This window comes from Burkholderia cepacia (genome assembly GCF_001718835.1).
GTDB lineage: Bacteria > Pseudomonadota > Gammaproteobacteria > Burkholderiales > Burkholderiaceae > Burkholderia > Burkholderia cepacia_F.
This window is the reverse complement of the sequence record NZ_CP013444.1, coordinates 2,929,991-3,045,333: the sequence shown is the minus strand read 5'-3', so window position 1 is coordinate 3,045,333 and position 115,343 is coordinate 2,929,991. Positions and strand designations below refer to the sequence as shown.

General features: G+C 66.6%; 85 protein-coding genes, 2 tRNA genes, 3 rRNA genes and 2 pseudogenes (2 of these 92 running past the window's edge). 60 read left to right on the top strand and 32 right to left on the bottom strand.

Annotated elements, in window-relative coordinates:
• The 5 genes and pseudogenes from garD to WT26_RS33315 form a co-directional block, all read left to right on the top strand.
• On the top strand, positions 1–1,461 hold the 3' portion of the coding sequence (gene garD / locus WT26_RS33330; RefSeq protein ID WP_027790501.1) for a galactarate dehydratase. Its footprint begins 93 nt before the window's first position; only the last 1,461 of its 1,554 coding nucleotides appear in the window; its start codon lies off the left edge, out of view; its stop codon occupies positions 1,459–1,461.
• Between the two features lie 212 nt (positions 1,462–1,673).
• Positions 1,674–2,129 (top strand): RbsD/FucU family protein, encoded by a 456-nt coding sequence (locus tag WT26_RS33325; RefSeq protein ID WP_021159305.1) that lies wholly within the window; start codon positions 1,674–1,676, stop codon positions 2,127–2,129.
• Positions 2,130–2,161: 32 nt separating this feature from the next.
• Positions 2,162–2,242, top strand: a pseudogene (locus WT26_RS39220) (STM2901 family protein); the annotation flags it as partial.
• Positions 2,242–2,613 carry a DUF1493 family protein gene (locus WT26_RS33320; RefSeq protein WP_069271697.1) on the top strand — a complete coding sequence of 124 codons (372 nt, stop codon included), beginning with the start codon at positions 2,242–2,244 and terminating at the stop codon, positions 2,611–2,613. The pseudogene WT26_RS39220 and the gene WT26_RS33320, both read left to right, overlap by 1 nt.
• A 178-nt stretch (positions 2,614–2,791) precedes the next feature.
• Positions 2,792–3,232, top strand: coding sequence for a DoxX family protein (locus tag WT26_RS33315; protein WP_069274929.1), 441 nt, complete (start codon positions 2,792–2,794; stop codon positions 3,230–3,232).
• Positions 3,233–3,248: 16 nt separating this feature from the next.
• Here WT26_RS33315 and WT26_RS33310 read toward each other — a convergent pair whose 3' ends face one another.
• Positions 3,249–4,097, bottom strand: a complete 849-nt coding sequence (locus WT26_RS33310) for an alpha/beta fold hydrolase (RefSeq protein WP_060106743.1) — start codon at positions 4,095–4,097, stop codon at positions 3,249–3,251.
• 104 nt (positions 4,098–4,201) lie between these two features.
• Between WT26_RS33310 and WT26_RS33305 the strand changes: the two genes are divergently transcribed.
• The 10 genes from WT26_RS33305 (at position 4,202) to WT26_RS33260 (ending at position 16,668) form a co-directional block, all read left to right on the top strand.
• Complete coding sequence (locus tag WT26_RS33305) at positions 4,202–4,744, top strand: MarR family winged helix-turn-helix transcriptional regulator (RefSeq protein WP_059824643.1); 543 nt, start codon at positions 4,202–4,204, stop codon at positions 4,742–4,744.
• Between the two features lie 102 nt (positions 4,745–4,846).
• The gene (locus tag WT26_RS33300) at positions 4,847–5,803 is read left to right on the top strand and encodes a LysR family transcriptional regulator (RefSeq protein ID WP_059592617.1); all 957 of its coding nucleotides are present in this window, start codon (positions 4,847–4,849) and stop codon (positions 5,801–5,803) included.
• A 222-nt stretch (positions 5,804–6,025) separates the two neighbouring features.
• Entirely contained in the window at positions 6,026–6,949 is a 924-nt protein-coding gene (locus tag WT26_RS33295) for a TauD/TfdA family dioxygenase (protein ID WP_230461678.1), read from the top strand.
• Positions 6,946–8,421, top strand: coding sequence for an AMP-binding protein (locus WT26_RS33290; protein WP_059716529.1), 1,476 nt, complete (start codon positions 6,946–6,948; stop codon positions 8,419–8,421). The genes WT26_RS33295 and WT26_RS33290 overlap by 4 nt, the downstream gene beginning before the upstream one ends.
• Positions 8,422–8,434: 13 nt before the next feature.
• Complete coding sequence (locus WT26_RS33285) at positions 8,435–9,061, top strand: thermostable hemolysin (protein ID WP_045564012.1); 627 nt, start codon at positions 8,435–8,437, stop codon at positions 9,059–9,061.
• 57 nt (positions 9,062–9,118) lie between these two features.
• Entirely contained in the window at positions 9,119–10,309 is a 1,191-nt protein-coding gene (locus WT26_RS33280; protein WP_042584950.1) for a multidrug effflux MFS transporter, read from the top strand.
• Positions 10,306–10,740, top strand: coding sequence for a hypothetical protein (locus tag WT26_RS33275; protein WP_059954543.1), 435 nt, complete (start codon positions 10,306–10,308; stop codon positions 10,738–10,740). Before WT26_RS33280 ends, WT26_RS33275 begins: the two co-directional genes overlap by 4 nt.
• Positions 10,741–10,910: 170 nt before the next feature.
• A complete protein-coding gene (locus tag WT26_RS33270; protein WP_069271696.1) occupies positions 10,911–12,008 on the top strand; it encodes an efflux RND transporter periplasmic adaptor subunit in 1,098 nt (365 codons plus the stop codon).
• On the top strand, positions 12,005–15,103 hold the full coding sequence (locus tag WT26_RS33265; protein ID WP_059895603.1) for an efflux RND transporter permease subunit: 3,099 nt from the start codon (positions 12,005–12,007) through the stop codon (positions 15,101–15,103). The genes WT26_RS33270 and WT26_RS33265 overlap by 4 nt, the downstream gene beginning before the upstream one ends.
• 47 nt (positions 15,104–15,150) lie before the next feature.
• Positions 15,151–16,668, top strand: coding sequence for an efflux transporter outer membrane subunit (locus WT26_RS33260; RefSeq protein ID WP_069274928.1), 1,518 nt, complete (start codon positions 15,151–15,153; stop codon positions 16,666–16,668).
• Positions 16,669–16,769: 101 nt separating this feature from the next.
• Here the strand turns inward: WT26_RS33260 and WT26_RS33255 are convergent, their stop codons facing one another.
• Entirely contained in the window at positions 16,770–18,062 is a 1,293-nt protein-coding gene (locus tag WT26_RS33255; protein ID WP_069274927.1) for an MFS transporter, read from the bottom strand.
• A 283-nt stretch (positions 18,063–18,345) separates the two neighbouring features.
• On the bottom strand, positions 18,346–19,482 hold the full coding sequence (locus tag WT26_RS33250; RefSeq protein WP_081333807.1) for a branched-chain amino acid ABC transporter substrate-binding protein: 1,137 nt from the start codon (positions 19,480–19,482) through the stop codon (positions 18,346–18,348).
• Positions 19,483–19,912: 430 nt separating this feature from the next.
• On the opposite strand from WT26_RS33250, the gene WT26_RS33245 reads away from it, so the two are divergent.
• Together WT26_RS33245 and WT26_RS33240 are read left to right on the top strand one after the other, a co-directional pair.
• Complete coding sequence (locus WT26_RS33245) at positions 19,913–20,707, top strand: AraC family transcriptional regulator (RefSeq protein ID WP_069274926.1); 795 nt, start codon at positions 19,913–19,915, stop codon at positions 20,705–20,707.
• Between the two features lie 116 nt (positions 20,708–20,823).
• The gene (locus WT26_RS33240) at positions 20,824–21,612 is read left to right on the top strand and encodes a DUF899 domain-containing protein (RefSeq protein WP_059879385.1); all 789 of its coding nucleotides are present in this window, start codon (positions 20,824–20,826) and stop codon (positions 21,610–21,612) included.
• A gap of 54 nt (positions 21,613–21,666) precedes the next feature.
• On the opposite strand, the gene WT26_RS33235 is transcribed toward WT26_RS33240, so the two are convergent.
• Positions 21,667–21,930: a hypothetical protein gene (locus tag WT26_RS33235; RefSeq protein ID WP_021159311.1), complete on the bottom strand. Its 264-nt coding sequence runs from the start codon at positions 21,928–21,930 to the stop codon at positions 21,667–21,669.
• A gap of 274 nt (positions 21,931–22,204) precedes the next feature.
• Positions 22,205–24,097 (bottom strand): bifunctional sugar phosphate isomerase/epimerase/4-hydroxyphenylpyruvate dioxygenase family protein, encoded by a 1,893-nt coding sequence (locus WT26_RS33230; protein WP_069274925.1) that lies wholly within the window; start codon positions 24,095–24,097, stop codon positions 22,205–22,207.
• A 257-nt stretch (positions 24,098–24,354) separates the two neighbouring features.
• Between WT26_RS33230 and aroQ the strand changes: the two genes are divergently transcribed.
• The 3 genes from aroQ to WT26_RS33215 are packed head-to-tail and all read left to right on the top strand — an operon-like array spanning position 24,355 to position 27,043.
• On the top strand, positions 24,355–24,810 hold the full coding sequence (gene aroQ / locus WT26_RS33225) for a type II 3-dehydroquinate dehydratase (RefSeq protein ID WP_021159313.1): 456 nt from the start codon (positions 24,355–24,357) through the stop codon (positions 24,808–24,810).
• Positions 24,807–25,661, top strand: a complete 855-nt coding sequence (locus tag WT26_RS33220) for a shikimate dehydrogenase (protein WP_059667647.1) — start codon at positions 24,807–24,809, stop codon at positions 25,659–25,661. Before aroQ ends, WT26_RS33220 begins: the two co-directional genes overlap by 4 nt.
• Before the next feature lie 41 nt (positions 25,662–25,702).
• Positions 25,703–27,043, top strand: a complete 1,341-nt coding sequence (locus tag WT26_RS33215; protein WP_069274924.1) for an MFS transporter — start codon at positions 25,703–25,705, stop codon at positions 27,041–27,043.
• 61 nt (positions 27,044–27,104) lie between these two features.
• Here the strand turns inward: WT26_RS33215 and WT26_RS33210 are convergent, their stop codons facing one another.
• Positions 27,105–28,223, bottom strand: a complete 1,119-nt coding sequence (locus tag WT26_RS33210; RefSeq protein ID WP_069274923.1) for a 2-aminoethylphosphonate--pyruvate transaminase — start codon at positions 28,221–28,223, stop codon at positions 27,105–27,107.
• A 318-nt stretch (positions 28,224–28,541) separates the two neighbouring features.
• Here WT26_RS33210 and phnS point away from each other — a divergent pair, with 318 nt between their 5' ends.
• From phnS to WT26_RS33145, 13 genes are all read left to right on the top strand, one after another.
• A complete protein-coding gene (gene phnS, locus WT26_RS33205) occupies positions 28,542–29,630 on the top strand; it encodes a 2-aminoethylphosphonate ABC transporter substrate-binding protein (RefSeq protein ID WP_021159315.1) in 1,089 nt (362 codons plus the stop codon).
• Positions 29,631–29,664: 34 nt separating this feature from the next.
• Positions 29,665–30,768, top strand: a complete 1,104-nt coding sequence (phnT, locus tag WT26_RS33200) for a 2-aminoethylphosphonate ABC transport system ATP-binding subunit PhnT (protein WP_059526638.1) — start codon at positions 29,665–29,667, stop codon at positions 30,766–30,768.
• Positions 30,746–31,666: a 2-aminoethylphosphonate ABC transporter permease subunit gene (locus WT26_RS33195; protein WP_069274922.1), complete on the top strand. Its 921-nt coding sequence runs from the start codon at positions 30,746–30,748 to the stop codon at positions 31,664–31,666. The genes phnT and WT26_RS33195 overlap by 23 nt, the downstream gene beginning before the upstream one ends.
• A complete protein-coding gene (gene phnV, locus WT26_RS33190; RefSeq protein ID WP_059526633.1) occupies positions 31,656–32,516 on the top strand; it encodes a 2-aminoethylphosphonate ABC transport system, membrane component PhnV in 861 nt (286 codons plus the stop codon). Before WT26_RS33195 ends, phnV begins: the two co-directional genes overlap by 11 nt.
• Positions 32,513–33,820, top strand: coding sequence for a phosphonoacetate hydrolase (phnA, locus tag WT26_RS33185; protein ID WP_069274921.1), 1,308 nt, complete (start codon positions 32,513–32,515; stop codon positions 33,818–33,820). Before phnV ends, phnA begins: the two co-directional genes overlap by 4 nt.
• Positions 33,817–35,271 (top strand): phosphonoacetaldehyde dehydrogenase, encoded by a 1,455-nt coding sequence (gene phnY, locus WT26_RS33180; RefSeq protein ID WP_069274920.1) that lies wholly within the window; start codon positions 33,817–33,819, stop codon positions 35,269–35,271. Before phnA ends, phnY begins: the two co-directional genes overlap by 4 nt.
• A 4-nt stretch (positions 35,272–35,275) precedes the next feature.
• Positions 35,276–35,827, top strand: coding sequence for a phosphonate degradation HD-domain oxygenase (locus WT26_RS33175; RefSeq protein ID WP_069274919.1), 552 nt, complete (start codon positions 35,276–35,278; stop codon positions 35,825–35,827).
• A gap of 419 nt (positions 35,828–36,246) precedes the next feature.
• Positions 36,247–37,777 (top strand): 16S ribosomal RNA (locus tag WT26_RS33170).
• Between the two features lie 63 nt (positions 37,778–37,840).
• Positions 37,841–37,917: transfer RNA gene (locus tag WT26_RS33165), tRNA-Ile, on the top strand.
• 36 nt (positions 37,918–37,953) lie between these two features.
• Positions 37,954–38,029: transfer RNA gene (locus WT26_RS33160), tRNA-Ala, on the top strand.
• A gap of 283 nt (positions 38,030–38,312) precedes the next feature.
• Positions 38,313–41,194 (top strand): 23S ribosomal RNA (locus WT26_RS33155).
• Positions 41,195–41,310: 116 nt separating this feature from the next.
• A 5S ribosomal RNA gene (gene rrf, locus WT26_RS33150) occupies positions 41,311–41,423 on the top strand.
• Together the 16S, 23S and 5S rRNA genes with 2 tRNA genes alongside form the textbook arrangement of a ribosomal RNA operon.
• Before the next feature lie 294 nt (positions 41,424–41,717).
• Positions 41,718–43,142 carry an MFS transporter gene (locus WT26_RS33145; RefSeq protein ID WP_069274918.1) on the top strand — a complete coding sequence of 475 codons (1,425 nt, stop codon included), beginning with the start codon at positions 41,718–41,720 and terminating at the stop codon, positions 43,140–43,142.
• 150 nt (positions 43,143–43,292) lie between these two features.
• On the opposite strand, the gene WT26_RS33140 is transcribed toward WT26_RS33145, so the two are convergent.
• The 4 genes from WT26_RS33140 to speB form a co-directional block, all read right to left on the bottom strand.
• Complete coding sequence (locus WT26_RS33140; RefSeq protein WP_231130498.1) at positions 43,293–44,081, bottom strand: 2OG-Fe(II) oxygenase; 789 nt, start codon at positions 44,079–44,081, stop codon at positions 43,293–43,295.
• 114 nt (positions 44,082–44,195) lie between these two features.
• Positions 44,196–45,788, bottom strand: coding sequence for an inorganic phosphate transporter (locus tag WT26_RS33135; protein WP_069274917.1), 1,593 nt, complete (start codon positions 45,786–45,788; stop codon positions 44,196–44,198).
• Between the two features lie 259 nt (positions 45,789–46,047).
• Positions 46,048–47,364, bottom strand: coding sequence for an MFS transporter (locus tag WT26_RS33130; protein WP_069274916.1), 1,317 nt, complete (start codon positions 47,362–47,364; stop codon positions 46,048–46,050).
• 56 nt (positions 47,365–47,420) lie between these two features.
• Complete coding sequence (gene speB, locus WT26_RS33125; RefSeq protein ID WP_069274915.1) at positions 47,421–48,377, bottom strand: agmatinase; 957 nt, start codon at positions 48,375–48,377, stop codon at positions 47,421–47,423.
• A gap of 133 nt (positions 48,378–48,510) precedes the next feature.
• Between speB and WT26_RS33120 the strand changes: the two genes are divergently transcribed.
• A complete protein-coding gene (locus WT26_RS33120) occupies positions 48,511–49,425 on the top strand; it encodes a LysR family transcriptional regulator (protein ID WP_420480947.1) in 915 nt (304 codons plus the stop codon).
• A gap of 12 nt (positions 49,426–49,437) precedes the next feature.
• On the opposite strand, the gene WT26_RS33115 is transcribed toward WT26_RS33120, so the two are convergent.
• Positions 49,438–49,902 carry an Lrp/AsnC family transcriptional regulator gene (locus tag WT26_RS33115; protein WP_069274914.1) on the bottom strand — a complete coding sequence of 155 codons (465 nt, stop codon included), beginning with the start codon at positions 49,900–49,902 and terminating at the stop codon, positions 49,438–49,440.
• Positions 49,903–50,036: 134 nt separating this feature from the next.
• Between WT26_RS33115 and WT26_RS33110 the strand changes: the two genes are divergently transcribed.
• From WT26_RS33110 to WT26_RS33100, 3 genes are all read left to right on the top strand, one after another.
• Positions 50,037–50,663, top strand: coding sequence for a LysE family translocator (locus WT26_RS33110; RefSeq protein ID WP_027790530.1), 627 nt, complete (start codon positions 50,037–50,039; stop codon positions 50,661–50,663).
• Between the two features lie 227 nt (positions 50,664–50,890).
• Entirely contained in the window at positions 50,891–52,483 is a 1,593-nt protein-coding gene (locus WT26_RS33105) for a S53 family peptidase (RefSeq protein WP_069274913.1), read from the top strand.
• Between the two features lie 70 nt (positions 52,484–52,553).
• Positions 52,554–54,242, top strand: a complete 1,689-nt coding sequence (locus tag WT26_RS33100) for a S10 family peptidase (RefSeq protein WP_069274912.1) — start codon at positions 52,554–52,556, stop codon at positions 54,240–54,242.
• A 27-nt stretch (positions 54,243–54,269) separates the two neighbouring features.
• On the opposite strand, the gene nadE is transcribed toward WT26_RS33100, so the two are convergent.
• From nadE to WT26_RS33085, 3 genes are all read right to left on the bottom strand, one after another.
• Complete coding sequence (gene nadE / locus WT26_RS33095) at positions 54,270–55,124, bottom strand: ammonia-dependent NAD(+) synthetase (RefSeq protein WP_069274911.1); 855 nt, start codon at positions 55,122–55,124, stop codon at positions 54,270–54,272.
• Between the two features lie 87 nt (positions 55,125–55,211).
• Complete coding sequence (locus WT26_RS33090) at positions 55,212–56,081, bottom strand: DMT family transporter (RefSeq protein ID WP_069274910.1); 870 nt, start codon at positions 56,079–56,081, stop codon at positions 55,212–55,214.
• A 115-nt stretch (positions 56,082–56,196) separates the two neighbouring features.
• Positions 56,197–56,382: a hypothetical protein gene (locus WT26_RS33085; protein ID WP_006480515.1), complete on the bottom strand. Its 186-nt coding sequence runs from the start codon at positions 56,380–56,382 to the stop codon at positions 56,197–56,199.
• Between the two features lie 195 nt (positions 56,383–56,577).
• Here WT26_RS33085 and WT26_RS33080 point away from each other — a divergent pair, with 195 nt between their 5' ends.
• On the top strand, positions 56,578–57,336 hold the full coding sequence (locus tag WT26_RS33080) for a DeoR/GlpR family DNA-binding transcription regulator (RefSeq protein ID WP_059524907.1): 759 nt from the start codon (positions 56,578–56,580) through the stop codon (positions 57,334–57,336).
• A 107-nt stretch (positions 57,337–57,443) separates the two neighbouring features.
• On the top strand, positions 57,444–59,225 hold the full coding sequence (locus WT26_RS33075) for a phospholipase D-like domain-containing protein (protein WP_069274909.1): 1,782 nt from the start codon (positions 57,444–57,446) through the stop codon (positions 59,223–59,225).
• 18 nt (positions 59,226–59,243) lie between these two features.
• Here the strand turns inward: WT26_RS33075 and WT26_RS33070 are convergent, their stop codons facing one another.
• The 3 genes from WT26_RS33070 to WT26_RS33060 form a co-directional block, all read right to left on the bottom strand.
• Complete coding sequence (locus WT26_RS33070; RefSeq protein ID WP_069274908.1) at positions 59,244–59,921, bottom strand: TetR family transcriptional regulator; 678 nt, start codon at positions 59,919–59,921, stop codon at positions 59,244–59,246.
• Between the two features lie 149 nt (positions 59,922–60,070).
• A complete protein-coding gene (locus WT26_RS33065; RefSeq protein WP_069274907.1) occupies positions 60,071–61,339 on the bottom strand; it encodes an NAD(P)/FAD-dependent oxidoreductase in 1,269 nt (422 codons plus the stop codon).
• 138 nt (positions 61,340–61,477) lie between these two features.
• Entirely contained in the window at positions 61,478–63,058 is a 1,581-nt protein-coding gene (locus tag WT26_RS33060) for an amino acid permease (RefSeq protein WP_069274906.1), read from the bottom strand.
• Positions 63,059–63,673: 615 nt separating this feature from the next.
• Between WT26_RS33060 and WT26_RS33055 the strand changes: the two genes are divergently transcribed.
• Positions 63,674–65,185: an aldehyde dehydrogenase family protein gene (locus WT26_RS33055; RefSeq protein WP_069274905.1), complete on the top strand. Its 1,512-nt coding sequence runs from the start codon at positions 63,674–63,676 to the stop codon at positions 65,183–65,185.
• 81 nt (positions 65,186–65,266) lie between these two features.
• On the opposite strand, the gene WT26_RS33050 is transcribed toward WT26_RS33055, so the two are convergent.
• Positions 65,267–67,723 (bottom strand): DUF3772 domain-containing protein, encoded by a 2,457-nt coding sequence (locus tag WT26_RS33050; RefSeq protein WP_069274904.1) that lies wholly within the window; start codon positions 67,721–67,723, stop codon positions 65,267–65,269.
• Between the two features lie 386 nt (positions 67,724–68,109).
• Between WT26_RS33050 and WT26_RS33045 the strand changes: the two genes are divergently transcribed.
• The 4 genes and pseudogenes from WT26_RS33045 to WT26_RS33035 all read left to right on the top strand — a co-directional run bounded on the left by WT26_RS33045 (position 68,110) and on the right by WT26_RS33035 (position 72,964).
• Positions 68,110–69,531, top strand: coding sequence for an MFS transporter (locus WT26_RS33045; RefSeq protein ID WP_069274903.1), 1,422 nt, complete (start codon positions 68,110–68,112; stop codon positions 69,529–69,531).
• A 205-nt stretch (positions 69,532–69,736) separates the two neighbouring features.
• Positions 69,737–70,768, top strand: a complete 1,032-nt coding sequence (locus WT26_RS33040) for a hypothetical protein (RefSeq protein ID WP_420480946.1) — start codon at positions 69,737–69,739, stop codon at positions 70,766–70,768.
• 10 nt (positions 70,769–70,778) lie between these two features.
• A pseudogene (locus WT26_RS38970) lies at positions 70,779–71,000 on the top strand (porin); the annotation flags it as partial.
• A 71-nt stretch (positions 71,001–71,071) separates the two neighbouring features.
• Entirely contained in the window at positions 71,072–72,964 is a 1,893-nt protein-coding gene (locus WT26_RS33035; RefSeq protein WP_069274901.1) for a WG repeat-containing protein, read from the top strand.
• A gap of 7 nt (positions 72,965–72,971) precedes the next feature.
• Here WT26_RS33035 and WT26_RS33030 read toward each other — a convergent pair whose 3' ends face one another.
• Both WT26_RS33030 and WT26_RS33025 read right to left on the bottom strand, forming a co-directional pair.
• Complete coding sequence (locus WT26_RS33030) at positions 72,972–75,191, bottom strand: penicillin-binding protein 1A (RefSeq protein ID WP_069274900.1); 2,220 nt, start codon at positions 75,189–75,191, stop codon at positions 72,972–72,974.
• 207 nt (positions 75,192–75,398) lie between these two features.
• On the bottom strand, positions 75,399–76,928 hold the full coding sequence (locus WT26_RS33025) for a PLP-dependent aminotransferase family protein (RefSeq protein WP_069274899.1): 1,530 nt from the start codon (positions 76,926–76,928) through the stop codon (positions 75,399–75,401).
• A 123-nt stretch (positions 76,929–77,051) separates the two neighbouring features.
• Between WT26_RS33025 and WT26_RS33020 the strand changes: the two genes are divergently transcribed.
• The 3 genes from WT26_RS33020 (at position 77,052) to WT26_RS33010 (ending at position 79,081) form a co-directional block, all read left to right on the top strand.
• Entirely contained in the window at positions 77,052–77,690 is a 639-nt protein-coding gene (locus WT26_RS33020; RefSeq protein WP_069274898.1) for an FMN-binding negative transcriptional regulator, read from the top strand.
• Between the two features lie 138 nt (positions 77,691–77,828).
• Entirely contained in the window at positions 77,829–78,464 is a 636-nt protein-coding gene (locus tag WT26_RS33015) for a hypothetical protein (protein WP_059957962.1), read from the top strand.
• 161 nt (positions 78,465–78,625) lie between these two features.
• The gene (locus tag WT26_RS33010) at positions 78,626–79,081 is read left to right on the top strand and encodes a hypothetical protein (protein ID WP_069271678.1); all 456 of its coding nucleotides are present in this window, start codon (positions 78,626–78,628) and stop codon (positions 79,079–79,081) included.
• A gap of 151 nt (positions 79,082–79,232) precedes the next feature.
• On the opposite strand, the gene WT26_RS33005 is transcribed toward WT26_RS33010, so the two are convergent.
• Complete coding sequence (locus tag WT26_RS33005) at positions 79,233–79,832, bottom strand: thioredoxin family protein (protein ID WP_069274897.1); 600 nt, start codon at positions 79,830–79,832, stop codon at positions 79,233–79,235.
• Positions 79,833–80,072: 240 nt separating this feature from the next.
• Here WT26_RS33005 and WT26_RS33000 point away from each other — a divergent pair, with 240 nt between their 5' ends.
• Both WT26_RS33000 and WT26_RS32995 read left to right on the top strand, forming a co-directional pair.
• Positions 80,073–80,813: a response regulator gene (locus tag WT26_RS33000; RefSeq protein WP_021161177.1), complete on the top strand. Its 741-nt coding sequence runs from the start codon at positions 80,073–80,075 to the stop codon at positions 80,811–80,813.
• Positions 80,810–82,135 carry an ATP-binding protein gene (locus tag WT26_RS32995; protein ID WP_069274896.1) on the top strand — a complete coding sequence of 442 codons (1,326 nt, stop codon included), beginning with the start codon at positions 80,810–80,812 and terminating at the stop codon, positions 82,133–82,135. The genes WT26_RS33000 and WT26_RS32995 overlap by 4 nt, the downstream gene beginning before the upstream one ends.
• 18 nt (positions 82,136–82,153) lie before the next feature.
• Here the strand turns inward: WT26_RS32995 and WT26_RS32990 are convergent, their stop codons facing one another.
• Positions 82,154–82,765, bottom strand: a complete 612-nt coding sequence (locus tag WT26_RS32990) for an alpha/beta fold hydrolase (RefSeq protein WP_069274895.1) — start codon at positions 82,763–82,765, stop codon at positions 82,154–82,156.
• 40 nt (positions 82,766–82,805) lie between these two features.
• Positions 82,806–83,345, bottom strand: a complete 540-nt coding sequence (locus WT26_RS32985; RefSeq protein WP_069274894.1) for a GNAT family N-acetyltransferase — start codon at positions 83,343–83,345, stop codon at positions 82,806–82,808.
• Between the two features lie 157 nt (positions 83,346–83,502).
• On the opposite strand from WT26_RS32985, the gene WT26_RS32980 reads away from it, so the two are divergent.
• The gene (locus WT26_RS32980) at positions 83,503–84,636 is read left to right on the top strand and encodes a porin (RefSeq protein WP_069275226.1); all 1,134 of its coding nucleotides are present in this window, start codon (positions 83,503–83,505) and stop codon (positions 84,634–84,636) included.
• Positions 84,637–84,675: 39 nt separating this feature from the next.
• Positions 84,676–85,107 (top strand): GFA family protein, encoded by a 432-nt coding sequence (locus WT26_RS32975; RefSeq protein ID WP_069274893.1) that lies wholly within the window; start codon positions 84,676–84,678, stop codon positions 85,105–85,107.
• A gap of 157 nt (positions 85,108–85,264) precedes the next feature.
• Here WT26_RS32975 and WT26_RS37860 read toward each other — a convergent pair whose 3' ends face one another.
• Positions 85,265–85,465, bottom strand: coding sequence for a hypothetical protein (locus WT26_RS37860; RefSeq protein WP_155123280.1), 201 nt, complete (start codon positions 85,463–85,465; stop codon positions 85,265–85,267).
• Positions 85,466–85,522: 57 nt separating this feature from the next.
• Here WT26_RS37860 and WT26_RS32970 point away from each other — a divergent pair, with 57 nt between their 5' ends.
• Complete coding sequence (locus WT26_RS32970) at positions 85,523–87,439, top strand: SMP-30/gluconolactonase/LRE family protein (protein ID WP_069274892.1); 1,917 nt, start codon at positions 85,523–85,525, stop codon at positions 87,437–87,439.
• A 137-nt stretch (positions 87,440–87,576) separates the two neighbouring features.
• Here the strand turns inward: WT26_RS32970 and WT26_RS32965 are convergent, their stop codons facing one another.
• Complete coding sequence (locus tag WT26_RS32965; RefSeq protein WP_069274891.1) at positions 87,577–89,739, bottom strand: TonB-dependent siderophore receptor; 2,163 nt, start codon at positions 89,737–89,739, stop codon at positions 87,577–87,579.
• Between the two features lie 188 nt (positions 89,740–89,927).
• On the opposite strand from WT26_RS32965, the gene WT26_RS38215 reads away from it, so the two are divergent.
• Complete coding sequence (locus WT26_RS38215) at positions 89,928–90,083, top strand: hypothetical protein (protein ID WP_196222221.1); 156 nt, start codon at positions 89,928–89,930, stop codon at positions 90,081–90,083.
• Positions 90,084–90,605: 522 nt separating this feature from the next.
• Here the strand turns inward: WT26_RS38215 and WT26_RS32960 are convergent.
• Positions 90,606–91,352 (bottom strand): TetR/AcrR family transcriptional regulator, encoded by a 747-nt coding sequence (locus WT26_RS32960; protein ID WP_069274890.1) that lies wholly within the window; start codon positions 91,350–91,352, stop codon positions 90,606–90,608.
• A 170-nt stretch (positions 91,353–91,522) separates the two neighbouring features.
• Between WT26_RS32960 and WT26_RS32955 the strand changes: the two genes are divergently transcribed.
• From WT26_RS32955 to WT26_RS32925, 7 genes are all read left to right on the top strand, one after another.
• Positions 91,523–92,704, top strand: a complete 1,182-nt coding sequence (locus WT26_RS32955) for an isovaleryl-CoA dehydrogenase (RefSeq protein ID WP_059525012.1) — start codon at positions 91,523–91,525, stop codon at positions 92,702–92,704.
• Positions 92,705–92,735: 31 nt separating this feature from the next.
• A complete protein-coding gene (locus tag WT26_RS32950) occupies positions 92,736–94,343 on the top strand; it encodes a carboxyl transferase domain-containing protein (RefSeq protein ID WP_059525014.1) in 1,608 nt (535 codons plus the stop codon).
• Positions 94,344–94,362: 19 nt separating this feature from the next.
• Positions 94,363–95,148 (top strand): enoyl-CoA hydratase/isomerase family protein, encoded by a 786-nt coding sequence (locus tag WT26_RS32945; protein ID WP_059525016.1) that lies wholly within the window; start codon positions 94,363–94,365, stop codon positions 95,146–95,148.
• A gap of 36 nt (positions 95,149–95,184) precedes the next feature.
• The gene (locus WT26_RS32940) at positions 95,185–97,182 is read left to right on the top strand and encodes an acetyl-CoA carboxylase biotin carboxylase subunit (RefSeq protein WP_069274889.1); all 1,998 of its coding nucleotides are present in this window, start codon (positions 95,185–95,187) and stop codon (positions 97,180–97,182) included.
• A 159-nt stretch (positions 97,183–97,341) separates the two neighbouring features.
• A complete protein-coding gene (locus tag WT26_RS32935; protein ID WP_069274888.1) occupies positions 97,342–98,484 on the top strand; it encodes a DUF2827 domain-containing protein in 1,143 nt (380 codons plus the stop codon).
• 576 nt (positions 98,485–99,060) lie between these two features.
• Positions 99,061–99,837: an EAL domain-containing protein gene (locus WT26_RS32930; RefSeq protein ID WP_420480945.1), complete on the top strand. Its 777-nt coding sequence runs from the start codon at positions 99,061–99,063 to the stop codon at positions 99,835–99,837.
• Positions 99,838–99,917: 80 nt separating this feature from the next.
• Entirely contained in the window at positions 99,918–100,289 is a 372-nt protein-coding gene (locus WT26_RS32925) for a hypothetical protein (protein ID WP_060317054.1), read from the top strand.
• A 19-nt stretch (positions 100,290–100,308) separates the two neighbouring features.
• Here the strand turns inward: WT26_RS32925 and WT26_RS32920 are convergent, their stop codons facing one another.
• The 6 genes from WT26_RS32920 to WT26_RS32865 form a co-directional block, all read right to left on the bottom strand.
• A complete protein-coding gene (locus WT26_RS32920) occupies positions 100,309–101,445 on the bottom strand; it encodes a DUF2827 family protein (RefSeq protein WP_069274887.1) in 1,137 nt (378 codons plus the stop codon).
• Positions 101,446–101,468: 23 nt separating this feature from the next.
• Entirely contained in the window at positions 101,469–102,623 is a 1,155-nt protein-coding gene (locus WT26_RS32915; RefSeq protein WP_059525036.1) for a DUF2827 domain-containing protein, read from the bottom strand.
• A 14-nt stretch (positions 102,624–102,637) separates the two neighbouring features.
• The gene (locus tag WT26_RS32910; protein ID WP_069275224.1) at positions 102,638–103,783 is read right to left on the bottom strand and encodes a DUF2827 domain-containing protein; all 1,146 of its coding nucleotides are present in this window, start codon (positions 103,781–103,783) and stop codon (positions 102,638–102,640) included.
• 402 nt (positions 103,784–104,185) lie between these two features.
• Positions 104,186–104,860: an OmpA family protein gene (locus tag WT26_RS32905; RefSeq protein ID WP_069274886.1), complete on the bottom strand. Its 675-nt coding sequence runs from the start codon at positions 104,858–104,860 to the stop codon at positions 104,186–104,188.
• 101 nt (positions 104,861–104,961) lie between these two features.
• A complete protein-coding gene (locus tag WT26_RS38905; protein WP_081333806.1) occupies positions 104,962–114,096 on the bottom strand; it encodes an ESPR-type extended signal peptide-containing protein in 9,135 nt (3,044 codons plus the stop codon).
• A gap of 1,010 nt (positions 114,097–115,106) precedes the next feature.
• On the bottom strand, positions 115,107–115,343 hold the 3' end of the coding sequence (locus WT26_RS32865; protein ID WP_069274883.1) for an aminomethyltransferase. Its footprint extends 666 nt past the window's final position; the window shows 237 of its 903 coding nt (coding positions 667–903); its start codon lies off the right edge, out of view; it ends in the stop codon at positions 115,107–115,109.

Here is a 115,343-nt window from a genome sequence, read left to right as displayed (position 1 = left end):
GCCGACGGGCTGACGCTGCGCGAAGGCGTGCCGCAGGGGCACAAGGTCGCGCTGGTCGATCTCGCGGCCGGCGACCCGATCGTCCGCTACAACGTGGTGATCGGTTATGCGCTGGCCGAGCTGCGACGCGGCAGCTGGGTCAACGAGCGCACGATGCGCATGCCCGAGCCGCCGGGGCTGGACGACCTGCCGCTCGCGACGCGTGCCGCGCCGCCGCTGCCGCCGCTCGAAGGTTATACGTTCGAGGGCTTCCGCAACGCCGACGGCTCGGTCGGCACGCGCAACATCCTCGCGATCACGACGACCGTGCAGTGCGTGTCGGGCGTCGTCGAGCATGCGGTGCGGCGGATCAAGGCCGAGCTGCTGCCGCGCTACCCGAACGTCGACGACGTGGTCGGGCTCGAGCACACGTACGGCTGCGGCGTCGCGATCGACGCGCCCGACGCCGACATCCCGATCCGCACGCTGCGCAACATCAGCCTGAATCCGAACTTCGGCGGCGAGGTGATGACCGTGAGCCTCGGTTGCGAGAAGCTGCAGCCCGAGCGCCTGCTGCCACCGGGCGCGATTCCGGTGGCGGCCGACGGCGCTGGCGACAACGGCGGCGTCGTGTGCCTGCAGGACGCCGCGCACGTTGGCTTCAACTCGATGATCGACTCGATCATGAAGATGGCCGAATCGCATCTCGAGCGGCTGAACCGCCGCCGCCGCGAGACGTGTCCCGCGTCGGATCTCGTCGTCGGCGTGCAGTGCGGCGGCAGCGACGCGTTCTCGGGGCTCACCGCGAATCCGGCCGTCGGCTTCGCGGCCGACCTGCTGGTGCGCGCGGGCGCGACGATCATGTTCTCCGAGGTGACGGAAGTGCGCGATGGCGTCGCGCAGCTCACGTCGCGTGCGGCGAACGAGGACGTTGCGCGCGAGATCATCCGCGAGATGGACTGGTACGACCGTTACCTGCAGCGCGGCCGCGTCGACCGCAGTGCGAACACGACGCCCGGCAACAAGAAGGGCGGCCTGTCGAACATCGTCGAGAAGGCGATGGGCTCGATCGTGAAGTCGGGCAGCGCGCCGATCGCCGGCGTCGTGCGTCCCGGCGATCGTGCGAAGCAGAAGGGGTTGCTGTACGCGGCGACGCCCGCGAGCGACTTCATCTGCGGCACGCTGCAACTCGCGGCCGGGATGAACCTGCACGTTTTCACGACCGGCCGCGGCACGCCGTACGGCCTCGCGCAGGTGCCGGTGATCAAGGTCGCGACGCGCAGCGATCTCGCGCGCCGCTGGCATGACCTGATGGATCTCGACGCGGGGCGGATCGCGACCGGCGCGGCGACGATCGAGGACACCGGCTGGGAACTGTTCCGGCTGATGCTCGACGTCGCGAGCGGCAAGCGCCGCACGTGGGCCGAGCAATGGAAGCTCGCGAATGCGCTGACGCTGTTCAATCCGGCGCCGGTGACCTGACGCGCGGGCGATCGGACGGTCGATCGGCATGCGGGCGCCTTCGCGGCGCCCGCATTCGTTTGGGGCGCGCGCGATGCGCGAAGCCTGCTTGCCTTGAACGTTGCCGACCGCCGGCGCGCCGTGAGCCTCGTGAACGTCGTGAGCCGAGCGCAACGGCTGCCGGGATCGGGTAACGTTATGCGATTCGTTCCTGATCCCGGAGACTAGCCGACATGCTGAAGAATCTCGACCCGCTGCTGCACGCCGACATCCTGCACACGCTGCGCGCGATGGGGCACGGTGACGAAATCGCGATCTGCGACGCGAATTTCCCGGCGGAATCCGTCGCGGAGCACACGGTGGTCGGCCGCGCGTTGCGGATCGACGGCGCCGATTCGGCGCGCGTCGTGCGCGCGGTGCTGTCCGTGCTGCCGCTCGACACGTTCGTCGACACGCCCGCATGGCGGATGGAAGTCGTCGGCGACGCAGCCGCGGTGCCGCCCGTGCAGCGCGAGGTGCAGGCCGAGATCGACCGCGCGGAAGGGCGCGCGGTGCCGCTCGCGGGCATCGACCGTTTCGCGTTCTACGAGCGCGCGCAGCAGGCGTACGCGGTGATCGTCACCGGCGAACTGCGCGGCTATGGATGCTTCATCTTCAAGAAAGGCGTGTTGTTGAGCGACGCGGGCTAAACATTTGTGAGGTTGGCGGTCTCCGCATCGCATTGGTAGATGTTGTCCTCATCATGCGAAACACGGTGGCATCGTACAACCGGATCGTGAAACCTGAAGATCGGGTGCTGTAATGGCGGATGCGATTTGGGATCAACTTGAAGCCTTTGCCCGGGAAGAACTGGGCAAGCCGATCTTCGGTGGTCCGTTGAAGTTGACGCCGGACAGCAGACTCGAAGAGGACTTGCACTTGACGGGCCTTGATGCCGTCGAGTTCGTCGACAAATGGGCCGAGACATTCTGCGTCGAGGCCCAAGGCTTTCCGTACAGTCGGTACTTCGGTCCCGACAGTCTCGACGTAATCAAGCTGGTTCTCGGGCTGTTCTCGAAGAAGCATCGAGACGCGGACCTCGTCCCGCTGACGCTTGGGATGTTGGCCGAGGCGATGCGTCGAGGACGTTGGGATACCACTGATATTGAAGCGCTGACGGTCAACAGCCGGTAGCGGGCATGGTAAGACCATGAATCTGCTGATGAATTTTCGGCAGGTTCGTCGGGATTGAAAGAGGTTGCAACGTTTTGCTACAACCTTTTTCTTGGACGCGGCGAAAAGACCCTCTATGCTGGCCCATTTGCCGGGCCGCGACCCGCTCGGCAGGCCGAACTGTAACGAGGAGAGAGGCATGACGCGTACCGTCGATTCCGGCGTCATTTTTTTCGCACGCCTGGCGCTGGCGGCGTTGTTCTTGTGGGGCGGCATCATGAAGCTGCTCGGCTACGGCGACCTGGTCAGCTACCTGCGCGGCCTGAACGTGCCGTTTCCGACCTATGTCGCGCCGGTCGTCGTCGCGATCGAGGGGCTGGGCGGCCTGCTGCTGATCGTCGGCTACAAGGTACGGCCGCTCGCGTTGCTGATGGCGGTCTACACGATCGCGACCGCGATGGTCGGGCACAATTTCTGGGACGCGACGAGCGCCGCCGTCCAGCACGACATGGTGATTCACTTCTGGAAGAACGTCGCGATCGCCGGCGGTTTCCTGCTGCTGTTCGTCACCGGCGCCGGCGGCGCGAGCATCGACGGCGTGCGCCGGCCCGCTTCGTCGTACGGTTCGGGCCTGCGCTGAACGCGCGCCCGGCCGCCTACTGAAACGGCAGGCCCGGCGGCTCGGCGCGCGCGGCGAACGCGGGATCGTGACCGGACAGGAAGTGCAATAGCGTCCAGTTGAACGTGTCGGCGCGATCGAGATTCGGATGGTGGCCGCTGCCCGGCAGCGAACCGAACTGCGCGCCCGGGATCATCGCCGCGAGACGCCGGCCTTCGACCGGCGGATACACGCCGTCGTCCTCGCTGTGCAGCACCAGCGTTTCGCTGCGCACGAGATTCAGGCGGCGCCGCACGTCGTAGCTCGCAATGCTGTCGCATATGCGTGCGAGATGCGCCGCGTCGGTCGCGGCAGCGCGCGCATGACCGATCTGATACGCAATTTCCCCTCGCTCCGACTGCGCGAATTCCGCGCTGACCAGCGACGGCCACATCTCCTCGAACCAGCGCACCGGGCCGTCGCCACGCTGGAATCCCGCTTTCCATTGCGCGACGCGGCGCATGTGGTCGTCGGCGACCAGGTTCGAACAGCCGTTGCACACCACCAGCTTGCCGACGCGCGACGGCGCGTCGATCGCGACCGTCAGCGCAATCGCGCCGCCGAGCGACAGGCCGACGAGCGCCGCGCTGTCGAGACCGAGATGATCGAGCAGGCCCTCCAGGTCGGCGGCGAGCTCGCCCATCGCGAGCGTGCGCGACGGGTACGACGACGCGCCGTGACCGGGCAGGTCCGGCACGATCACGCGATATCCCGCGTGACGCAGGAACGGCACCTGGCGTGCCCAGGCGAGTCCGCAGCTGCCCAGATCGTGAATCAGCATGATCGGCAGGCCGCTGCCGATGTCCGCGTAATAGAGATCGTGGTCTTTGAATGATAGTTTTGCCATGTGTGCTCCGTTGCGCGCCCACGTGCGCTCTCGTGGTTATCTTAATATTGAGATATATTCATGACAAGCGGGGTTTGATGACCTCTTCAGATGCGAGGATATTCATGAGCGCTCAGGCATCCAGCGATCGCGTCGATCACGTCGACCGGGTCGTCGCGCAATGGCGCGACGAGCGGCCCGGGCTCGACGTGACGTCGATGGAGATCTTCGGCCGGCTGGCGCGGCTGGCGAAGCACTGTGAAAAGGCGCGCGCCGAGGCGTTGTCGCCGTTCGGTTTCAAGGAAGGGGAGTTCGACGTGCTCGCGACGCTGCGGCGCGCGGGAAAGCCGTATGAATTGTCGCCGACGCAACTGTACCGCTCATTGATGATCACGTCGGGCGCAATCACCAACCGGCTGATGCGGCTCGAACAGGCGGGCTTCGTCGAGCGCGTGCCGAACCCGCACGACGGCCGGGGGCTCGCGGTGCGGCTCACGCCGGACGGGCTCGCGCTGATCGACCGGGCGGTCGCGGTGCACGTCGAGACGCAGGACCTGCTGCTCGGCGGACTGGCCCGCGACGAGCGCGCGGCGCTCGCCGCGCTGCTGAAGACCGCCTTGCTCGCGCTGCCGGGCGAGGCGCTGGCGCCGGACGACGGCGCCGGCTAGGCGCGCAACGCGGCCGGCGCGCATGGACCGCGCGCCGAGCCGTCCGGGCTTGAGAGGGCCCGCACGCATCACAAACACAACGAAAAACGACCAGGACATATCGTGCTCAACAACAACGTATTGCGCCAACTCGACTTGCAGGACGTGATGGTGTTTCTGTGCCTGTACGAACACAAGAGCGCGCGCCGCACCGCCGAGGTGCTGAGCATCAGCCAGCCGACCGTCAGCTATTGCCTGAAGCGGCTGCGCAACTGCTTTCACGACGTGCTGTTCGACGTCGATCACGGCAGCCTCGTGGCGACGCCGAAAGCCGAGGTGATCGAGCCGTATCTGCGCAACGTGATCGATGCGGTCAACCATTGCGCGGACATGGACGACGACCAGGTCGCCGCGGCCGCGCACCGCGTGATCCGCGTGTGCGCGCCCGAGTATTTCGAGCTGCTGCTGCTGCCGGGCGTGCTCGAATCGTTCATGAAGCGCGGCCGCGAGACGTCGCTGATCGTCGAGCGGCTCGGCCGCGAATTGCCGGTCGAGCGGCTGCTCGCCGGCGAGATCGATTTCGCGACCGGCTTCGGCCCCGGCTATCACCGGCTGCATCCGGACCTGCAATGGGAATCGGTGCTGTCCGACACGTTCGTGTGCCTGACCGCATCGCGCAAGCTCGCGCCGACGACGCGCGTGACGCTCGACGAGTTCTGCGACATGCATCACGTGTTCCCGACGCCGTGGATCTCCGAGCGCAACATGATCGACGGCTGGCTCGAGAAGCTCGGGCGCTCGCGCAACATCGTCGCGCGGGCGAACACGTATCAGGCCTGCCTGAACATCGTCTCGCGGCTGCCGGTCGTGCTGACGCTGCCGCAACGGCTGATTCCGTACCTGTCGATCCCGCCTTCGGTGCAGATCTGCGACGTGCCGCTCGGCTTTCCGACCTTCACGCTCGACGTGATCTGGGCGACCCAGATGGAAAAGAACCACGACATCCGCAGCATGCGGATGCTGTTCAAGGATCTCGCGAGCGCGAACGCGCTCGAACCCGGCGCGGCGCACGCGCTCTGAACGGGCCGCGGCGGCGCGTGCCGTCGGGCGCGCCGCCCGGCCGATTCTTTCGCGTGAGGAAGCACCCGGCAGGCTTTTTCACGAATCTCTCAACAAAATTACATCCAGCTTTTAATTTTTAAAACGGCGTGCCGCTTCGTGTCGGTAAATTGAGTGGTGTTCGACGAGGCCAGGACTCGAACACACCAAGACTAACCACACTGAGAGTGAGAGGCACACATGATGGATGTTGACGTAGTCACCGCGCAGGTCCACCACAAACCGTTGCCGCGTTTCGGCTTCGAACTGATCGAGAGCCTGGAGCCGGGCCAGAAGGCGATCGATATCGTCGATACCGATCAGTTGTACGAAAATCTTGCCCACTCGGGCGTCGTGATCTACCGCAACTTCGCGGACACGCTCGAGGATTTCAACCGCTTCGTCAGCCAGCACTCGGCGCGCGTCACGTTCGATCCGGCGCGCAAGGCGTCGACCGAGAACACCGCGGAAATCGACGCGGGCCACCTCGAGATGGGCCTGCACCAGGAAAACGGCAACCTGCCGTTCACGCCGGACCTGCAGTGGTTCTTCTGCCTCGAGCCGGCGCGCGTCGGCTCCGAGACGACGATGTGCGACGGCCTGCGCGTGCTGCACGAGCTGTCGCCGGCCACCCGCCGCCTGTTCGAGCAGCGCAAGATCAAGTACGCGCGCCGCATTCCCTGGCCGAACGTGCAGCGGTTCCTGAGCATCGAGCTGCAGGTGAGCGCGCATGAGGTGAACGACTCGCATCTCGAAGTCGTCAACCAGCGCGTGCCGGGCCAGCACTACCGCCGGCTCGATCAGTTCCTCGTGTCGTCCGAACGCGTGACGGATGCGATCACCACGAGCTGCTTCTCCGGCCGCCGCGCGTTCTGCAATTCGCTGCTCGGCCCGAGCGTGAACTACGAACCGCCGCTCATCACGTGGGAAGACGGCACCGACATCGATTTCGAGGTGTGGGACGAAATCAAGGACGTGACCGCGCGCTACACGTACGACCTGTTCTGGAACAAGGGCGACATCGTCGTGATCGACAACACCCGCGTGATGCACGGCCGCCGCCGCCTCGCGGATACGGGCCGCCGGATCTTCGGCGCACAAAGCTATCGCAAAGGAGCCATTGCATGATCAGCGCACTTCTCGAACGTCATTTCGCCGAAGCGCAGGACCGGATCGTCGTGCGCGAGATGGAAGGCCGCGACTATTCGCTCGCGGAACTGCGCGCCGACGTGGAGCGCATCGCCGCGACGCTGCAGGACGTGTACGGCGATTGCAGCGGGCTCGTGTTCGGGATCGCCGCCCGCTCGAGCTATACGTGGGTCGCGACGATGCTGGCGATCTTCCGCGTGAAGGCTGTGCTGCTGCCGGTGCCGATCGAATTCTCCGACGAGCAGATCGGCAGCCTGCTGCACAAGGCCACCGCGATCTTCGCGCAGGACGCGCACACCGCGGCGCGCATCAGCGCGATCCTGCCCGGCATCGCGTGCCTCGACGCCGCGAGCGAGCGCAGCGCGTGGCCCGCGCAGGGCGCGCCGGCCGGCGAGCGGATCGAGCCCGGCATCTGCGGGATCATCCATACGTCCGGCACGACGTCGAAGCCGAAGGGCGTAAAGATCCGCGACGAGGCGGTCGGCCTGCTCGTGACGAACGTGCTGAAGCGCGTGCCGCAGGCGCCGCTCGACTACCTGTCGATCGTGCCGATGAGCCTGCTGATCGAACAGGTGCTCGGCGTGTTCCTGCCGATCCTGTCCGGCGGCTCGCTGACGCTGATGCCGGCGCGCTACGCCGAGTACGGCGCGCGCAGCGGCAATGCGCGCGACTACCTGGACCTGATCGCGCAGGTCGATCCGAACTTCCTGTACCTGCCGCCGAAGCTGCTCGAGGAAGCCGACGCGCTGCTCGAATCGACGAGCGTCACGAGCCTGTTCGGCCGCCGCAATCCGCACATCATCACCGGCGGCGCGAAGATTCCGGCCACCGTGCTCGAATCGCTCGACAAGCGCGGCGTGCAGGTCTACGAAGCGTACGGCCTGAGCGAGAACAGCTCGATCATCTCGCTGAACCATCCGGGGCATCGCCGCATCGGATCCGCCGGCCCGCTGCTCGACGGCATCGTGCCGTCGATCGTCGACGGCGAGCTGCGCGTGCTCACCCCGACGCTGTGCGCCGGCTACTACAACTCGGACGACACGTCGTGCGAGCTGACCGACGGCTACCTGCACACGGGCGACATCGCGGAGATCGTCGACGGCTACCTGTACATCACCGGCCGCAAGAAGCACGTGATCATCCTTTCGACGGCCCGCAACATCTCGCCGGAGTGGGTGGAGACGGTTTACAAGGAAAGCGCGCTGATCGACGACATCGTCGTGTTCGGCGAAGGCCGGGAAGAGCCGGCGGCGATCGTGCTGTCGCAGCACGACGAGGCGGCGATTCTCGGCGAGATGGCGCGCCTCGAGCCGCGGCTCGCGGATTTCGCGCGGGTGCGGCGCGTGCGGGTGGTGGCCGACATCGAGCGCTTCCGCAAGGACTATTACACGGTCACGGGCCGGCCGCGCCGCCAGCTGATCGAGCGCGATCTCGCGGCGTCGCTGTACTGACCGGGAGCCGAACGTGCACATCGTACGAACTTTCCATCCGGGGCAGGCCGCTTATCGCGCGATGCAGCTGGCGGTCGCCCAGAACTATTACCAGGCGCACGGCGCGCGCCCGGAGCCGCGCCCCGACCAGTTCTGGTGCCTGACCGACCGCGCGATGACGCTGCCCGGCTACGCGTGCGTCGGGTTGAGCTGGGGCGACAGCGCCCCGCTCTTCTCGGAGTACTACCTGGACGAGTCGCTGACGCACCTGTACGGGCTGTCGCGCGCGGAGCTCGTCGAACTCGGGCAGTTCTCGTCGTTCGGCTCGAAGGGCGCGGGGCGCTACCTGATCGCGAACGTGTTCCGCACGCTTGCCCAGCATCACTACCGGTACGTGCTGATGACGGCGACCGAGCGGGTGCGGCACATCGTGCAGTCGCTGCAGATCGGCTATGACGATCTCGGTCACGCAAGCGTGAGCCGCGTGCGCGACCAGCACGTCGACTGGGGCACGTACTACGACAACGCGCCGCGCGTGATCATGGTGAAGATCGGCGGCATGGCTGCGCGCGACGAGCTGCCCGCCTGGAGCCCGCTCGACGACAAGCCTCCGCCGCGCTGCGCTTCCCGGCACGTCGCGCTCGCCGCGACTGGTCATTGATCCCGGTGGGCCGTGCGCTTCGGCGCCGGCCCGCCTCGTTACATCTGGAACGTCCCCATGTCCGATTCCAAACAATACGAAAACTTTCTCGTGTTCCTGGCGCCGCTGATCAACAGCGTCGGCGGGATCGCGATCGACCTGTACGCGCCGAGCATTCCGGCGATCGGCCGCGAGCTCGGCGTCGCGCCGAGCATGATGCAGAACACGATCACCATCACGCTCGTGTTCTATGCGCTCGGCCAGCTCGCGTTCGGCATGCTGGCCGACTGGTGGGGGCGCCGGCCGTCCGTGCTGGCCGGCCTCGCGCTGTTCATCGCGGGCAGCGCACTCGCGGTGGCCGCGCCGTCGTTCGAGGCGCTGATGGTCGGTCGCGCGATCCAGGGCTTCGCGATCGGGTCGTGCCAGGTGGTCGCGCGCGCCGTGCTCGTCGATACCGTGAAGGGCGACCGTTTCCGCGTCGCGATCGTCTACCTGAGTCTCGCGTTCGGGCTCGGCCCGGTGATCGCGCCGTACGTCGGCGGGCTCGTGCAGGAGATGGCGGGCTGGCGCTGGAACTTCGTCGTCTACTGCGGCTACGGGCTCGTCGTGCTGTCGTTCGCTTTCGCGGGGCTGCGCGAGTCGCTGCGGCCCGAGATGCGGCGCACGCCGGCGCAAACGATAGCGGGCTACCGCGAGATCCTGTCCGATCCGCATTTCCTGTCCGCCGTCGGGATGCTCGGGATGAGCTTCTCGGCGTTCCTGATGTGGAACGTGATCGGGCCGTACATCGTGCAGCATCGCCTCGGGCACAGCGCGTCGTACTTCGGATCGACGGCGCTCGCCGTCGGCCTGTGCTACCTCGGCGGCACGACGCTGAACCGCAGCCTGATCAAGCGCTACAGCGGCGAGCAGCTGATGCGCGGCGGGATCGTGCTGTTCGCGCTCGGCGTCGCGTGCGTCGCGTCGAGCGGCACCGCGCTCGTGCTCGTCACCGCGCTCGGCGGGATCATGCTGATCGCGTTCGCGCAGGGCTTCATCTTCTCGAACGCGATGGCCCGCTCGATGGCGCTGTTTCCGGGGCGCGCGGGCGCCGCGGCGAGCCTGCAGGGCTGCCTGATGCTGGTGCTCGGTTCGCTCGCGTCGGGCATCGTGAGCGCGCTGCCGATCGCGACCAACGCGGCGATCGCGGTGATGTTCATGTGCCTGCTCGGCGTGAGCTCGTTCGCGTTCCGGCAACTGCATCGCCTGCACGTTCAGGTGGCGCGATGAAGGCGGCCGCCGCGCTCGCGCTGCGCGTCGTGCTCGGCGTGTTCTGGGCGTGGGCCGGGCTGTCGAAGTTCGCCGGGAGCTTCGACGCCGCGCCGTTCCTCGCGGCCGCGGCCACCCGCTCCGCCGCGGCGCCCGACGCGGTGCGGCTCGCGCTCGTCGACGCGATCGGCCGGTTCGCGCTGCCGCACGTCGCCGCGATCAACGTCGCGGTGCCGTGGCTCGAGCTCGGCGCGGGCCTGTCGATCCTGCTCGGCGTCGCGGCCGGCTGGGGGATCGCCGCGGCCGCCGCGATGTCCGCGCTGTTCCTGATGTGCGGGGCCGTGAGCACGAACCCGCTGCTGCTGCTCGGCGCCGTGCTGCTCGCGATGTGGCATCCGTATGCGCGCGCGTGGTCCCTCGACGCGCTGCGCCCGCTCACTCCCCGATCCTGACCCGGCGGTGAGCGATTTCAGGCCGCACGTCCGGTTGCCGCCGGACGTGCGGCTCTTTTTTCGTACGGACGCCGCACGAAATATTTAAACGGGCCTTCAAAAATTTGACATCTGGCGTGTGTGGGCCCGACCACACTGACACCATGACTCACTTGATCGGGAAGATTCCCATGAGACGCTCAACGTTCTATACCGTCGGCGCGCTGGCCGTCCTGTTCGGCGCGCTGTTCCTGTGGCGCATGGAGCGCGTGTCGGCCGCCGATCGGCCGGCCGCGCCCGCAGCGCCGCTGCCCGTCGAAACCGTCGTCGTCGCGCCGCACGCCGAGCAGCCGTCGCTCGATGCGGTCGGTTCGCTCGAAGCGGTGCGGCAGGTGACGATCGCGCCGGAAGTCGCCGGGCGCGTCGTGGATATTCGCTTCGTCGCGGGCTCGCGCGTGAGCGCCGGGCAGCCGCTCGTGCAGCTCTACGATGCGCCCGAGCAGGCGAAGCTCGCCGGGCTGCAGGCGAAGGCCGACTACACGCGCCGGCAGTTCGCGCGCGCCGAGCAGCTCGTGCCGAACGGCGCCGAACCGAAGGCGACCTTCGACGCGCGCCGCTACGAGCTCGACGCCGCGCGCGCCGACATCCGCGAGACGCAGGCCGTGATCACGCAGAAGCTGATCCGCGCGCCGTTCTCCGGCGTGATCGGCCTGCGGCGCGTGAACCTCGGCCAGTACCTGAATCCGGGCGACGCGATCGTGACGCTCACCGATCTCGATGCGCTGCACGCGAACTTCACGGTGCCGCAGAAGGCGCTGAGCCGCGTCGCGCTCGGGCAAGCCGTGCGCGTGACGACGGATGCCTACCCGGGCCGCACCTTCGAAGGGCGCGTGACCGCGATCGAGCCGCAGGTCGGCGACGAGACGCGCAACATCACCGTGCAGGCGACCGTGGCCAACGCCGACCAGCTGCTGCGCCCGGGCATGTACATCGATGCGCACCTGGCGCTGCCGGGCCGCGACGCGGTGATCAGCGTGCCGGATACCGCGGTGCAGACGTCGCAGGCCGGCGACAGCGTCGTCGTGGTCGAGCAGCGCGACGCGCGCGGTGTCGGCGTGGCGCGCGTGCGCCAGGTGCGCATCGGCGCGCGCGACCGGGGCCGCATCATCGTCGAGGACGGGCTGTGCGCCGGCGACGTGGTCGTGACGACCGGGCAGCTGCGCGTCGCGCCGGGCGCGAAGGTGCAGGCGCTCGCCGATGCGACCGCGCAACGGGAGAGCGTGCGATGAGCCAGCCCACGCAAGGCCCCACACAAGGCGCGCGCTTCACCGACATCTTCGTCCGGCGGCCGGTGCTGTCGCTCGTCTGCAGTCTGCTGGTCCTGCTGATCGGCCTGCGCTCGCTCGGCGCGCTGCCGGTGCGCCAGTACCCGATGCTCGAGAGCGCGACGATCAGCGTCGAAACCGCGTATCCCGGCGCGTCGCAGGCGCTGATGCAGGGCTTCGTGACGACGCCGATCGCGCAGTCGATCGCGACCGCGGACGGCATCGAATACCTGAGTTCCACGTCGACGCAGGGCAAGAGCGTCGTGAAGGCGCGGCTGCGCCTGAACGCGAACGCCGACCGCGCGATGACGGAAATCATGGCGAAGGTGCAGGAGGTCAAGTACAAGCTGCCCGAAGGCGCGTACGACTCGGTGATCACGAAGCTCACCGACGCGCCGACGGCCGTCATGTATCTCGGCTTCTCGAGCGACACGCTGTCGATTCCGGAGATCACCGACTACGTGGTGCGGGTCGCGCAGCCGCTCGTCACGACCGTGCCGGGCGTCGCGTCGGCCGAGATCGTCGGCGGGCAGAACCTCGCGATGCGGGTCTGGCTCGACGCGTCGCGGCTCGCCGCGCACGGGCTGTCGGCCGCGGACGTGGCGAGCGCGCTGAAGGCGAACAACGTGCAGGCCGCGCCGGGCCAGGTGAAGGGCGCGCTTACGGTCGCCGACATCTCCGCGAATACCGACCTGACCGACGTCGGCGCGTTCGGCAACCTCGTCGTGAAGTCCGACGCGAACGGCAGCTTCGTGCGGCTGCGCGACGTCGCGACCATCGAGCTCGGCGGGCAGCAGTACAACGCGAGCGCGCTGATGAACGGCCACCGCGCGGTGAACATCGCGATCAACGCGACGCCGTCGGGCAACCCGCTCGACATCGTGCGCGGCGTGCAGGCGCTGCTGCCGACGATGGAGCGCAACAAGCCGGCCAGCATCCGGATCGGCGACGTGTTCGACGTCGCGCGCTTCGTCAACGCGTCGATCGACGAGGTGCGCGAGACGATCGTCGAGGCGATCGCGATCGTCGTCATCGTGATCTTCCTGTTCCTCGGCTCGTTCCGCGCGGTCGTGATCCCGGTCGTGACGATTCCGCTCGCGCTCGTCGGCTCCGCCACGCTGATGCTCGCGGCCGGCTTCTCGCTGAACCTGCTCACGCTGCTCGCGATGGTGCTCGCGATCGGGCTCGTCGTCGACGACGCGATCGTCGTCGTCGAGAACATCCACCGGCACATCGAATCCGGCGAGCCGCCCGCGCGCGCGGCGCTGCTCGGCGCACGCGAGATCGCGTCGCCCGTGATCGTGATGACGATCACGCTCGTCGCCGTGTACGCGCCGATCGGCCTGATGGGCGGGCTGACCGGATCGCTGTTCCGCGAATTCGCGTTCACGCTCGCGGGCGCGGTGTGCGTGTCGGCCGTGATCGCGCTGACGCTGTCGCCGATGCTGAGCTCGCTGCTGCTCGACAGCCGGATGTCGGAAGGGCGCATCGCGCGCGCGATCGAGCACACGCTGTCGCGCGTCACGCACGGCTACCGGCGGCTGCTGCACGCGAGCCTCGCCGCGCGGCCGGCGGTGCTGGTGTTCGGCGCGGGCGTGCTGCTCGGCATCGGGCTGCTGTTCAGCGGCGTGAAGCGCGAGCTCGCGCCGCAGGAGGACCAGGGCTCGATCATGCTGCAGGTGAAGGCGCCGCAGTACGCGAACCTCGACTACCTCGAACGCTACGCGCCGCAAGTCGAGAAGGTGTTCCGCTCGCTGCCGGAAGCCGACACGAGCTTCGTGCTGAACGGCGTCGGCGGCGCCAATCTCGGCTTCGCCGGCGTGAACCTCGTCGACTGGTCGAAGCGCACGCGCGGCGCCGCCGATCTGCAGGCGCTCGTGCAGGCGCGCGCGAACGCGATCGCCGGCGACCAGGTGTTCACGTTCCTGCTGCCGTCGCTGCCCGCGTCGAGCGGCGGCCTGCCGATCCAGATGGTGCTGCGCGCGCCGGCCGACTTCAAGGACATCTTCGCGACGATGGGCAAGCTGAAGGCCGCCGCGTCGAAGAGCGGGCTGTTCGCGGTCGTCGACAGCGACCTGACGTTCGACAGCCGCGCGGTCGGCGTGACGATCGATCGCAACCAGGCGAACGCGCTCGGCGTGACGATGAAGGACATCGCCGATACGCTCGCGGTGCTCGTCGGCGAGAACTACGTGAACCGCTTCGACCACAACGGGCGCTCGTACGACGTGATTCCGCAGGTCGCGCGCGCGGAGCGCCTGTCGTCCGACATGCTGAACCGCTATTACGTGAAGACGCGCAGCGGCAAGATGGTGCCGCTCGCGACGGTCGTGCACGTGTCGAACGGCAGCCAGGCGAACGCGCTCACGCAGTTCAACCAGATGAACTCGGCGACGCTGTCGGCCGTGGCCGCGCCGGGCGTGACGATGGGGCAGGCGGTCGAGTTCCTGCAGAAGCAGGCGCTGCCGCCCGGCTACGACATCGACTGGCTCGGCGAATCGCGCCAGTACGTGCAGGAGGGCAACCGGCTGACCGTCACGTTCGTGTTCGCGCTCGTCGTGATCTTCCTCGTGCTCGCCGCGCAGTTCGAGAGCCTGCGCGATCCGCTCGTGATCCTCGTGTCGGTGCCGCTGTCGGTGTGCGGCGCGCTCGTGCCGCTGTATCTCGGCTTTGCGACGCTGAACATCTATACGCAGATCGGGCTCGTCACGCTGATCGGGCTGATCTCGAAGCACGGGATCCTGATGGTGAGCTTCGCGAACGAGCTGCAGCGCACGCAGAACCTCGACCGGCGCGCGGCGATCGAGCACGCGGCCGCCGTGCGGCTGCGGCCGATCCTGATGACGACCGCGGCGATGGTCGCCGGGCTCGTGCCGCTGATCTTCGCGCGCGGCGCGGGCGCGGCCAGCCGCTTCGCGATCGGGATCACGGTCTCGACCGGCATGCTGGTCGGCACGCTGTTCACGCTGTTCGTGCTGCCGACCGTGTACACGCTGATCGCGAAGCGGCATCGCGAGGCGGCGACGAGCGAACGCGCGCGCGTGCTGGAGACGGTATGAGCGCGCCATCGTCAACGCGCGCCGCGACGGCGCGCAACGGGAGAAACATGAATCGGATCCGTGTTGCGGCCGCCGCGGCGGTCGCGCTCTTCGCCGCAGGCTGTACGATGGCGCCGCATTACAAGCGGCCCGACGCGCCCGTCGCGCAGGCGTACCCGGCCGGCGGCGTCTACGCGACGCAGCCGGGTGCGGCCGGCGCGCGCAGCGCGAACGGCCAGGCGGCGGCCGACATCGGCTGGCGCGAGTTCTTCGTCGATCCGCGCCTGCAGCGGCTGATCGAGATCGCGCTGAACAACAACCGCGACCTGCGGGTCGCGGTGCTGAACATCGCGGCCGCGCGTGCGCAGTACCAGATCACGCGTGCGGACCTGTTCCCGAAGCTCGACGCGGTGGGCACCGGCAATCGCCAGCGGCTGCCGAACGCGCTGACGGCGATCCCGGGGCGCAACATCACGACGACGTACAACGTCGGGCTGTCCGCGTCGTGGGAGCTCGATCTGTTCGGCCGCGTGCAGAGCCTGAAGGACCAGGCGCTCGCGAAATACCTCGCGACCGCGCAGGCCCGCAAGGCGTCGGAGATCGCGCTGGTCGCGCAGGTCGCGGACCAGTACCTGACGCTGTTGTCGACCGACGACCTGCTGAAGGTCACGGAGAACACGCTGAAGTCCGCTCAGGCGCAATACGACCTGACGAAGCTGAAGTTCGATAACGGCACCGGCTCGGAGCTCGACCTGCGCCAGGCGCAGACGATCGTCGAGACGGCGCTCGCGAATCAGCAGGCGCAGGCGCGCGCCCGCGCGCAGGCGGTGAACGCGCTGGTGCAACTGATCGGCGAGCCGCTGCCGGACGACCTGCCGGCAGGCATGCCGCTCGACGCGCAGAACCTGCTGACGGACGTGCCGGCCGGGTTGCCGTCGGATCTGCTGACGCGTCGTCCGGACATCATGGAAGCGGAGCAGAGCCTGCTCGCGGCGAATGCGAACATCGGCGCGGCACGCGCGGCGTTCTTCCCGCGCATCTCGCTGACGGGCGCGTTCGGCACCGGCAGCCCGACGCTGGGCGGCCTGTTCAAGGCCGGCACGGCGGCGTGGTCGTTCGCGCCGCAGATCACGATGCCGATCTTCGAGGGCGGGCAGAACATCGCGAACCTGAACCTCGCGAACGTGCAGAAACGCATCGAGATCGCGAACTACGAGAAGGCGATCCAGTCGGCATTCCGCGAAGTGGCGGACGGTCTGGCCGCACGCGGCACGTACGATCAGCAGATCGCGGCGCTCGAGCGCAACGAGCACGCGCAGCAGCGTCGCTACGACCTGTCGGACCTGCGCTACAAGAACGGCGTCGACAGCTACCTGTCGGTGCTGACCGCGCAGACCGATCTGTACTCGGCACAGCAGACGCTGATCAACGCCCGTCTGGCGCGCTGGACGAACCTCGTCACGCTGTACCGCGCATTGGGCGGCGGCTGGATCCAGCGGGCCGGCGAGACGCCGCGTCCGGCCGACCAGCCGGTCGACTACGGCAAGGCGGCCGCGCCAACGCCGGCCGCCGCGGCGAACGGTTGAGCGCCGCCGGTCAGACGCATGCGATGCCCCGCAAACGACAACGCCACGGACTCTCGACCGTGGCGTTGTCTTTCACGCGTGAGGCGTCGTGCCGTCTTCGCTCAGTCCGCATCCTTCGAGAACTGCACGGCGATCGCGCCGAGCACGCAGATCGCCGCGACGTACACGACCGGCGCGAGCGGATTCGATTTCATCATCAGCGACACGATCACCGGCGTGAGGCCGCCGAAGATCGCATACGCGACGTTGTACGAGAACGAGATGCCCGAGAAGCGCACGACGGCCGGGAAGCTCTTGACCATCACGAACGGCACCGCGCCGATCGTGCCGACCATGAAGCCCGCGATCCCGTAGTAGAGCGGCAGCGTCGACGCATCGGCCGCGACCTGCACGAACAGCAGGTAGTAGCACGCGGCCAGCCCGATGCCGCCGATGCCGAGCACGCGCTTCGCGCCGATCCAGCCCGCGAGCGAACCCGCGGTGATGCAGCCGGCCGTCAGGCACAGCGTCGCGACGCTGTTCGCGAACAGCGTCGTCGCGGGCGTCAGGTGGAACTGCTTCTGCAGCAGCGCGGGCGTCATCAGGATCACGACGACGATCGCGGCCGACAGCATCCACGTGAGCAGCATCGACACGATCACCGCGCGGCCGTGGTCGCGCAGCACGGCCTTCAGCGGAATTTCGCCGGCGAGCGCCTTCTTCGCCTTCATCTCGGCGAACACCGGCGTTTCATGCAGCCAGCGGCGCAGGTACACGGAGAACAGGCCGAACACGCCGCCGAGCAGGAACGGGATGCGCCATGCGAACGCGCCGACTTCGGCGGCCGAGTAGCGGCTGTTGATGCCGGCGGCGACGAGCGAGCCGAGCAGGATGCCGGCCGTCAGGCCCGCGGTCAGCGTGCCGCAGGCATAGCCGATATGACGCGACGGCACGTGCTCGGACACGAACACCCACGCGCCCGGCACTTCGCCGCCGACCGCCGCGCCCTGCAGCACGCGGAACAGCAGCAGCAACACCGGCGCGAGGATGCCGATCGTGTCGTAGGTCGGCAGCAGGCCCATCAGCAGCGTCGGCACGGACATCATCAGCACGCTCAGCGTGAACATCCGCTTGCGGCCGAACAGGTCGCCGAAGTGCGCCATGATCACGCCGCCGAGCGGGCGCGCGAGATAGCCGGCCGCGAAGATGCCGAACGTCTGCAACTGGCGCAGCCAGTCGGGAATGTCGTGCGGGAAGAACAGTTGCCCAATCGCCGGCGCGAAGAACACGAAGATGATGAAGTCGTAGAACTCGAGGGCGCCGCCGAGTGCGGCAAGGCCAAGGGTCTTGTAGTCGCTGCGCGTGAGCGCGCGTTCGGCGGCGCGAGGCACGCCGCTCAATTCGGAAGCTTGCATGGTCAGGACGATCGGTTTTCGAATTAATTGTTTGAATCGGCGCCGCGTCTCCAAGGCGCGGCCTGCCTCGTCGACGAGGTGCGCCGCGCGCGGATGGCGCACGGAACACGCATCGCGTCGCCCGGGTCGGGCAAGCGGGGACGAGTGTCAAGCGAGTGGGAGGATTCTACAGGAGCACGAACGTGCGCAAGGCGGGCATGCAACTTTCCGGCGGCAGCGAGCGGCGGCGCGCGGCGCGGGCGGGCGAACCGGGCGCCGCCGCGCCGCGCGCGCTGGGGCTGCGTCAGTTGCCGGCGATCGTATCGACCGGCTTGAACGCGCCGTGCTCGACCTTGTAGATCGTCACCGGCGCATCCTTCAGGTCGCCCTTCGCGTCGTACGCGATGCTCGGGGCCGACACGCCCTTGACCGACACCTTGCCGAGATACGGCGTGTACACCTTCGGGTCGGTCGAGTTCGCGTCCTTCATCGCCGTGAGCAGCGCGATCGTGCCGTCGTACGAGTACGGCGAATAGGTGATCACGTCTTCGTTGAAGCGCGCCTTGTAGCGTGCCGCGTAGCCGGCGAAGCCCGGCATCTTCTCCTTCGGCAGCCCGCCCATGTAGACGATCGCGCCTTCGGCCGCGTCGCCGCCGACCTTCAGGAACGTCGGCGAGCGCGACATCTCGCCCGTCACGAACGCCGACTTCATCCCGAGCTGGCGCATCTTGCGGATCATCGGCGACGATTGCGCGTCGCCGCCGCCGTAGAAGATCGCGTCCGGGTTCATCCCCTTGAGGTTGGTCAGGATCGCGGAGAAATCGAGCGCCTTGTCGTTCGTGAAGTCGCGCTTGATGATCGTGCCGCCCGCCGCCTCGACGGCCTTCGCGAATTCGTCGGCGATGCCCTGGCCGTAGGCCGTGCGGTCGTCGATGATCGCGATGCGCTTGAAGCGCAGCGTCTTCACCGCGTACGTGCCGACGATGCGGCCTGCTTGCGCGTCGCTCGTCAGCAGCCGGTAGGTCGTCTTGTAGCCGCGCGCGGTGTATTGCGGCGACGTGGCCATCGAGATCTGCGGCAGCCCCGCGCGATCGTACAGGTCGGACGCGGGAATGCTCGTGCCCGAGTTGAAGTGCCCGATGATCCCGCGGACGTTGTCGTCGATCAGCCGCTGCGCGACGGTCGTGCCCGTGCGCGGGTCGGCCTGGTCGTCCTGCGAATCGAGCTGGAACGTGACGGGCTTGCCGCCGATCGTCGGACGCGTCGCATTGAAATCGGCGATCGCGAGCTGCACGCCCTTCTGCATGTCCGTGCCGTAGTTCGACTGCGGGCCGGTCAGCGGTGCGGCGAAACCGATCTTGACGACGTCGGCGGCAATGGCGTTCGCGCCCGACAGTGCGCAGGCAGCGGCCAGCGCGACGTGCGATACCTTCAGCTTCACTTTCACTTCCCCTTGATGGCGTGGTTGGGCCGCCGCCGGCTGGCGGGCCGGCGCCGGTAAACCGGGCGAGACGCTGTGCTGAAATCGGCGCGTCGAGCGGCGATCGCGGCATTTCGTGCGGGTCGCACGCCGGCAGGGCCGTGTCGCGTCTCGTGACCGTGAAGCGAAGTCTAGATAGCGAAAATGCGTGCGTCTTGCGCGTTCGGTGCGTGGCCGGCGACGATATCGGCATATCGTCGATAACCCTGATATATGCCGAAATCGTCATTTCTCGTGCGCAATCGCGCCAAGACGCGGCGCGGCCGCGTTTTTTAGGATGGCGGCTTCGGGCGTGCACGACCGCGCGCGCGGGATCGTGCGCCCTGCGCGCCGTCAATGGGGCGCGCTTCTATAATCGACGCCATCTGCCACTCGCCTTGCGGTTGCCGGGATGACGACCTTGCTTGCCGTACCGCCCATGAGCCTGTCCAATACGTTGCGCCACCAGCCCGACAACGCCGATCTCGGCGCGATGCTCGCGCACTTCCGCCTGCTCGAACCGGTGTTCGATGCGCTGCCGGACGTCGCATTCTTCGTGAAGGACGCGAACGGCCGCTACGCGCTCGTCAACCGCACGCTGGCGATGCGCTGCGGCTACAAGGACAAGCGCGACCTGCTCGGCAAGACGGCCGACGAAGTGTTTCCGCGCCGCTTCGGCCGCAGCTATTTCGAGCAGGACATGGCGACGATCAACGCCGGCCAGCAACTGACGGACCAGCTCGAGCTGCACCTGTATCCGGGCCGCCAGCCGGGCTGGTGCCTGACCTGCAAGGAGCCGCTGCGCGATGCCGCAGGCAGGGTGGTCGGCCTCGCGGGCATCTCGCGCGACCTGAAGGCGCACGAGGGATCGCACCCGGCGTACAGCCGGCTCGCCGACGTGGTCCAGCACATCCAGGATCATTACGTGCAGCCGCTGAACCTGAAGCAGCTCGCGCAGATGGCCGGGATGTCGGTCGCGCAGCTCGAACGCTACTTCCACAAGGTGTTTCACCTGACGCCGCGCCAGGTGCTGCTGAAGACGCGGCTCGATGCGGCCACCGCGCTGCTCGTCACGCACGACAAGGTGACCGATGTCGCGGCGCTATGCGGCTATACGGATCACAGCGCGTTCACGCGCCAGTTCAAGGCGACGGTCGGCGTGACGCCGACGGAATACCGGTTGATGCTGCAGGAGCGGGCAGGGTGACCCGGCGCGCCCGGAAAACGAATCTCGCCACAATTGTCACTCCCACCATTCGCTGGCCGGCGACTAAAACTGTCTCATGACCCACAGCGAGCGATCGCTCTGACCCGGAGGCAGCAATGACCACGAACACATCACCGGACGACGGACGGAAGGAGGGGCAGCCCGCGATGAAGACGCCGCCGATCGTGTCGCCGCAAGAGTGGGCGGCCGCGCGCGAGCGGCTGCTCGTCAAGGAAAAGGAACTGACCCGCGCCCGTGACGCACTGGCCGCCGAGCGGCGGCGGATGCCGTGGGTTGCCGTGGAAAAGAAGTATGCGTTCGACGGGCCTGACGGCAAGGCGAGCCTGCTCGACCTGTTCCACGGGCGCCGCCAGCTGATCGTGTACCGCGCGTTCTTCGAGCCCGGCGTGCACGGCTGGCCGGAGCATGCGTGCATCGGCTGTTCGATGGTGGCCGACCACGTCGGCCACCTCGCCCACCTGAACGCCCGCGACACCACGCTCGTGTTCGCGTCACGCGCGCCGCAGGCCGACATCGCGCGCCTGAAGGCGCGGATGGGATGGAATATTCCGTGGTACACGATCACCGACAGTTTCGATGCCGACTTCGGCGTGGACGAATGGCACGGCCACAACGCATTCATCCGCGACGGCGAGCGCGTGTTCCGCACGTATTTCATCAACAGTCGCGGCGACGAGGCGATGGGCACCACGTGGAGCTATCTCGACATGACGGCGCTCGGGCGCCAGGAGACATGGGAGGATTCGCCGGAGGGGTACCCGCAGGGCCGGCCGTACAAATGGTGGAACTGGCACGACAGCTACGTGCCCGGCGCCGCGCCGGACCCGAAGTGGGTCGAGGTATCCGATGCGGGAGAGGCGGCCTTTCGGAAGCGCGACAGCTAGCTCGGCGCGGTGGCGCGCGTCGACAGGAGCGGCGGCGGTCTGCCGCCTGCCGGTTCAGCGGTAGCCGAGCCCTTTCAGGACGGCGGTGCCGTTTTCGGTCAGCCGGAAGCTGGGGGCCGTATCGGCGTCGAGCTTGACCATCTCGACGAGGCCGGCTTCCTGCAGCGCAGGCAGTTCGGGTTTGGCGTTCGCGCCGATCGGTGCGTGCAGCAGCACGAGCAGCGTCGCGATTTCATGATGACTGAGCAGGCGGCGCAGCATCGTCTTCTTTGCAGGGGGCGCGGCCGGGCGGCCCGCGGGTGCTTCTACGGCGCTCATCGCTTTCCTCCTGGTTCGACGGGTTCTTCGGATATGGTTGCGGATGGTGCCGTCGAAGACTTAAGCGATTCTTAAAACGCCCCGGTCGTGGACCGGCCGCGGCGAACCGGTGGTTACGGCATGTAACGGCACGGCGGCGGCTTCGCGAACCGGATCGGCGCAAGCCGCTTCAGGCGGGCGTCCGACAGCACAAGCGCCAGCGTAGTGCATGCGTGGACGATTCGCCAGACAAATAGGCGATGACCTTTCGTCGCACCCGGTTTTTCCCTGCCCCTTATTTTCTTCGCTGCGCCTGCGCGGCCAGGCGCACGGCTGCGTTTGCCGCCCCGTAGCCGTCGTATCCGCCGCGCCGCTCGACGATCTCGAGCGAGAAGCGGTTGTCGACCAGTTCCGTATACGCGTGCAGGAATTCGCCGCCGTGCTCGTCGCGGTCGTACAGCAGGTGATGCGTGCTCAGCGTGTCGATCAACTCGTCCGGCAGCGCGTAGCGTGCGGCGAGATCGTCGTAGTAGTTCGGCGGAATGCGCAGGAACGGAATGCCGTCGGCCGCGAACGCGGCGATCGTCTTCACGATGTCGTCCGTGCGGAACGCGACGTGGTTCAGCCCCGTGCCGTGGTAGCGGTCGAGCGATTCGGCGACCGCCGTGTGCCGGTCGACCGACGCGTTCAGCGCGATCCGCACCGAACCGTCGGCGCTGCGCACTGCGCGGCTGCGCATCAGCCCGTACGGGTCGGGCACGAGCCAGCTGCGCTCGGCCTCGAAGCCGAACGCCGTCTTGAAGAACAGGATCCACGTATCGAGCGCGTCGGCGGGCAGCGCCAGGCACACGTGATCGATACCCGTCAGCGGGCCGACCTCGCTCGGGCCGTCGATGTCGGTCAGCACGAAGTCCGATTCATACAGCGTCGGCGCGTTCGGCGCTTCGTCGACGAAATACTCGAGGCTGCCGTCCGGTGCCTGTACGCTCGGCAGCACGCGCTCGTTCGGACCGACGCGGCCGGAGAACGGCGCGTAGCCGAAGCCGGCCGCACGCTCGAACGCCACTTTCGCGTCGTCGACGCGGAATGCCGATGCACAGAGCGACAGCCCGTGCTGCTGGAAGAACGCATCGGCGAACGAGTCGCGCTCCGCGTTCAGCACGATCGACGCGGCGCCGTGCTGGAACAGCGTCACGTCCTTCGACCGATGCCGGCCCGCGAGCCGGAAGCGCATCCGGCCGAGCCATTCGCCGACGGTTGCCGCGGCCGGTGCGTCGACCGCGAATTCGATGAACTGGAACCCGACGTGTGCGGGCGGCGCCGGCGGCGCGAACAGCGGCTGGCTGGCGGCCGGCGCGCGGCCGTCCTGCGCGAGCCGCTCGCGTGTCAGTTCTTCCAGGTAGAGCAGCGAGCGATGGCCGTCGGCGGCCGTGATCGCGGTCGGCGCCGCGCGGAAGCCGTCGTTGAAGATCTCGAGCGACAGCGGCCCCGTGTAGCCCGATTCGATCACGCGCGCGGTGAAGCGCGCGAGGTCGAAGTCGCCCTGGCCCGGGAACGAGCGGAAGTGGCGGCTCCATTCGAGTACGTCCATCGCGAGCTTCGGCGCATCGGCGATCTGCACGAACGCGATCCGGTCGCCGGGGATGTCGGCGATCGCGTCCGGAGAATCGTCGAGCGACAGCGTATGGAAGCTGTCGAGCGCAAGGCCGAGGTGCGGGCTGTTCACGGCATTCACGAGTTTCCACGCATGGCCGTACCGCTTCACGACCCGGCCCCACGCGAGCGCTTCGTACGCAGCGACCACGCCGGCCTGCCGCGCGGCTTCCGCGAGCGCGCCGAGCTGGTCGACGAGCAGCCCGTCGTCGGCGATCGTGTCGGCCGACACGTTGCTGCACACCAGGATGCGGTCGGTGCCGAGCGCATGCATCACGTCGAACTTGCGCTTGATCCGGTCGAGGTTGCGGGCGAGCTGGGCTGCGCTCACGCCCTCGAAGTCACGAAACGGCTGGAACAGCACGATGTCGAGGCCGAGATCGGCGGCCATGCGCCGGACGTCGGCCGGCGATCCGTCGAAGTAGACGAGGTCGTTCTCGAAGATTTCGACGCCGTCGAAACCTGCGGCCTGGACGGCGGCGAGCTTCCCGGCGAGCGTGCCGGACAGTGACACGGTGGCGATCGAGCGCTGCATGGGCGAATCCTGCGGATGAGCGGGGCACGGCGTTGGTCGAATCGACCCTGAATGAACCAGTCGTTGAATTCACGACGAACGCCATATCCCGAATTTACTGGGCTGGTGAGTCGTATTGTACAAACTAACTAGGTGGTACAAATTAGCGAAAACCCGAAAAGACATTGCGCTTTCGCAAGCGCACACTAGCGCCAAATCTTGACGTCAGGGGGCGAAGTCGGCTAGCGATGCGCCCCCGTTTTAGGAGCAGAAACACCATGAGCAAGCCCAAGGTGCTGGTGCTGAACGGCCCGAATCTGAATCTGCTGGGGACGCGCGAGCCCCATATCTACGGCGCGGAAACGCTCGCCGACGTCGAGCAGCGCTGCCGAACGGCCGCTGAGGCGCTCGGGCTGGAAATCGACTTCCGCCAGTCGAACGCCGAGCATCAGTTGATCGACTGGCTGCACGCCGCGCGTCACGACACGCACGGCATCGTGATCAACCCGGCTGCCTATACGCATACGTCGGTGGCGCTGGCCGACGCGCTTTCCGCGATCGCGAAGCCGGTGATCGAAGTCCATATCTCGAACGTGCATCGTCGCGAGGCGTTCCGCCACCATTCCTACGTGTCGGCGGTTGCCGAAGCCGTGATCTGCGGCTGCGGCACCGAAGGCTACGTGTTCGCGCTGCAGCGTCTGGCGACGCTGTTCGCGCAGGGGGCCGCGCGATGAGCCGCCCGTCGTTTCTGATCGGCCTGATCGGCCAGGGCATCGGCGGCTCGCTGTCGCCTGCGATGCACGAGGAAGAAGGATTCCGCCAGGGGTTCGGCTATGTCTACCGGCGGATCGACCTCGACGTGCTCGGCGTGACCGTCGAGGCACTGCCGCAACTGCTCGATGCCGCGCAGCGGATGGGCTACAACGGCCTGAACATCACGCACCCGTGCAAGCAGCGCGTGATCGAGCACCTCGACGCGTTGTCGGACGATGCGCGTGCGCTCGGCGCGGTGAACACCGTGTTGTTCAAGGACGGCAAGCGGATCGGCCACAACACCGACTGGTCGGGCTTCGCGAAATCGTTCCGCCGCGGGTTGCCCGACGCGTCGCTCGAACACGTCGTCCAGCTCGGCGCGGGCGGCGCGGGCGCGGCCGTGGCGCACGCCGCGCTGCAGATGGGCGCGGCCGAACTGACGATTTTCGATGTCGACGGCACGCGCGCCGCCGCCCTCGCGGCGGAACTGCAGCAACGCTTCCCCGCGGCGCGGGTTGTACAGGGCGGCGATCTCGCGGACGCGATGCGCGCCGCGACGGGCCTGATCCACGCGACGCCGACGGGCATGGCCAAGCATCCGGGCCTGCCGCTGCCGGCCGAGCTGCTTCATGCCGGGATGTGGGTGGCCGACATCGTGTATTTCCCGCTCGAAACCGAACTGGTCCGCGCCGCGCGCGCGGCCGGCTGCGCAACGCTGCCGGGAGGCGGGATGGCCGTGTACCAGGCCGTCGATGCGTTCGAGATCTTCACCGGACGAACGCCGGACGACGAACGGATGTTCGAGCACTTTCAGTCGCTGGTCGCACGCTGACCCTCGATAGATTCAGATAAAGACGAGACCAGGAGACAATCATGCAGCACACCACCCACACCAACCATGCGCCGGCGCGTCCGGCGCAGGCGGCCGGCTCGGTCCGGCGCACCTCGGCGCGCTACAAGATTCTCGCGCTGCTCGCGATCGGCACGATGATCAACTATCTCGACCGTACCGTGCTGGGGGTGGCTGCACCGCAGCTCACCAAGGAACTCGGTATCAATGCGGCCGTGATGGGCATCATGTTCTCCGCGTTTTCGTGGACGTACGTCGCGATGCAGGTGCCCGGCGGCCTGTTCCTCGACCGCTTCGGCAGCAAGATCACCTATTACTGGTCGATGACGCTGTGGTCGCTGTGCACGTTCCTGCAGGGCTTCGTGCCGGGCATCGCGACGCTGTTCGCATGCCGGCTCGGGCTCGGCGTGACGGAGGCGCCGTGCTTCCCGACCAACAGCCGGGTCGTCGCGACGTGGTTCCCGCAGAACGAGCGCGCGATGGCGACCGGTACGTATACGGTCGGCGAGTACATCGGCCTCGCGTTCTTCAGCCCGGTGCTGTTCGCGCTGATGGGCGCGTTCGGCTGGCGTTCGCTGTTCTGGGTCGTCGGCGCGATCGGCATCGCGTTCGGCCTGGTCTGGTGGAAGTTCTATCATGAGCCGCGCAACCATCCGGGCGCGAACAAGGAGGAGATCGAGTTCATCGAAGCGGGCGGCGGCCTCGCGCACGGCGCGAAGAAGAACGACCGGCCCGAGCAGACGAAATTCAGCTGGGCGATGGCCGGCAAGCTGCTGAAGAAGCGCCAGCTCGCGGGCATCTGCCTCGGCCAGTTCGCCGGCAACTCGACGCTCGTGTTCTTCCTGACCTGGTTCCCGACCTACCTCGCCACCGAGCGCCACATGGGCTGGCTGAAGATCGGCTTCTTCGCGATCATGCCGTTCATCGCCGCGTCGGTCGGCGTGATGTTCGGCGGGATCTTCTCCGACTGGCTGCTGCGCCGCGGCAAGTCCGCGAACCTCGCGCGCAAGCTGCCGATCATTGCCGGCCTGCTGCTCGCGTCGACGATCATTCTCGCGAACTACGTGCAAAGCAACGAAGCCGTGATCGCGATCATGTCGGTCGCGTTCTTCGCGCAAGGGATGGCCGCGCTCGGCTGGACGCTCGTGTCGGACATCGCGCCGGACGGTCTGCTCGGCGTGACGGGCGGCATTTTCAACTTCGCGGCGAACCTCGCGGGCATCATCACGCCGCTGGTCGTCGGCTTCATCGTCGCGACGACCGGCTCGTTCGTCGGCGCGCTCGTATTCATCGGCGTGATCGCGCTGATCGGTGCGCTGTCTTACATCTTCGTCGTCGGCGACATCAAGCGGATCGAGCTGTAACGCAGGCACGCGGCGGCAGGACCTCGGGCCCGGCGGGAGCAACCCGCCGGGCCTTTTTCGTTCATGACGCGCGGCGCAGCGTGATGCCGAGCGTCTCGATCGCGTGCCCGATCGCCGCGACCGCGCGCCGGATATCGTCGGCGTCGATCGCACCGATGCAGCCGACGCGGAACGTCTCGAGCTGCGTGAGCTTGCCCGGATACAGGATGAAACCGGCATCGCGCACGGCGTCGTAGAAGCGGCGGAAATCGTAGGCCGGATCGTCCGGCGCATGGAACGTGACGATCACCGGCGCCTGCACGCCCGCATCGAGGAACGGCGCGAAGCCGAGCGCGCGCATCGATTCGACCAGCGTCCGGCAGTTGTCCGCGTAGCGCGCACCGCGCGCCGGCTGCCCGCCTTCGGCGAGATACTGGTCGAGCGCGGCGCGCAGCGCGGCGATCACGTGCGTCGGCGGCGTGAAGCGCCACTGGCCCGTCTTGCGCAGGTACGCGTACTGATCGTGGAGATCGAGCGCGAGCGACGGCGAATTGCCTTCGCTGGCCTCGAGCGCATCGCGCCGCACGATCGCGAACCCCATCCCCGGCACGCCTTCGAGACATTTGCCGCTTGCCGAGATCAGCGCATCGATGCCGCTGCCCGCCAGCGCGATCGGCAGCGCGCCGAACGAGCTCATCGCGTCGACGATCAGCCGCTTGCCGTGGCGCCGGCACACGGCGGCGATGTCGTCGAGCGGGTTCAGGATGCCGGCGCTCGTCTCCAGATGCACCTGCGCGACGTGCGTGATGCGCGGCTCGCGCGCGAACGCGGCCTCGATCGCGGCCGGATCGACGGCCGCATCCTCGCCGAACGGCAAAGCGATCGCTTCGATGCCGAGCCGGCCGAGAATCTTCAGGATGCGCGCGCAATACGCGCCGTTGTCGGGCACCAGCACGACGCCGTCGCGCGGCACCAGCGTGCCGAGCGCGGCTTCGACCGAGAACGTGCCGCTGCCCTGCATCGGTACGCACACGTACTCGCCGCCGCCGTGCGCAATGGCGACGAGGTCGGCACACACGCTTTCGGTCAGGCGATTGAATTCGGCATCCCACGAGCCCCAGTCGCGCTGCATTGCGTCGCGCGTTGTGGCGGACGTGGTGAGCGGGCCGGGGGTGAGCAGGATCGGGGCGGTGGCGGACATCGGTTTTTCTCCAGCACAGGTCGGATGAAACGCCGGATGGCGTTTCCGGGTGACGGCCATCTTAGTGGCAAATTATGTCATTTTGTGGAATTTTGAGCGGTCGTCACGGGTTTGTCATCGAACGCTGTGATCCTTCGCTTGCCGCACGAAACCGCATCGGTCCAGCACCGGTCGGGCGGCGACGAGGCGGGCCCGCTGGCGGTTCGCCCCCCAATTACTGCTCTGCGTGGGGCCAGAGTAAGCGCTGAAGCGCCAACTCTGGCCGACAGAGCCGGATCGTGCCCCGGCCATTTGGTGTTCCGCCTACGGAGAAGTGAGATGACACTGCAGAATTCCTCGCGCGCCGCTGCCGGCGCGTTCCGCAAGCTTGCGCTGGCTGCCACCGTCGCCGGTCTGATGGGCGCCGCGTTGCCCGTGCATGCGGCGAGCGCGGTCGTGCTGTACACGGCAGACGGTCTCGAGAACCTCTATCGCGATGTGCTGCCGGCCTTCGAGAAGAAGGAGGGCGTCAAGGTCAACATCGTGACGGCGGGCAGCGGCGAAGTCGTCAACCGCGCGAACATCGAGAAGAATTCCCCGAAGGCCGACGTGATCGTCACGCTGCCGCCTTTCATTCAGCAAGCCGGCCAGATGGGCCTGCTGCAGGCGTACCAGAGCGTGAACTACAAGAACGTGCCGGCGATCGCGAAGGCGGAAGACGGCACGTGGGCGACGTTCGTGAACAACTACTTCTCGTTCGCGATCAACCCGGACGTCGTGAAGAACCAGCCGAAGACGTTCGCCGACCTGCTGTCGCCGGCCTACGCGGGCAAGGTCGCGTACTCGAACCCGGCGACCGCCGGCGACGGGATGGCCGTGCTGATCCTGACGACCTCGCTGATGGGCGAGGACAAGGCGTTCGACTACCTCGCGAAGCTGTCGCAGAGCGTGAAGTTCCACACGAAGGGCACGGGCTACCTGAACGTGCTGCTGTCGCGCAACGAGATCAGCGTCGCGAACGGCGACCTGCAGATGGACCTCGACGATGCCGAACACGGCGCGTTGTCCGTCAAGCCGATCTTCCTGGCCGCGAAGGACGGCGACCAGCCGACCACGTTCCAGCTCCCGTACGGCATCGGCCTGATCAAGAGCGGCCCGAACCAGGACGCCGGCAAGAAGCTGATCGACTACCTGATGTCGACGGAAGTGCAGTCGAAGGTGCCGGACATGTACGGCATCCCGGGCCGCACGGACGTGCCGCTGGCCGGCAAGAACGGCGAAGCGGTCAAGAAGGCGATCGCGGGCGTGAAGCTGATCCCGGTCGACTGGACGCAGGTGATGGCGAAGAAGCCGGTGTGGATCGAGCGCTGGAAGAAGGACGTGATCGGCAGCTCGGGCAAGCAGCTCGACGTCGTCAAGCCGAAGTGATCGGCGCACGCCGCCTGTATTAGTGAGCAAGAGGATGAACCCGGTGGAAACCACCCTGACCCATCCCGGCGCATTCGGCGCCGCCGAACCGCGAGCCACGCTGCGGTCCGGCGCGCCGGGCGGCGTGCAGATCGAACACCTGAGCGTGCGCTACGGCGCACGCACGGTGCTGGACGATCTGTCGCTGTCGATCGGTGCCGGTGAATTTCTGACCGTGCTCGGCAAGAGCGGCTGCGGCAAGACCACGCTGCTGCGCTTCATCGCCGGGTTCGTGAAGGCCGACGGCCTGACCGGCACGCTGACCGTTGCCGGACGCGACCTGACCTACGCGCCGCCGCACAAGCGCAATCTCGGTCTGCTGTTCCAGAATTACGCGCTGTTCCCGCACCTGTCGGTGTTCGAGAACGTCGCATTCGGGCTGCGCGCGCGCGGCATGGCGTCGTCGGAAGTGACGCGTCGCGTCGCCGATGCGCTGAAGCTCGTGCAGCTCGGCGATGCGGGCCATCACCTGCCCGCACAGTTGTCGGGCGGGATGCAGCAGCGCGTCGCGCTGGCGCGCGCGCTCGTGATCGAGCCGGACGTGCTGCTGCTCGACGAGCCGCTGTCGGCGCTCGACGCCAACCTGCGCGCATCGGTGCGCAGCGAGCTGAAGGCGCTGCACGAACGCCTGCCGAACCTGACCGTCGTCTGCGTGACCCACGACCGCGACGACGCGCTCGTGCTGTCCGACCGCGCGCTGCTGATGCGCGACGGCCACATCGCGCAGCTCGGCACGCCGCAGCAGCTGTACGACGCGCCGCAGGACGGCTACGTCGCGCGTTATCTCGGCCCGGCGAACCTGCTGCCGCCGCACGTGATCTTCCCGCTCGGCGATCCGCGCCACGAAGTGCGCGGCAAGGTCGCGTGCGTGCGCCCCGAGCGCCTGACCGTGATGCCGCCCGCCGCGGGCGGGCTGCACGGCACGGTGTCGTCCGTCGAATGGCAGGGCGCGGACCTGTCGATCGCGGTCACGATCGATGCGGCGCCCGACGAGCCCGTGCGCGTCACGATGCAACGCGGCCGCAGTGCGGCTCCCGAGCGCGGTGCGCGTGTTTCCCTGCATTGCGAGGCAGACGATGTCGTCCTTATCGAGCCCTGAAGCCGGCCTGCCGCCGCACGTGCTCGCGTCGGCCGCCGCGCACGCGGCCGACGCGCGGCGCCGCAAGCGCGTGGGCGACCTGCATCTGGCCGCGCTCGCGATCGTCGTGCTGGGCCCGCTCGTCGTCTACCCGCTGGTGCGGCTCGTGCTGCTGAGCGTGTCGGGCGACCACGGGCTGAGTTTCGCCGCGTACCGGACGTTCTTCGGCAATCCCGATACCCGCAACGTGCTGCTGACCACGCTCGGCGTGCTGTTCGCGAGCGCCGGCACCGCGTCGGTGTTCGGTGTGCTGCTGGCCGCGCTGCTGTTCTTCAAGCCGTTTCCGGGCGCCTCGCTCGTCACGCGCTTCCTGGAGCTGTACGTCGCGTTTCCGTCGTTCCTCGTCGCGTTCACGCTGATCTTCCTGTACGGCTCGCAAGGCTCGATCAGCATCGCGCTGCAGCACCTGTTCCATCTCGAAAATGCGCCGCTCGATTTCCTGTTCGGCATCGGCGGCGTGATCCTCGCGCAGACCGTGTTCTATACGCCGTTCGTCGTGCGGCCGACGCTCGCATCGTTCGCGACGCTCGATCTGCGGTTGATCGAAGCCGCGCGCAGCCTCGGCGCGTCCGGCTGGATGCTCGCCCGCCGCGTCGTGCTGCCGATCGCGTGGCCGGGCATCGCCGCCGGCACCGTGCTGTGCTTCCTGCTGACGCTGAACGAATTCGGGATTCTGCTCGTGCTCGGCAGCGCGCGGCTCGTCACGCTGCCGGTCGCGATCTACAGCAGCGCGACCGTCGACCTCGACCTGCCGACCGCGTCGGCCGGCGCGGTGGTAATGCTGGTGCTGTCGCTGGCGTTGTATGCGGTTTATCGCCGGGTGAACCGGCGCGCGACGGGAGGGAACGATGTCCGCTGAATTCCGTATCGGGCAAGCCGTGCCGCGCCACCAGATCGGCTGGGGCGACACGGTGCTCAAGCATGCGTCGCGCGCGGCGCTCGCGCTGGCCGCGTTCGCGTGCTTCTGGTTGTTCGTGTTGCCGGTCATCGTCGTGGCGCTGTCGAGCGTGTCGACGCAGTGGTCGGGCACGATCCTGCCGGCCGGTTACAGCCTGCGCTGGTTCGAGCGGCTCGGGTCGCCGGAATACGACGCGCTGCTGACGAGCCTCGAAATCGGCTTCGGCGTGTCGGCGGTCGGCACGGTCCTCGGGCTGTGGCTCGCGCTGGCCCTCGAAGGGCGCGACCGGCGCGGCCTCGGCGCGGTGGTCGACGCGCTCGTGATGGTGCCGAACGGCGTGCCGAGCGTCGTGCTCGGGCTCGCGGTGCTGATCGCGTATCACCAGAAGCCGGTCGACCTGTCGAGCTCCGCGGCGATCGTCGTGCTCGTGCAGCTCGCGCTGATCCTGCCGTTCTGCTATCGCTGCGCGGCCGCCGCGCTGCGTCCGGAACTGACCGTGCTGCGCGAAGCGGCGGCGAGCCTCGGCGCGCCGCCCGCGATGGTGCTGCGCCGCGTGCTGCTGCCGCAGCTCGTGCCGGCGCTGCGCGCGAGCCTCGCGCTCGGCTTCGCGCTGTCGCTCGGCGAGCTCGGTGCGACGCTGACGGTTTATCCGCCCGGTTTCGCGACCGTGCCGATCGTCGTGATCGGCCAGGTGGAGCGGGGGTATTACCTTCCGGCTTCGGCGCTGTCGCTGCTGATGCTGGGCGCGTCGCTCGCGGCGCTGCTGCTGATCGCCGCGCGCGTGCCGCGCGGCAAGCGGGGGGCATCATGAACGCCGCGTTCGCATTGCGGTCGCCCGGCGACGCGCCGGCCGCCGGAGCGTCGACGGGCCTGCCGGACCAGTCCGTCGACGTCAACGGCCGGCGCTACCGGCTGCCGGTCGAACCGACCGTCGTCGTCTGCGTCGACGGCTGCGAGTACGCCTATCTCGAGCGTGCGTTGGAAGCGGGCGTCGCGCCGTTCATCGGCCGGATGATCGCGCAAGGCACGGCCTGGCGCGCCGACTGCGTCGTGCCGACCTTCACCAACCCGAACAACCTGTCGATCGTCTGCGGCGCGCCGCCGTCGGTCCATGGAATCTGCGGCAACTATTTCTGGGATCCGGCCGCCGACGGTGGGCGCGGCGCCGAAGTCATGATGAACGATCCGGCTTACCTGCGGGCCGGCACGCTGCTCGCGGCGGCGTCCGACGCCGGTGCGCGGGTGGCCGTCGTGACGGCGAAGGACAAGCTGCGCCGGCTGCTGGGCTGGCAGATGAACGGCATCTGCTTTTCGGCAGAGAAGGCCGCGCAGGCGAATCTCGCCGAAAACGGGATCGTCGACGTGCTCGACTGGGTGGGCCTGCCGTCGCCGGACGTGTACAGCGCGGCGTTGTCCGAATTCGTGTTCGCGGCCGGCGTGCGGCTTGCGCAGACGCGCCAGGTCGACCTGATGTACCTGTCGACCACCGATTACGTGCAGCACAAGTGCGAGCCGGGCAGTGCCGGCGCGAACGCGTTCTACGCGATGATGGACGGCTATCTCGCGCAGCTCGACGCGCTGGGCTGGGCGATCGGGCTGACGGCCGACCACGGGATGAACGCGAAGCACGATCCTGCGACGGGCCGGCCGAACGTCATCTATCTGCAGGATGCCTTCGACGGGTGGTACGGCGCGCAGGCTGCGCGCGTGATCCTGCCGATCACGGATCCGTACGTCGTGCACCACGGCGCGCTCGGCTCGTTTGCCACCGTCTATCTGGCGCCGGGCGTCGACCGGGCCGAGGCGATGTGGCGCGTCGGCGGTCTCGACGGCGTCGAACTCGTGCTCGACAACGCGGAAGCCGCGGCACGTTTCGAGCTGCCGGCCGACCGGATCGGCGATCTCGTCGTGATCGGCCGCCGTGACATGACGCTCGGCACGCGCGAGCGCGAACACGATCTGTCGGGCCTCACGGTGCCGCTGCGTTCGCATGGCGGCGTGTCGGAGCAGGAAGTGCCGCTGCTGTTCAATCGCCGTATCGAGCCGGTCGATCCTGCGCGTCGCCCGCGCAATTTCGACGTGTTCGATTTCGTGCTGAACCGGATCGCATCATGACTTCCCCTGTTCGGCGGGACCATCCGGCATTCCGTGCCGAGGCATTGCGCTGGTGCGGCGCTCGCGCGGCACGCGAGCGGACCTTCGACGTCACGGACCCCTACACGGGCACGCGCGTCGGTACGGTGCCGCTCGCGAGCGTCGACGACGTGCGCGCGGCATTCGACTACGCGATGGCGTATCGGCCGACGCTCACGCGTTACGAACGTTCGCAGATCCTCGAACGCGCGGCCGCGCTGCTGCGCGAGCGCACCGAGGAAGCGTCCGACCTGATCACGCTCGAATCGGGACTGTCGAAACAGGACTCCCGCTACGAGATCGGCCGCGTGGCCGACGTGTTGAAGTTCGCGGCGGTCGAGGCGCTGCGCGACGACGCGCAGAGTTTCTCGTGCGACCTGACGCCCCATGGCAGGGCGCGCCGCGTGTTTTCGCAGCGGCAGCCGCTCGACGGCGTGATCGTCGCGATCACGCCGTTCAATCATCCGATGAACCAGGTGGCGCACAAGATTGCGCCGGCGATCGCGACCAACAACCGCGTGATCGTGAAGCCGTCGGAGAAGGTGCCGCTGTCGGCGTTCTACCTGGCAGACCTGCTGTATGAAGCCGGTCTGCCGGAACCGATGCTGCAGGTGCTGACCGGCGTTCCGCGCGAGATCGCGGACGAGCTCGTCACGCACCCGCACGCGTCGCTGATCACCTTCACGGGCGGCGTGGCGATCGGCAAGGCGATTGCCGCGCGGGCCGGCTACCGCCGCATCGTGCTGGAACTGGGCGGCAACGATCCGCTGATCGTCCTCGACGATGCCGATCTCGAACGCGCGGCGTCGCTGGCGGTGCTCGGGTCGTACCGGAATTCGGGCCAGCGTTGCACGGCCGTCAAGCGGATGCTGGTGCAGCGCGCGATCGCGCCCGCCTTCACCGAATTGCTCGTCGAGAAGACGCGCGCATGGAAATACGGCGATCCGTTCGATCCCGCGAACGAAATGGGCACGGTGATCGACGAAGAAGCGGCGCGGCTGTTCGAGACGCGCGTGGCGGAGGCGGTCGCACAGGGCGCGCGGCTGTTGACGGGCAACGTGCGGCGCGGCGCGTTGTATGCGCCGACCGTGCTCGACAACGTCGATCCGTCGATGACGATCGTGCGCGAGGAGACCTTCGGCCCGGTATCGCCGGTGATCGCGTTCGACACGATCGACGACGCGATCCGGATCAGCAACGGGACGGCGTTCGGGCTATCGTCGGGTGTCTGTACGGACAGCACGGCGGCGGTCGTGCGGTTCGTGAACGAGCTGAACGTCGGCACGGTGAATGTATGGGAGGTGCCCGGATACCGGATCGAGCTGTCGCCGTTCGGCGGGATCAAGGATTCGGGGCTCGGTTACAAGGAAGGCGTTCAGGAGGCGATGAAGAGCTTCACGAACCTGAAGACGTTCTCGTTGCCGTGGGGATGACGGAATGGCGTTGACGCTTGAAGAGATTCGCAGTCTGTACCAAGAGCATGGCCATGTGGCCTATAGCGGTGAACCGGTCACGCAGCTCGAGCATGCATTGCAGAGCGGATTGCTGGCGGAAGAGGCGGGGGCTGATGAGGCGCTGGTCGCGGCGGCGTTCCTGCACGATCTCGGGCATCTGCTGAATCGCCAGGGCGAGACGCCGAGTGCGCGCGGGATCGACGATCTGCACCAATATTACGTGTTGCCGTTCCTGCGTCCGCTGTTTTCCGATGCAGTGCTGGAGCCGATCCGCCTGCACGTCGACGCCAAGCGCTGCCTGTGCCGCACGGACGCCGGCTACTTCGAAAGCCTGTCGCCGGACTCGGTGCGCAGTCTCGCGCTGCAGGGCGGCATCTTCAGTGAAGAGGAGACGGCGGCGTTCCTGCAGCGCCCGTTCGCGGAGGATGCGCTGCGTCTGCGCCGCTGGGACGATACGGCCAAGGAAGAAGGCAAGGTGACGCCTGATCTCGATCACTATATGGAGATCGTCGCGCGCCAGGTGCGCAGGGCCTGACGGGGCCTTAAATTTATTTCGCGAAACCCCTTGCGCGGAACGTGGGAGGTGACTAGAATCACGCCTCTTTCGCGCTAACGGAAACGCGGTGCGGAAGAGGGAAGGAAGTTGAACCCCGCAGTCGCAACGATGCAGTATAAAAAGTTGTTGACGCGCTGCGAAACACGGTTCATAATCTCGCTTCTCTGCTGCTGAAAATGCAGCGCTGCTGAGAAAGACGGTTTTCTCGCAGACACGTTCTTTAAAAATTAACAGCCGATAAGTGTGGGCGCTTGATGGCAGCGAGCTGATCCTCGGATCAGATAGCGAAAGTATCAAGAGTCTCACACTAAAGTAAGTCAGGTTTATGAAGTGATTCATATTCCTGTCAGCTTTGAGTGAGCGACCGGTTCTACGGAACCGAAAACAGTAACAGGTTTGAACTGAAGAGTTTGATCCTGGCTCAGATTGAACGCTGGCGGCATGCCTTACACATGCAAGTCGAACGGCAGCACGGGCTTCGGCCTGGTGGCGAGTGGCGAACGGGTGAGTAATACATCGGAACATGTCCTGTAGTGGGGGATAGCCCGGCGAAAGCCGGATTAATACCGCATACGATCCACGGATGAAAGCGGGGGACCTTCGGGCCTCGCGCTATAGGGTTGGCCGATGGCTGATTAGCTAGTTGGTGGGGTAAAGGCCTACCAAGGCGACGATCAGTAGCTGGTCTGAGAGGACGACCAGCCACACTGGGACTGAGACACGGCCCAGACTCCTACGGGAGGCAGCAGTGGGGAATTTTGGACAATGGGGGCAACCCTGATCCAGCAATGCCGCGTGTGTGAAGAAGGCCTTCGGGTTGTAAAGCACTTTTGTCCGGAAAGAAATCCTCTGAGTTAATACCTCGGGGGGATGACGGTACCGGAAGAATAAGCACCGGCTAACTACGTGCCAGCAGCCGCGGTAATACGTAGGGTGCGAGCGTTAATCGGAATTACTGGGCGTAAAGCGTGCGCAGGCGGTTCGCTAAGACCGATGTGAAATCCCCGGGCTCAACCTGGGAACTGCATTGGTGACTGGCGGGCTAGAGTATGGCAGAGGGGGGTAGAATTCCACGTGTAGCAGTGAAATGCGTAGAGATGTGGAGGAATACCGATGGCGAAGGCAGCCCCCTGGGCCAATACTGACGCTCATGCACGAAAGCGTGGGGAGCAAACAGGATTAGATACCCTGGTAGTCCACGCCCTAAACGATGTCAACTAGTTGTTGGGGATTCATTTCCTTAGTAACGTAGCTAACGCGTGAAGTTGACCGCCTGGGGAGTACGGTCGCAAGATTAAAACTCAAAGGAATTGACGGGGACCCGCACAAGCGGTGGATGATGTGGATTAATTCGATGCAACGCGAAAAACCTTACCTACCCTTGACATGGTCGGAATCCTGAAGAGATTCGGGAGTGCTCGAAAGAGAACCGGCGCACAGGTGCTGCATGGCTGTCGTCAGCTCGTGTCGTGAGATGTTGGGTTAAGTCCCGCAACGAGCGCAACCCTTGTCCTTAGTTGCTACGCAAGAGCACTCTAAGGAGACTGCCGGTGACAAACCGGAGGAAGGTGGGGATGACGTCAAGTCCTCATGGCCCTTATGGGTAGGGCTTCACACGTCATACAATGGTCGGAACAGAGGGTCGCCAACCCGCGAGGGGGAGCTAATCCCAGAAAACCGATCGTAGTCCGGATTGCACTCTGCAACTCGAGTGCATGAAGCTGGAATCGCTAGTAATCGCGGATCAGCATGCCGCGGTGAATACGTTCCCGGGTCTTGTACACACCGCCCGTCACACCATGGGAGTGGGTTTTACCAGAAGTGGCTAGTCTAACCGCAAGGAGGACGGTCACCACGGTAGGATTCATGACTGGGGTGAAGTCGTAACAAGGTAGCCGTATCGGAAGGTGCGGCTGGATCACCTCCTTTCCAGAGCTATCTCGCACAAGTTGAGCGCTCACGCTTATCGGCTGTAAATTAGGACAGACTCAGGGGTCTGTAGCTCAGTCGGTTAGAGCACCGTCTTGATAAGGCGGGGGTCGTTGGTTCGAATCCAACCAGACCCACCAATTGTCTGGCGGAAGTACCCTGGGAAGTCTCTGTATGGGGGCATAGCTCAGCTGGGAGAGCACCTGCTTTGCAAGCAGGGGGTCGTCGGTTCGATCCCGTCTGCCTCCACCACAATCTTCAATGCGAAGTGCTTGGTTCGAAAGCGAACCGAGGATTTGGCATTGGCGATTGAGCCAGTCAGAGTGATGCAGGTAACTGTATCGGCTGTCGTTCTTTAACAATCTGGAAGAAGCAAGTAATTTGGATAGCGGAAGCGTCTTTGAGATGGACGTGGAAACTATCCGGGTTGTGATTGTATCGATGTATCTCAAGATGATTCGAACTTCATGTTCGGCTCAATTGGAATACGGCACAACGCGAGAACTCAACCTGTAACGAGACAGACTCGTTATAGGGTCAAGCGAACAAGTGCATGTGGTGGATGCCTTGGCGATCACAGGCGATGAAGGACGCGGTAGCCTGCGAAAAGCTACGGGGAGCTGGCAAACAAGCTTTGATCCGTAGATATCCGAATGGGGAAACCCACTCCGTATGGAGTATCCATGGCTGAATACATAGGCCATGCGAAGCGAACGCGGTGAACTGAAACATCTAAGTAACCGCAGGAAAAGAAATCAACCGAGATTCCCAAAGTAGTGGCGAGCGAAATGGGATGAGCCTTGTACTCTTTATTTGTATTGTTAGCCGAACGCTCTGGAAAGTGCGGCCATAGCAGGTGATAGCCCTGTAGGCGAAAACAGTATGAAAGAACTAGGTGTACGACAAGTAGGGCGGGACACGTGAAATCCTGTCTGAAGATGGGGGGACCATCCTCCAAGGCTAAATACTCGTGATCGACCGATAGTGAACCAGTACCGTGAGGGAAAGGCGAAAAGAACCCCGGGAGGGGAGTGAAATAGATCCTGAAACCGCATGCATACAAACAGTCGGAGCCTCGTAAGGGGTGACGGCGTACCTTTTGTATAATGGGTCAGCGACTTACGTTCAGTAGCAAGCTTAACCGTATAGGGCAGGCGTAGCGAAAGCGAGTCCGAATAGGGCGTTCAGTTGCTGGGCGTAGACCCGAAACCAGGTGATCTATCCATGGCCAGGATGAAGGTGCGGTAACACGTACTGGAGGTCCGAACCCACTAACGTTGAAAAGTTAGGGGATGAGCTGTGGATAGGGGTGAAAGGCTAAACAAACCTGGAAATAGCTGGTTCTCTCCGAAAACTATTTAGGTAGTGCCTCGTGTCTCACCTTCGGGGGTAGAGCACTGTCATGGTTGGGGGGTCTATTGCAGATTACCCCGCCATAGCAAACTCCGAATACCGAAGAGTGCAATCACGGGAGACAGACATCGGGTGCTAACGTCCGGTGTCAAGAGGGAAACAACCCAGACCGCCAGCTAAGGTCCCCAAATATGGCTAAGTGGGAAACGAAGTGGGAAGGCTAAAACAGTCAGGAGGTTGGCTTAGAAGCAGCCACCCTTTAAAGAAAGCGTAATAGCTCACTGATCGAGTCGTCCTGCGCGGAAGATGTAACGGGGCTAAGCCATATACCGAAGCTGCGGATGCGAGCTCGTCTCGCATGGTAGGAGAGCGTTCCGTAAGCCTGCGAAGGTGCCTTGTAAAGGGTGCTGGAGGTATCGGAAGTGCGAATGCTGACATGAGTAGCGATAAAGGGGGTGAAAGGCCCCCTCGCCGTAAGCCCAAGGTTTCCTACGCAACGTTCATCGGCGTAGGGTGAGTCGGCCCCTAAGGCGAGGCAGAAATGCGTAGCTGATGGGAAGCAGGTCAATATTCCTGCACCGTCGTTAGATGCGATGGGGGGACGGATCGCGGAAGGTTGTCCGGGTGTTGGAAGTCCCGGTCGCTGCATTGGAGAAGGCGCTTAGGCAAATCCGGGCGCAGGATTCAAGGGTGTGGCGCGAGCGCTCTAGGGCGCGAAGCAATTGGAAGTGGTTCCAAGAAAAGCCTCTAAGCTTCAGTCTAACGATGACCGTACCGCAAACCGACACAGGTGGGCGAGATGAGTATTCTAAGGCGCTTGAGAGAACTCGGGAGAAGGAACTCGGCAAATTGGTACCGTAACTTCGGGATAAGGTACGCCCTTGTAGCTTGACTGGCCTGCGCCAGGAGGGTGAAGGGGTTGCAATAAACTGGTGGCTGCGACTGTTTAATAAAAACACAGCACTCTGCAAACACGAAAGTGGACGTATAGGGTGTGACGCCTGCCCGGTGCCGGAAGATTAAATGATGGGGTGCAAGCTCTTGATTGAAGTCCCGGTAAACGGCGGCCGTAACTATAACGGTCCTAAGGTAGCGAAATTCCTTGTCGGGTAAGTTCCGACCTGCACGAATGGCGTAACGATGGCCACACTGTCTCCTCCCGAGACTCAGCGAAGTTGAAGTGTTTGTGATGATGCAATCTACCCGCGGCTAGACGGAAAGACCCCATGAACCTTTACTGTAGCTTTGCATTGGACTTTGAACCGATCTGTGTAGGATAGGTGGGAGGCTATGAAACCGGAACGCTAGTTTCGGTGGAGCCGTCCTTGAAATACCACCCTGGTTTGTTTGAGGTTCTAACCTTGGCCCGTGATCCGGGTCGGGGACAGTGCATGGTAGGCAGTTTGACTGGGGCGGTCTCCTCCCAAAGCGTAACGGAGGAGTACGAAGGTACGCTAGGTACGGTCGGAAATCGTGCTGATAGTGCAATGGCATAAGCGTGCTTAACTGCGAGACCGACAAGTCGAGCAGGTGCGAAAGCAGGTCATAGTGATCCGGTGGTTCTGTATGGAAGGGCCATCGCTCAACGGATAAAAGGTACTCTGGGGATAACAGGCTGATACCGCCCAAGAGTTCATATCGACGGCGGTGTTTGGCACCTCGATGTCGGCTCATCTCATCCTGGGGCTGTAGCCGGTCCCAAGGGTATGGCTGTTCGCCATTTAAAGAGGTACGTGAGCTGGGTTTAAAACGTCGTGAGACAGTTTGGTCCCTATCTGCCGTGGGCGTTGGATATTTGAAGGGGGCTGCTCCTAGTACGAGAGGACCGGAGTGGACGAACCTCTGGTGTACCGGTTGTGACGCCAGTCGCATCGCCGGGTAGCTATGTTCGGAAGAGATAACCGCTGAAAGCATCTAAGCGGGAAACTCGCCTTAAGATGAGATATCCCTGGAGGCTTGACCTCCTTGAAGGGTCGTTCGAGACCAGGACGTTGATAGGTCAGGTGTGTAAGCGCAGTAATGCGTTCAGCTAACTGATACTAATTGCCCGTAAGGCTTGATCCTATAACAAGGCTGTTTTAGAGCGGTTGAATGACCGCGATGTGCGATACGCACAACCTCAATTACTGCTTCTTCCCAGATTGGTTCTGTTGGCCCAGCCAGCAGAACACCCCTCTTTGCCTGATGACCATAGCGAGTCGGTCCCACCCCTTCCCATCCCGAACAGGACCGTGAAACGACTCTACGCCGATGATAGTGCGGATTCCCGTGTGAAAGTAGGTAATCGTCAGGCTCCCCCAAACCAGAAACCCCCGCCCAACCGGCGGGGGTTTTTGCGTTTCCAGCGACGGAAATATCGCCGCCTATTTGATCGATAAGCTTGCTCAACAGGCGTCTTCAGCTTCGAATCGCACGCATTGATTGATGTCGGATCAAAAATCTATGCGCATAAACTGCATTTAACTGCACGCGCCGGCAGAGCGAAGAGTAGGCGCTTCGAGGTACTATCGACACTCGTCCCGGCTCCGGCGCTTGTCTGCGCTCGTTCGAGGCCGGCATCTCCCGCATTCCGTCTACTGCATCGTTCATGACCCCCACCTCCAACCCAGGTGGTCGGACGACCGACTTCTTGCCGTATCTCGTCGCCGCAACGTTCTTCATGGAGTACCTCGACACGACCGTGATCGCGACCGCGCTGCCGCAAATGGCGCGTTCGTTCGGCGTCGGGCCGAACGCGCTGAGCCTCGGGATGACGGCCTATATGCTCGCGCTGGCGGTGTTCATCCCGATCAGCGGCTGGATCGCGGACCGTTATGGGTCGCGTACGGTATTCGCGAGTGCGATCGTCGTCTTTACCGGTGCGTCGGTGCTGTGCGGGCTGTCCGAAGGTGTCGTGACGTTCACGGCTGCACGGCTGCTGCAAGGCGTCGGCGGGGCGATGATGGTGCCGGTCGGACGGATGATCGTCGTGCGCAGTACCGAGAAGGCCAAGCTGATGCGGGCGATCGCGACGATCACGTGGCCGGGCATCGTCGCGCCTGTCGTCGGGCCGCCGATCGGCGGCTTCATCACGACCTATGCGTCATGGCGCTGGATCTTCCTGCTGAACGTCCCGTTCGGGCTTGCCGCGCTCGCCTGTACCTGGCTGATCGTCCGGAACACGCGGGCCGACGAGCAACGGCCGCTCGACTGGGCCGGATTCGTGCTGGCCGGCGGTGCATTGACTTGCCTGTTGATCGGTACCGAAGCGGCCGGCCAGCAGGATGCACAGTTCGCGCACGCCGCGGTGCTCGTGGGGGCGAGCGTGCTGTTCGGCGCGGCCGCGTGGTTGCATGCGCGACGCTGCGCGCATCCGCTGCTCGACTTCACGACGCTGAAGGTGCCGACCTTCTCGGTGACGGTGATCACCGGCTCGATCACGCGGATGGCGATCAACGCCGTGCCGTACCTGCTGCCGCTGTTGTTCCAGATCGGCTTCGGGTTGTCGCCGTTCCAGTCCGGCCTGTTGCTGCTCGCGAGTGCGCTCGGCAATCTGGGGATGAAGGCGGGAACGTCGTGGATTCTCGACCGATATGGTTTTCGGCGCGTCGCACTCGTCGACGTGACCATTGTCGGCCTCTTCACGATTGCGTGCGGCTGGCTGACCGCGTCGACGCCGCTGGCGGTCACGCTGCTCGTCGTATTCGTCTACGGACTCACGCGGTCGATGCAGTTCACGACGCTCGCGACACTCGCCTACGCGGACATTCCCGCCCGGCAGACGAGTGCAGCCAGCACGCTGTGGAGTGCCGCACAGCAGATGACGATCGGGATGGGGATCGCGTTCGGCGCGCTGGCGTTGCGCGTGGCCGCCTCGTTGCGCGGCGACGCGACCGGCATGCATTACGTGCTCGACGATTTCCGCTGGGCCTTCGTCGCGGCCGGCGTGCTCGCGCTGCTGACGTTGCCGGGTTATGCGCGGCTTGCGCTCGACGCGGGAGACCGGCTCAGGGCGAGCGTCGCGAGAGGGTGACCGGGATCGCCTGCCCGATGCGCGGGCGGTGGCGCCCGCACTGATCATCCGCGTGCTGCGGATCGAAACGTTCCGACGAATGACGTCCGTGGATATCATTCATCGCCGCACGCAAGGGCAATTGTCGCGTGCGTGATCGCTCGGTTTCGATCACTGGGCGTCATGAAAGATGATGCCGACCGTGTGGCGGTGGCCGCTGCGGATCCGGCTCACGCCGTGGCGCAGGTTGACGCGATAGACGCCGCGCGTCCCCTGCACGGGTCTGCCGTGCACGGCGAAGATCACCGCGTCGCCTTGCGTCAGCGGCACCACTTCGGCGCGCGACTGCATGCGCGGCCGCTGCTCGGTCAGCACGAACTCGCCGCCGGTAAAGTCCCGTCCGGGCGCCGACAGCAGGATCGCGACCTGCAGCGGAAACACGTGCTCGCCATAAAGATCCTGATGGAGACAGTTGTAGTCGTCGGGACCGTATTGCAGGATCAGCGGCGTCGGTCGCGTCTGCCCCGCCGCCTGGCAGCGGGCGAGAAATTCCGAATGCGCCGCCGGGTAGCGGACATCGACGCCAAGGGCGGCATTCCAGCGATTCGCGATCGGCGCGAGGTGCGGATAGAGCGTCGAGCGCAGTGTGTCGACGGTCGCCGGCAACGGATAGGCGAAGTACTTGTATTCGCCGCGTCCGAAACCGTGACGCGCCATCACGACGCGCGAGCGATACAGCGCATCGCGCGCATAGAGTGATGCCAATGCGTCGCATGCGGGCGCCGACAGCAATCCGGGAATGAGCGCACACCCCTGGCGGCCCAGTTCCGCTTCGATGGCGGGCCAGTCCAGCGTGTCGATGTGCTGGGCGATGTCGCAGGCGCCGGGGCGCCCTGTATCCGACGATGCGCGGAAGAAGGGATGGAGCGGGAAAGCGGTGGCCGGCGGAGCAGAGCGCATGACTGTATTCGCGACGAGGATCGAAGAATCCAGTCTAGCGACGTCGTTTTGCGGATACGCTCCGCATCTTGCGCTCCAATCGACAAGGGGCGCACCGCCGAACCACAGTTTCGCTCAGCCCACGGAACGAAACAGCCAGTACAACCCGCCCGCGAGCGCGATCGACGCCGGCAGCGTCAGCACCCACGCGAGCACCAGGCTGCGCACCGTGCTCCATTGCAGCCCGGAGCCGTTCGCCGACATCGTGCCCGCGACACCCGACGACAGCACATGTGTCGTCGACACGGGCAATCCGTACACGTCGGCGGCGCCGATCGTCAGCATCGCGACGAGTTCGGCCGATGCGCCCTGTCCGTACGTCAGATGCTGCTTGCCGATTTTCTCGCCGACGGTCACGACGATCCGCTTCCAGCCGACCATCGTGCCGAGGCCCAGCGCAATCGCGACCGCAACCTTCACCCACGTCGGAATGAATTTGGTCGCATGGTCGAGCTGCTTGCGATAGTTGTCGATCGCGAGCCGGTCGGCCGGCGCGAACGCAGGCTGACCCGACTTCTCGATCAGGCGGATCGCTTCGGATACCAGATACATCGTGTTGCGCACGTTGTCGACGTCGCGCTGCGGCACCGCCGCCATCGAGCCCGACGCGCCGACCGCGGTCGCGAGCGATGTCGACAGCTGCTGCACGGCCGGCAGCACGGCGGGCGTCAGTTCGCGATGCTGCACGTAGCGCTCGACGTCGGCGCGCGCGTTCGCGGACGGCGCGACGCCGTTCGTGTACTTTCCGAATGTCGCGGCCGCCTGGTTCGCGACCGCCACGAAGGTCTGCGTCTCGGCCGGCGTGACGGCCTTGTTCAGTGCATAGGCGGTCGGCACCGTGCCGATCAGGATCAGCATGATGAGCCCCATCCCTTTCTGCCCGTCGTTCGAACCGTGCGCAAACGACACGCCCGTGCAGGTCAGGATCAGCAGGCAGCGGATCCAGAACGGCGGCGGCTGATCCTTCGGCGGCTCCTTGTACAGCTCCGGGATCCGCACGAGCGCCTTCAGCACGAGCAGCAGCAGCGCCGCGCACAGAAAGCCGACGATCGGCGAGAGCAGCAGCGACTTGCCGACGCCGAGCGCCTGGCCCCAGTCGACGCCGCTCGTGCCGGACGGCCCGTGCATCAACTGGTTCATCAGTCCGACGCCGATGATCGACCCGATCAGCGTATGCGAACTCGACGACGGCAACCCGAAATACCAGGTCGCGAGGTTCCACACGATCGCGGCGATCAGCAGCGCGAACACCATCGCGAAGCCCGCGCCGCTGCCGACCTGCAGGATCAGCTCGACCGGCAGCAACTGTAGGATGCCGAACGCAACGGCGCCGCTCGAGACCATCACGCCGAGGAAGTTCCACATGCCGGACCAGATCACCGCGACGTTCGGCGTCAGCGAGTGCGTATAGATCACGGTGGCGACCGCGTTCGCGGTGTCGTGGAAGCCGTTGACGAATTCGAAGCCGAGCGCGATCAGCAGCGCGGCGCCGAGCAGCAGGTACGGGAACAGCTTCCCTTCGCGGACCGGCGCAATATCGGAGATCAGGTGCGTGGCAACGTAGACGGCGCCGAGCGCCAGCACCAGCAGGAAGACGGCATAGCCGGCATGCCGGGTGCGGGCGAGGGACGCCTGATCATGCGCGGCGGACGAAGCAGGTTGATTCATGACGACATCTCGTGAGGGAACCGCATCCGATCCTAGCGTCGGCTTTCAGTCAGTTTGATGACAGGGCGGGCAGCGACCGGCATGTTCGCCCTCGATGCGGGACGGAAGGGCCTGATTCGTTCGCATCGGGAAGCAATCGATCGCGGACGAGCCGTTTTCGCCCGCTTCGCGAAGCGCTACAGCAGGCCGTGATTGATCGTGTCGGCGAGGGCGGCCCGGGAGGCCGCCCGTTGTCGAGACGGGCGGGGCAGGCGGCGCTTTACGCGGTGCGTGCGCCGCGCGGCAGCGCTTCGCGCGGCGAGCCCGCGTCGTCGATGCTGACGCGGCGCGAGATCAGCCACACGCACAGGGACGACAGGAGCGCGGCGCTCGTGTACTGGAGCGCGAGCGGCCACCATTGCGGCGCGGTGTTCTGCGCGATGATGGTCGCGACGAGCGGCGTGAGGCCGCCGGCGAGCGCGCCGCACACCTGGTACGCGATCGAGATCGCCGTGTAGCGGATGCGTGCGACGAAGATGCCGCTGACGAAGCCCGCGACCACCGAGTAGTAGCCCGACTCCGCGAGCGTCGCGAGGCCGACGCCGACCGTGATCGACAGCGGCGTGCCCATGTGCACGAGCGGCAGCATCACGAACGGGACGATCGCGGCCCATGCGCCGGTGATCAGCAGCACGCGCGTGGTGCCGAAGCGCTGCGCGAGGAACGCGGCCGCGAGCTGCACGACGAACTGCAGCACCGCGACGATCGTCATGCAATGCAGCACCATCGACCGGTCGAGCGACAGGAACTGCGTCGCGTAGCTGATCATGAAGATGTTGCTGAAATACACGCCGGCGATGCCGTACACGTTCGCGCCGATCGCGAGCAGCAGCAGCGGCCAGTACTTGAGCGCTTCGCGCAGCGGCTTTTGCGCGATGTTGCCGCTTTTCTTGACTTCCTCGAACTCGGGTGATTCGGACACGCTCGCGCGGATCACGAAGCCGACGATCAGCAGCACGGAACTCGCGAGGAACGGCACGCGCCAGCCCCAGCTCATCATGTCTTCCTTCGACAGCGTGCTGATCGCGCCGAACGCGAGCATCGACAGGATCAGGCCGCTCGCGCTGCCGAGCTGCGCGAACGATGCGAAGAACGTGCGTTTGCCTTCCGGCGCATGCTCGCCGGCGAGCAGCACCGCGCCGCCCCATTCGCCGCCGACCGCGATGCCTTGCAGCACCCGCATCAGCACGAGCAGGACCGGTGCGATCACGCCGGCTTGCGCGTGGGTCGGCAGCAGGCCGATCGCGACCGTCGACACGGCCATCAGCATCAGCGTCGCGAGCAGCGAGCGCTTGCGGCCGAAGCGGTCGCCGAGATAGCCGAACATCACGCCGCCGAGCGGCCGCGCGAAGAAGCCCACCGCGAACGAGCCGAACGACGCGAGCAGGCTGATGAAGCGGTTTTCGCCGGGAAAGAACAGCGGCCCGAACACGATGGCGGCGGCGGTCGCGTAGCTATAGAAGTCGTACCACTCGATCGTGGTGCCGACGAACGACGCGAGCGCCGCCCGCTTGGGTTGCTTGACGGAAGTCCCCATCTTGATATGTGCTCCTCTGGAATCCTTTGATTTTGGAATAGGGGGTGGCGCGGGAATCAGTCGCGGTACGCGACGCCCGGCAGCACGCACAGCAGTTCGTAGGCGAGGTTCGCGCCGAGCAGTGCCGTGGTGCCGAACGGATCGTACGGCGGCGCGACTTCGACGAGATCGCAACCGACGATGTTCAGCCCTCTCGCGCCGCGGATGATCTCGAGCGCCTGCGGCACCGTGAGGCCCGCGATTTCCGGCGTGCCGGTGCCCGGCGCGTAGGCCGGGTCGATGCCGTCGATGTCGAAGCTGATGTAGACGGGCGTATCGCCGACGCGCGCGCGCACTTCTTCCATCAGCGGCGCGAGCGACTTGTTCCAGCATTCCTCGGCCTGGACGACGCGGAAGCCCTGCTCGCGGCACCAGTCGAAATCCTCGGCCGCGTAGCCCGTGCCGCGCAGGCCGATCTGCGTGACCTTGTCGCCGTGCAGCAGGCCTTCCTCGACCGCGCGGCGGAACGGCGTGCCGTGCGCGATCTTTTCGCCCATCATCGTGTCGTTCACGTCGGCGTGTGCATCGACGTGGATCAATGCAACCTTGCCGTGCTTGCGGTGGATCGCGCGCAGGATCGGCAGCGCGATCGTGTGGTCGCCGCCCAGCGTGATCGGCTTGCAGTCGTGCTCGAGGATCGTGTCGTACGCGGCTTCGATGCGCGCGATGGAATCGTGCAGGTTGTACGGATTGATCGCGACGTCGCCGATGTCGGCGATCTGCAGCGAATCGAACGGCGCGGCGCGCGTGGCCATGTTGTACGGGCGCAGCAGCACGGACTCGGTGCGGATCTGGCGCGGGCCGAAGCGTGCGCCGGTGCGGTTGGAGGTGCCGAGGTCGAACGGCACGCCGACGAAGCAGGCGTCGAGGCCTTCGGCGCTCGCCACGTGCGGCAGGCGCATCATCGTCGCGATGCCGCCGCAGCGCGGCATTTCATTGCCGCCGAGCGGCTGGAAACGGGTGTGGTCGTTCATGGGCTGTCTCTTCCGATGTGGGGTTGCCGTATCATGCGACGCGGCCTGGCGCACAGTTTTACGCGCTCCGCCGGGAAAGAAGAATGCGAAGATATCGACGTAAACATCGATTTTCATCGATGTATGGAAGGGGATGAACGTGCTGGGGAATCTGTCGACCCTCGATCTGCGGTTGATCCGCGTGTTTCTCGCGGTCACGGACGCGGGCGGCGTGTCGGCCGCGCAGGCCGTGCTGAACGTCGGGCAGTCGACGATCAGCGCGCAGCTGTCGTCGCTGGAGACGCGGCTCGGCTACCGGCTCTGCGAGCGCGGCCGCAGCGGGTTCCGGCTCACGCCGAAGGGCGAGCGGTTCCACGCGATGAGCCGCAAGCTGCTCGCGGCGCTCGACGAATTCGGGATCGCCGCGCGCCACATGGACCGCCAGCTGGTCGGCACGCTGCACATCGGCCTGATCGGCCATACGCCGGTGAGCCAGAACGCGCGGATCGCCGAGGCGATCGCCGCGTTCCGCACGCGCGACGAGGCCGTGCGCTTCTCGATCTCGGTGCGGGCGCCGGGCGATCTCGAGGAAAAGCTGCTGAGCGACGAGATCCAGATCGCGGTCGGCTACTTCTGGCACCGGGTGCCGTCGCTGCACTACACGCCGCTGTTCATCGAGCGCCAGGTCGCGTACTGCGGGCGCGGCCATCCGCTGTTCGACGGCGCCGGCGCGCTGACGCCGGCCGACGTCGCGGGCTTCGAATGGGCGTGGCGCTCGTATCCGCTGCCCGAAGCGCAGATGTCGACGACGCCCGACCGCGTGACCGCGACGGCCGACAACATGGAGGCCGTCGCGCTGCTGATCCTGTCCGGCCACCACCTCGGCTACCTGCCGCAGCACTTCGCGGCGCCGTACGTCGCGCAGGGGCTGCTCGCGCCGCTCAATCCGGAGCAACTGCGCTACGACGTCACGTTCCACATGGTCGTTGCACGCAACGGGCGCGGCAATCCGCTCGTGGAAGCGTTTCTCGAGGATCTGGAACGCGCGCACCAGCCGACCGACGCCTGAGCGGGCGCCGGCTCACGGCACCGGAAAGCCTCCTTCGCGCTTGACCTCGCGCAGCGACAGCGCCGATTCGATCGACGTCACGCCCGGCAGCATCCGCAGCGATTCGCGCAGGAACGTGCCGTAATCGTCGAGATCGCGCGCCACGACCTGCAGCAGATAGTCGGCGGTGCCCGCCACGTTGTGGCACGCCAGGATCCGCTCGATGCCGAGCACTTCCCGTTCGAAGCGGTCGGCGGTCTTGCGGTCGTGCGTCGCGAACCGCACGAGCACGAACGCGACGACGCCGAAGCCGAGCGCCTGGCGCGACAGCTGCGCGCGGTAGCGCTCGATGTAGCCGTCGTTTTCGAGGCGCTTCAGGCGGCGCGCGCAAGGGGTCTCGGAGAGGCCCACGGTGTCGGCGAGGCGGGCGATCGGCAGGCGGCCGTCGCGCTGCACCGCGGCAAGGATCGCGCGGTCGGTTTTGTCGAGTTCGGTCATATGGGCGGAATCCGTGGTTTACCGGGTCAATTTTGGGGGAATCCGCTCTTCATGGCCAGAAGGGGACCGAATATGGCCAATAATCCCTCACCCGTTGGCGGCACCATATCGTCATCGATGGACGGGGGCAGACCATGATTTCCACGCATTTGCTGTTGATTTATCTCGCCGCGCTGGCGGCCATCTACGCGGTGCCGGGGCCGGACATGGCGCTCGTGCTGCAGACCAGCATCGGCCGCGGCGTGCGGCCGGGAATGGCGGCGGCCGCCGGCCTGTCGCTCGCGCGCACCGCGCACGTGACGCTGTCCGCCTGCGGCGTCGCGGCGCTGATCCGCAGCGCGCCGTGGCTGTACGAAGTGATCCGCTATGGTGGCGCGCTCTATCTCGCGTATGTCGCGATCCAGGTGTTCCGTTCGCCCGTGTTCGCGCTCGGCGACGGCGACGCGGCGGCCACGGCGGGCGAGTTGCGGCAGTCGTTCGTGAAGGGCCTGCTGACCAACCTGCTGAACCCGAAGGCGCTGTTGTTCTGCTCGGTGCTGCTGCCGCAGTTCGTGCGCCCCGAGGCGGGGCCGGTCGTGTTGCAGATGTTCGAGCTGGGCGCGCTGCTGGTGGCGGCCGGCGTGTGCTTCGACCTCGCGTGCGTGTTCGGCGCGTCGCGGATCGCCGCGTGGATGCGTGCGCATCCGCTCGCGCAGACGGTGCAGCGCTGGACGTTTTCCGCGGCGCTGATCGGTTTTGCGCTGCGCCTGTCGATGGACTGAGCCGGACGTCGCGGATTCGCCGTCCGCGACGCGTGTCACCCTCGCCGCCTTCCCCCTCGCACCTGCCCGCAGTGACATACCGCAACCGCGATTCATCTGACTTGTTCTAAACTTCCTGTACGTCGCCGCGCCGCTGTTGCGCGGCTGACCGGACGGAACCTTCTTTCGTCTGCCATATCCGATTTCCTGGCTGTTCCGTGCAACGCGGTACCAAGGAGGGTCTGAACATGGCAAGGCATCTTCACGCCGACCGTGAACCCCGAATCGTCGCCGAGTCCAAGTGCCTCGGCCCGTGCGATCCGGCAGAACGCATCCACGTCACGATCATGTTGCGGCGGCAGGAAGAAGGGCAACTCGATACGCTGCTTCACCAGCTCGCCACCGGCGACGCGCAAGCGAAACCGGTGTCGCGCGAAACCTTCGCGCAACGTTTTTCCGCCAATCCCGACGATATTCGCAAGGCCGAGGACTTCGCGCGTCGCCACCAGCTGACGGTCGATCGCGTCGATCCGGTCGAAAGCGTCGTCGTGGTGTCCGGCACGATCCAGCAGTTCGAAGCCGCGTTCGGCGTCAAGCTCGAGCGCTTCGAGCATCGGTCGATCGGCCAGTATCGCGGCCGCTCCGGCCCGATCGCGCTGCCCGACGATCTCGGCGACGCCGTCACGGCCGTGCTCGGCCTCGACAGCCGTCCGCAGGCGCGGCCGCATTTCCGGCTGCGGCCGCCGTTCACGCCCGCGCGCGGCGGCGCGGCGGGCGTCACGTTCACCCCGGTCCAGCTCGCATCGCTGTACGGCTTCCCGGCCGGCGACGGCGCCGGGCAGTGCATCGCGATCATCGAGCTCGGCGGCGGCTACCGTGCGGCGGACATCCAGCAGTATTTCCGCGGGCTCGGCATCACTAAGCCGCCGACGCTCGTCGACGTCAACGTCGGCACCGGCCGCAACGCGCCGACCGGCGATCCGAGCGGCCCGGACGGTGAAGTCGCGCTCGACATCGAGATCGCCGGCGCGATCGCGCCGGCCGCGAAGATCGCCGTCTATTTCGCGGCGAACAGCGATGCGGGCTTCATCCAGGCCGTCAACGCGGCCGTCAGCGACACGACCAACAAGCCGTCGGTGATCTCGATCAGCTGGGGCGGCCCGGAGGCCATCTGGCAGGCGCAGTCCGCGCAGGCGTTCAATCGCGTGCTGCAGGCGGCGGCCGCGCAGGGCATCACCGTGTGCGCGGCCTCCGGCGACAGCGGCGCGGGCGACGGGCTGCAGGACGGCGCCGATCATGTCGACTTCCCCGCTTCGAGCCCGTATGTGCTCGGCTGCGGCGGCACGCAACTCGACGCGTTGCCCGGGCAGGGCATCCGCAGCGAGGTCGCGTGGAACGACGAGGCGGCCGGCGGCGGCGCGGGCGGGGGCGGCGTCAGCACGCTGTTCGACCTGCCGGCGTGGCAGCAGGGGCTTGCCGCGACGCTGGCCGACGGCAGTCGCGTGCCGCTCGCGAAGCGCGGCGTGCCGGACGTCGCCGGCGATGCGTCGCCGCAGACCGGCTACGAAGTGTCGATCGCGGGCACGGCCACGGTGATGGGCGGCACGAGTGCGGTCGCGCCGCTGTGGGCCGCGCTGATCGCACGGATCAACGCGGCGGCGAACGCGTCCGTCGGCTGGATCAACCCGACGCTGTACAAGCATCCGGACGCGTTGCGCGACATCACCGAAGGCAGCAACGGCGCGTACGCGGCCGCGCAGGGCTGGGATGCCTGCACGGGCCTCGGCAGCCCGAACGGCGCGCAGCTCGCCGCGATCCTGACGCGCAAGCCGTCGAGCTGACGGCGGCGGTTGCCACGCATCAGGTTGTCACGGGTTTCTTGCTTCCCCCTTTACCTCCAGGAGCAGCACGATGGGCATCGATTCCGCATCTTCCGGCGGCGTGTATCCGCTGCATCACGGCGACCACAATTCGCATGGCGTGCCGCCGACCGTCAACCCGGTCGCGTTGAGCCACGGCCGTGACCAGCCGTTCTTCGATCCGGTCGCGTACGGCAACGGCCCCGACGATTCGGTGACCGACACCACCGAGGCGGCCGCGATCACGCATCACACGATCCTGATCGACGGGAAGCGCATCGCCTACACGGCGACGGCCGGCCATCTCGTGACGGTCGACCCGAGCAGTTCGCAGCCGGCCGCGAAGCTCTTCTACGTCGCGTTCACGGCCGACGGCGCGAAGGAAGAAACGCGGCCCGTGACGTTCTTCTACAACGGCGGGCCCGGCTCGTCGTCGGTGTTCGTGCTGTTGGGCTCGTTCGCGCCGAAGCGCATCAAGACGTCGATGCCGGGGTTCACGCCGCCCGCGCCGTACCAGATGGAAGACAACCCGGACAGCATGATCGACCACAGCGACCTGGTGTTCATCAACCCGGTCGGCACCGGCTATTCGGCGGCCGTCGCGCCGAACAAGAACCGCGACTTCTGGGGCGTCGACCAGGATGCGGATTCGCTGAAGCAGTTCATCAAGCGCTACCTGACGAAGAACAACCGCTGGAATTCGCCGAAATACCTGTTTGGCGAATCGTACGGCACCGCGCGCAGCTGCGTGCTCGCGTACAAGCTGCACGAGGACGGCGTCGACCTGAACGGCGTCACGCTCCAATCGTCGATCCTCGACTACCGGCAGGCCGGCAACCCGGTCGGCGCGCTGCCGACCGCGGCGGCCGACGCGTGGTATCACAAGAAGCTCGGCATCACGCCGGCGCCGGCCGATCTCGGTGCGTTCGTCGAGGAAGTCGCGCAGTTCGCGCGCACCGACTACCTGAACGCGTTGCGCACGGTCCCGCATGCGGACCCGGCCGCCGTCCAGAAACTGTCGCAATACACGGGCATCGATACGGCGACGCTGCAATCGTGGAGCCTCGACATCGCCGGCTACGACGCGCGCGGCAATTCGCTGTTCCTGACGACGCTGCTGCATGCGCAGGGGCTCGCGCTCGGCTCGTACGACGGACGCGTGACCGGGATCTCGTCGGGCATCGCCGGCAAGATCGACCCGAACTCGGGCGGCAACGATCCGACGATGACGGCCGTGACGGGCGTCTATACGGCGATGTGGAACAGCTACCTGAACGAGCAGCTGAAGTTCACGTCGAATTCCGCGTTCACCGACCTGAACGACCAGGCGTTCCGGAACTGGGATTTCAGCCACATCGATCCGACCGGCGCGCAGCAGGGCGTCGATGCGCAGGGGAACGTGATCCTCTATACGGCCGGCGATCTCGCCGCGGTGATGGCGCTGAACGTCGACCTGAAGGTGCTGTCGGCGAACGGTTTCTACGATTTCGTCACGCCGTTCTACCAGACCGTGATCGACCTGCAGCAGATGCCGCTCGAGGATCCGAAGGTGCGGCAGAACCTGTCCGCGCGTTTCTACCCGTCGGGGCACATGGTGTATCTCGACGGCGGCTCGCGCACCGCGCTCAAGCGCGATCTCGCGGCGATGTACGACGCGACGGTCAGCGACACGGGGGCGCGGTTGCGGATTCGCGCACTGCAGGCGAAGAAAGCGGCGCCCGAGGCGGCCGGGCACGCGTGACCCGCGCGTGCGGCCGGCCGCGCGCCGTCAGTCGCGGCGCGCGGGCCAGTCGAACGGCGTGTACGGCAGCGCGCGCTTGTGGCGCGAACCGTCGAAGAAGCGCAGCACCGTTTCGTATACGCGGTCTTCGACCGGCTTGCCCTCGAGGAAATCGTCGATCTCGTCGTAGGTCACGCCGTACGCGTGCTCGTCGGGGCGCAACGGGTTCAGTTCCTCGAGGTCGGCCGTCGGCACCTTCATCACGATCAGCTCCTCGCCGCCGAGCGCACGCGCGACCGCGCGGACGCGCCGCTTGCTCAGGCCGGCGAGCGGCAGGATGTCCGCGCCGCCGTCGCCGAACTTCGTGAAGAAACCCATCAGCGATTCGGCCGCATGGTCGGTACCGATCACGATGCCGCGCCGTGCGCCGGCCACCGCATACTGCGCGATCATGCGCTCGCGCGCCTTGATGTTGCCGTGCACGAAATCCTGCTGCGCGTGATCCGCGAACGCCAGCCCGCCGGCGACGAGCGACGCGAGCATCGCGTCGGCGGCCGGCTTCACGTCGACCGTCAGCACTTCGTCCGCGCGCACGAACGCGAGCGCGCGCTGTGCATCGGCTTCGTCGTTCTGCACGCCGTTCGGCAAGCGCATCGCGATGAAGCGCGCATCGTAGCCGTCGGCGCGCAGGCGCTCGACCGCCAGTTGCGCGAGGCGGCCGGCCGTCGACGAATCGACGCCGCCGCTGATGCCGAGCACGTAGGTCCGCAGGCCGGTCGAGCGCAGGTACTGGGCGAGGAAGTCGATGCGGCGGTCGATCTCTGCCTCGGCGTCGAAGTGCGGGGCAACGTTCAGTTCGGCAATGATCGCGCGCTGGCGGCTGGCGTAATCGGCGGATGTCATGAAGGAAGTTCCGGAACGAAATGCAAGGCGCCCATCATAAGCGCAATCGCGGCGGGCCGTCTGCTGCGTCAAGCGCGAACCTGGAACCTAGCGCCGCGCGAGCACGACGCCCACCAGTGCGAGCGCGAAGCCGGCGAGCTGGATGGACGCGAGCGTTTCGCCGAACAGCCAGTAGCCCTGCAGCGCGGCCAGCGGCGGCGCGAGGAACAGCAGCGACGTCGCGCGTGCGGCGTTGCCGCGCCGCAGCATCCACATCAGCATCGTGACCGCGCCGCCGGACAGGAACACGACGCCCCACACCAGCGACACCCACAGCGCCGGTGCGCCGATCCAGCGCGTCTCGTGCAGCAGCCCCGCAAAGACGGCCGCGACGAGCGCCGCGCCGAGGTTCTGCACCGCGACGGCGGTGCGCAGGTCGCTCTGCGCGAGCTTGCCCTTCTGGTACAGCGAGCCGGCGGTGATCGACCCGACCGCGAGCACCGAGACGGCGACGACGAGCCACGCAGGCGCGGCGCCCGGCGCGGGTGCGACACCGCCCGCTACCTTCGGCGCCAGCACGAGCGCGACGCCGGCGAGCCCGAGCGCCATCCCGAGCCAGCCGCGCGCGGGCAGGCGCTCGTTGAACAGCGGAACGGCGAGCACGGCGGTGGCGAGCGGCTGCAGCGCGCCGAGCAGTGCCATGACACCCGCGTTCAGCCCTTGCGCGACGGCCCAGTAGCTCGCGCCGAGATAGACGCCCTGCAGCAGCGCGCCCGCGATCAGGTGGCGCGGCCATTCGCGCCGGGCCGGCCACGGCGCGCGGGCGACGAGCGCCACCGCGCCGAACAGCGCGGCCGTGCCCGCGAAACGCGCGAGCAGGAACAGGTTGGGATCGGCATAGGGCTTGATGGCCCGCGCAACGATGAAGCCGGTGGACCAGAGTGCGACGAAAGCGGCGGCGACGAGCGAGGTCAGCATGCATGGCGGGCCGCGGACGGCCGGATGGAATCACGAAGTCCGGCAGTATCCGGCGGCGCGGCGGCGGTGTCTTGTCGAATCCTGCAGTCGCGCGCGTGTCGTCGTGCGAATGACCTTAGTCGATCGAGAACGTGTCGAGCGGCTGGTTGGCGCGCGCGTCGGTCGCGAAGCGCGCGGCGAGCTGTTCGTAGAGCCGGCGGGCCTCGTCGAGTGTCAGGTCGATCCAGTACGGATCGCCGGCCGCGTCGTTGAGTCGTTCGGGCGGAAACTGGATTTCGATCACACTGCCTTTGCGATACATGGCGCGAGCCCCTTTGCTTGGTCTGTCGTTCGGCGAAGCGCAAAGTGTAGCAATGCGCGGCGCGCCGATTCCCGCGCCGCCGGCAATTCAGAATTTCTCCGCCCGCGACGACCGGCCGGCTTACACGCGGCGGTCAAACGGCCGTAATACAATGGCGCGCTACTCATTCACTGGTCGCCTCGGGCGCGTCGCGAGATGCTGGCGGAACAACGTCATCAATTCATCCTGTCGGAGCTCGGACGGTCGGGCGCATTGTCGGTCGCGGAACTCGTCCGCTCGCTCGACGTGTCGCGCGAGACCGTGCGGCGCGACCTGAATGCACTGGCCGCACGCGGCCTGCTCGTGATGACGCACGGCGGCGCGCTGGCCGCGGATCGCCGTGAGCCGAGCCTGTCGGAGCGCGAAGCCGCGAACGCCGAGGCGAAGCGCACGATCGGGCGGCGCGCGGCCGAGTTCGTGCCCGACGACGCATCGGTGCTGATCGATTCGGGCAGCACGCCGCATGCCGTCGCGCTCGCGCTTGCCGACCGGCACCGGCTGTCGATCTATACGAACGACTGGCGTACCGCGTTCGTGCTCGCGCGGCGCAACGGCAATCGCGTGACGCTGCTCGGCGGCGAGCTGTCCGACGACGAGGACGCCACCTTCGGGCTCGACACGATCCAGCAGCTCGCGCAGTACCACGTCGATTTTGCGTTCATCGGTGCCGGCGGCATCACGCCCGACGGCGAATGCACCGACTACTCGCGGCTCGCGGCCGAGGTGCGCAGCCGGATGATCGCGGCGGCCGGCACGGCGATGATCGTCGCCGATCATTCGAAATTCGGCCGCGTGACGCCGGTGCGGATCAACGGCACGGCCGCCGCCCGTTATCTCGTGACCGAACGCGCGCCCGACAAGGCTCTGCGCCGCGCGCTGACCGCGCGCGGGATCGAGCTGCTCGTGTGCGACTGACGCGCGTCCGACACACAAGGTTCATCGAACCGTCATTCCCGCTGCAAAACTGCGCGCAAGACTGACTCGTTCGACCTGGTCAGGCGATAAAGCCAAGGAGAACGACGATGTCCGTGAGCGTGCGCAGCTATCTTTCCCCCACTCTGGTCCTGCTGGCTTTCGACTGGCCCGATGCGGCGTCGCGTGCCGATTTCCTCGGCTTCGCGATCCGGCGCACGCCGGGCTTCTGGTCGGCCGACGGCAAGACGCGCGCGCCGGACAGCTGGCTGCCGAACCGCCTGACGTTCGACGGCCCGGCCGCCCACACGCAGGGCGACGCGCCGACCGACCAGGCGCCGATCCAGAAATTCATGTGGTGGGACGCGCGCATCGATCCGCAGGATCGCGGTGCGTCGTTTCGCTACGACGTGTATCCGGTCGTCGGCACGCCGGCGAATCTGCAGGTACTCGACGCGCAAGGCGGCGTGTGCGACGTCGTGCTGCCCGCGCATATCGAGGACGGCATCGGCACGTGGTTCAACCGCGCGGTGGTCAGCTCGCAGGCATTCGCGAAGCAGGTGGCGGCGCTGCATCTCGCGCCCGGCGAGACGCCCGCCGCCGACCAGGCGCTGAAGCTGCGCACGTGGCTCGCGAACGACATGGAGCAGGTGTTCGCGGAGATGCTCGACCCGGCATCGCGCGCAGCGTCGGCCGTCTATCACCTGACCGACACGCTGTGGGCGCTGCCCGCGTTCGAAGCGTTCGGGCGTAAGCACGGCGAGGCGTCGCTCGCGATCGTCTACGACGCGCACACGACTGCGCGCAAGGGCAAGCCGCCGCTGCCGTCGCCGAACCAGCCGGCCGTCGATGCGCTGCAGGGGCTCGCGACGCTCGCGCCGCGCGACAAGACGCACATCATGCACGACAAGTTCATCGTGACGGACGCACCGGGGAGCGCCGCGCCCGCGCGCGTGCTGACCGGTTCCGCGAACTTCACGACCGAGGGGCTCACGGAGCAGGCGAACGTGCTGCACGCGTTCGATTCGCCCGCGCTTGCCGCGCTCTACAACGCGCGTGCGCATGCGCTGGCCGGGAATCCGCCGATCGCGGCGACCGCGCGGCTGTCGCCGGGCTGGTCGGAGCCGATGACGATCGGCAGCGCGCAGGTGCGGCTCGCGTTTTCGCCGGAACCGGCGGGGCAGCGCACCGAGATCGACACGATCGTCGCCGCGATCGCGGCCGCGAAGCATTCGGTGTCGTTCTGCCTGTTCATGCCGACCGACACGGCGCTGCGTGACGCGTGCTTCGCGGCCGGCGACCGCGGGCTGATGATGTTCGGGCTGGTGAACAGGATCAACGCCGGCAGCGCGACGAAGGCCGATGCCGCGCAGCAGGCCGGCCAGACGCTCGATGCGGCGACGCTCGCGAACCTCGAGCTGTATCACCGCAGCCGCGACAACCGCGACGTGATCGACGCGCGGTATTTTTCGCCGGCGACGGCGCCGCAAGGCTTCGAACCGGAACTGCGGCTCTTTCCGGGCGAGCCGGCGCCGGCCTTTCCGCCCGTCGTGATCCATCACAAGTTCATCGTGATCGATGCGGAAGGCGCGAATCCGGTCGTCTATACGGGCTCGGCGAACATGAGCCGCAATTCCGAGCAGTACAACGACGAGAACCTGCTCGAGATCCGCGACAAGCGGATCGCGGCGATCTATCTCGCGGAATTCCTGCGGCTTTACGAGCACTATCGTGCGCGGGCGCTGGCGATCGACGCGAAGACGCGCGGCGCGTCGCCGCATGCGCGGCTCGCGCTTGCGCCCGATTCGAGCTGGGCGAAGAAGTACTACGTGGCGGGAAGTCCGGAAGAGAAGGCGCGGATCGCACTGGCCGCGCCCGCGCCGAAGGGCTGATGCGTGCGTCGCGCGGCGCTATTCGGCGGCGACGTAGCGCAGCACGGCGTCGGCGATCGTGTCGCGATGCCGGGCGCGCAGGCGCGGCGCCGACGGGTCGCGGCCGAACGCGGCGCCGAACGTGTAGCGGTTCGACACGCGGTGGAAGCAGAACGAGCTGATCAGCAGGTGCAGGTCGAACGCGTCGATGTCCTTGCGGAACGCGCCGCTCGCCGCGCCGCGCTCGACCAGTTCCTCGAGCGTCTTGATGATGCTGACGTTGCGGTTCTTGAACGACTTGAGCTGTTCGAGATACTTCGCGCCGTGGATGTTCTCGATCGACACGAGGCGGACGAAGTCGCGATGCTTGTCGTGATAGTCGAACGTGAATTCGACGAGGCGGCGCATGCCTTCGCGCGGCTCCATGTCGCCGACGTGCAGCTCCTGCTCGAGTGCGCGGATGTCGCCGTACACCTTCTCCAGCACGGCCTCGTACAGGCCTTCCTTGCTTTCGAAGTAGTAGTAGAGCATCCGCTTCGTCGTGTTGGTACGCTCGGCGATCGCGTCGACGCGCGCGCCGGCGAGCCCCATCGCGGAGAATTCCTGCGTGGCGACATCGAGGATGTTGCGCTTGGTTTGCTCGGGATCGTATTTGCGCCGCGCATCGGACGGAAGCGCGCGGGTGTCGGACGTGGCGGCCTTGCTTCCTGCTTTCATGTGACTTTATTGGTGGCTTCACGGCGGCTTGGACGGGCCATTCTAGCATGTGGAAATTCGCCGTTTTGCCGACCTTTCGTTCTAGTCCGGATATGTCCGGCAGCGCCGCGCAGCGCCCGGCGGGCTGCCGCGCGGGCGCTCAGTGGCGCTCAGTGGCGATATGCCGCGAGCGCGTCGCGGGCCTGGTACGCCGTGTACGTGAGCTGCGCAGCCGCGAGGCCCGCCAGCCCGAACGTGCGCGTGAGCCCGAACGCGTTGAAGCCTTCCGGCACCGGCCGGCCTTCGGCCAGTGCGGCCGCGAGCGCCTCGCCGGCGACCGTGGTCGGCGCCATCCCGTGGCCGCCGAATGCGATCGCGTGCCACACGCCGTCCGCGTCGCGGCCGATCTGCGGCATCTTGTGCCGCGCGTAGCTCATCAGCCCGCCCCACGCATGGTCGACCTTCACGTCTTCCAGTTGCGGATACACGCGCAGCAGGTCGCGCCGCAGCAGGCGGGCGATCGCGTCGGGGCCGCGGTCGAGCACGGAGATCCGGCCGCCCCACAGGATGCGCGTGTCCTTCAGCGGACGGTAGTAGTCGAATGCGAAACGTGTGTCGTAGATCGCGTACGGGGCGTCGATCGCGTCGGGCAGGCGCGTGCCGAGCGGCTCGGTCGCGATCACGTAGGTCGCGATCGGCAGCACCGCGCGCTCGATGCGCGGCGACACGCCGCGCGCATAGCCGCCGCCGGCGAACACGACGTCCTTCGCGCGCACCGTGCCCTGTGCGGTGCGCACGACGTATCCGGCGCCTTCGCGCGCGATGCCGAGCGCGGCCGAGCGTTCGTACACGCGCGCGCCGCCGCGCGATGCGGCCGCCGCGACGCCGAGCACGTACTTGAGCGGATGGAAGTGGAAGGCGTTCGGCTCGAACAGGCCGCCGAAATAGCGCTGCGTCTTCAGCCGCGCACGCAGCGCGTCGGTCGCGACCGGCTCCCAGTCGACTTCGAATTCCGTCTTCATCAGCGTGCGCACGCTGTCGAGCCTCGAGGGATCGTCGAACCAGTTCGCGAGCATCACGCCCTGGTCGACGATGTCGCAGTCGATGCCGTAGCGCGCGATCCGCGCGCGGATCAGGTCGACTGCGTCGACGGTAAGCCGGTAGAGCCGCCGCCCCTCGTCGCGGCCGAGCGTGCGCAGCAGATCGGCGTTGTCGAGGCTGTAGCCGCCGAAGACGAAGCCGCCATTGCGGCCCGATGCGCCGAAGCCGACCCGTTCGCTGTCGAGCACGACGACGTCATGCACGCCGCGCTCGACGAGGCCGAGCGCCGTGCACAGGCCGGCGAGGCCGCCGCCGACGATGCAGACCTGCGTGTCGATCGTGCCGGTCAGTTGCGGGTAGGGCTGGCGGGTAACGGTGGCTTCGTAGAAGTTCTGCATGCGATTCGTTGACTCGTAACGGCGGAAAAACAGGCGGCGCGCATCGATCTTGCCTGAACGCGCGCGCCGCGTCGAATGGGGGCGGTGCCCGAACCGGCGCCGGCCGCCGTCATGCGGCAGCCGGCGCGGCGGGCAAGGTCACGCGCCCGGCGTCGGGTTCGCCGGCCCGGCGACGTAGGCCGGATAGGCGGGCGCGACGGCAGGCGCCGGCTCGGGCGCCGCATTGCGTTCGATCCACGGCGCGATTTCCATGTCTTCGTAGCGCACGAGGCGGCATTTGCGCACGAGTGCGTAGCCGAGCCAGATCGCGAGGAAGAACGGCAGGCCGATGTAGGTCGCGGCGACGCCCACCCAGTCGATCTTGTCGGAGAGAAACGCCTGGTAATCCTGGCCGAGCGCGACGACCGCGCACAACGCGAACGCGAACAGCGGGCCGAACGGGAACCACTTCGACCGGTATGGGAGCTGGTCGAGCCGGTAGCCCTGTTTCAGGAACCCCTTGCGGAACCGGTAGTGGCTGACCGCGATGCCGAGCCACGTGATGAAGCCGGCCATGCCCGACGTGTTCAGCAGCCACAGGTAGACCGTCTTGTCGCCATACAGCGACGTGAGGAAACACAGCGCGCCGACGGCGGTGGTCGCATACAGCGCGTTGCGCGGCACGCCGCCGCGCGACAGCTTCGCGAAGATCCTCGGCGCACGGCCTTCGACAGCGAGGTTGTAGAGCATCCGCGTCGACGCGTACATGCCAGAGTTGCCGGCCGACAGCACGGCCGTCAGGATCACCGAGTTCATCACGCCGGCCGCGAAGGCGAGGCCCGCGTGGCGGAACACGAGCGTGAACGGGCTTACGCCGATGTCGGTCACGTCGCTCTTCAGCAGGCTCGGGTCGGTATAGGGAATCAGCACGCCGATCACGAAGATCGCGAGCACGTAGAACAGCAGGATGCGCCAGAAGATCTGGCTCACCGCGCGCGGGATCGTCGTGCGCGGGTTTTCCGATTCGCCGGCCGCGACGCCGATCATTTCGGTGCCTTGGAACGAGAAGCCTGCGATCATCGCGACGCCGAGCATCGTCGCCCAGCCGCCGGCGAACGGCGCGTCGCCGATCGTGAAGTTGCCCCAGCCCGCACTCGGGCCGCCCTGCATGATCCCGAAGATCATCAGCAGGCCGACGCCGACGAACGCGAGCACCGTCAGCACCTTGATCAGCGCGAACCAGTATTCGGCTTCGCCGAAGCCGCGCACCGACAGCGCGTTGAGCGCGAAGATCAACGTGAGGAACAGCGCGCTCCACCAGACGCCCGGCACGTGCGGGAACCAGTAGTTCATCACGAGCTGCGCGGCGACGAGTTCCACCGCCAGCGTCACGGCCCAGCTGTACCAGTAGTTCCAGCCGAGCGCGAAGCCGAAGCCTTCGTCGACGAACTTCGCGCCGTAGGTCGCGAACGAGCCCGACACCGGCATGAACGCGGCCATTTCGCCGAGGCTCGTCATCAGGAAATAGACCATCAGGCCGATCACCATGTAAGCGAGCATCGCGCCGCCGGGGCCGGCCTGCGAGATCGACGCGCCGGACGCGACGAACAGGCCCGTGCCGATCGAGCCGCCGATCGCGATCATCCGCAGATGGCGCGCCTGCAGGCTGCGGTGGAGATGGGGCTGGGATGCGCGCGAGCCGGCCGGGCTCGCGCAAGCGGGGTGGGAATCTGGGCGCATGGGTGTTGGGCGCTGTCTCCGGGATTATTTTTCGGTGACGAAGCGCGGCATGTCCGCCCGCCGCCTGCCGGGCGGCGTCGACACGCGCGGTGCCCGGGGTGTCGGGCCGGGAGCATGTCGACTTCGTCTGGGGTCAGGCCGCGCCCGGCAACGCGGGGCATGGCGGCCATCGGTGCGTCGGGTGCTGTGCCGCACGCCTTGACGCCGGTCAAATTGTGTGGGGTCGAAGCGCAAGCGGCAAACGATATTTCCGAACTAGTTGATGCGTCCTCGTCATCAAGTGATGACGCACCGCAGCGTGCGCCGAGGTCGCGCGGCCGGCCGTGCCGCAGGGCTTTTGACGCGTCCGATCCGCGCCCGGGAAAGGTCGGACCGGACCCGGTGCTGTGATGCGTTTTCGGAATGAAGTCGTGAGTTAATATCAATAGCCGCCCGACTTGTGGCCACCGACAATGCTGGCCATGGATCGCACGCCGCGGCCCGAGGAGACGCGCGGCGGCGCGGCTGGGCCGCCGTGCACGCATCCGCTTGCACAGGGCGCGCGAACGCGCTCCAATCGAATCACGCGGGCGGCGCTGCCGCCGCACCGATCAATCTGTCCCTGAAGAGGAAGTGATGCAATTCAACGACATTCTTGCCGCGCTCGATATCGATCTCGCCCAGTGGAAAGGCAATGCGCTGACCGCGCGTTCGCCGCTCGACGGCGCGACGCTCGCGACGCTGGCCGTCGACACGCCCGCCGACGCCGAGCGCAAGATCGACGCCGCGCACGACGCATTCCTCAAGTGGCGCACGGTGCCCGCGCCGGTGCGCGGCGAGTTCGTGCGCGTGTTCGGCAACGTGCTCCGTGAGCACAAGGCCGAACTGGGCCGCCTCGTCACGCTCGAAGCCGGCAAGATCACGTCGGAAGGCCTGGGCGAAGTGCAGGAAATGATCGACATCTGCGATTTCGCGGTCGGCCTGTCGCGCCAGCTCTACGGCCTGACGATCGCATCCGAGCGCCCGGGCCACCGGATGATGGAAACGTGGCACCCGATCGGCGTGTGCGGCGTGATCTCGGCGTTCAACTTCCCGGTCGCGGTGTGGGCCTGGAACGCGGCGCTCGCGTTCGTGTGCGGCGATTCGGTCGTGTGGAAGCCGTCCGAGAAGACGCCGCTCACCGCGATCGCGTGCCACGTGCTGCTCGAGAAGGCGCTCCGCGAGTTCGAGAAGACGCATCCGGGCGTCGCGCCGAAGGGCCTGAGCCAGCTGGTGCTCGGCATGCGCGATGTCGGCGAGGTGCTGACGGCGTCGAAGAAGGTGCCGGTCGTCAGCGCGACGGGCAGCGTGCGGATGGGCCAGGAAGTCGCGAAGGTGCTGAGCCAGCGTCTCGCGCGCGGCATCCTCGAACTCGGCGGCAACAACGGGATGATCGTCGCGCCGAGCGCGGACCTGGATCTCGTGGTGCGCGCGGTCACGTTCGCGGCGGTCGGCACGGCCGGCCAGCGCTGCACGACGCTGCGCCGCCTGATCGTGCATCGCAGCCTGGTCGAGCAGCTGCTGCCGCGCATCGAGAAGGCCTATGCGTCGGTGAGGGTCGGCAACCCGCTTGAAGAAGGCACGCTGGTCGGCCCGCTGGTCGATCGCGCATCGTTCGATGCGATGCAGAAGGCGCTGGGCGATGCACGCGAACAGGGCGGCGAGGTGAAGGGCGGCGAGCGTGTCGACGTCGGTCACGCGGATGCGTATTACGTGCGCCCGGCCATCGTGCGGATGCCGAAGCAATCGGCCGTGGTCGAGCGCGAGACGTTCGCGCCGATTCTCTACGTGATGGTCTACGACAACTTCGACGACGCGATCGAACTGCACAACGCGGTGCCGCAAGGCCTGTCGTCGGCGATCTTCACGAACGACATGCGCGAGGCCGAGCAGTTCATGTCGGCAGCGGGCAGCGACTGCGGGATCGTCAACGTGAACATCGGCACGAGCGGCGCGGAGATCGGCGGTGCGTTCGGCGGCGAGAAGGAAACGGGCGGCGGCCGCGAGTCGGGTTCGGATGCGTGGAAGGCTTATATGCGCCGTGCAACGAATACGATCAATTACAGCCGGCAGTTGCCGTTGGCGCAGGGGGTGAAGTTCGACGTGTGATGCGGGGCGCCGCCGCTCGGCGGCCCACGCGCCGGCACCGGGAAAAGGGCGTTTGCGGTCGCCGCAAACGCCCTTTGCGTTTCAGCGGGGCGACGCCTCCCCCGCCGGCATATTCTGCACAACCAGCATCTGCGGACTCGACAACGTGATCTGCGCGGCGCGCAGCCGTTTCAGGATCTCGAACAGCAGATCGCTCTTCGTCGAGCTCGCGATCCGCGGGCTCGACACGTAGCCCGTCACGCTCAGCGTGATCCCGTCCGGCGTGAGCTGGCTGAACGTGACCGACGGCGCCGGCTTCTCGAGGATCGCCTGGTGCTCGCGGTACGCGTCGAGCAGCAGGTCGCGCACCTGCTCGGGATCGGTGTTCAGCGGGAACGTCAGCACCAGCGTCGCGACGCCCTGCGTGCTGTTGCCCATCGTCACGTTGCGCACGTTCTGCGAGATCAGCTGCGAGTTCGGCACGATCACGGTCGAGCGGTCGCTGAGCTGGATCTCGGTCGCGCGGACGTTGATGCGGCGGATGTCGCCTTCGACGCCCGCGATGCTGACCATGTCGCCGACCTTCACCGGGCGCTCGGTCAGCAGGATCAGCCCCGACACGAAGTTCTTCACGATCTCCTGCAGGCCGAAGCCGATACCCACCGACAACGCGCTGACGATCCACGCGAGGTTGTTCCACCGCACGCCGAGCAGCCCGAGCGTCATCAGCACGAGCAGTACGTAGCCGACGTTGGTGAACAGCGTGATCAGCGAGACGCGCATCCCCGTATCCATGCCGAGCGCGGGCATGAATTCGCTGTCGAGCCAGCGTCGCAGCGAGCGCAGCAGGTAGAAGCCGATCGCGAACCCGATTACCGCGTTCAGGATCCGGTCGGGCATGATGTTCAGGCTCTGCAGCCGCTGGCTGCCGATCATCGCGACCGCGCTGTCGAGCAGGTCGCCCGGCGTCGTGCCGAAGCCGCCCGTCACCAGCGCGATGGCCGCGATCAGCATCAGCAGGCTCGTGCCGAGGCCCGACAGCACGGTCTGCGCCTGTTCGAGATGCTTGTCGCCGAGCGCGAACAGGTGCTTGATCTGCTGCCCGCTCGACAGGTTCGCGTTGAACAGCGTGGCGCATGCGTCGCGCGTCAGTTGCGTCAGCACGTACACGCTGCACAGCACGATCTCGAACCACACGAGCTCGTACGTGATGAAGCGTGCGACCGTGACGTAACCGATCAGGAGTGCGATCAGCGATGCGACGATCGCCAGCGTGACGCCGGCATGGATCAGCCCCGCGAGCGTCGAGCGCTGCTCGGGTGCCTCGCCTGCCGCCGCGATCGCGGCGCGCGCGCGGTTGGCGCGCAACAGCGATGCGCCGACCGTCAGCGTGACGACGAGCGACACGATGCCGCGACCGAACAGCGTGACCGACAGGCTGGTGTCGACGATCCGGTTGATCGACTCGAGCGTGCCGGACACGAGCAGCAGCGCGGCCAGGATGCCGGGGAACGGCTTCATCGCGAGCGCAACGGGATCGGCGAGCGCGGGCAGGCGCCATGACGGATGCTTCGTGCAGAGCAGTGCGCGGCCGAGCCCGGCGATCAGCGCACAGGTGAGCGCCAGCTTCGCGAACTGGTCCCACAGATCGGTGAGCGTCGGCGTGAGATCGTAGCGGCGCGCCAGCGCGACATAGAGGAGCTGCACGGCGACGCCGGTGGTCAGCAGCGTGGTGACCGCGGTCGACAGCGCGAGCGCGCTGCGGCGCAGGCGGGTGGCCGGCAGGCGGTTCACGCAGAGCCAGGCGAGCCCGCGCTCGAGGAGGCGTCGGCCGCCGAGCCAGGCCGCGATCGCGGCCATCAGCAGCAGCGTGGTCACGATGCGCTGCCCCGGCTGCCAGGCCGACTTCAGCATCGCGACGAGCTGCTCGTCGAAGTCGCCGAGCCGCTGGGCGTCGTCCGGCGAAAGATGGAACAGCGGCAGCCAGAACTGCGCGCTGAAAATGCCGCCCGAACGGAACGCGAGCTGGTTCTTCAGCAGGCCGCGATGCAGTTTCGCGAACTGTTCGGCGAGGTTCGTGAGGTTGGTCTTCTGGTCGGCGGCCTGCTTCAGGGCCGCGTCGAGCTGCGTCTTGCGCGCGTTCAACGTCGCGCGCTGCTGCTCGACGGCCGGGGTCTCGGGCGCCGCGCCCGGCGCGGGCGGCGGTCCGAGCACGTCGAGCTGTGCCTGAATCTGCGCGCGTTGCGGGACCAGTTGCGCGCTCAGCTTGTCGACGGCGGCGCTCAACGCCTGGGTCGAGTCGGCCAGCGAGTCCAGCACCTTGCCGTTCGTCGTGGCGGACGTCTGCTGCTTGATGCGGTCGAGCTCGACCTGCATCTGCTTCAGCTCGGCGACCGCGTCACTCAACGAAATCGTCGGGGCGGACGCGCCGTCGGCGGAGGCCGCGCCCGATCCGGAAGCCGGCGACGGGAACGCGGACGCCGCCGCGACCGGAAGCAGGACCAGCAACGCGATCAGCGCGACCCGGCGTGCGAAAGTGGAAAATTGTTGTATGCGCATGGAATGCTTACGATTTGCCGACATGGCCGCTGCCGGCAGATCGTCCACGGGTTGTTACGGTTGGGCAGACGGCATGTTACCGGTGTGCGCCGGCGTCGGCCGCTGCCGCGGAATCTTCCGAGCATAGCGGGATGCAGGGCGCAATGTGTTGAGGAGGTGCGGCGGCGGGGCGGTTGCGCCATGCGCAGACTGGCGTGACGCGCTTGCGCGGCGTTGCGCGGCGGTCGATCCGCCGTGCGGCGCGGCAGCGCGCCGGCCGACAGATGGTTACGAAATTTACACAATGTGCGGGGCCGGTACAATGGAACCGATTCGCACGACGGCCGCGCGACGGCCGCCTGACGACGACACAACACGACAAGACAACATCAGGAGACGCGCAAACGATGGCTTCAACGGAAACCTTCCCACGGGCGCCCGCGACGCCGAACTCCACGCTCGGCGCCGGCTCGATTTCCGCCCGCCTCGACCGCCTGCCGCCCACGCGTACCGTCTGGAAGCTCGTCGTCCTGCTGAGCCTCGGCTTCTTCTTCGAGCTCTACGACCTGCTCTACAGCGGCTACGTCGCGCCCGGCCTCGTGAAAAGCGGGATCCTCTCCGCGACGACGCACGGCCTGTTCGGCACCACGGGCGTCGCGAGCTTCATCGCCGCGCTGTTTTCCGGGCTCTTCATCGGCACGATCGCCTGCGGATTCCTCGCCGACCGCTTCGGCCGCCGCGCGATCTTCACGTGGTCGCTGCTGTGGTACACGGCCGCGAACGTCGTGATGGCGTTCCAGGACACCGCCGCCGGGCTGAACTTCTGGCGTTTCGTCGTCGGTCTCGGCCTGGGCGTCGAGATGGTGACGATCGGCACGTACATCTCCGAGCTCGTACCGAAGCAGATCCGCGGCCGCGCATTCGCGTGCGAGCAGGCGGTCGGGTTCGTCGCGGTGCCGGTGGTCGCGTTCCTCGCGTACCTGCTCGTGCCGCACGCACCGTTCGGCCTCGATGGCTGGCGCTGGGTCGTGCTGATCGGCGCGCACGGCGCGCTGTTCGTGTGGTGGATTCGTCGCGAACTGCCGGAAAGCCCGCGCTGGCTCGCGCAGCAGGGCCGGGTCGACGAAGCCGACCGCATCATGCGCGCGCTGGAGGCGAAGGTCGAAGCCGAATACGGACGGCCGCTGCCGCCGCCCGCGCTTGCCCAGCCGGTGCACGCGCGCGGCAGCTTCCGCGACATGTGGGTGCAGCCGTATCGCAACCGCACGATCATGATGACGATCTTCAACGTGTTCCAGACGGTCGGCTTCTACGGCTTCGCGAACTGGGTGCCGACGCTGCTGATCAAGCAGGGCATCACGATCACGTCGAGCCTGATGTATTCGAGCGTGATCGCGCTCGCCGCTCCGGTCGGCCCGCTGATCGGCCTCGTGATCGCCGACCGCTTCGAGCGCAAGTCGGTGATCGTCGCGATGGCGGCGGCGATCGTCGTCTGCGGGCTGCTGTTCAGCCAGACGACGGTCGGCGCGTTCCTGATCGTGCTCGGCATCGGCCTCACGCTCGCCAGCAACATCATGTCGTACAGCTTCCACGCGTATCAGGCCGAGCTGTTCCCGACGTCGATCCGCGCCCGGGCCGTCGGCTTCGTCTATTCGTGGAGCCGCTTCTCGGCGATCTTCTCGTCGTTCGTGATCGCGGCCGTGCTGAAGGGCTTCGGCACCTTCGGCGTGTTCGCGTTCATCGCGGGCGCGATGGTGATCGTGATGGCCGCGATCGGGCTCATGGGGCCGCGCACGAAGGGCATCGCACTCGAAACCATCTCGAAGTAGCGGCCGCGCGGCGCGCAAGCGCCGCATTTCCCACGCGCGTAGAATGAAAAGTCAGACGACTCTCGCACCCCCATCAGCCTGATCGCGCTGCGCGCGGCCGGGCGCGCAGCGGCGAGGCGTCGGCGTTCGATGCGTCGTGGCCTCACGCGGACTGTGCGCTCGTTCGGCACGCGCGATGGCCGCTCCGGCCGATGGCATCGACCGTATGAAGTTTCCTCGCGTAACGCGGCGATTCATGTGGCCGCGCTGTCTTGCCGCTTCGCTAGCCGCGTGCGCATGCGCCGCGGTTTCGGCACTTCCCGCTCTCGCTGCGTCGCCTGCGTCCGTAGTGTCGCCGACGGCAACTGTTGCACCATCGTCGGCTGCATCGGGCGCATCATCCGCCGCCTCCGGCACGTCGGCCAGCGAGGTGGCGATTCCATTGCCGCGCATGCATCCGCCGCTGTCTCCCGCCGACGCCGCGAGCGCGACCGCGCGCGCGGTCGACATGCGCAAGCGCTTCACGCAGGAAGTCACGCGGCGCCTGAACGTGCCCGCAAGCGAGCAGCGCGCCTACGGCCAGCGTCTGCAGCAGGCGCTGGCGGCCAACGGACTCGCCGACCTCGCCGGCGAATACGTCGCGATGGTCGACCGCGCGCCGAACGTGCAGGCGCTCTTCATCTACTTCCGTGCCACGCCGGCCAACGCGTGGCTGATGATCGGCGCGTCGCCGGTCGGCACCGGGCTGCCGGGCAAGTACGACCATTTCCTGACGCCGCTCGGCGTGTTCCATCACTCGCCCGACAACATGGATTTTCGCGCGGAAGGCACGACGAACGAGAACGGCATTCGCGGCTACGGCCGCCGCGACATGCGCATCTACGACTTCGGCTGGGTGGACGGCGAGCGCGGCTGGGGCAAGGGCGGCGTGTCGCCGATGCGCTTCCAGATGCATGCGACCGATCCCGACCGGCTCGAATCGCTGCTCGGCATCCGGCACTCGAAGGGCTGCGTGCGGATTCCCGCGTCGCTGAACACGTTCCTCGATCGCCACGGCCTGCTCGACGACGATTACCAGGCGCGCGCGGAGACGGGCCAGTCGTTCTGGGTGCTGCACCCCGGGCGCGACATCACGCCGATCGCGGGCCGTTATCTGGTCGTGATCGACAGCGCGCGCAAGACCCGCCCGGCCTGGTCGCCGATGCCGGGGCGCAAGGCGTGGTCGAAGGTGCCGAAGGGCGGCGACACGGCGGATTGACCGCCGGCCCGGCCGCCGGTGCGACGCGATCCACGACTACATTGGTCCCGTGATCATCGCGAGCAACGGCGTCAACATCGGCGACAACGACATTCGCGTGCAGAAATCGGTGAAATACACGTGTCCGGACTACTACGGACTGAAGCTGACCGCGCGGTACGGCTTCAGCAGCGCGACGGGCTTCACGAACAACAACGCTTACGGCTTCGGCATCGGCTATGAGCACGGCCCGCCAGTTCCCTATAATGCGTGCGCGGCACGTCCGCCGCCGCACCAACGACAACGACAGGGACGAACTTTCCGATGGGCAATCGAGCATGGCTGTACCTCCAGGCAGGCGCGGGAGATGACGCGCGAACGATCGAGTTCGCGGAATCCAACAATCACTTTCCGCTGCTGTGGCGCGTGCTGCTCGCCGACGGCGGGGCGGGCGACGCGATCACGGATCAGCGCGTGTTCGGCGACGCCGGCACGCCGAACCTCGTCAGCGACGCACGCGCGGCGCATGCGCGGCTCAGCCGGCTCGCGTCGTTCGTCGTCGCGTATCCGCTGCCCGGCGACGATCCGGCGCTCGCGCGGCAGTTCGATGCGGTCGTGCGTCACCTCGGCGAGTCGATCGATGCGTTCGGCGATGCGCATGGCGCACCGCGGCTGTCCGCGAATCTCGACGAACTGTCGTGGTGCGACGAGCACGGCCCGAACGACTACATCGATGCCGAGCGCGATGCGTGCACGCGCCTGTGGTGGCGGGTCGCGAACTGCATGGATTTCCGCGACGTGCGCGGCGTGCGCGACGCGCTGGAGATCGAGCGTGCGTCCGGCTGGGGCGCGTGGGCGTGGCATTTCGGGTTCGGCGGGATGTCGCACGTCTACTTCGGGCGCCAGAACCCGCCGCGTGGCGTCGCCTACGCGGACTTCGTCGGCGAAGGCGAGGTGCACGGCGACTATCTCTACCATGCGCTCTACAGTTTCCGGGCGCGCAATGGGTTGTGGGGCGCGCGCCGCGACGCGGGCGACGCGTGGGAGATCGTCCTGCCGCCCGAATGGACGGGCCTGTGGCGCAGCGGCGCACGCGACTGGAGCCTGATCTGGGCCGCGCGCGACGGCCGTGTCGGGCTGATACGGTTCGACGACGACGACGGCCCGCAGATCGTGCGCGAACCGGCGTTCGACGCCGTGTGGGATTTCAGCGGCGACGTCGCGTGCGTGCGCGTCGGCGAGCGGTTCGGGCTCGTCGGCACGGACGGCACGTGGGTGCTCGAACCGTCGCTCGACGATTTCGGCGAATTCAACGGGGGGATTGCGTCCGCGAGCCTGGACGGCCGCTGGGGCTTCGTCGACACGCGCGGTGCGTGGGCGATTCCGCCGCGCTTCGACGCCGCGCAGGAATTCGTGCGCGACGGCGCGGCGGTATGCGAAGGTGATCGCTGGGGGCTCGTCGGCCGCGACGGTCAATGGCGCGCGCGGCCGGAATGGACGTCGCTCGAATGGTCGGCCGAGTGCAACGCGTACCTCGCGCAGCGGGACGGTCATGCGGGCCTCGTCGACATGACGGGCCGGGTCGTCATCGAGCCGCGCTATGCACGGGTGGCGCCGCTGGCGGATATAAACCGGATGGAGACGCTGCACGAACTCGGCGCGATGCGCTACATCGTGCAACGCGACGACGGGCGTTGCGCGATCGTCGACGGGCAGGGCCGCGTGCTGACGCCGTTCGATTTCACGAACGCGGGCGCGCTCCAGTGGCTGCCCGACGACGAAGAAGTGCCGGCCGAGCTGTTCACGCGCCATGCGGTCGGCGTGATGCCGGGCGAACCGGCGTCGCTGGCGGTCTGCGACTTCGACACCGGCGCGACGATCGCGCTCGGTCAGTACGACGAAGTGACGGGCCTGTTCTGGGGCGCCGATCACGGCTGGCTGGCCTGCCGATACGCGGAAGGCGGCGACGACGTGCGCGCGGCGGTGTTCCGTGCGGACGGCACCGTGCTGCATCCGGCGCGCTATACGCGGATCGGCGATGCGGGGCTGTTCGACGACGAAGGGCAGCACGCAGCGGATGCGACGCTGCAACCGTGGTTCGTCCGTCGTGTCGAGGTCGCGCAGAACTGGAGCATGGGCGAACCGGTCGCCGCGTTGCGCGACGACGGCGTGCCCGTATGGCTGTACGCGGACGGTCGAGCCGACACGCACCGGTGACGTCGCGTTACCGGAACAGCCTGAGCCAGTCGAACAGACCCGGACGCGGATGTCGCTTCGGCGGCGGCGGCGTGTAGGTCCTCGGCCGGAAGTCCGGCGAGAACTGCGCACGCGGATCGATCGCGCGCGCACGCAGTGCCGCATCGTAGAACGACCCGACGATCGGCAACGCGCTGTGCGCGCCCGCGCCCCAGTAGTCGCTGCGCAGCGTCACGCTGCCGTCGTCGAAGCCGACCCACGCGCCGGCCACCAGTTGCGGATGCATCAGGATGAACCAGCCGTCCGTGTTGTCCTGCGTCGTGCCGGTCTTGCCGGCCACGTCGGCGCGAATGCCGTAGCGCGCGCGGATGTCCGCACCGGTGCCGCGATCGACGACGCCGCGCATCACGTCGACCAGCGTCAGCGCCGCGTTCGCGGGCAGCGCCCGTTCCGGCGGCGGGCTCGCGAACACGGCCAGCACCTTGCCGTCGCGATCCTCGATGCGCGTGATCATCTGCGGCGCGACGTACACGCCCCGATTCGCGATCGTCCCGTAGGCGGACACCATTTCCTTCAGCGTGACGGGGCTCGTGCCGAGCGCGAGTGACGGCACCGCGTCGAGCGGGCTTTCGCGCACGCCCATCGCGCGCGCGAGCTGCGCGACCCTGGCCGCGCCTTCGCGCTGCATCACCTGCGCGGTGATGCGGTTGCGCGACAGCGCGAGCGCGTCACGCAGCGTCATCGGTGCGTCGGTCGGCGGCTCGGCATCGGTCGGACGCCACACAGCGTGAGCGTCGAGCGGGATCGCGACATTGCGGTCGACGAACGTATCGCCCGGGCGCATGCCGTCCGCGAACGCGGCGCCATAGACGAACGGCTTGAACGTCGAACCCGGCTGGCGCCGTGCCTGTACCACGTGATCGAACGGCTCGCTGCCGAAGTCGGGGCTGCCGACCCATGCGCGAATCGCGCCGTTGCGCGGATCGATCGCGACGAAGCCGGCCTGCACCTGCGTCTTGCTCCGGCACAGCGCGCGCATGAAGTCGCGATTCGCGCCGAGCCTGCGCAGCGCGACCGGGTCCGTCAGGCCGGCATCGCGCGCGCTGCGGTAGTCGGGCGTCTGCCGGATGAAGCCGCGGAACAGGTCGTTGCGCAGCCCGCAGCCGGACGGGCCGCGCCACGCGTCGTTCGCGATTTCCTGCAGCCGGTCCGTCTGCCGTTCGACCGCCTGCGTCGCCATGTCCTGCAGGCGCGCATCGAGCGTCGTGCGCACGACGAGGCCGTCCGAGTAGAGGTCGTAGTTGTTGCGGTCGGCCCAGGCGATCAGCCACTTGCGCAGCTGCACCGCGAAGTGCGGCGCGAGGCCCGGCGACGCGGCCTGCGGTTCGAAATCGACGCGCAGCGGCCGGCGGGTCAGCGCGGCATACGCGTCGGGCCGCAGCTTGCCGTATTTCTCCATCTGGCCGAGCACGGTGTTGCGCCGCTGCAGCGCGCGCTCTGGGTTGAGCACCGGGTTGTAGTAGCTGTTGCCCTTCAGCATCCCGACGAGCGTCGCGCTTTCGACGATGTCGAGCTGGTCGGCCGATTTGCCGAAGTAGGTACGCGCGGCCATCTCGACGCCGTACGCGTTGTACAGGAACGGCACGGTGTTCAGGTAGGTCTCGAGAATCTCGTCCTTGCTGTACACCGTCTCGATCTTGAACGCGGTGATCAGTTCCTTCACCTTGCGCGTGAGCGTCGGCGCGCGGCCGACTTCGTCCGGGTACAGGTTGCGCGCGAGCTGCTGCGTGATCGTCGAGCCGCCCTGGCGGCTGCCCGAGAACGTATGCAGCCCGGCCGCGAGCGTGCGGCGCCAGTCGATGCCGTGATGCGCGTAGAAGCGGTGGTCCTCGGTCGCGATCAGCGCGTCGACCATGTGTGGCGAGATCTGCTTGAGCGGCACCCATTCGCGGTTGACGGGCCGGAATTCGGCAATGAGCTGGCCGTCGGCCGACAGCACGCGCGCGGGGCGGTCGATGCGGGCCTTGCGGATGTCGCCGATGCTCGGCGTGAACGGCACGAACGCGAGCAGCGCCAGCAGGCCGACCATCGGTATCGCGGCGAGCGTCAGCGCGACGCCGCGGCGTGTCGGATGCCGCACGCGGCGCAGGCCGGCGGCGAGGGCGGAGCGGACGGCGGCAGCGCAGGCGGCTGCCGGCGGCCGGACGCGGGCGAGCCACCTTGCGCACTGTTCGCGGAAAAACGACACGGTTCGGCGATTCACGTTGGCGGGGCGCGGGCGGAAAAGGCGCGATCGTAGCAAACGGAACCGGCGCGCCGACGGCCAAAACCGGCTCCCGCTTGCAGGATTTACAGACGATTACACTTGTTTCCCGCCGCCAACGTCTCGTCGTGCGATCGCCGGCGATTTGCCTGACGAATCGCCGGGTTCGCGAGCGCGCCGCGCCTGCCGCGATCAGCGCCGCGGCGGTCGTGCGGTCGCCGCCGCCACCATGGCGATCACGTCCGCGAGCCGTTGCGCGGCCGCTTCCATCTGCGCGCGGCCGAACCCGCCGAAGCCCAGCACGAGCCCCGGGCGGGCGGTGCCGGGCGCGAACATCGGCGATACCGCGCGCACCGCGACGCCGGCTTGCGCGGCGCGCTCGACCACGTCGAGATCGTCGATGCGATCCGCGAGCCACAGCACGACGTGCATCCCCTGATCGCCCGGCTGCACCCACGCGCGTTCACGCGGCAGCCGCGCGCCGAGCGTGTCGATCAGCAGCGCGCGCTGCTCCGCATACACGCCGCGCACGCGGCGGATGTGGCGGTCGAGATGGCCTTCCGCGATGAACGCGGCCAGCACGTGCTGGTCGGCGGTCGGCACATGGCGATCCATCAGTGCGCGCGCGCCGCAGAACGCGGGCACGAGATCGTGGGGGGCGATCACGTAGCCGAGCCGCAGCGACGGAAACAGGATCTTGCTGAACGTGCCGAGGTAGATCACGCGATCGGGGTCGAGACCCTGCAGCGACGGGAACGGATAGCCTTCGTAGCGCAGCTCGCTGTCGTAGTCGTCCTCGACCACCCATGCGTGCCGTGCACGCGCCCACGCGAGCAGCGCATTGCGCCGCGCCATGCTGAGCGGCATGCCGAGCGGATACTGGTGCGACGGCGTGACGAACGCGGCGCGCGCATCGGGCGCGAGGCGGATGCCGGCGTCGACGTCGAGGCCGTCGGCGTCGACCGGCACGCGCACCATCGCGTCGTGCCGCCCGGTGCTCTCGAGCAGCGCGGTAATGCCGCGATAGGCCGGGTTCTCGACCCAGGCGCGGTCGCCCGCGCCGAGCAGCAGCTGGCTCGCGAGGTGCAGCCCCTGCTGCGTGCCGCTCGTGATCACGACCTGGCCGGCATCGCAGCGCACCGAGCGCGAACGGCGCACGTAGTCGGCGATCGCTTCGCGCAGCGGCAGCGCGCCTTGCGGATCGGCATAGCCGGACGGCGCGCCGGCGCCGCGCGCGCGCAGGCGGTTGCCGAGCCGGCGCCAGATGTCGTCGGGCGCGGTGAGGCCGATCGGCACCGAGATCGCGAACGGCATCGCCGGCAGCGGGCGGAATTCGCGGGCGATCCGCGCGAAGGCGGCGGCCGGCTCGGGCAGGCCGCGCGTGCGGCCGGCGCGGGCCGGGCGCCCGCGTTCGGTTGCGGCGGCCGGTGCGGCGAGCGGGGGCGGCTCGGCCAGCGCCTGCGCGACGCGTGTGTCCGCGCCGCCGCGCGATTCGAGAAAGCCTTCGGCGATGAGCTGCGCATACGCATCGACGACGGTGCCGCGGGCCACCTGCAGCGACGTGGCGAGCAGCCGCGTGGACGGCAGCGTGTCGCCCGGCCGGACGTCGCCGCGGCGCACGGCTTCGCGCAGCGCCTGCGCGAGCTGGCGGCTCAGGTCGCCGGCCGCGCGGTCGAGCGCGCCGAGCGACGGGATTTCGACGATCCGGGTCGTTCTTGCCATGATTCTGGTCTGCTGAAATTGTTCCAAACCGGCTCTACAGCATAAACCAGTTTGCGGTCACAATCGGGGCGTCACGGGGCGATCCCGTGAGCCTCTTGACCTTTACCCGACTGTGGAGCCGCCATGTACGTCCCTGCCCATTTCGACGAACCCCGCATCGAGACGCTGCACGCGCTGATCGTGCAGCATCCGTTCGGCAGCCTGATCACGCACGGCAGGAACGGGCTCGACGCGATTCACATTCCGTTCGAGCTGCTGCCCGCCGACGGCGGGCTCGGCGAGCTGCACGCGCACGTCTCGCGCGCGAATCCGGTCTGGCAGGAGGTCGCGAACGGCGACGAGGTGCTCGCGATCTTCCGCGCGGGCGACGCGTACATCTCGCCGACCTGGTATCCGAGCAAGCATGCGGCGCACCGGCAGGTGCCGACGTGGAACTACGTGGTCGTGCATGCACACGGCCGCATCACGGTGCGCGACGACGAGAAGTTCGTGCGCGGTGTGGTCGCGCGGCTGACGCGTACGCATGAGGCGTCGCAGCCGGTGCCGTGGAAGATGGGCGACGCTCCGAAGGACTACATCGACATGATGTTGGAGTCGATCGTCGGGCTGCAGATCGAGATCACGCGACTCGTCGGCAAGCGCAAGCTCGGGCAGAACAAGGCGGTGGAGGATATTCGCGGGGCGGGGGAGGCGTTGGTCGCGCGGGGGGAGCGGGTGATTGGGGAGGCGATGCTTGGGGAGGTTGGGGGGGAGCGGGGGTAGGGGTGGAGAGATCGGCACGTGCATGGTCGATGTCCATGTCGTCGCACCATCGACAGATTCGTGCACTATAGTCAATGCTGCCAAGCAAGGCGAACGAACTGAAGGCTGATTTTAATAACTTCTCGGGGAATACATGGAATGAGGGGCTCGAATTATCTGATCGTGCTGGTGGGTGTCATCTATTCCGCAGCCGCCTTTTCGCAAAGTCCGGCTCTCCCAGCGACGGATGTTCAGAGCATAAACGCATTGACTGACAAGGTTTACAAGATTCCGTACCACGACATTGTTTGTGCGTTTGGCCATCTCAATCCGAAGACTCACGCCTATGCCGACAAGAAATTCAGCGATAAAAAGGTTCGTGAGAAGGCTTACCAGGCAACCTTTGGCGATGTCTTTTCAAGTGCGCTTTTGAGCAAGTTCGACAAGCAGTGCGTCGATACGGATTGGGCCGGATTGAAGCCCGATTTTCGGACGGCGGACCAGGATTCGGAAGATGATTACTTGAAAGGCCATGCGCCTGTTCTGAGAGTGAAGGGCAAGCCGGTCATCATTCAGCAGAACGGCGCGCAAGCGCGGGTCAAAGTCTTGTGGAAGCAGGTTTACACCGAGGGAAAAAATACGCAGGTGACGAACGGGCGAACCGACCTGGTCCTGGTGCGGGAGCACGGCCTTTGGCGCGTCGACGATGCTATTGCAAATCCGTCGTCTGAGTACGACGATGCCGGTGTCGGCGAGTTCGATAAATCGGTTGGGGTATCGCGTTTGAGAGGATGATGTGCCCTGCCCCGGGATGCTATTCACAACCACATGCCGGGATAGAATTGGTCGGGCCGGCATCGTGAATGTTGCGCGCGATGTTCGCGAACAACAAGTGGTAGCTGAAAGCGACGACCGTTGCCATATCGTTCGATTCATTTTTTCCACGAATATTGTTGATGATGAAGTTATCCAAACTCGCCGCATGTACGGCAATTTTCACTGTTGCACTCGCCAATGTGGCGTATGCCCGTGATCTGGACAAGAGCGACCCCGACCGTGCGCACATACTGGCAGCCGTCCACCGGCTGAACGACAACGATCCGGCCCTGAAGGACTATCACTATTTCGTCGTTGATCTGGTGAAAGACCATGATGCTGCGTTCATGTGCGCGGCACTGGCGGATAAGGAAGGTCATTTGGAGATGACGGATGACCAGACCGAGATCATGATGTTCGCGCTGGAAAAGCGTAGCCCGCAATGGGTAGCAACCGATCTCCACGGCGTGGGATTCGCTGCTGGCGCAAAGCCCGTGCAATCGGATTGCCTCGTGGACGGTCATGCCGTGAATACGCGTGCCGATATCAATGCAGCGTTGAAGGCGACGGGACATAAGCCACTCGCTTTGCGCTGACAGCACCTCACCCAGGCTATCGATCCGGAATGTTGGGTGCAGTTCCGGTCGATTGCCGCATGCTGCGGCGGTAAAAAGCAGCCTGGACCGCCGTTCTAAATCATGCGCTTGGCGGTCCGCCGCCGCGCAGCCCGGACGGCGCGAACAGCGGCTACTGCGTCCGCGCTGCGTCCCGCTGGGCCTGCGTCATCGGCGCCGTTTTCGCCGTCCGCGCGAGCGCATCGCGAATCGCGGCCTCGGTCTTGTCATACCCCCCTTCACCAAAGCGCGTGTAAACGATCTTTCCATTCCCATCGATCAAATACAGCGCCGGCCAGTAGCGATTCCCGTACGCATTCCACGTGTCATAGCGGTTATCCTGCGCGACCGGATACCGGATGCCGAAGCGCCTGATCGCATCGGCGACGTTGCCCGCGTCGCGCTCGAACGGATACTCGGGCGTATGCACGCCGACCACCACGAGCCCCTGGTCGCGATACTTGCGATCCCACTCCTTCACGTACGGAATCGTATGAATGCAGTTGATGCACGAGTACGTCCAGAAATCGACGAGCACGACCTTGCCGCGCAACTGGCCGAGCGTCAGCGGCGCGCTGTTGTGCCAGCGGTCGATGCCGGCGAGCTCGGGCGCCGGCGCGCCGGCTTCCGCCATCGGCGGGACGGTCTGGCCGCGCGTCTCGGCGAACGCCGCGAATGCGGCGGCAGCGGCTAAGGCGGTAACGGCGGCGGCGGTCTTGAATCGGCTGAGCATGGTGAATCCTCCATGGATCGGGGCCCCGGCCGGCCCGGTGCGGGCCGCGGTCGTTCGGGTTTCGACAGACCGTATTGGGCCGTGCGGCCGTATCCGGCATGTGTCCGTCACCCCGCCTGTTTGCAATGTCGTGTGTCCGCGGCCGGGCCGGATACACTGGGATACAAACCGATGCGCGGCTTGCGGTATAAAGCGAACATCCGGATTCCCGCGGCATGCGCCGCACCTTTGATCGCCTTCATGGACAAGATCGACCACGTGCTGATCGTCGACGACGATCGCGCGATCCGCGAACTGATCGCGGATTATCTGGAGAAGAACGGCATGCGCGTATCGCTGGCCGCGAACGGCCGCGAGATGCGCAACGTGCTGGACGACGGCGCGCCCGACCTGATCGTGCTCGACCTGATGATGCCGGGCGAGGACGGCCTCACGCTGTGCCGCGACCTGCGCGCGGGCAAGTTCCGTACGGTGCCGGTGCTGATGCTGACCGCACGCGGCGAGGAAACCGACCGCATCATCGGCCTCGAGATGGGCGCCGACGACTACCTCGCCAAGCCGTTCGCGGTGCGCGAACTGCTCGCGCGGATCCGCTCGGTGCTGCGGCGCGCACGCATGCTGCCGCCCGGCATGCAGGTGACGGAAACGGCCGCGATGCTCGCGTTCGGCGAATGGCGTCTCGACACGACCGGGCGCCATCTGCTCGACACCGACGGCACGCTGGTCGCGCTGAGCGGTGCCGAATACCGGCTGCTGCGCGTGTTCCTCGACAATCCGCAGCGCGTGCTGACGCGCGACCAGTTGCTCAATCTCACGCAGGGGCGGCAGTCCGACCCGTTCGACCGGTCGATCGACCTGCTCGTGAGCCGGCTGCGCCAGCGCCTGCGCGACGGCGCGCGCGAGCCGCGCTACATCAAGACGCTGCGCAACGAGGGCTACGTGTTCTCGTCGGCCGTGACCGCCGTCGACGGTACGCCATGAGCGCGCGCCCGTCGTGGCACTGGCCGCGCTCGCTGTTCGCGCGGCTCGCTCTGATCCTGTGCGTGGGCCTCGCGCTCGCGCAGACGCTGTCGTTCTGGCTCACGGTGACCGAGCGCGACCAGGCGACCACCAACCTGATGATGGGCTACATCGAGCGCGAGGTCGCGAGCTCGGTCGCGCTGCTCGACCACCTGCCGCCGGCCGAGCGGGCCGCGTGGCTGCCGCGCCTCGCGCGGCGCAGCTATGCGTTCATCCTCGGGCCCGGCGAGACCGGCACGCCGCCGGAAGCGCGGCTGTCGGCGCGCGTCGAGCGGTCGATTTCCGACGGCATCGGCGGCGACTACCCGCTGACCGCGAACGCGATCCCCGGCGACCGCGAACATCTGCAGGTGCATCTGCGCCTGACCGACGGGTCGCCGCTGACGATCGACATCCATCCGATGTCGACGGTGCCGCTGTCGGGCTGGCTGCCGGTCGTGCTCTTGCTGCAGCTCGCGGTGCTGGCCGCGTGCTGCTGGCTCGCGGTGCGGCTCGCGACGCGGCCGCTCAAGCAGCTCGCGCAGGCCGCCGATGCGCTCGGCCCCGACCTGAAGGGCGAGCGGCTGGACGAGGGCGGGCCGTCGGAAGTCGCGCGCGCCGCCCGGGCGTTCAACGCGATGCAGGACCGCATCGCGCAGTACATGGCCGAGCGCATGCAGATCCTCGCGTCGATCTCGCACGACCTGCAGACGCCGATTACGCGAATGCGCTTGCGCGTCGACGTGATGGACGACGACACGCAGGGCGCGAAGCTGCGCCAGGACCTGCTCGAGATGGAGCATCTGGTGAAGGAGGGCGTGGCGTATGCGCGGACGCTGCACGGCACCGAGGAGGCCGCGCGCCGCATCGATCTCGATGCGTTGCTCGACAGCATCGTGTGCGACTACACCGATGCGGGGCAGGACGTCGCGCTGCACGGCCGCACGCCGCTCGCGCTCGTCACGCGGCCGAAGGCGCTGCGCCGCATCGTCGGCAACCTCGTCGACAACGCGCTGAAGTTCGCGGGCGCGGCCGAGATCGACGTGACGGTAGCCCCCGACGGCGGCGCGGTGATCGCCGTGCTCGACCGCGGGCCCGGCATTCCGGACGATCAGCTCGACGCGGTGTTCGAGCCGTTCCGGCGCGTGGAGACGTCGCGCAACCGGGAGACGGGCGGCACGGGGCTCGGCCTCGCGATCGCGCGGCAACTCGCGCTCGCGATGGGCGGCACGCTGACGCTGAACAACCGGACGGACGGCGGCGGGCTGGAGGCGCGGCTCACGCTGCGCAATCTCGCCGGCTAGCGCGGGCCGTTCAGCGGATCAGATCCGCGGCAGATGCGCATCGACGAGCGGCGCGAGCGTCGGCGCATGCACGGCCGCGAGATCGTGCCGCCCGCCCGGCACGACGTGCAGCTGCGCGTCGGGCAGCCGTTCGAGCAGCCGTTGGCCGGCCGCGACGGGGCTGAGCGGATCGTCGTCGCCCCACAGCAGCAGCGTCGGCTGCGCGACCCGGCCCAGCTCCGCCGACAGGTCGGCGCGAAACGATACGAACCAGTCGGGCAGGTGCGGATTCGCCGCGACGAATCCGGTGCGCCAGTCCTGCGCACCGAGCCCTTCCATGTCGAGCCCGCCGGACGTGACCGTCAGCACGAGGTGCGTGACCAAGCCGGGCTTGTCGAGCGCCGCGCGCATCGCGATCACGCCGCCCATCGATTGCGCGATCACGGCGGTCGGCCGGTCGATGTGCCGCAGCACGCGCCGCACGAGGCCGTCGAAGTCGCGGACGTCCGGATCGGCGGGCTCGTCGCCGAAGCCGGGATAGGCGACGACGCGCCGCTCGGCGGGGTGGGTCAGGTTGTCGATCAGCGGTTGCCAGAAGGCGGTGCTGCCCGATGCGCCGGGCAGGAAGAGCAGTTGCGATGGAATTGGCATGTCGGTCTGATTTCTCGTGATTGAAGGCTTGATATGCGCGTCAGTCGGTCGCGAGGCGCGCGTACATCGCGAAATCGCCCGGCGTGCCGCGCACCATCTTGTACGCGCGCAACAGCCCTTCGTAGCGGTAGCCGCACTTTTGCAGCACGCGCGCCGAGCGCGCGTTGGTCGCGAGGACGACGCCCTGGATTCGCACGAAGCCGTACTCGGCGAACGCCCATTCAGTGACGGCCGAGCATGCCGCGCTCGCGACCCCGCGCCCCCAGTGCGACGGCGCGAGATCGTATGCGATCTCCGCCGAGCGGTTCACGGTGGAGACGGAATGCAGGCCGATCGTCCCGGCGAGCGCGCCGCCGGCGTTGTCGTCGACGATCGCGAGGCGCCGGATCGACTCCGGGTCCGGCGATTCGAAGCCGTCGAACAGCGGCAGCAGATCGTCGGGCGAGCGCAGGTTCCAGCTCGTGTGGCGGAAGACATCGGGGTTCGTCAGGTACGCGTACCACGCGTCGAGGTCGGCGCGTTCGAGCTGGCGGAGCGACAGGCCCGGACAGGGCGATCGGGGCGGCGCATCGATTTTCATTTTTGAGGAACCTGTGAAAGCCCGGCTGCGATTGGTCGTTCGACCTGCGCGCTGCCGTCCACATCCGACGCGCGCGCACGCCACCGCTGACTATCTCATTTTCCACAAGAAATTCTTTTGATTCTTCCGCTTTCTCGTGGAATCGGTTCCTTCTACCATTGCGAGCCGTTTCAGGCGCGCTCCAGCGTGCCTGAAGCGCGTCACGCTGTACGGCATCGTCGACGCGGGCGTGACCTATCGCAGCAACGAACGGGTCGGCTCCGCGGGCGCGTACACCGGCCATTCGAGCGTCGGGCTCACGACCGGCAACCTGTCCGGCAGCCGCTGGGGCATCAAGGGTTCCGAGGATCTGGGCGGCGGGATGCGCGCGCTGTTCGTCCTCGAGAACGGCTTCGACATCACGAACGGCACGTCGGGCCAGGGGGGCCGCCAGTTCGGCCGCCAGGCGTTCGTCGGCCTCGGCAGCGACCGCTACGGCACGGTCTCGCTCGGCCGCCAGTACACGTCGCTCGACGACTTCGTGAGCCCGGTCGGCCCGTCGTCGTTCATCGGCGGCTTCGGCGCACACCCGGGCGACATCGACGACCTCGACCAGACCGCGCGCGTCGACAGCTCGATCAAGTACACGAGCGCCAACTACTCGGGCTTCACGTTCGGTGCGCTGTACGGCTTCGGCAGCCAGCCGGGCAGCATGAAGCAGCGCAACACGTGGAGCGTCGGCGTCGGCTACGAGCGTTCGGACAACAGCAAGACGGGCGCGACCGACCCGACGGCCGGCAAGTGGCAGAGCACCGACGACGGGCTGTTCAACTCGTCGATCAACGAAGGCTATGCGAGCGCGCAGTCGCAGCAGATCATCGCGACCGGCGCGACCTACGATTTCGGCCCGGCCGTGGTCGGCGTGAACTACAGCAACGTGCAGTACCGCAGCGGTGCTCAGTCGCTGTTCAACGGCCACGCGACGTTCAATGTCGCGGGCGTGTTCACGCGCTGGAACGTGCAGCCGCAGACGCAGCTGTTCGCGGGCTACAGCTACACGCGCGGCAGCGACGTCGACGGCATCGACAACCGTGCGCAGTACCACAACGTGACGCTCGGCGCGGTCTACGACCTGTCGAAGCGCACCAGCGTGTACCTGCTCGGCGCGTACCAGCATGCGTCCGGCACGACGCTCGACGCGCTCGGCCGGCCGGTGGCCGCGACCGCGTCGGTGTCCGACAAGGCGAACGGCCACTCGTCCGATTCGCGCTCGCAGGCCATCGTCAGCCTCGGCATGCGTCAGCGGTTCTGACGGCCGGCCTATACTCGGGCCTCTTCACAAGGAGGCGAAATGACTCGAGAGCGTTCCGTGCGCTGCCTGTGCGGCGCGGTGACCGTCACGCTGCAGGGCGAACCCGCGGCAAGGGCGAATTGCCATTGCCAGACGTGCCGCGACTTCTACGGCACATCCATGCTGTCGGCCACCGCGTGGGGCAGCGGGCAACTCGCCGTCACCGGCGCGAATGCGACGTTCCCGCATCCGGCGAAGTCGATGTCGCGCACGTATTGCGCGTCCTGCGGCGAGATCGTGTGCGGCACCAACCGGTTCGGCATGCGTGTCGTACCGAACAGCCTGAACGCCCGCGCGCACGATGGCCAACTGCCCGGCGACCTGCAGCCGACGATGCACCTGTTCTACCGGCACCGCGTGATCGACGTCGTGGATACGCTGCCGAAATTCATCGACGGCTGGGACGGCCCGACGCTGGAAACCGCGAGCTGATCGTCCCCGGGGCGGGATGCCGTCGCGGCGCTCGCACGCGATTCCCGCCCCCTTCGCAGCCGGTCACCGGCCGCAGCAGAATGCATTTCCGCAAGAAATAAAAATACTCGAAGATCAATTTTTGCTTGCATTCGAATTTCAATCCGCAATGATTGAGTCAGGCTTCGTCGAAATCGTAAAAACGCGTGGCAGTGCGAAAAAATGACGCGTCGCTTTCGAACGATCCGGGAGAAAGTGCCGAAAAATCGGCATTGAAATGCGGCTGCCCGGCGGCCGGACGAAAAAGCCTGGCATGGCCGGATGCGCATGATGAACAATGCATTGCGCCATCGGCGCGTGATGCGCGGCCAATCACCAATGTTTCATGTCCTGCGATTTACATTGTCGAGGGACGATCGTCACGGGAGCATTATTCATGTCAATGAAACAAATTCGGGCGGCATTGCTCGGCGCATGGCTCGCGGCGATCGCGTCGGTGGTTCACGCGCAATACTCGACCGACTGGATCGCGAACACGTTCGGCACGATCGCCGCGCACGTCGGCAACGGCGCGCGGTCGATGTGGGTCGCGCCCGAGGGCGTGATCTACACGGCGTCGCGCTGGGACGAGAACGCGGGCGGCGTCGCGCTCTACCAGAACGGCCAGCCGATGGGCACGATCGGCATCCACGACGAATTCCAGGGTGGCGCGATCACCGGCAACGCGACGTCGATCTTCGTCGCGCTCGGCTACAACCGCAACTTCGGCAGCGGCTCGGTGGGCCGCTACAACCGGTCGACGAACACCCGCGACCTGCGCATCCCGGTCAGCACGTGGACGGGCCTGCCGAATCCGGACGTGATCACCGGCCTCGCGACGGCCGGCAACCTGCTGTATGCGAGCGATTTCTACGGCAACCGCGTGCGCGTCTATACGACCGACGGCGTCTGGCAGCGCGACATCGGCGTGACCGGGCCCGGTGCGCTGGCGCTCGATGCGGCGGGCAACCTGTGGGTGGCGCGCATGAGCGCGGGCGTGGTCGTGCAGTACAGCGCGACCGGCACGCTGATGAACACGATCCAGATGGCGGCCGGCGCACGGCCGTCGGCGCTGTATTTCGACGCGTCGACGGGGCAGTTGCTGGTGGGCGACCAGGGCCCGGACATGAACATCAAGCGCTACAGCCTCGCCGGGTTGCCGCAGCAGGTCGGCACGTTCGGCGTGCAGGGCGGTTATCTCGACACGACATCGGGCATCAAGGGGCAGGTCGGCGACAAGCGCTTCACGCGCGTGGTCGGCATCGGCAAGGATTCCGGCGGCAACCTGTACGTGCTCAACAATGCGTGGGGCGGGGGCTGGGATCTCGGGCGCAACGGCAGCACCGACCTGCATGCATACGACCCGACGGGTGCGCTGCAATGGAAGCTGCAGGCGCTGAACTTCGAGGCGATCGCCGCGCCCGACCCGGCGACCGACGGCGCGTTCTTCTACAGCGGCAACAACGTGTATACGGGTTCGGCGGGCGGCACGTTCGTCGCGAACACGGTCGACCCGTTCAGCTATCCGAAGGACCCGCGCCTCGACATGAACGACTACCAGCGCGGCCAGCACTTCGGCCAGCTCGTGACGGTCGGCGGCAACCGGATTCTCGTCGCGTCGGGCCAGAACCCCGGCAACTTCAACTTCTACTACTTCACGCCGGCGACCGGCTATATCGCGAATCCGGCCGGCTCGCTGCCGGGCAAGCCGTTCAACACGACGCTGCAGGTCACGGCCGGTTTCGACATCGACGGCAACGGCGACGTGTGGGCCGGGTTGAACGGCTCCAACGTGATTACCCGCTACCCGATGACGGGCTTCGACGCGACCGGCAAGCCGTCGTGGGGCAAGCCGGTCACGGCGGCCGTGCCGGGCACCGTGGCGCCCGTCACGCGCATCATCTACCAGGCGGACAGCGACACGATGATCCTCGCGCAGGGCCTGGCGGGCAACTGGGACTGGACCGCGATGAACGGGCACATCGAGGTCTATCACGGCTGGAAGAACGGCAACACGAGCGCGCCGAACCCGGTGATCAACCTGACGAGCGCGAACCCGAAATCGATCGCGGCGGCCGGTCACTACCTGTTCGTCGGCTACGTGCACACCGTGCCGAACGTCGACGTGTTCGATCTCAACACGGGCGCCCTCGTCACGACGCTGACCAACTCGAACACGTCGGCGATGGATGTCGGCAACGACGTCGACTCGATGTACGGGATCCGCGCGTACCTGCGCTCGACCGGCGAATACGTGATCACGAAGGACAACTACAACGGCACCAGCATGATCGTGTATCGCTGGCATCCGTGATCACGTCCACGCCACGCGGCCATGCGGCCGCGTCAGCGCGGGCCGGGCGCGCCGAGCACGCGGCCGTTCACCAAAATCGGATGGAAGCTTTTCGAGAGCCCGATGATTGAATGGCGCGTGGGCGCCATTCGAGAACGTCAGAACGATACCGTCGTCGTCAGCGTGACGAGCCGCGGTTCGCCGACCGCGACGATCAGGTTGGTGTTGCTCGACGGATAGTAGGTCTTGTCGAGCAGGTTCTTCACGTTGAGCTGGAAGCGCGTCGGGAACTTGCCGATCGTCGTTTCGTAGGCGGCGAATGCGTCGACGGTCACATAGCCGGGCAGCGTGAAGCTGTTCGCCGTGTCGCCGGAGCGTGCGCCGACGAGGCGCGCGCCGCCGCCGAAGCGCCAGCGCCCGGGCAGATTCGCGATGGCCGTGTCGTACACGGCGAACAGGCTGCCCGTGTGGCGCGCGACGTTGATCAGCGGCTGGTTCGCCTCGCGGTCGTTCGCGTTCGTATAGGCATAGCTGCCGATCACGCTCAGGTGGCGCGTGATCTGCCCGGCGACGTCGAGCTCGATCCCGCGCGAGCGTGCGGTGCCGATCGTCGACGTGATGTCGCCGACCGTGACCGCGACGTTGCGCTTGTCGATCTGATAGACCGCGAGCGTGCCGGTGATCGCGGGCTTCAGGCTGAACTTCAGCCCGGCCTCGAGCACGCGGCCGTATTCCGGCGCGAGCGGCGCGGCGACGTTCGATGCGACGTTCGGCTTGAACGATCGGCTCACGTTCGCGTAGGCGGTCAGCGCCGGCGTGAGCGCGTAGGCGAGCCCGAACTGCGGCAGCCAGACGCTGCCGCGCGAGCGGTCGGCGAACACGAACGGCCGCCCCATCCCCGACTCCTGCTGCCAGTTTTCCCAGCGCAGCCCGCCCACCGCGGTGAGCCGTTCGGTCATCTTCACCGAGTCCTGCAGGACGATCGAATACGCGTGCACCTTCGACAGGTTGTCGCTTTGCGTCTTGCTCGGCGTGCCGCCCGCCGCGAGCAGGCCGTACACGGGGTCGTAGAGATTGAAGCCCGTCGTCGCCTTGCCGCGGATCGTGTCGCCGCGGAAGCTGCGCTGCCGTTCGTATTCGCCGCCGATGTAGATCGCGTGGTTCATCCCGGCAAGCGTCACGTTGCCGAGCAGGCCGAGCGTCGCGATCTGGTCGGAGTCGTTGCGTCCGAGGTTCGCATCGGACGAGCGCGTCATCGCGCCCGTCGTGCTGTTCAGGCCGGTGGCGCGCGTGATGAACTGCTGGTAGCGGTCGCGGCCCCAGCCGTAGGTCGCGCGTACGCGCCATGCATCGGAGAAGCGGTGCTCGATGCGCGTACGCAGCGTTTCCTGGATGCCGCTGCTTTGCGACCATGCCTCCTCGTAGCGGCGATAGCGCAACGCATCGTCGAGCTGGCCGTTCACGAGCACGGTGCCGCGATCGAACGGCATCGTGTAGTCGACGTACTGGTAGCTGACGTCGATCGACGTGTTCGCGTCGTGCCACGACAGCGCGGGTGCGATCAGCGCGTTGCGTTCGCGGCCGAAGCTGCGCCAGTAGCGGCTCGTGTCGTATTCGCCGGTCAGCCGGAACGCGAGCGTGCCGCCCGCGACCTGGCCCGGCTTGCCGAGCGGGCCCGTGAGATCGATCTGCGCGCTGCTGCCGCCGTGGCTCGTGCGCGATGCGGAGATCGAACCGCCGAACGTGTCTTCCGGCTTGCGCGTGACGAGGTTGATCACGCCGCCCGGATCCTGCATCCCGTACAGCAGCGACGCCGGGCCCTTCAGCACCTCGACGCGGTCGATCGTCGCGAGATAGCTGTGCAGCACCGGCGTGCGTACGCCGTCGACGAGCACGGAGCCGTCGTTGTTCGACCCGAAGCCGCGCTTGACGAACGCATCGCGCGTGCCGCCGAGCGTGTTCGTCTGCGTGACGCCGCTGATGTTGCCGAGCACGTCGTCGAGCGAGCGCGCCTGCTGGTCCTGCATCACGCTGCTGCTGACCACCGCGACCGATTGCGGAATCTTCGAAAGCGGCGTGTCCTGCGCGCCCGCGACCGACGTGGTGCGCGGCTGATAGCCGATCGTCGGGTCGGCGACGGCCGACGCGTTGACGCTGATCGTCGGCAGGTCGGGGGTGGAAGGGGAAGTCGAAGTGGCCGGCGCAGCGGGTTCGGCGGCGGCATGCGCGCCGCTCGCGACGCACAACGTGATCAGGGCGGGCAGGCTCGTGCGCAACGGACGGAAGGCGCCGGTGCGCCGGGACGGTCGGCGGACATGCATGAATCGATGATGAGTGGAGTACTAAGGTACTAAGGATCGGGTACAGGAGTGCCGGCGCTTGGGCGACCGGAGGCGGCATCATATTGCTAATGAGAATCATTTGCAATAAAAGATTACACGATCGAAAGCGGGGAGGCTGGCTTGAGTGGTCCCTGCGCGGCGGGTGTTCAGTTGACCGGCTAGGTGTGGTGGACCAGGACGCGCTGAAGCCGAAATTCCCGGGGCGCGAGATCAAGGCGTTCACCGCGTCCGGGAATCTCCGGTTCAGTTGCCTGAACGAAGGCTACATCGACGCGCCGGTGCTGCCGGGGCTGAAGCTCACGCACTGCCGCTTGGCCGAATGACGGGGCGCGCTCACGCGCGCTTGCCGTTCCCTTCCAACCTCCGCCACCTCGTTCCTGAACCGCACGAGCGCCGGCTGTTTACACTCAGTGCAAAGACGTCGGCGATCGGCAAGGTGCTGGTGGTTCAGGGGGTACGTGGCAGAGTATCAACCAAGGCGGGAAGTGCGTGCTTGGCGAGGAGAGGAAATGCGACGAATAAGCAAAACATGGTTGTATATCGTCTTTTTTTCCCCTCTGGCATTCTTTTATGAGCCGGTGAAAAGATACCTTGGTGGTGGATGGCTGTTTTTCGTATGTGCAGTCGGTTACTTGTGCATTTGCTTCTTGCTGGCCAATTTATTGGGAAGGCCTGACAGGAAATGGAAAGAATGGAAAGCGGATCGTCGATGGCGATAAGGGGACGCGGCGGCCTGCGCTGCTGTTGACCTCGGTGGGATCCGTTTGCGCTCGTTGCGGTCAGTTCACGTCGAACGGCCGTTTGGCCGGCCGGCACAACACCCCCGGCGCGCGGACCCCCGCAGCTCAGGCGCGGTGCTTGTCGTTCTCCAGCCGCCGCACGGCTTCCGCCACTTCATTCCTGAACCGCACGAGCGCCGCCTGTTCCGGCGCCGGCGGCTGCACGGCGGCCCACAGCATGTCGACGAGCTGCGTGGCCGTCGTTTCCGTGTCGAGCTTGCGGTGCCCGAGGATCGCATCCCACAGCACGTGCTCGACCGGGCCGAACACCATCGAGCGCAGCAGGCTCAGCGGCAGGTCGGTACGCACCTGCCCGGCCGCCTGGCCGCGCGCGAGCACGTCCATCAGCGGCGCGGTGTAGCGGCGCTGCAGCGCGGTGAGCTCGTCGCTCAGCGCATGCTGCTTCGCGCGGCCTTCCGACAGCACCAGCGCGCACAGGCCCGTGCCGTTCACCAGCATCAGCCGCAAGTGGGTGCGCACGATGAACGCGAATTGCTGCTGCACCGACGCATCCTGCGGCATCCCGTGCCCGAACGCGGCGATGTTCTCGTCGTACCAATCCGCGATGACCCGCGCGCACAGCTCGCGCTTGCCGCGGAAGTAGCTGAACACCGTCGCCTCCGATACGCCCACGCGCTGCGCGATCTCGGCGGCCGTCGCATGCTCGTAACCCTTTTCGGCAAACACTTCCCGGCCGGCGCGCAGGATGTCCTGCACGCGTTGCTGGGATTTGCGCCCGGCGGGCGCGCGCGACGTGTCGGCGCGATCGGCTTTGACGGTGGCGGTCATGGTGTCGGCGGTAGCGGCTGTCATCCCGGCATGATATCTGAGTATCACTCAAAAAACTATTGACGCCGAACCCGGCGAGGCGCGAAACTGTGCAAAATTTACGCTGTATTGGTCAATGAATCGGTGCATTCATTCGATTTGAGCGAAACTCAGAAATCGGTGGGTGCCACACACTTTCTGGAGACGGAGGAGACATGATCAACCTGCCCGGTGTGCAATTCATGCTCGGTGAAGACATCGAGATGCTGCGCGACGCCGTCGCGACGTTCGCGGCGAAGGAAATCACGCCGCGCGCGGCGGAGGTCGACCGCACCGACCAGTTTCCGATGGATCTGTGGAAGAAGTTCGGCGATCTCGGCGTGCTCGGTATGACGGTGGCCGAGGAATACGGCGGCGCGAACATGGGCTACACCGCGCACATGGTCGCGATGGAGGAGATCTCGCGCGCATCGGCGTCGATCGGCCTGTCGTACGGCGCGCACTCGAACCTGTGCGTGAACCAGATCCACCGCAACGGCACCGACGCGCAGAAGCGGAAATACCTGCCGAAGCTCGTGTCGGGCGAACACATCGGCGCGCTCGCGATGAGCGAGCCGAATGCCGGCTCGGACGTCGTCAGCATGAAGCTGCGCGCCGACAAGCGCGGCGATCGCTACGTGCTGAACGGCACGAAGATGTGGATCACCAACGGGCCCGATTGCGACACGCTGGTGGTCTACGCGAAGACCGACCTCGAAGCCGGCCCGCGCGGCATCACCGCGTTCATCGTCGAGAAGGGGATGAAGGGCTTCTCGGTCGCGCAGAAGCTCGACAAGCTCGGCATGCGCGGGTCGCACACGGGCGAGCTGGTGTTCCAGGACGTCGAAGTGCCGGAGGAAAACATCCTCGGCCAGCTCAACGGCGGCGTGAAGGTGCTGATGAGCGGTCTCGACTACGAGCGCGCCGTGCTGTCGGGCGGCCCGACGGGCATCATGGCCGCGTGTCTCGACGCGGTGGTGCCGTACATTCACGACCGCAAGCAGTTCGGCCAGGCGATCGGCGAATTCCAGCTGATCCAGGGCAAGGTCGCCGACATGTACACCACGTTCCAGGCGTGCCGCGCGTATCTGTACGCGGTCGGCCGCCACCTCGATTCGGCCGGCAGCGACCATATCCGCCAGGTGCGCAAGGACTGCGCGGGCGTGATCCTCTATACGGCCGAGAAGGCGACGTGGATGGCCGGCGAGGCGATCCAGATCCTCGGCGGCAACGGCTACATCAACGAATACCCGGTCGGGCGCCTGTGGCGCGATGCGAAGCTGTACGAGATCGGCGCCGGCACGAGCGAGATCCGCCGCATGCTGATCGGCCGCGAGCTGTTCGCGGAAACGCTGTAACGCCCCACGTCACGCGAACGGAGCTCCGTCGATGCCGATCATCGAATCGAAACTGAACCCGCGCTCGGAAGACTTCCGCGCGAACGCCGCCGCGCTCGAGGCGGTCGTCGCCGATCTGCGCGCGAAGATCGAACAGCTCGCGCAGGGCGGCGGCCAGGCCGCGCGCGACAAGCACCTGGCGCGCGGCAAGCTGCTGCCGCGCGACCGCATCGCGCAACTGCTCGATCCGGGTGCGCCGTTCCTCGAGTTCTCGCAGCTCGCGGCGAACGGCATGTACAACGACGACGCGCCGGGCGCGGGCGTCATCACCGGGATCGGCCGGATCGCCGGCCGCGAGTGCGTGATCGTGTGCAACGACGCGACGGTCAAGGGCGGCACCTATTACCCGGTCACGGTGAAGAAGCACGTGCGCGCGCAGGAGATCGCCGCGGAAAACCGGCTGCCGTGCGTCTACCTCGTCGATTCGGGCGGCGCGAACCTGCCGAACCAGGACGACGTGTTTCCCGACCGCGACCACTTCGGCCGCATCTTCTTCAACCAGGCGACGATGTCGGCCGCGGGGATCGCGCAGATCGCCGTCGTGATGGGTTCGTGCACGGCGGGCGGCGCATACGTGCCGGCGATGAGCGACGAGTCGATCATCGTGAAGGAGCAGGGCACGATTTTCCTGGGCGGCCCGCCGCTGGTGAAGGCCGCGACCGGCGAGGAAGTGAGCGCCGAGGATCTCGGCGGCGGCGACGTGCATACGCGCCTGTCGGGCGTGGCCGACCATCTCGCGCAGAACGACGCGCATGCGCTGTCGATCGCGCGCAGCATCGTCGATCATCTCGCGCCGAAGATCGCGTCGCCGGTGGCGCTGCGCGAGCCGAAGCCGCCGCGCTACGACGCGAAGAGCCTGTACGGCGTGATTCCGGTCGATACGCGCAAGCCGTTCGACGTGCGCGAGGTGATCGCCCGCATCGTCGACGATTCGGAGTTCGACGAATTCAAGGCGCGCTACGGTACGACGCTCGTCACGGGTTTCGCGCACATCTGGGGGCACCCGGTCGGGATCGTCGCGAACAACGGCATCCTGTTCTCCGAATCGGCGGTGAAGGGCGCGCATTTCATCGAGCTGTGCTGCCAGCGCAAGATTCCGCTCGTGTTCCTGCAGAACATCACGGGCTTCATGGTCGGCCGCAAGTACGAGAACGAAGGCATCGCGCGGCACGGCGCGAAGATGGTGACGGCCGTGTCGAACGCGAAGGTGCCGAAGTTCACGGTGATCATCGGCGGCTCGTTCGGCGCCGGCAACTACGGGATGTGCGGCCGCGCATTCGGCCCGCGCTTCCTGTGGATGTGGCCGAACGCGCGGATCTCGGTGATGGGCGGCGAGCAGGCCGCCTCGGTGCTCGCGACGGTGCGCCGCGACGGCATCGAGGCGAAGGGCGGTGCGTGGTCGGCCGAGGAGGAGGACGCGTTCAAGCAGCCGATCCGCGACCAGTACGAGCGCCAGGGCCATCCGTATTACGCGAGCGCGCGGCTGTGGGACGACGGCGTGATCGACCCGGCGCAGACGCGCGACGTGCTCGGGCTCGGCCTGGCCGCATCGATGAACGCGCCGATCGAAGATACGCGCTTCGGCGTGTTCCGCATGTAACGGCCGGGAGGGCTGACCGATGCGATACGAAACGATCAAGGTAAGCGAAGCCGGCCGCGTGACGACCGTCACGCTCGCGCGTCCCGACGTGCGCAACGCGTTCAACGAGACGACGATCGCCGAGCTGACCACCGCGTTCGAATGGCTCGACGCGCATGAAGGCGTGCGCGCGATCGTGCTCGCCGCGGAAGGCGCGGCGTTCTGCGCGGGCGCGGACCTGAACTGGATGAAGAAGATGGCCGGTTACTCGGACGACGAGAACCGTGCCGATGCGCGCAAGCTCGCGCGAATGCTCGAGGCGATCCATCGTTGCGGCAAGCCGGTGATCGCCCGCGTGCACGGCGATGCCTATGCGGGCGGGGTGGGCCTGGTGGCCGCGGCCGACATCGCGATTGCGGCCGACGGCGTGAAGTTCTGCCTGTCGGAAGCGCGGCTCGGGCTGATCCCCGCGACGATCGCGCCGTACGTGGTGCGCGCGATGGGCGAGCGCGCGGCGCGCCGCTACTTCACGACGGCCGAGGTGTTCGACAGCACGCGCGCGGCGTCGCTCGGCTTCATTCACGAAGCGGTGCCGGCCGATGCGCTCGACGAAACCGTCGCGAAGCTGGCCGCGACGCTCGTCGCGAACGGCCCCGACGCGGTGCGCGCGTGCAAGCGGCTCGTTGCCGACGTGGCCGGCCGCGCGCTCGACGCGACGCTGATCGAGCAGACCGCCGACTGGATCGCGCGAACCCGGGCCGGCGCGGAAGCGCGCGAAGGGATCGCGTCCTTCCTCGAGAAACGCACGCCTTCTTGGCGTGAATGACGGCGTGCCCCTAACTTTCCGGACGACACCGAAGCCATGTTCGACAAGATTCTGATCGCCAACCGCGGCGAAATCGCGTGCCGCGTCGCCGCGACGTGCAAACGTCTCGGGATCGCGAGCGTCGCCGTCTATTCCGACGCGGACGCGAACGCGAAACACGTGGCCGCGTGCGACGAAGCCGTGCACATCGGCGGCTCGGCCGCCGCGGACAGCTACCTGCGCATCGAACGCATCATCGAAGCCGCGCGCGCGACCGGCGCGCAGGCGATCCACCCCGGCTACGGTTTTCTGTCGGAGAACGAAGATTTTGCGCATGCGTGCGAAGCGGCCGGCATCGTCTTCATCGGGCCGCCGGTCGACGCGATCGCGGCGATGGGCTCGAAGGCCGCCGCGAAGGCGCTGATGCACGCGGCCGCCGTGCCGCTCGTGCCCGGCTATCACGGCGACGACCAGGACGCGGCCAACCTGCATCGCGAAGCCGACGCGATCGGCTACCCGGTGCTGCTGAAGGCGAGCGCGGGCGGCGGCGGCAAGGGGATGCGCGTGGTCGAGCGCTCCGACGATTTCCCGGCGGCGCTCGCGTCGTGCCAGCGCGAAGCCGCGAGCAGCTTCGGCAACGACCGCGTGCTGATCGAGAAGTACCTGACGCGCCCGCGCCACGTCGAGGTGCAGGTATTCGGCGACACGCACGGCAATACCGTATATCTGTTCGACCGCGACTGCTCGGTGCAGCGCCGTCACCAGAAGGTGCTCGAGGAAGCGCCGGCGCCGGGCCTGCCCGACGACGTGCGCCGTGCGATGGGCGAAGCGGCCGTCGCGGCCGCGCGCGCGGTCGGTTATGTCGGCGCGGGCACCGTCGAGTTCATCATGACGGGCGACGCGTTCTACTTCATGGAAATGAACACGCGCCTGCAGGTCGAGCATCCGGTCACCGAGATGGTCACCGGGCTCGATCTCGTCGAATGGCAACTGCGTGTCGCATCCGGCGAGCCGCTGCCGCTGCGGCAGGACGAACTGCGCGTGCAGGGTCACGCACTCGAGGCGCGCCTGTATGCGGAGAACCCGGCGCGCGGCTTCCTGCCGTCCACGGGCACGCTGAAGCACCTGCGGCTGCCGGCAGGCGTCGAGTTCGCGATCGGCGCATCGGTGCGCGTCGACAGCGGCGTGCGAGAAGGCGATGCGATCACGCCGTTCTACGATCCGATGATCGCGAAGCTGATCGTTCACGGTGCGGACCGTGCGGAAGCGCTGAGCCTGATGCTGCGCGCGCTGCGTGCATGCGAAGTGGTCGGCCTGCATACGAATGCCGCGTTCCTGCAGCGGATCGTCGCGTGCGAGCCGTTCGCGACGGCCGATCTCGACACGGGCCTGATCGAGCGCAATCACGATGCGCTGTTCGCGCCGCAAGAGCCGCCGCGCGCGATGCTCGCGCTGGCCTGCGCGGCACTGCTCGCGCGTGAGCGCGATGCGCTCGCGGACCCCGGTTCGCCGTGGGGCGCGCTGCCGGACTGGCGACTGAACGGCGGCTATCGCCGTACGCTCGAATGGCGCGCGATCGATCGCGAGTCGGATCTCACCGTGACCGTCGACGACGACGCGGCCGGCAAGCGGCTCGCGATCGGCGACGCGCCGGCGCAACCGTTCGCGTGGACGCGTGGCGCCACGCCGCTCGATTTCGACGTGACGCTCGGCGGCGTGCGCAGCAGCGGCCGCGTGTATGCGGCCGGCGACACCTTCCACGTGTTCACGCAAGGCGCGGCCGAGACGTTCGAATGGCGCAACCTGCTCGCGCATGCGGGCGACGCGGAGCAGGGCGGCGGCCGCCTGACCGCGCCGATGCCCGGCAAGGTGATCGCGGTGCTGGTCGAGCCGGGCCAGAAGGTCGAAGCGGGCACGCCGCTGATCGTGATGGAAGCGATGAAGATGGAGCACACGATCGGCGCGCCGAGCGCGGGCGTCGTCGCGGAAGTGCTGTACGGCGTCGGCGACCAGGTGTCGGACGGCGCGCAGTTGCTGATGATGGCGGAAGGCTGAGCGTTGCGTCGGGGCCCGTCGCCGGTCGGCGCGGGTCCTGACCATCCCTAACAGTCCGGCGGCCGGAAGTCCGCTAAACTGGCGGTCAGCGCGGCAGCACCCGAACAGGGCGGGGCCGCGCGCGATACTGCGACCCTCCAACTTCCCATCCCGCCGACGATGACATCCCCTGTCCTGAACGGCCTGCGCATCGGTATCACAATCGGACTGCGTGCCCCTGACGAAAGCCTGTGGATCAACGGCATCAAGCAGAACGCGCTGTTTCTCGCGAAGCTGCTGATGGCGTCGCCGCACGGCTACCGCGTGACGCTGGTCAACACCACCGACGTGCCGCTCACCGAGGCATTGCCGTGGGATCGCGGCGTGTACGACACGCGCGCATTCGCCGAGATGAAGGATTCGCTCGACGTGGTGATCGAGCTCGGCGGGCAGATCGACGGCGAGCAGACGGCCTACCTGAAGGCGCGCGGCGCGAAACTCGTCAGTTATTGCTGCGGCGTCGAGTACATCAACGCGATGGAATCGATGCTGTTCGGCCGCCGGCTGTGGGATTCGCTGTTCATCAACCGCGGCTACGACGAGGTGTGGGCGATTCCGCAGATCGCGCCGTCGTCGCTGCCGTTCCTGCAGTCGCTGCGCCGCTGCCCCGGGCGCGTCGTGCCGTTCGTGTGGGACCCGATGTTCCTGAGCGCGCGCGCGCAGTCGCTGCCGGAGCACGGCGAATACCGGCCGAGCGGCACGAGCGCGAAGCGGCTGACGGTGATGGAGCCGAACCACAACGTCGTGAAGTTCTGCGTGTATCCGATGCTGATCATCGACGAAGCGTATCGGCGCGACCCCGATGCGATCTGCTTCACGCACGTGACGAACGCCGATCGCCTCGCGCACGACAGTCCCGAGTTCGTGATGCTGATGAACTACCTGGACATCGTGCGCGCGGGCAAGGCGAGTTTCGTCGGGCGCTTCGATACGCCGCTGTTCCTGGCCGACCTGACCGATATCGTCGTGTCGCACCAATGGTCGAACCCGCTCAACTATTTCTATTTCGACGTGTGCTGGCAGGGCTATCCGCTCGTGCACAACGCGAGCCTCGCGCCCGATCTCGGCTACTACTATCCGGACAACGACGTGCAGCAGGGCGCCGATGCGCTGTTGCGTGCGCTGCATACGCACGATGACGACTGGGAAGCGTACACGCTGCGCCAGCGCGACATCCTGAGCCGCTATACGTCGGCGAATCCCGCGCTCATTGCCGAATACGACGCCCTGCTTGCGCAATTGATCGGCGCGACGGCGGCGTAGCGGCGTCGCGGGAGCAAAAAAAACCGCCGAAGCGGGGGCATCGGCGGCTTGCAAGGCACAAAGATGACGGATCCGGGGGTGGTCCGTCGGAATTGATTTTAATGTTAACTATCTTGTAAGACTGTTAAAGACAGTCAGTTTTAATTGCCGGCGTGCGATGGATTGATAATCCTGAAAATCAGCCTTCATTGAAAATCATAATGAACGAATGGTTGATGTTGCGGGCTCGGATGATCGAGCGGGTTCGCGCCGCGACAGCCACGCTGCGCGCGTGATTTTAATTTGTATTTTCATATGAATAAACCGCGAACCGGCGAGCCGAATAATAAGATGATCCGGCTTTCATTCATGTAATTTCAATATCGTTAACAGTGTTCGAATTTGCTTGAATCTAGAATGGCTTCCGGATATTTCAACGAAGGCCGGATTTTCGATTCGGTCGATTTTCGTTGGCAAGGTGCGGGAGGATTCTTTTTCATTCTCCGGCGTTTATTGTGACGAATGGGCCGGTTCGCGCGGCTCGACGTTTTTCGGAGCGCCGGAATGAACGTGGTCGACGCTTGCCTCGAGGCGCAAATGCAAAAGAATCATGACGACGCCCGCCAGCTGTTCGATCCGACCGCCGCGCATCTCGACCCCGTCGCGGTATGCCGCTTCATCGAGCACCGGCTCGCGTTCGCGCAAGAGCCCGTGTGCCGGGCCGACCTGTCGGGCGGTGTGCTGTACCGGGAATGCCTCGCGCGCCTCGCGCGCCTCGCACGCGGGCCGCGCGACGTGTTGCGGCCCGTTGCGTTCCTGCCGGGGCTCGTATCGATGGGGCTGATGCGGTGGTTCGACCGGCTCGTGGTCGGCCGGACGATCGACAGCCTGCGCGCCGATGCGCAAGCCGTTTACGGCTGCAACGTGTCGGCGTCGAGCGCGACGGAAGACGCGCAGTGGCAGGCGATCTTCGAGTGGCTCCGCGTCGAGCCGGCGGTCGCGCAGCGGCTCGTGCTCGAGATCACGGAAACCACGCCGCTGGACCCGCTATCCGGCCGTGCGTTCGTCCATCGGGTGCGGCAGGCCGGGTGCCGCATCGCGATCGACGATTTCGGCGCGGGCCACAGCGCGCACAACCATTTCGTGGTCGGCCGTCCGGACATCGTGAAGCTGGACCGGTCGATGCTGGCGATGATCCGGGACAACGCGGTCGGCCGGTATCAGGTGCGCCGGCTGGTGGCGCTGACGCACGAGAGCGCGGGGCACGTCGTCGTCGAAGGCGTGGAGAGCGAGATCGACCGGCAGATGTCGATCGACGCCGGCGTCCGGTGGGCGCAGGGCGATCACTTTTCCCGGCGTTCGGATGCAGCGTGATGCGATCCGTTCGACGTCGTGCAGTCGGGTGGGCTGACGCAGTCTTGAGAGGTGGGGCGGCCGTGGACGCACACAGCAGGATGGCGATACATCGCGAGCCGGCGGCGATCCGGGAGGTGGCGGCCATTCTCGTCCGCCTGAGCACCGGGCCGGCCGGCAGGCAGGTCGACATGATCTGCTATTTCGACGGCCTGGAGGCGGTCGCGCGCCGCATCGCGGCGGCGCGCCTGCCGGATGCGGCCAGCCGCGAACTGGCGGCCCGCTATTACTGCGCGGGGATTCTGACGAGCGTGTACGGGTGTGAATCGGCGATTGCGCACGGCATCGCCGGCAGCCTCGAGCAACAGGTGAACGGCCGCGCATCGCGGCGCATCTTCGCGGTGCTGATGCGCGCCGGGCGCAAGCAGGGGCAGGCGTTCATGAAAGCGTGCGGGCATCTCGTTCGCGGGTAGCGCTTCCCGCGTTCCCGCATCAGTCGATCGCGCGGTCGCGGAACAGTTGCAGGATCTGCTCCGAATGCGCGCGGACGTTGTGCTCTGCCAGCGCGTCGACGCCGGCCAGGTATTGCCGGGCCGCCCGTGCGTATTCGTCGAGCCGTGCGTCGTGCGTCTGCGCGGCGGTCGCGATCGCTCGTGCCGCATCGAAGATCTCGAAATCCGGATAGTAATAGCCGACGTCGCGCAGGAACGGCGAGTTGTGCACGAGCGGGTAGTTGCCGTACAGCGCGTCGTACAGCAGGTAGTTGAGGCCGTTTTCCCAGTGGTGGGACACGACGATGTCGGTGTGATGCGCGGCCCATGCGACGAACGGCGCGCGCACGTCGGCGGTTGCCTTGCCGTCGCGCACCATCTCGAGCCCGAGCGCGAGATGCTTGAAGGCGACGTTTTCCTTCTTGTCGAACGTGTTGGTCATGTACACGTGCTCGACGAGCTCCGGATGCTCGACGTAGCACGCGTTTGCGGCGAGCATCGGCACGATCGAGCTTTTCACGACGTTCAGGTTCGGCTCGAAGAACGCGATGCGCTTGGCCGGGCCGTGGTTCCGGTAGCCGAAGCGCGCCTTCAGTTCAGGATCGGCGTCGAGGCTGCGCTCGATGAAATACGGCGACCAGATGTGCGGCAGCTCGATCACCGGTGCGCGGTACACGGCCTGGAAATACGCGGCGCACGTGTGCATGTGCTGCGGGTTGGTCCAGATCTCGTCGAACTGCACGCGGTGCGGGTTCGGCCGCCACGGGTTCTTCTCGAAGTTGATCGTCTCGACCGCGATCACGTAGTCGTTGCCGAAGCGGTACGACACGCACTTGCCGCCGCGCCGGCGCACGGCATCCGTGTGGGTCTGATCGATGAACGCGTTCATCTCGATCAGCAGGTCGGTCTGGTGGACGACGGCCGACAGCGGCCGCAGCGCGTCGCGGAATTCGCTCATCATCAGCGCTTCCGGATAGGCGGCGATGCCGTCGTCGTGCGCGAGCCAGACCTCACCGATCAGCGGCGACTGCTTCAGCAGCATGTACAGGTACACGCAGTGCTGGTTCGCGCCGTTGTACCAGATCGACTGCGTCGCGTCGCGCTGCACGTTCATCGTTATCGCAACGTTGATCTTCATGTCGGCTCTCCGTCCGCGGTGCGTCACGCGTCGCGATAGAGGGTGGCGATCGCGTCCGTATAGGCGGCGACGTTCTCGGGGTTGTAGATGCTGACGGAGCTGAGCACGTGCCTCGACTGCTCGCGGTACGCTTCCAGGTTCGCGTCGTGCTCGGCGAACGCCTTCAACAGTGCGCGGCCGCCGGCCTGGCAGTCGAAGTCCGGATAGAAATACCCGGCCTTGCCGAGGAACGGCGAGTTGTGGATCAGCGGATAGTCGCCGTACAGCAGCTCGTAGTACAGGTAGTTCTGCGCGTTTTCCCACGTGTGCGACACCACAGCGTCGCCGTATGCGGCCATGAACTCGTACACCGCGTAGCGGCTCTCGAACGTCGTGATCCCGTGGTTCACGATGTCGAGGCTTTTCGCGAAATGGACGAACGTCGCATGTTCCTTCAGGTGCAGCGTGTTGCATACGCGCACGAACTCGAGGAAATCCGGTTTCGCGCGATACGCTTCCTCGGCCACGAGCATCGGGATGACGCTCGTCTTCACCATGCAGATGTTCGGCTCGAACATCGTCACGCGCCAGCGCGGCTTGCCGGGCTCATAGCCGAACGACAGCCCGGCACCGAGCGTCGCGCGCGCCTTGTCGAACAGCATCGGGTGCCAGATGTGCGGAACGATCGTGACGGGCGCGCGCAGGCCCGTCTGGTAATAGTGCAGGCACGAGCGCTCGAATTCGGGAATCGTCCACACGGCGTCGTACGGCGCGCCCGAGAACAGGAAGCCCGACGGCTTGTTGAACATCGCGCGTTCGATGTCGATCACGTAGTCGTTGCCGACCCGCATCGTGACGACCTTGCCGCCGCGCTCGCGGAACGTGCGCAGGTAATCCGCGCCGAACTGCGCGCTCATTTCGATCAGCACGTCGCAGCGCTGCAGTGCTTCGTCCATCGACAGGAGCGGCACGTCCCATTCGCCGAGCATCATCTGAGGATCGGCGACCTGTTCGCCGCCGTTCACCATCACGGCTTCCGCGACGAGCGGCGACTGGCGCAGCAGCAGGATCAGCAGCAGGCAGTTCTGGAAGATGCCGTTTTCCCACAGCGACTGGCCGGCGCCACGCACGAACAGCGACACGCCGACGACGAGACGCTTGCCCTCGCCGGGCGCTTGACGGGCATTGGAGTCCGACATGCGTATTCTCCGGTTCAGGCGACCAGACGCGAGACGAACGCGTCGAGGTTCGCGGGGTTGTCGATCGAGACCGACTGCAGCAGCCGGCCGGCCTTCGCGCGATAGTCGTCGAGGCGTTCGTCGTGATGCAGCCACGCGTCGAGCAGCGCACGGCCACCCGCGGCGGAATCGAAGTCCGGGTAGTAATAGCCGGCGTCGCCGATCAGCGTCGAGTTGTGGATCAGCGGATAGCCGCCGTACAGCACGTCGTAATACAGATAGTTCTGCCCGTTTTCCCAGTGGTGCGACACGACCGCATCCGCGTGGCGTGCCATGAAGCCCGGCAGGTCGAGGCGCGGCTCGAAGGTCGCCTTGTGCTGGCGCACGAGATCGAGGCTGTTCGCGAAGTGCACGAAGGTCGGATGCTCCTTCATGTGCATCGCGTTGACGACGAACATGTGCTGAACCGCTTCCGGGCGCGCGCGATAGAGTTCCTCGCACGCGAGCATCGGATAGTGGCAGGACTTGGCGACGGAGATGTTCGGCTCGAGCGTCGCGAGCCGCCAGGCCGAGCGGCCGGGCCGATAGCCGAACGTCGCGCCTTCCGCGGCGAGCGCGGCGATGCGCCGATCGAGGAAGTACGGCGACCAGATGTGCGGGATCGTGTAGACCGGCGCGCGCGTGAGCGTGCGCAGCAGCGGCACGTCGATCGTCTGCGATTTCGCGAGCACCCACACTTCGTCGAACGGCGCGCCGTTGAAGATGTGCCCCGACGGCTTGCCGAAGATCGGGGTTTCGGCGAGGCCGCTGTAGGTATGGCCGACGAAGCACGCGATGCGCTTCTTGCCGAGCGCCTTCATGTGTCGAAGCCACTCCACCGGCAGCTGCGCGCCCATTTCGATCACGACGTCGAGTTCGTGCGTGACGTCGGAGGGCTTCACGAGCGGGATGTCGAGGCCGTCGAGTTCGAGGCCGGCCGGCAGCGCGTTGGCGTCGCCGCCGTTCAGGAAGTAGACCGGGCCGACGCGATCCGAGCGCTTGAGCATCATCGCGAGGAACGCGATGTTCTGGTGGATGCCGTTTTCCCAGATCGCCTGGCCGTCGCGCGCAAACAGCGAGATGCCGACGGCCGGCCGTTGCTTGCGGGTGCCGCCCGAGGCGGCTTCATTGATGTCCGTCACCAGCAAAATCCCTGTGCGGCGGCGCCGGTCCGGCGGCGTCGAACGCCGACGCGCGGACCCGGCAGGCCGTTGGTTGTCACGTGTGCGCCTGCGGCGGCGCGGCCCGCGGAAACGGGCCGGGCGGCGCGGATGGCGACATCGGCGGCCAAAGCCGGTTCGACGCGTCGCCGCGCGCTGCCGGGCCGGCCGCCAGCGGCGATTGTGGCACGGAAACCGCCGGTTTGTGGAGTCGGGGCGGCCCCGACGAAGGTCGATGCGTGACCGGCTACTGCCAATCGGTATGACGGCCGACATGACGGCCGGAAATATCCGCGCGGCATGCCGCGATCGGGCGAGGTTCCGTCGTGCGTATTCCAAAGCATCGCCGAAACGTCGGCACGGGTGGCGCGCGACGCAGCGGGTTCAGCGTTCCAGCGAGATTTCGACGCGCCGGTTGCTCGCGCGTCCTTCCGCCGTGGCGTTGGAGGCGACCGGATCGGCGCTGCCGCGCCCCGTCACGGCCACGGTGCGGGCGTTCAGGCCATGCGACTTCAGATAGCCGGCGACGGCTTGCGCGCGCCGCTGCGACAGCGCGAGATTGGACGCGTCGCCGCCGACCGAATCCGTGTAGCCCGTGACCGACACACGCGTAAACGCCGTGTTGCCCTGTCTGGCCAGCAGCGCGTCGAGCGACGCACGGGCGGTCGGCGTGAGCGTCGCCAGCCCGGTGGCGAACAGCGCGTCGCCCGCGAGATTCACGTGTTCGACGGGGGCGGGCGCCGCTGCCGCGGGCGACGATGCCGGCGCCGGCGCAGCGGCTTCCGGCGCGCCGCACTGGAACACCAGCGTGGCCGGGTCGGCATGATCGCGCAGCGCTTTCGCGGTATCGACCGTGCGCACCGGCTGGTCGCCGCAGAGGTGTTGCGCGGCCTTCATGCAGGTATTCGGGCCGGAGAAGATCCCGTGGCAGTCCACCTGGAAGGTACGCACGCCGTCGCGCGGCTGCAGTTCGGAGGCGCTGAAGGTCGGGCCGGATGCGGTCGAGCACGCGGCGAGGGTTATCGCGGAGAGCGCGAGCGCGAAAGTGAGTGTGTTCACGGTGATGTCCTGAATACGATCGTTGATGGAAGCCTGCTGCGTCGATCGGGCGGCGGGCCAGGCCGGGCGCTGACCACTGCGCCCGGCCCGCGCGGCGCGGGTTATTTCCACTGATACAGCATGCCGGCGCCGATCACCTTCTGACCGCCGCTGAAGCCGCCGTTGATCGACGCCTTCAGGTTCTCCGTGATGCGCGCCTGCATGTTGACCGCCATCGCCTTCTGGCCGAGGAAGGTCGACGTGCCCACACCCATCCCGAAGTTGGCGTCGCGATCGAGCTGCGGGATCGACGCCATCGCGCCGACGGCCGCGATACCCTGCTTCGCCATCTGGTCGGTCTGCTGCAGTTGCGAACCCAGCGAGTTGATCTGCGCCTGCTGGCCCGACAGCGCCGTCGACAGCGTCGTCTGCACCTGCGTCAGCTGGTTCACGTTCACCGCGTCGGTGCCTTGCGTACCCGGCGCGACGTTCGTGATCTGGCGCTGCTGCGTGTCGCTACCGACCGACACCACGTTCGAGCGGCCGCCGTCGTTCGAATTCGCGCCGATCGCCACCGAGTTCGAGCCGGCGGTGACGGTCGGGAGATCGGTGCCCTTGCCGTTCATGTCGGCCGAGACGCCGTTCGTGTTCACCGTGCGCGTCGTGTTGTTGTTGATCGTCGTCGACAGCGAGTTCAACGTGTTGTTGATGTTCTTCACGCCGGTCGACAGCGAGGCCACGTTGCTGTTCGTCGTGCTCAGGCCGGTGGACAGCGAACCGATGCCCGTCGAGGTCGACGTCGACAGCGAGTTGACGTTGCTGTTCGTCGTGCTCAGGCCGGTCGACAGCGAGCTGATGCCGGTCGACGTCGACGTGGACAGCGACGCCACCGTGCTGTTCGTCGAGCTCAGGCCGGTGGACAGCGAGTTGATGCCCGTCGACAGCGAGCCGATGCTCGTCGACGTTGCCGTCGACAGGGTATTGACGGCCTGGTTCGTCGCGTTCAGCTGGCTGCCGTTGATCGCGTCCGTGCTGGTGGCCGAGATCCGGCCGGCGGCGACGTTCGTGATCTGGCGTTCCGCGCCCGGCGCGCCGACGCTCACCACGCCGACCGGCGAGCTGCCCGCGAAGAAGTACGTGATGCCGCCGATCGTGGCGCTCGACGTCGGGTTCGCGGCGGCCGTGACGGAGTTCGTGCCGAGCGCGACGTCGTTGAGGTTGTTCGCGACCGCGTTCGAGCCGAATGCGAGTGACCCGGCGCCGGCCGCTGTCGCCGTGTTGCCGAGCGCGAGCGAGCCGTTGCCGGTTGCCGTGTTCGCGTTGCCGAGCGCCACTGCGCCGTTGCCGGTGGCCGTGTTGCCGGAGCCGATCGACACGGCCTTGCCGCCCGTGGCCGATGCGTTCTGGCCGATCGCGACCGCGCCGTTCGACGAGGCGTTCGAGCCGTAGCCGACCGCGACGCTGCTTGCGCCCGAGGCGCTTGCGTTCACGCCTGCCGCGATGGCGTTGACGCCCGTTGCGCCGTCGTTGTCGTAGTTGGCCTGCTGCGTGCCGTTGTCGTTGACGCTGTAGTAGTGCGTCTTCGCGGCTTCGATCGCGGTCGAGGTCGACGTCGACAGCGATGTGAGGTTGCTGTTGGTCGTGCTCAAGCCGGTCGACAGCGAGCCGATGCCGCTCGACGTGGAGGTCGACAGCGATGCGACGGTGCTGTCGGTCGTGCTCAGGCCGGTGGACAGCGAGCCGAGGCCGGTCGAGGTCGCGGTGGACAGCGATGTCACGGTGCTGTTGGTCGTGCTCAGGCCGGTGGACAGCGAGCTGATGCCGGTCGAGGTCGAGGTGGACAGCGACGTGACCGAGCTGTTGGTCGAGCTCAGGCCGGTGGACAGGGAGCTGATGCCGGTCGAGGTCGAGGTGGACAGCGATGCGACGGTGCTGTTGGTCGAGCTGAGGCCGGTGGACAGCGAGCCGATGCCGGTCGAAGTCGACGTGGACAGCGAGGAGATCGAGCTGGTGGCCGATGACAAGCCGGTCGATGTTGAGGTCGACAGCGACGACACCGAGCTATCGGTCGAGCTCAGGCCGGTCGACAGCGAGCTGATGCCGGTCGACGTCGACGTGGACAGCGAAGAGATCGAGCTGGTGGCCGACGACAAGCCGGTCGACGTGGAGGTCGACAGCGACGTGACCGAGCTGTTGGTCGAGCTCAGGCCGGTCGACAGCGAGCTGATACCCGTCGAGGTCGACGTAGAGAGCGACGCGATCGAACTGGTGGCCGTCGAGATACCGGTCGACGTGGAGGTCGACAGCGATGCGACGGAGCTATCGGTCGAGCTCAGGCCGGTCGACAACGAGCTGATGCCCGTTGAAGTCGACGTGGACAACGACGAGATCGAACTGTTGGCCGACGACATCCCCGTCGACGTGGAAGTCGACAGCGACGCGACGGAGCTGTTGGTCGTGCTGAGGCCGGTGGACAGCGAGTTGATGCCGGTCGAGGTCGATGTGGACAGCGAAGCGACAGAGCTGTTGGTCGAGCTCAAACCCGTCGACAGCGAGTTGACGCCGCTTTGCGCCGTGCTGATGCCGGTCGACGTGGAGGTCGACAGAGACGCAACCGAGCTATCGGTCGAGCTCAGGCCGGTGGACAGCGAGCCGATGCCGGTCGAGGTCGACGTGGACAGCGAGGAGATCGAGCTGGTGGCCGTCGAGATGCCGGTCGACGTGGAGGTCGACAGGGACGCGACGGAGCTATCGGTCGAGCTCAGGCCGGTCGACAGCGAGCTGATGCCCGTCGAGGTCGACGTGGAGGTCGACAGCGACGCGATCGAGCTGTTGGCCGACGAGAGGCCGGTCGACGTGGAGGTCGACAGCGAAGCGACGGAGCTGTTAGTCGAACTCAGGCCGGTGGACAGCGAATTGACGCCACTTTGTGCGGTGCTGATGCCGGTCGACGTGGAAGTCGACAGCGACGACACCGAGCTATCCGTCGAACTCAGGCCGGTCGACAAAGAGTTGATGCCCGTCGAAGTCGAGGTGGACAGCGACGCGATTGAGCTGGTTGCCGTCGAGATACCCGTCGACGTGGAGGTCGACAGCGAAGCGACGGAGCTGTTAGTCGAACTCAGGCCCGTCGACAGGGAATTGACGCCGCTTTGTGCGGTGCTGATGCCGGTCGATGTGGAAGTCGACAGCGACGTCACCGAGCTGTCGGTCGAGCTCAGGCCGGTCGACAGCGAGCTGATGCCCGTCGAGGTCGACGTGGACAGCGACGCGATTGAGCTGGTTGCCGTCGAGATACCCGTCGACGTGGAGGTCGACAGCGAAGCGACGGAGCTGTCGGTTGAGCTGAGGCCGGTCGACAGCGAGCTGATGCCGGTCGAGGTCGACGTGGACAGCGAAGAGATCGAACTGGTGGCCGACGACAAACCCGTCGACGTGGAGGTCGACAGGGACGCGACGGAGCTGTTGGTCGAGCTCAGGCCGGTCGACAGCGAGCTGATGCCGGTCGAGGTCGACGTGGACAGCGACGAGATCGAGCTGTTGGCCGACGACAAGCCGGTCGACGTGGAGGTCGACAGGGAGGCGACGGAGCTGTCGGTCGAGCTCAGGCCGGTCGACAGCGAGTTGATGCCCGTCGAGGTCGACGTGGACAGCGACGCGATTGAGCTGGTTGCCGTCGAGATACCCGTCGACGTGGAGGTCGACAGCGAAGCGACGGAGCTGTCGGTTGAGCTGAGGCCGGTGGACAGCGAGCTGATGCCGGTCGACGTCGACGTGGACAACGACGTAATCGCGCTGTTGGCCGACGACAATCCGGTCGACGTCGACGTCGACAGCGAAGCGACGGAGCTGTTGGTCGAGCTCAGGCCGGTGGACAGCGAATTGACGCCACTTTGTGCGGTGCTGATGCCGGTCGACGTGGAGGTCGACAGCGAAGCGACGGAGCTATTAGTTGAGCTGAGGCCAGTCGACAGCGAGCTGATGCCGGTCGAGGTTGACGTGGAGAGCGACGTGATCGAGCTGTTAGCCGACGAGAGACCCGTCGAGGTCGAAGTCGACAGCGAGGTCACGCTGCTATCGGTCGTCGAGAGCCCGGTCGACAGCGACGCAATCGCGCTGTCGGACGACGACAGTGTCGAGGACAGCGATGCGACGTTACTGTTCGTGCTCGACAGTCCGGTCGACAGGGAGTTGATGCCGGTCGATGTGGACGTGGACAGCGACGTGATGCTCGAATCGGTCGTGCTCGCGACTGAGTAGAGCTGGCTGCCGTTGATCGCGTCGGTGCTGGACGACGTGATCCGGCCGGCCGCCACGTTGGTGATCTGACGCTCAGCCCCTGCGTTGCCGACGCTCACGACGCTCGACGGCGTGGCGCCGGCGAAGTTGCCATACGTCGTCGAGCCGATGGTCGCACTGCTGGTCGGGTTCGCGGCCGCGGTGACGGAGCCGCTGCCGAGCGCGACGTCGCCGGCGTTGTTCGCGACAGCGTTCGGGCCGATCGCGACGGAGTTGGTGCCAAGGGCCTGACTGTCCGGCGCAGTCGAGTTCGCGTGGAAGTACTTGATGCCCTGGCTGTTGATGTTGTCGATGGCCGCGCCGACGCTGTTGGCAGTGGACGTCGTGCCGTTGGCGTTGTACGTGGTGTACGACGGCGCGGAGATCGTGCCGGTCGTCGGGTTGTACGTTGCGCCGCCACCAAGCGCAGCGGCAGTGCTGTTGCCGAGGTTGTTGGTGTTGGTCGTCACCGTGCTCAGGCCGGTGGACAGCGAGCTGATGCCGGTCGACGTCGAAGTCGACAGCGAAGCAACGGTGCTGTTGGTCGAACTCAGGCCAGTCGACAGGGACGTGACACCGCTTTGCGCGGTGCTGATGCCGGTCGAGGTCGAGGTGGACAGCGAAGCGACGGAGCTGTTGGTCGAGCTCAGGCCTGTCGACAGTGAGTTGACGCCGCTTTGTGTGGTGCTGATACCGGTCGAGGTCGAGGTCGACAGCGAAGCGACGGAACTGTTGGTCGAGCTCAAACCCGTGGACAGCGAATTGACGCCGCTTTGTGCGGTGCTGATGCCGGTCGACGTGGAGGTCGACAACGACGTCACGGAGCTGTTGGTCGAGCTCAAGCCCGTCGACAGCGAGTTGACGCCACTCTGTGCGGTGCTGATGCCGGTCGAGCTTGAGGTCGACAGTGAAGCGACGGAGCTGTTGGTCGAGCTCAAACCCGTCGACAGCGAGTTGACGCCGCTCTGTGCGGTGCTGATGCCCGTCGAGGTCGAGGTCGACAGCGAAGTGACGGAGCTGTTGGTCGAGCTGAGGCCGGTGGACAGCGAGCCGATGCCCGTCGACGTCGCGGTGGACAGCGAAGCGACAGAGCTGTTGGTTGAGCTGAGGCCCGTCGACAGCGAGTTGACGCCACTCTGCGCGGTGCTGATACCGGTCGAAGTCGAGGTCGACAGCGAAGCGACCGAGCTGTTGGTCGAACTCAAACCCGTGGACAGCGAATTGACGCCGCTTTGTGCGGTGCTGATGCCGGTCGACGTGGAGGTCGACAACGACGTCACCGAGCTGTTGGTCGAACTCAAGCCCGTCGACAGCGAGTTGACGCCGCTCTGTGCGGTGCTGATGCCCGTCGAGGTCGAGGTCGACAACGAAGCGACAGAGCTGTTGGTCGAGCTCAGGCCGGTGGACAGCGAGCTGATGCCGGTCGACGTCGAAGTCGACAGCGACGTGACCGAGCTGTTGGTCGAACTCAGGCCAGTCGACAGGGACGTGACACCGCTCTGCGCGGTGCTGATACCGGTCGACGTCGAGGTCGACAACGAAGTGACTGTGCTGTTGGTGGTCGACAGACCGGTGGACAGCGAGTTGACGCCGCTCTGTGCGGTGCTGATGCCGGTCGAGCTTGAGGTGGACAGCGAAGCGACGGAGCTGTTGGTCGAGCTCAAGCCCGTCGACAGCGAGTTGACGCCGCTTTGCGTGGTGCTGATGCCGGTCGAAGTCGACGTGGACAGCGAAGCGATCGAGCTGTTGGCCGACGAGAGGCCGGTCGAGGTCGAGGTCGACAGCGAAGCGACGGAGCTGTTGGTCGAGCTCAAGCCCGTCGACAGCGAGTTGACGCCACTCTGCGCGGTGCTGATACCGGTCGAAGCCGAAGTGGACAGCGAAGCGACGGAGCTATTGGTCGAACTCAGGCCTGTCGACAGCGAAGTGATGCCGGTCGACGTCGACGTGGACAGCGACGAAATCGAGCTGTTAGCCGACGACAACCCGGTCGACGTGGAGGTCGACAGCGACGCAACGGAGCTATTGGTCGAGCTGAGGCCCGTCGACAGCGAACTGACGCCCGTCGACAGTGAAGAAATCGCGGACGAACTCGAGCTCAGGCCGGTGGACAACGAGCCGACGGTCGTCGAGGTCGACGTCGACAGCGTGTTGATCGCGGTATTGGTCGCGTAAAGCTGCGAACCATTGATCGCGTCCGTGCTGGTGGCGGAGATTCGTCCGGCCGCGACGTTCGTGACCTGGCGCTCGGCGCCGGCTGCGCCGACGCTGACGACGCTGCTCGGCGTTGTGCCCGCGAACGAATAGGTCGTGCCGCCGACCGTGCCGGTGGCAGTCGGATTCGCGGCCGCGGTGACGGAACCGCTGCCGAGCGCGACGTCGCCGGCGTTGTTCGCGACGGCGTTCGGGCCGATCGCGACCGAATCGGTGCCGAGGGCCTTGCTGTCCGGCGCAGTCGAGTTCGCGTGGAAGTACTTGATGCCCTGGCTGTTGATGTTGTTGATCGCCGAGCCGACGTTGTTGGCGGTCGTTGTCGTGCCGTTCGCGTTGTACGTGGTGTACGACGGGGCCGAAATCGTGCCGGTTGCCGGGTTGTACGTTGCGCCGCCACCAAGCGCAGCAGCAGTGCTATTGCCGAGGTTGTTGGTGTTGGCCGTCACCGAGCTCAGGCCGGTGGACAGCGAGCTGATGCCCGTCGAGGCCGACGTGGAGAGCGAGGTGATCGAGCTGTTAGCCGACGAGAGGCCGGTCGAGGTCGAGGTCGACAGCGACGTGACCGAGCTATTGGTCGAGCTCAAGCCGGTCGACAGGGAGTTGACGCCGCTTTGTGCGGTGCTGATGCCGGTTGACGCGGAGGTCGACAGCGAAGTGACCGTGCTGTTGGTGGTCGACAGACCGGTGGACAGCGAGTTGACGCCGCTTTGTGCGGTGCTGATACCCGTCGATGCGGACGTCGACAGCGACGTCACGGTGCTGTTCGTCGAGCTCAGTCCAGTCGAAAGCGAGCTGACGCCGGTCGAAGTCGACGTGGAAAGCGAGGCGATCGAGCTGCTAGCCGACGAAATGCCGGTCGAAGCGGAAGTCGACAACGACGTGACCGTGCTGTTGGTGGTCGACAGGCCGGTAGACAGCGAGTTGACGCCGCTCTGCGCCGTGCTGATACCGGTCGACGCGGAAGTCGATAACGACGTGACCGTGCTGTTGGTCGTCGACAGACCGGTGGACAGCGAATTGACGCCGCTTTGCGCGGTGCTGATTCCGGTCGACGTCGACGTGGAAAGCGAAACGATCGAGCTATTGGCCGACGAAATACCCGTGGACGCTGACGTGGACAAACTGGCGATGCTCGACGTCGTCGTGCTCGCGACCGAGTAGAGCTGGCTACCGTTGATCGCATCGGTGCTGGCGGCACCGACGAGGCCGGCGGCGACGTTCTGGATGCGGCGTTCCGAGCCGGGCGCGCCGACACTGACCACACCGTTCGCCGCGCTCGCGCCGGCGTAGGTGCCGAACGTCTGAGTGCCGATCATGGTGCTGCTGACCGTCCCGGTGCCGCCGGTTGCCGTCGTCGCGGTGGCGCTCGTCACCGAGCCGTTGCCGAGTGCAACCGAGTTCGCTACGTTTGCCGTCGAGTTGACGCCGAGCGCCAGCGCATTGGTGGCCGTAGCGCTGGACCCTTGCGCAATCGCGACGGAACCGCTGCCGGACGCATTGGAGTTTGCGCCCAATGCGGTCGCGAACGAATTGGTGGCCACACTGCTCGAGCCCAGGGCGACCGAACCTGCCGTCCCGCTCGCGGTCGAGCCGTTGCCGAGCGCCAATGCATCCGAGCCGGAGGCAATGGCCTTGGCGCCGAAACTCCCGCTGTTGCCGATCGCTATCGATCCAGTGCCGGTCGACGTCACCGAGTTGCCGATTGCAACCGAGCCGTTCGTGCCCGTGGCGGTTGCCGAACTGCCGATCGCCACCGCGCTGCTGGTCGCCACGCTGGTGTTGCCGAGCGCGACGGAACCCGTCCCGGTCGACGTATTGGAATTGCCGAGCGCAATGGCGCCTTGCCCGTTCGCGGTATTGTTCGCGCCTACCGCAACGGCGCCGGTGCCGGTCGCGACGTTCGGGTCGCCGATTGCGACCGCTCCGTCGCCCGTCGCCGTCTGGCCGCGACCGATCGCGACGGCGCCGCCCGTCGCCGTGCTGCTGTTGGCCGTCGTGCCGCTCGAGCCGATCGCAACGTTCTGGCCGATCGCGCCGGACACGACGCCGTCGCCCTGGGCGATGCCGAACGCGCCGTTGACCGTCGCGCCGCGACCCATTGCAATACCCGAGGTCGCGGTCGCCGCGACGGACGACTGGCCACCGATCGCGATCGAGTCGGACGCGGCCGCTTGCGCCCCCTTCGTCGCGTTGCTGCCGATCGCGATCGCTCCGGCGCCCGACGCGATGGTCGAGTTCGCCTGCGACAGCGGCGTCGTGCCGTTGCCGCCCGCGCCGCCGATCGCGACCGAGTTCAGCGCGTTCGCCGTCGAACCGAAGCCGAGCGCGGTCGCGCCGGTGCCGCTCGCGGTCGTTTCGAGGCCGGCTGCCGTGCCCCACAGCGCGGCGGACGACTGCATGCCGTAGGTCGTCGCGCCGTTGCCGTTCGCCTGGGAGAACGAGCCGTACACCGTCACGCCTGTCCAGCCGTTGCCGTTCGAATTACAGCCGGCGACGACCGAATAGGTGCCGGAACCGTCACCGGCCTGGTTGGCCGTACCACCCGGGTTGACGCGGCCGACCGCTCCGTTCGATGTGGTGAAGCAGGTCTGCTGGGTATTCAATGTGTTGGCGCTCGCAAGCGACGGCAGTCCGATCGCCAGAGCGGCGATCGCGGCGACCACCACGGCCGACTTGTTCGGCTTGCCCCGTGCCGAATCGTGTTCGGACGCAGCGACCCAGGCGCCAAGAGCTTCGTTCCAGATCGAGCGGTATGTGCGGTTCATGTCCTGCTACCTCCAAATATGCACGCCACACACCGGTCTCTTTTGTTAGATGAATGTGCCGTGCGCTCGTGCAATCCCAAAAATATGGGCGGAGTTTATTTGAGATGGATTTTATGAATTGCTAAATAGTGAAAAATGAGCGCGAGAGAAAGTTAAAATTTGGTTAATAAGTGCTGAGGGCAACAATTCTGGAGTAAGGCCAAGTAAAACAATGGGAAGGAGGATTGAAAGGTATGAGGCGTGACGTCTTGCTGCGTGATGGCCTTGTCCATCAATGGTTTGGTGGCGGTGTTGTCGATGGGTTGACGAGCGTCGGGATGATAAAGTAAGACAAATGAAATAGCAAACGTTTGCGCACTGCCTGCTTTGTTATGTATTTGTAATGTTGGAGATGGAATCGAGATAATTTTCGATGCGTTGATATTAATTTATTAATTCATGTTTTTTCTGGTTTTGCTTTTTGTTTTGTGTTGAAATTTGAGATGAGAAATGCGTAAAGGACGGTAATCCGGCTATGCCAGTCTGCGCATCGCACATCGCCGGGATGCGACCGTCTGACGGGCCGGTTCGGGGAGGATGCAGATCGTCGGCAGGAAAAAAATGAGGCCGGACGCGAGCCGCGCCGGCTGCATGTCTATTTCGAATTTGTTTGAGTGAGCATTGCGGTTCCTCAACAATCGGCTCAATTTCGGAAGGAAATCGCAACGCACGATTCGGCGCTGGCGTTTGCCGCAGCCGCCGAGCGGTAGCAGCGGGGCGGCGTCGGGACGGGCGGCGCGTCCGGATCGATCGGATCGGGCCGCGATGCGGCAAGGCGCTGCCGGGCGGTTCCGTGTCGAGGAGCGGGAAATGAAGCGTGCGTGAAGGGCAGGCGGGACGTCGCGTCAGGAGGGCTGACTTCAGGCACGCAGGCAGGCGGTGGAGGCAACACGAGGTGGTCGGCGAACAACCGCCCCGGCCGGCAAGCGGAATCGATCTTCGCGGCGAGACGCCGCGAACCACATCCGACGCTATTTCCTGATGAACCGCAGCGCGAGCCGCGCCATACGCGGCACGAACAACGGGCGCAGCAGGCGCTTGTCGTAACCGGCCATCCGCCGATCGTTCTCGGCGAGACACAGTTCGATCAGTTCGCGCGGGTTCAACGCTTCGCCGATGTCGGCGGTGCTCGTCGCCGGGAAGTTCGCGTCGTGCGCGACGCCGTCGGCGTCGATCCCGCGCGCGATGCCGATCCGTTCCCAGATCAG

Coding starts and splice junctions, on each gene's coding strand:
- WT26_RS33305 (WP_059824643.1), top strand. CDS start 4,202: ATGAGCGCTCAGGCATCCAGCGATCGCGTCGATCACGTCGACCGGGTC.
- WT26_RS33260 (WP_069274928.1), top strand. CDS start 15,151: ATGAATCGGATCCGTGTTGCGGCCGCCGCGGCGGTCGCGCTCTTCGCC.
- WT26_RS33265 (WP_059895603.1), top strand. CDS start 12,005: ATGAGCCAGCCCACGCAAGGCCCCACACAAGGCGCGCGCTTCACCGAC.
- WT26_RS33175 (WP_069274919.1), top strand. CDS start 35,276: ATGGCGTTGACGCTTGAAGAGATTCGCAGTCTGTACCAAGAGCATGGC.
- WT26_RS33280 (WP_042584950.1), top strand. CDS start 9,119: ATGTCCGATTCCAAACAATACGAAAACTTTCTCGTGTTCCTGGCGCCG.
- WT26_RS33020 (WP_069274898.1), top strand. CDS start 77,052: ATGTACGTCCCTGCCCATTTCGACGAACCCCGCATCGAGACGCTGCAC.
- WT26_RS32915 (WP_059525036.1), bottom strand. CDS start 102,623: ATGTCGGACTCCAATGCCCGTCAAGCGCCCGGCGAGGGCAAGCGTCTC.
- WT26_RS33105 (WP_069274913.1), top strand. CDS start 50,891: ATGGCAAGGCATCTTCACGCCGACCGTGAACCCCGAATCGTCGCCGAG.
- WT26_RS33230 (WP_069274925.1), bottom strand. CDS start 24,097: ATGCAGCGCTCGATCGCCACCGTGTCACTGTCCGGCACGCTCGCCGGG.
- nadE (WP_069274911.1), bottom strand. CDS start 55,124: ATGACATCCGCCGATTACGCCAGCCGCCAGCGCGCGATCATTGCCGAA.
- WT26_RS33045 (WP_069274903.1), top strand. CDS start 68,110: ATGGCTTCAACGGAAACCTTCCCACGGGCGCCCGCGACGCCGAACTCC.
- WT26_RS32935 (WP_069274888.1), top strand. CDS start 97,342: ATGACATCCCCTGTCCTGAACGGCCTGCGCATCGGTATCACAATCGGA.
- WT26_RS33055 (WP_069274905.1), top strand. CDS start 63,674: ATGCAATTCAACGACATTCTTGCCGCGCTCGATATCGATCTCGCCCAG.
- WT26_RS33325 (WP_021159305.1), top strand. CDS start 1,674: ATGCTGAAGAATCTCGACCCGCTGCTGCACGCCGACATCCTGCACACG.
- WT26_RS32990 (WP_069274895.1), bottom strand. CDS start 82,765: ATGCCAATTCCATCGCAACTGCTCTTCCTGCCCGGCGCATCGGGCAGC.
- WT26_RS38905 (WP_081333806.1), bottom strand. CDS start 114,096: ATGAACCGCACATACCGCTCGATCTGGAACGAAGCTCTTGGCGCCTGG.
- WT26_RS32955 (WP_059525012.1), top strand. CDS start 91,523: ATGATCAACCTGCCCGGTGTGCAATTCATGCTCGGTGAAGACATCGAG.
- WT26_RS32965 (WP_069274891.1), bottom strand. CDS start 89,739: ATGCATGTCCGCCGACCGTCCCGGCGCACCGGCGCCTTCCGTCCGTTG.
- WT26_RS33290 (WP_059716529.1), top strand. CDS start 6,946: ATGATCAGCGCACTTCTCGAACGTCATTTCGCCGAAGCGCAGGACCGG.
- WT26_RS33040 (WP_420480946.1), top strand. CDS start 69,737: ATGAAGTTTCCTCGCGTAACGCGGCGATTCATGTGGCCGCGCTGTCTT.
- phnV (WP_059526633.1), top strand. CDS start 31,656: ATGTCCGCTGAATTCCGTATCGGGCAAGCCGTGCCGCGCCACCAGATC.
- WT26_RS33320 (WP_069271697.1), top strand. CDS start 2,242: ATGGCGGATGCGATTTGGGATCAACTTGAAGCCTTTGCCCGGGAAGAA.
- WT26_RS33270 (WP_069271696.1), top strand. CDS start 10,911: ATGAGACGCTCAACGTTCTATACCGTCGGCGCGCTGGCCGTCCTGTTC.
- WT26_RS33215 (WP_069274924.1), top strand. CDS start 25,703: ATGCAGCACACCACCCACACCAACCATGCGCCGGCGCGTCCGGCGCAG.
- WT26_RS33315 (WP_069274929.1), top strand. CDS start 2,792: ATGACGCGTACCGTCGATTCCGGCGTCATTTTTTTCGCACGCCTGGCG.
- WT26_RS33010 (WP_069271678.1), top strand. CDS start 78,626: ATGATGAAGTTATCCAAACTCGCCGCATGTACGGCAATTTTCACTGTT.
- WT26_RS33140 (WP_231130498.1), bottom strand. CDS start 44,081: ATGCGCTCTGCTCCGCCGGCCACCGCTTTCCCGCTCCATCCCTTCTTC.
- phnT (WP_059526638.1), top strand. CDS start 29,665: ATGAACCCGGTGGAAACCACCCTGACCCATCCCGGCGCATTCGGCGCC.
- WT26_RS33005 (WP_069274897.1), bottom strand. CDS start 79,832: ATGCTCAGCCGATTCAAGACCGCCGCCGCCGTTACCGCCTTAGCCGCT.
- WT26_RS33135 (WP_069274917.1), bottom strand. CDS start 45,788: ATGAATCAACCTGCTTCGTCCGCCGCGCATGATCAGGCGTCCCTCGCC.
- WT26_RS33100 (WP_069274912.1), top strand. CDS start 52,554: ATGGGCATCGATTCCGCATCTTCCGGCGGCGTGTATCCGCTGCATCAC.
- WT26_RS33245 (WP_069274926.1), top strand. CDS start 19,913: ATGACGACCTTGCTTGCCGTACCGCCCATGAGCCTGTCCAATACGTTG.
- WT26_RS32925 (WP_060317054.1), top strand. CDS start 99,918: ATGGCGATACATCGCGAGCCGGCGGCGATCCGGGAGGTGGCGGCCATT.
- WT26_RS33085 (WP_006480515.1), bottom strand. CDS start 56,382: ATGTATCGCAAAGGCAGTGTGATCGAAATCCAGTTTCCGCCCGAACGA.
- WT26_RS33195 (WP_069274922.1), top strand. CDS start 30,746: ATGTCGTCCTTATCGAGCCCTGAAGCCGGCCTGCCGCCGCACGTGCTC.
- WT26_RS33115 (WP_069274914.1), bottom strand. CDS start 49,902: ATGACCGAACTCGACAAAACCGACCGCGCGATCCTTGCCGCGGTGCAG.
- WT26_RS33240 (WP_059879385.1), top strand. CDS start 20,824: ATGACCACGAACACATCACCGGACGACGGACGGAAGGAGGGGCAGCCC.
- WT26_RS33295 (WP_230461678.1), top strand. CDS start 6,026: ATGGATGTTGACGTAGTCACCGCGCAGGTCCACCACAAACCGTTGCCG.
- WT26_RS33255 (WP_069274927.1), bottom strand. CDS start 18,062: ATGCAAGCTTCCGAATTGAGCGGCGTGCCTCGCGCCGCCGAACGCGCG.
- WT26_RS32960 (WP_069274890.1), bottom strand. CDS start 91,352: ATGACAGCCGCTACCGCCGACACCATGACCGCCACCGTCAAAGCCGAT.
- WT26_RS33075 (WP_069274909.1), top strand. CDS start 57,444: ATGTCCGTGAGCGTGCGCAGCTATCTTTCCCCCACTCTGGTCCTGCTG.
- WT26_RS32945 (WP_059525016.1), top strand. CDS start 94,363: ATGCGATACGAAACGATCAAGGTAAGCGAAGCCGGCCGCGTGACGACC.
- WT26_RS32970 (WP_069274892.1), top strand. CDS start 85,523: ATGTCAATGAAACAAATTCGGGCGGCATTGCTCGGCGCATGGCTCGCG.
- WT26_RS33025 (WP_069274899.1), bottom strand. CDS start 76,928: ATGGCAAGAACGACCCGGATCGTCGAAATCCCGTCGCTCGGCGCGCTC.
- WT26_RS33145 (WP_069274918.1), top strand. CDS start 41,718: ATGACCCCCACCTCCAACCCAGGTGGTCGGACGACCGACTTCTTGCCG.
- WT26_RS33210 (WP_069274923.1), bottom strand. CDS start 28,223: ATGTCCGCCACCGCCCCGATCCTGCTCACCCCCGGCCCGCTCACCACG.
- WT26_RS33110 (WP_027790530.1), top strand. CDS start 50,037: ATGATTTCCACGCATTTGCTGTTGATTTATCTCGCCGCGCTGGCGGCC.
- WT26_RS32975 (WP_069274893.1), top strand. CDS start 84,676: ATGACTCGAGAGCGTTCCGTGCGCTGCCTGTGCGGCGCGGTGACCGTC.
- phnA (WP_069274921.1), top strand. CDS start 32,513: ATGAACGCCGCGTTCGCATTGCGGTCGCCCGGCGACGCGCCGGCCGCC.
- WT26_RS33220 (WP_059667647.1), top strand. CDS start 24,807: ATGAGCCGCCCGTCGTTTCTGATCGGCCTGATCGGCCAGGGCATCGGC.
- WT26_RS32995 (WP_069274896.1), top strand. CDS start 80,810: ATGAGCGCGCGCCCGTCGTGGCACTGGCCGCGCTCGCTGTTCGCGCGG.
- WT26_RS33000 (WP_021161177.1), top strand. CDS start 80,073: ATGGACAAGATCGACCACGTGCTGATCGTCGACGACGATCGCGCGATC.
- WT26_RS33235 (WP_021159311.1), bottom strand. CDS start 21,930: ATGAGCGCCGTAGAAGCACCCGCGGGCCGCCCGGCCGCGCCCCCTGCA.
- WT26_RS32985 (WP_069274894.1), bottom strand. CDS start 83,345: ATGAAAATCGATGCGCCGCCCCGATCGCCCTGTCCGGGCCTGTCGCTC.
- WT26_RS33130 (WP_069274916.1), bottom strand. CDS start 47,364: ATGGGGACTTCCGTCAAGCAACCCAAGCGGGCGGCGCTCGCGTCGTTC.
- WT26_RS33070 (WP_069274908.1), bottom strand. CDS start 59,921: ATGAAAGCAGGAAGCAAGGCCGCCACGTCCGACACCCGCGCGCTTCCG.
- aroQ (WP_021159313.1), top strand. CDS start 24,355: ATGAGCAAGCCCAAGGTGCTGGTGCTGAACGGCCCGAATCTGAATCTG.
- WT26_RS32940 (WP_069274889.1), top strand. CDS start 95,185: ATGTTCGACAAGATTCTGATCGCCAACCGCGGCGAAATCGCGTGCCGC.
- WT26_RS33310 (WP_060106743.1), bottom strand. CDS start 4,097: ATGGCAAAACTATCATTCAAAGACCACGATCTCTATTACGCGGACATC.
- WT26_RS33035 (WP_069274901.1), top strand. CDS start 71,072: ATGGGCAATCGAGCATGGCTGTACCTCCAGGCAGGCGCGGGAGATGAC.
- WT26_RS33065 (WP_069274907.1), bottom strand. CDS start 61,339: ATGCAGAACTTCTACGAAGCCACCGTTACCCGCCAGCCCTACCCGCAA.
- WT26_RS32920 (WP_069274887.1), bottom strand. CDS start 101,445: ATGAAGATCAACGTTGCGATAACGATGAACGTGCAGCGCGACGCGACG.
- WT26_RS33050 (WP_069274904.1), bottom strand. CDS start 67,723: ATGCGCATACAACAATTTTCCACTTTCGCACGCCGGGTCGCGCTGATC.
- WT26_RS33015 (WP_059957962.1), top strand. CDS start 77,829: ATGAGGGGCTCGAATTATCTGATCGTGCTGGTGGGTGTCATCTATTCC.
- WT26_RS32950 (WP_059525014.1), top strand. CDS start 92,736: ATGCCGATCATCGAATCGAAACTGAACCCGCGCTCGGAAGACTTCCGC.
- phnS (WP_021159315.1), top strand. CDS start 28,542: ATGACACTGCAGAATTCCTCGCGCGCCGCTGCCGGCGCGTTCCGCAAG.
- WT26_RS33080 (WP_059524907.1), top strand. CDS start 56,578: ATGCTGGCGGAACAACGTCATCAATTCATCCTGTCGGAGCTCGGACGG.
- speB (WP_069274915.1), bottom strand. CDS start 48,377: ATGAACGACCACACCCGTTTCCAGCCGCTCGGCGGCAATGAAATGCCG.
- WT26_RS33060 (WP_069274906.1), bottom strand. CDS start 63,058: ATGCGCCCAGATTCCCACCCCGCTTGCGCGAGCCCGGCCGGCTCGCGC.
- WT26_RS33090 (WP_069274910.1), bottom strand. CDS start 56,081: ATGCTGACCTCGCTCGTCGCCGCCGCTTTCGTCGCACTCTGGTCCACC.
- WT26_RS33275 (WP_059954543.1), top strand. CDS start 10,306: ATGAAGGCGGCCGCCGCGCTCGCGCTGCGCGTCGTGCTCGGCGTGTTC.
- phnY (WP_069274920.1), top strand. CDS start 33,817: ATGACTTCCCCTGTTCGGCGGGACCATCCGGCATTCCGTGCCGAGGCA.
- WT26_RS33120 (WP_420480947.1), top strand. CDS start 48,511: ATGAACGTGCTGGGGAATCTGTCGACCCTCGATCTGCGGTTGATCCGC.
- WT26_RS32930 (WP_420480945.1), top strand. CDS start 99,061: ATGCAAAAGAATCATGACGACGCCCGCCAGCTGTTCGATCCGACCGCC.